At 37.5% G+C, this 115,343-nt stretch carries 89 protein-coding genes (1 of these 89 only partly in view); 48 read left to right on the forward strand and 41 right to left on the reverse strand.

Annotation, left to right across the window (positions count from 1 at the left end; translation table 11 throughout):
- Window positions 1-651: the 5' portion of an SGNH/GDSL hydrolase family protein gene (locus tag D0T08_RS13220; RefSeq protein WP_116983131.1), read on the reverse strand. It extends 570 nt beyond the left edge of the window; only the first 651 of its 1,221 coding nucleotides appear in the window; the start codon lies at window positions 649-651; its stop codon lies off the left edge, out of view.
- Between the two features lie 507 nt (window positions 652-1,158).
- Between D0T08_RS13220 and D0T08_RS13225 the strand changes: the two genes are divergently transcribed.
- The 3 genes from D0T08_RS13225 (at window position 1,159) to D0T08_RS13235 (ending at window position 7,084) form a co-directional block, all read left to right on the forward strand.
- Window positions 1,159-2,637 carry an APC family permease gene (locus D0T08_RS13225; protein WP_116983132.1) on the forward strand — a complete coding sequence of 493 codons (1,479 nt, stop codon included), beginning with the start codon at window positions 1,159-1,161 and terminating at the stop codon, window positions 2,635-2,637.
- A 150-nt stretch (window positions 2,638-2,787) separates the two neighbouring features.
- Window positions 2,788-4,701, forward strand: a complete 1,914-nt coding sequence (locus tag D0T08_RS13230; protein ID WP_116983133.1) for a hypothetical protein — start codon at window positions 2,788-2,790, stop codon at window positions 4,699-4,701.
- Window positions 4,702-4,705: 4 nt separating this feature from the next.
- Window positions 4,706-7,084, forward strand: a complete 2,379-nt coding sequence (locus D0T08_RS13235; protein ID WP_116983134.1) for a beta-galactosidase — start codon at window positions 4,706-4,708, stop codon at window positions 7,082-7,084.
- Window positions 7,085-7,155: 71 nt separating this feature from the next.
- On the opposite strand, the gene D0T08_RS13240 is transcribed toward D0T08_RS13235, so the two are convergent.
- Window positions 7,156-7,566: a small multi-drug export protein gene (locus D0T08_RS13240; protein ID WP_229238959.1), complete on the reverse strand. Its 411-nt coding sequence runs from the start codon at window positions 7,564-7,566 to the stop codon at window positions 7,156-7,158.
- A 182-nt stretch (window positions 7,567-7,748) separates the two neighbouring features.
- Here D0T08_RS13240 and D0T08_RS13245 point away from each other — a divergent pair, with 182 nt between their 5' ends.
- Both D0T08_RS13245 and D0T08_RS13250 read left to right on the forward strand, forming a co-directional pair.
- Window positions 7,749-8,609: a DUF481 domain-containing protein gene (locus D0T08_RS13245; RefSeq protein WP_116983136.1), complete on the forward strand. Its 861-nt coding sequence runs from the start codon at window positions 7,749-7,751 to the stop codon at window positions 8,607-8,609.
- 120 nt (window positions 8,610-8,729) lie between these two features.
- Window positions 8,730-9,608: a DUF481 domain-containing protein gene (locus D0T08_RS13250; RefSeq protein WP_116983137.1), complete on the forward strand. Its 879-nt coding sequence runs from the start codon at window positions 8,730-8,732 to the stop codon at window positions 9,606-9,608.
- Between the two features lie 60 nt (window positions 9,609-9,668).
- On the opposite strand, the gene D0T08_RS13255 is transcribed toward D0T08_RS13250, so the two are convergent.
- Entirely contained in the window at window positions 9,669-10,883 is a 1,215-nt protein-coding gene (locus D0T08_RS13255) for a pyridoxal phosphate-dependent aminotransferase (protein ID WP_116983138.1), read from the reverse strand.
- A gap of 400 nt (window positions 10,884-11,283) precedes the next feature.
- Between D0T08_RS13255 and D0T08_RS13260 the strand changes: the two genes are divergently transcribed.
- On the forward strand, window positions 11,284-12,141 hold the full coding sequence (locus tag D0T08_RS13260) for a DUF4261 domain-containing protein (protein WP_116983139.1): 858 nt from the start codon (window positions 11,284-11,286) through the stop codon (window positions 12,139-12,141).
- 85 nt (window positions 12,142-12,226) lie between these two features.
- Window positions 12,227-13,003, forward strand: coding sequence for a hypothetical protein (locus tag D0T08_RS13265; RefSeq protein ID WP_116983140.1), 777 nt, complete (start codon window positions 12,227-12,229; stop codon window positions 13,001-13,003).
- A gap of 66 nt (window positions 13,004-13,069) precedes the next feature.
- On the opposite strand, the gene msrA is transcribed toward D0T08_RS13265, so the two are convergent.
- Window positions 13,070-13,720: a peptide-methionine (S)-S-oxide reductase MsrA gene (gene msrA / locus D0T08_RS13270; RefSeq protein WP_116983141.1), complete on the reverse strand. Its 651-nt coding sequence runs from the start codon at window positions 13,718-13,720 to the stop codon at window positions 13,070-13,072.
- Between the two features lie 178 nt (window positions 13,721-13,898).
- Here msrA and D0T08_RS13275 point away from each other — a divergent pair, with 178 nt between their 5' ends.
- From D0T08_RS13275 to gldJ, 3 genes are all read left to right on the forward strand, one after another.
- Window positions 13,899-14,780: a polyphosphate kinase 2 family protein gene (locus tag D0T08_RS13275; protein WP_116983142.1), complete on the forward strand. Its 882-nt coding sequence runs from the start codon at window positions 13,899-13,901 to the stop codon at window positions 14,778-14,780.
- A gap of 196 nt (window positions 14,781-14,976) precedes the next feature.
- Window positions 14,977-18,327, forward strand: coding sequence for a transcription-repair coupling factor (mfd, locus tag D0T08_RS13280; RefSeq protein ID WP_116983143.1), 3,351 nt, complete (start codon window positions 14,977-14,979; stop codon window positions 18,325-18,327).
- Between the two features lie 95 nt (window positions 18,328-18,422).
- Window positions 18,423-19,709, forward strand: a complete 1,287-nt coding sequence (gene gldJ, locus D0T08_RS13285) for a gliding motility lipoprotein GldJ (RefSeq protein WP_116983144.1) — start codon at window positions 18,423-18,425, stop codon at window positions 19,707-19,709.
- A gap of 112 nt (window positions 19,710-19,821) precedes the next feature.
- On the opposite strand, the gene D0T08_RS13290 is transcribed toward gldJ, so the two are convergent.
- On the reverse strand, window positions 19,822-20,508 hold the full coding sequence (locus tag D0T08_RS13290) for a ComF family protein (protein ID WP_116983145.1): 687 nt from the start codon (window positions 20,506-20,508) through the stop codon (window positions 19,822-19,824).
- Between the two features lie 36 nt (window positions 20,509-20,544).
- On the opposite strand from D0T08_RS13290, the gene D0T08_RS13295 reads away from it, so the two are divergent.
- The 10 genes from D0T08_RS13295 to D0T08_RS13345 all read left to right on the forward strand — a co-directional run bounded on the left by D0T08_RS13295 (window position 20,545) and on the right by D0T08_RS13345 (window position 35,881).
- Window positions 20,545-20,901 carry a hypothetical protein gene (locus D0T08_RS13295; protein ID WP_116983146.1) on the forward strand — a complete coding sequence of 119 codons (357 nt, stop codon included), beginning with the start codon at window positions 20,545-20,547 and terminating at the stop codon, window positions 20,899-20,901.
- Window positions 20,898-21,665, forward strand: a complete 768-nt coding sequence (locus D0T08_RS13300) for an exodeoxyribonuclease III (RefSeq protein ID WP_116983147.1) — start codon at window positions 20,898-20,900, stop codon at window positions 21,663-21,665. Before D0T08_RS13295 ends, D0T08_RS13300 begins: the two co-directional genes overlap by 4 nt.
- Window positions 21,666-21,935: 270 nt before the next feature.
- Window positions 21,936-25,439, forward strand: coding sequence for a DUF4175 family protein (locus D0T08_RS13305; protein WP_116983148.1), 3,504 nt, complete (start codon window positions 21,936-21,938; stop codon window positions 25,437-25,439).
- A gap of 219 nt (window positions 25,440-25,658) precedes the next feature.
- Entirely contained in the window at window positions 25,659-27,521 is a 1,863-nt protein-coding gene (mnmG, locus tag D0T08_RS13315; RefSeq protein ID WP_116983150.1) for a tRNA uridine-5-carboxymethylaminomethyl(34) synthesis enzyme MnmG, read from the forward strand.
- A 74-nt stretch (window positions 27,522-27,595) separates the two neighbouring features.
- Entirely contained in the window at window positions 27,596-29,227 is a 1,632-nt protein-coding gene (locus D0T08_RS13320; protein WP_116983151.1) for an Ig-like domain-containing domain, read from the forward strand.
- A 566-nt stretch (window positions 29,228-29,793) separates the two neighbouring features.
- Window positions 29,794-30,030, forward strand: a complete 237-nt coding sequence (locus tag D0T08_RS13325; protein ID WP_116983152.1) for a hypothetical protein — start codon at window positions 29,794-29,796, stop codon at window positions 30,028-30,030.
- 615 nt (window positions 30,031-30,645) lie between these two features.
- On the forward strand, window positions 30,646-32,445 hold the full coding sequence (locus D0T08_RS13330; protein WP_116983153.1) for a tetratricopeptide repeat protein: 1,800 nt from the start codon (window positions 30,646-30,648) through the stop codon (window positions 32,443-32,445).
- A gap of 178 nt (window positions 32,446-32,623) precedes the next feature.
- Window positions 32,624-33,868, forward strand: coding sequence for a M48 family metalloprotease (locus D0T08_RS13335; RefSeq protein ID WP_158561262.1), 1,245 nt, complete (start codon window positions 32,624-32,626; stop codon window positions 33,866-33,868).
- A gap of 141 nt (window positions 33,869-34,009) precedes the next feature.
- Window positions 34,010-34,852, forward strand: a complete 843-nt coding sequence (accD, locus tag D0T08_RS13340) for an acetyl-CoA carboxylase, carboxyltransferase subunit beta (protein ID WP_116983155.1) — start codon at window positions 34,010-34,012, stop codon at window positions 34,850-34,852.
- A 51-nt stretch (window positions 34,853-34,903) separates the two neighbouring features.
- Window positions 34,904-35,881 (forward strand): radical SAM protein, encoded by a 978-nt coding sequence (locus tag D0T08_RS13345; protein WP_116983156.1) that lies wholly within the window; start codon window positions 34,904-34,906, stop codon window positions 35,879-35,881.
- A gap of 157 nt (window positions 35,882-36,038) precedes the next feature.
- On the opposite strand, the gene D0T08_RS13350 is transcribed toward D0T08_RS13345, so the two are convergent.
- Complete coding sequence (locus tag D0T08_RS13350) at window positions 36,039-36,329, reverse strand: putative quinol monooxygenase (protein WP_116983157.1); 291 nt, start codon at window positions 36,327-36,329, stop codon at window positions 36,039-36,041.
- 175 nt (window positions 36,330-36,504) lie between these two features.
- Between D0T08_RS13350 and D0T08_RS13355 the strand changes: the two genes are divergently transcribed.
- The 3 genes from D0T08_RS13355 (at window position 36,505) to fbaA (ending at window position 39,410) form a co-directional block, all read left to right on the forward strand.
- Window positions 36,505-37,179 carry a GDSL-type esterase/lipase family protein gene (locus D0T08_RS13355; RefSeq protein WP_116983158.1) on the forward strand — a complete coding sequence of 225 codons (675 nt, stop codon included), beginning with the start codon at window positions 36,505-36,507 and terminating at the stop codon, window positions 37,177-37,179.
- Between the two features lie 42 nt (window positions 37,180-37,221).
- Window positions 37,222-38,148: a polysaccharide deacetylase family protein gene (locus D0T08_RS13360; protein ID WP_116983159.1), complete on the forward strand. Its 927-nt coding sequence runs from the start codon at window positions 37,222-37,224 to the stop codon at window positions 38,146-38,148.
- A 179-nt stretch (window positions 38,149-38,327) separates the two neighbouring features.
- Window positions 38,328-39,410, forward strand: a complete 1,083-nt coding sequence (gene fbaA, locus D0T08_RS13365) for a class II fructose-bisphosphate aldolase (protein ID WP_116983160.1) — start codon at window positions 38,328-38,330, stop codon at window positions 39,408-39,410.
- Window positions 39,411-39,470: 60 nt separating this feature from the next.
- On the opposite strand, the gene D0T08_RS13370 is transcribed toward fbaA, so the two are convergent.
- A complete protein-coding gene (locus D0T08_RS13370) occupies window positions 39,471-40,265 on the reverse strand; it encodes a Rossmann-like and DUF2520 domain-containing protein (protein WP_116983161.1) in 795 nt (264 codons plus the stop codon).
- Between the two features lie 148 nt (window positions 40,266-40,413).
- On the opposite strand from D0T08_RS13370, the gene D0T08_RS13375 reads away from it, so the two are divergent.
- Window positions 40,414-40,884 (forward strand): thioredoxin family protein, encoded by a 471-nt coding sequence (locus D0T08_RS13375; RefSeq protein ID WP_116983162.1) that lies wholly within the window; start codon window positions 40,414-40,416, stop codon window positions 40,882-40,884.
- Between the two features lie 119 nt (window positions 40,885-41,003).
- Entirely contained in the window at window positions 41,004-42,029 is a 1,026-nt protein-coding gene (hemE, locus tag D0T08_RS13380; RefSeq protein ID WP_116983387.1) for a uroporphyrinogen decarboxylase, read from the forward strand.
- A gap of 59 nt (window positions 42,030-42,088) precedes the next feature.
- On the opposite strand, the gene D0T08_RS13385 is transcribed toward hemE, so the two are convergent.
- Both D0T08_RS13385 and D0T08_RS13390 read right to left on the reverse strand, forming a co-directional pair.
- The gene (locus tag D0T08_RS13385) at window positions 42,089-43,150 is read right to left on the reverse strand and encodes an NAD-dependent epimerase/dehydratase family protein (RefSeq protein WP_116983163.1); all 1,062 of its coding nucleotides are present in this window, start codon (window positions 43,148-43,150) and stop codon (window positions 42,089-42,091) included.
- Between the two features lie 17 nt (window positions 43,151-43,167).
- Window positions 43,168-45,159, reverse strand: coding sequence for a KUP/HAK/KT family potassium transporter (locus D0T08_RS13390; protein ID WP_116983164.1), 1,992 nt, complete (start codon window positions 45,157-45,159; stop codon window positions 43,168-43,170).
- Window positions 45,160-45,343: 184 nt separating this feature from the next.
- On the opposite strand from D0T08_RS13390, the gene D0T08_RS13395 reads away from it, so the two are divergent.
- Complete coding sequence (locus tag D0T08_RS13395; RefSeq protein WP_116983165.1) at window positions 45,344-46,126, forward strand: enoyl-CoA hydratase/isomerase family protein; 783 nt, start codon at window positions 45,344-45,346, stop codon at window positions 46,124-46,126.
- 109 nt (window positions 46,127-46,235) lie between these two features.
- Window positions 46,236-47,126, forward strand: a complete 891-nt coding sequence (locus tag D0T08_RS13400; protein ID WP_158561263.1) for an RHS repeat domain-containing protein — start codon at window positions 46,236-46,238, stop codon at window positions 47,124-47,126.
- Window positions 47,127-47,165: 39 nt separating this feature from the next.
- On the opposite strand, the gene D0T08_RS13405 is transcribed toward D0T08_RS13400, so the two are convergent.
- Window positions 47,166-49,052: a VWA domain-containing protein gene (locus tag D0T08_RS13405; RefSeq protein WP_116983167.1), complete on the reverse strand. Its 1,887-nt coding sequence runs from the start codon at window positions 49,050-49,052 to the stop codon at window positions 47,166-47,168.
- A gap of 171 nt (window positions 49,053-49,223) precedes the next feature.
- Here D0T08_RS13405 and D0T08_RS13410 point away from each other — a divergent pair, with 171 nt between their 5' ends.
- The gene (locus tag D0T08_RS13410; protein WP_116983168.1) at window positions 49,224-49,799 is read left to right on the forward strand and encodes an RNA polymerase sigma factor; all 576 of its coding nucleotides are present in this window, start codon (window positions 49,224-49,226) and stop codon (window positions 49,797-49,799) included.
- Window positions 49,799-51,136 carry an energy transducer TonB gene (locus D0T08_RS13415; protein ID WP_116983169.1) on the forward strand — a complete coding sequence of 446 codons (1,338 nt, stop codon included), beginning with the start codon at window positions 49,799-49,801 and terminating at the stop codon, window positions 51,134-51,136. The genes D0T08_RS13410 and D0T08_RS13415 overlap by 1 nt, the downstream gene beginning before the upstream one ends.
- Before the next feature lie 124 nt (window positions 51,137-51,260).
- Here the strand turns inward: D0T08_RS13415 and D0T08_RS13420 are convergent, their stop codons facing one another.
- From D0T08_RS13420 to D0T08_RS13445, 6 genes are all read right to left on the reverse strand, one after another.
- Window positions 51,261-51,686 carry a hypothetical protein gene (locus tag D0T08_RS13420; RefSeq protein WP_116983170.1) on the reverse strand — a complete coding sequence of 142 codons (426 nt, stop codon included), beginning with the start codon at window positions 51,684-51,686 and terminating at the stop codon, window positions 51,261-51,263.
- A 32-nt stretch (window positions 51,687-51,718) separates the two neighbouring features.
- Window positions 51,719-53,089, reverse strand: a complete 1,371-nt coding sequence (locus D0T08_RS13425) for a gliding motility-associated C-terminal domain-containing protein (RefSeq protein WP_116983171.1) — start codon at window positions 53,087-53,089, stop codon at window positions 51,719-51,721.
- An 83-nt stretch (window positions 53,090-53,172) separates the two neighbouring features.
- Window positions 53,173-56,580: a HEAT repeat domain-containing protein gene (locus D0T08_RS13430; RefSeq protein WP_116983172.1), complete on the reverse strand. Its 3,408-nt coding sequence runs from the start codon at window positions 56,578-56,580 to the stop codon at window positions 53,173-53,175.
- 100 nt (window positions 56,581-56,680) lie between these two features.
- Window positions 56,681-59,086 (reverse strand): outer membrane beta-barrel family protein, encoded by a 2,406-nt coding sequence (locus D0T08_RS13435; RefSeq protein WP_116983173.1) that lies wholly within the window; start codon window positions 59,084-59,086, stop codon window positions 56,681-56,683.
- 481 nt (window positions 59,087-59,567) lie between these two features.
- Complete coding sequence (locus tag D0T08_RS13440; protein WP_116983174.1) at window positions 59,568-60,095, reverse strand: YceI family protein; 528 nt, start codon at window positions 60,093-60,095, stop codon at window positions 59,568-59,570.
- 162 nt (window positions 60,096-60,257) lie between these two features.
- On the reverse strand, window positions 60,258-61,301 hold the full coding sequence (locus tag D0T08_RS13445; RefSeq protein ID WP_116983175.1) for a quinone-dependent dihydroorotate dehydrogenase: 1,044 nt from the start codon (window positions 61,299-61,301) through the stop codon (window positions 60,258-60,260).
- Window positions 61,302-61,729: 428 nt separating this feature from the next.
- On the opposite strand from D0T08_RS13445, the gene D0T08_RS13450 reads away from it, so the two are divergent.
- The 5 genes from D0T08_RS13450 (at window position 61,730) to rpoN (ending at window position 70,287) form a co-directional block, all read left to right on the forward strand.
- Window positions 61,730-62,356 carry a TetR/AcrR family transcriptional regulator gene (locus tag D0T08_RS13450; RefSeq protein ID WP_116983176.1) on the forward strand — a complete coding sequence of 209 codons (627 nt, stop codon included), beginning with the start codon at window positions 61,730-61,732 and terminating at the stop codon, window positions 62,354-62,356.
- 16 nt (window positions 62,357-62,372) lie between these two features.
- Window positions 62,373-63,701, forward strand: coding sequence for a TolC family protein (locus D0T08_RS13455; RefSeq protein ID WP_116983177.1), 1,329 nt, complete (start codon window positions 62,373-62,375; stop codon window positions 63,699-63,701).
- A gap of 57 nt (window positions 63,702-63,758) precedes the next feature.
- The gene (locus tag D0T08_RS13460; protein ID WP_116983178.1) at window positions 63,759-64,934 is read left to right on the forward strand and encodes an efflux RND transporter periplasmic adaptor subunit; all 1,176 of its coding nucleotides are present in this window, start codon (window positions 63,759-63,761) and stop codon (window positions 64,932-64,934) included.
- A 175-nt stretch (window positions 64,935-65,109) separates the two neighbouring features.
- Window positions 65,110-68,502: an efflux RND transporter permease subunit gene (locus tag D0T08_RS13465; protein WP_116983388.1), complete on the forward strand. Its 3,393-nt coding sequence runs from the start codon at window positions 65,110-65,112 to the stop codon at window positions 68,500-68,502.
- A gap of 306 nt (window positions 68,503-68,808) precedes the next feature.
- A complete protein-coding gene (gene rpoN, locus D0T08_RS13470; RefSeq protein ID WP_116983179.1) occupies window positions 68,809-70,287 on the forward strand; it encodes an RNA polymerase factor sigma-54 in 1,479 nt (492 codons plus the stop codon).
- 137 nt (window positions 70,288-70,424) lie between these two features.
- Here rpoN and D0T08_RS13475 read toward each other — a convergent pair whose 3' ends face one another.
- Both D0T08_RS13475 and D0T08_RS13480 read right to left on the reverse strand, forming a co-directional pair.
- The gene (locus tag D0T08_RS13475) at window positions 70,425-71,105 is read right to left on the reverse strand and encodes a response regulator transcription factor (RefSeq protein WP_116983180.1); all 681 of its coding nucleotides are present in this window, start codon (window positions 71,103-71,105) and stop codon (window positions 70,425-70,427) included.
- Between the two features lie 32 nt (window positions 71,106-71,137).
- On the reverse strand, window positions 71,138-73,075 hold the full coding sequence (locus D0T08_RS13480) for a sensor histidine kinase KdpD (RefSeq protein ID WP_158561264.1): 1,938 nt from the start codon (window positions 73,073-73,075) through the stop codon (window positions 71,138-71,140).
- Between the two features lie 154 nt (window positions 73,076-73,229).
- Between D0T08_RS13480 and D0T08_RS13485 the strand changes: the two genes are divergently transcribed.
- Genes D0T08_RS13485 through D0T08_RS13495 form a run of 3 tightly spaced genes read left to right on the forward strand, consistent with a single transcriptional unit; the run spans window position 73,230 to window position 76,497 of the window.
- Entirely contained in the window at window positions 73,230-74,078 is an 849-nt protein-coding gene (locus tag D0T08_RS13485) for a GDSL-type esterase/lipase family protein (RefSeq protein WP_116983182.1), read from the forward strand.
- Between the two features lie 24 nt (window positions 74,079-74,102).
- Window positions 74,103-75,398 carry an NAD(P)/FAD-dependent oxidoreductase gene (locus D0T08_RS13490; protein ID WP_116983183.1) on the forward strand — a complete coding sequence of 432 codons (1,296 nt, stop codon included), beginning with the start codon at window positions 74,103-74,105 and terminating at the stop codon, window positions 75,396-75,398.
- A gap of 22 nt (window positions 75,399-75,420) precedes the next feature.
- Window positions 75,421-76,497: an aminotransferase class I/II-fold pyridoxal phosphate-dependent enzyme gene (locus tag D0T08_RS13495; protein WP_116983184.1), complete on the forward strand. Its 1,077-nt coding sequence runs from the start codon at window positions 75,421-75,423 to the stop codon at window positions 76,495-76,497.
- Here D0T08_RS13495 and pyrR read toward each other — a convergent pair.
- Window positions 76,494-77,027, reverse strand: coding sequence for a bifunctional pyr operon transcriptional regulator/uracil phosphoribosyltransferase PyrR (gene pyrR / locus D0T08_RS13500; protein WP_116983389.1), 534 nt, complete (start codon window positions 77,025-77,027; stop codon window positions 76,494-76,496). The genes D0T08_RS13495 and pyrR overlap by 4 nt on opposite strands.
- Window positions 77,028-77,154: 127 nt before the next feature.
- Here pyrR and pth point away from each other — a divergent pair, with 127 nt between their 5' ends.
- From pth to D0T08_RS13515, 3 genes are all read left to right on the forward strand, one after another.
- The gene (pth, locus tag D0T08_RS13505) at window positions 77,155-77,715 is read left to right on the forward strand and encodes an aminoacyl-tRNA hydrolase (protein ID WP_116983185.1); all 561 of its coding nucleotides are present in this window, start codon (window positions 77,155-77,157) and stop codon (window positions 77,713-77,715) included.
- 241 nt (window positions 77,716-77,956) lie between these two features.
- Entirely contained in the window at window positions 77,957-78,418 is a 462-nt protein-coding gene (locus D0T08_RS13510; RefSeq protein ID WP_116983186.1) for a hypothetical protein, read from the forward strand.
- 195 nt (window positions 78,419-78,613) lie between these two features.
- Window positions 78,614-79,150 (forward strand): hypothetical protein, encoded by a 537-nt coding sequence (locus D0T08_RS13515; protein ID WP_116983187.1) that lies wholly within the window; start codon window positions 78,614-78,616, stop codon window positions 79,148-79,150.
- 29 nt (window positions 79,151-79,179) lie between these two features.
- Here D0T08_RS13515 and D0T08_RS13520 read toward each other — a convergent pair whose 3' ends face one another.
- The 9 genes from D0T08_RS13520 to purQ form a co-directional block, all read right to left on the reverse strand.
- Window positions 79,180-80,214: an ImmA/IrrE family metallo-endopeptidase gene (locus D0T08_RS13520; protein WP_158561265.1), complete on the reverse strand. Its 1,035-nt coding sequence runs from the start codon at window positions 80,212-80,214 to the stop codon at window positions 79,180-79,182.
- Window positions 80,215-80,284: 70 nt separating this feature from the next.
- Entirely contained in the window at window positions 80,285-80,905 is a 621-nt protein-coding gene (locus tag D0T08_RS13525) for a hypothetical protein (RefSeq protein WP_116983189.1), read from the reverse strand.
- A gap of 178 nt (window positions 80,906-81,083) precedes the next feature.
- On the reverse strand, window positions 81,084-81,842 hold the full coding sequence (locus tag D0T08_RS13530; RefSeq protein ID WP_116983190.1) for a YgcG family protein: 759 nt from the start codon (window positions 81,840-81,842) through the stop codon (window positions 81,084-81,086).
- A gap of 8 nt (window positions 81,843-81,850) precedes the next feature.
- On the reverse strand, window positions 81,851-82,285 hold the full coding sequence (locus tag D0T08_RS13535; RefSeq protein ID WP_116983191.1) for a TPM domain-containing protein: 435 nt from the start codon (window positions 82,283-82,285) through the stop codon (window positions 81,851-81,853).
- Between the two features lie 88 nt (window positions 82,286-82,373).
- Window positions 82,374-82,955, reverse strand: a complete 582-nt coding sequence (locus D0T08_RS13540; RefSeq protein WP_116983192.1) for a LemA family protein — start codon at window positions 82,953-82,955, stop codon at window positions 82,374-82,376.
- A gap of 101 nt (window positions 82,956-83,056) precedes the next feature.
- A complete protein-coding gene (locus D0T08_RS13545; protein WP_116983193.1) occupies window positions 83,057-84,364 on the reverse strand; it encodes a DASH family cryptochrome in 1,308 nt (435 codons plus the stop codon).
- Window positions 84,365-84,547: 183 nt separating this feature from the next.
- Complete coding sequence (locus D0T08_RS13550) at window positions 84,548-85,360, reverse strand: hypothetical protein (protein ID WP_116983194.1); 813 nt, start codon at window positions 85,358-85,360, stop codon at window positions 84,548-84,550.
- Window positions 85,361-85,483: 123 nt separating this feature from the next.
- On the reverse strand, window positions 85,484-86,098 hold the full coding sequence (udk, locus tag D0T08_RS13555; RefSeq protein WP_116983195.1) for a uridine kinase: 615 nt from the start codon (window positions 86,096-86,098) through the stop codon (window positions 85,484-85,486).
- A gap of 2 nt (window positions 86,099-86,100) precedes the next feature.
- Complete coding sequence (gene purQ, locus D0T08_RS13560) at window positions 86,101-86,787, reverse strand: phosphoribosylformylglycinamidine synthase subunit PurQ (RefSeq protein WP_116983196.1); 687 nt, start codon at window positions 86,785-86,787, stop codon at window positions 86,101-86,103.
- 159 nt (window positions 86,788-86,946) lie between these two features.
- Between purQ and D0T08_RS13565 the strand changes: the two genes are divergently transcribed.
- Window positions 86,947-88,092, forward strand: coding sequence for a carbon-nitrogen hydrolase family protein (locus D0T08_RS13565; protein WP_116983197.1), 1,146 nt, complete (start codon window positions 86,947-86,949; stop codon window positions 88,090-88,092).
- Between the two features lie 10 nt (window positions 88,093-88,102).
- On the opposite strand, the gene D0T08_RS13570 is transcribed toward D0T08_RS13565, so the two are convergent.
- Together D0T08_RS13570 and D0T08_RS13575 are read right to left on the reverse strand one after the other, a co-directional pair.
- Complete coding sequence (locus tag D0T08_RS13570; RefSeq protein ID WP_116983198.1) at window positions 88,103-88,483, reverse strand: DUF983 domain-containing protein; 381 nt, start codon at window positions 88,481-88,483, stop codon at window positions 88,103-88,105.
- A gap of 7 nt (window positions 88,484-88,490) precedes the next feature.
- A complete protein-coding gene (locus D0T08_RS13575) occupies window positions 88,491-89,285 on the reverse strand; it encodes a sulfite exporter TauE/SafE family protein (RefSeq protein WP_116983199.1) in 795 nt (264 codons plus the stop codon).
- 197 nt (window positions 89,286-89,482) lie between these two features.
- Between D0T08_RS13575 and D0T08_RS13580 the strand changes: the two genes are divergently transcribed.
- On the forward strand, window positions 89,483-91,099 hold the full coding sequence (locus D0T08_RS13580; protein ID WP_116983200.1) for an amidohydrolase family protein: 1,617 nt from the start codon (window positions 89,483-89,485) through the stop codon (window positions 91,097-91,099).
- A 43-nt stretch (window positions 91,100-91,142) separates the two neighbouring features.
- Here D0T08_RS13580 and D0T08_RS13585 read toward each other — a convergent pair whose 3' ends face one another.
- The 3 genes from D0T08_RS13585 to D0T08_RS13595 form a co-directional block, all read right to left on the reverse strand.
- Window positions 91,143-91,877, reverse strand: a complete 735-nt coding sequence (locus D0T08_RS13585) for a glycosyltransferase family 2 protein (RefSeq protein WP_116983201.1) — start codon at window positions 91,875-91,877, stop codon at window positions 91,143-91,145.
- A 267-nt stretch (window positions 91,878-92,144) separates the two neighbouring features.
- Entirely contained in the window at window positions 92,145-93,860 is a 1,716-nt protein-coding gene (locus D0T08_RS13590; protein ID WP_116983202.1) for a WG repeat-containing protein, read from the reverse strand.
- A gap of 19 nt (window positions 93,861-93,879) precedes the next feature.
- Window positions 93,880-94,761, reverse strand: coding sequence for a hypothetical protein (locus D0T08_RS13595; protein WP_116983203.1), 882 nt, complete (start codon window positions 94,759-94,761; stop codon window positions 93,880-93,882).
- A gap of 199 nt (window positions 94,762-94,960) precedes the next feature.
- On the opposite strand from D0T08_RS13595, the gene dinB reads away from it, so the two are divergent.
- A complete protein-coding gene (gene dinB, locus D0T08_RS13600; RefSeq protein WP_116983204.1) occupies window positions 94,961-96,028 on the forward strand; it encodes a DNA polymerase IV in 1,068 nt (355 codons plus the stop codon).
- Window positions 96,029-96,095: 67 nt separating this feature from the next.
- Here dinB and pyk read toward each other — a convergent pair whose 3' ends face one another.
- The gene (gene pyk, locus D0T08_RS13605) at window positions 96,096-97,547 is read right to left on the reverse strand and encodes a pyruvate kinase (RefSeq protein ID WP_116983390.1); all 1,452 of its coding nucleotides are present in this window, start codon (window positions 97,545-97,547) and stop codon (window positions 96,096-96,098) included.
- 605 nt (window positions 97,548-98,152) lie between these two features.
- Here pyk and D0T08_RS13610 point away from each other — a divergent pair.
- Together D0T08_RS13610 and D0T08_RS13615 are read left to right on the forward strand one after the other, a co-directional pair.
- On the forward strand, window positions 98,153-99,307 hold the full coding sequence (locus tag D0T08_RS13610) for a 2-isopropylmalate synthase (protein WP_116983205.1): 1,155 nt from the start codon (window positions 98,153-98,155) through the stop codon (window positions 99,305-99,307).
- A gap of 109 nt (window positions 99,308-99,416) precedes the next feature.
- Window positions 99,417-100,460 carry an LD-carboxypeptidase gene (locus D0T08_RS13615; RefSeq protein WP_116983206.1) on the forward strand — a complete coding sequence of 348 codons (1,044 nt, stop codon included), beginning with the start codon at window positions 99,417-99,419 and terminating at the stop codon, window positions 100,458-100,460.
- A 146-nt stretch (window positions 100,461-100,606) separates the two neighbouring features.
- On the opposite strand, the gene D0T08_RS13620 is transcribed toward D0T08_RS13615, so the two are convergent.
- The 3 genes from D0T08_RS13620 to D0T08_RS13630 form a co-directional block, all read right to left on the reverse strand.
- Window positions 100,607-101,116: a heme-binding domain-containing protein gene (locus D0T08_RS13620; protein ID WP_116983207.1), complete on the reverse strand. Its 510-nt coding sequence runs from the start codon at window positions 101,114-101,116 to the stop codon at window positions 100,607-100,609.
- A gap of 186 nt (window positions 101,117-101,302) precedes the next feature.
- Window positions 101,303-103,834 carry a M14 family zinc carboxypeptidase gene (locus tag D0T08_RS13625; RefSeq protein WP_116983208.1) on the reverse strand — a complete coding sequence of 844 codons (2,532 nt, stop codon included), beginning with the start codon at window positions 103,832-103,834 and terminating at the stop codon, window positions 101,303-101,305.
- 185 nt (window positions 103,835-104,019) lie between these two features.
- Entirely contained in the window at window positions 104,020-104,409 is a 390-nt protein-coding gene (locus D0T08_RS13630; RefSeq protein WP_116983209.1) for a TraR/DksA C4-type zinc finger protein, read from the reverse strand.
- Between the two features lie 311 nt (window positions 104,410-104,720).
- Here D0T08_RS13630 and D0T08_RS13635 point away from each other — a divergent pair, with 311 nt between their 5' ends.
- Together D0T08_RS13635 and D0T08_RS13640 are read left to right on the forward strand one after the other, a co-directional pair.
- Window positions 104,721-105,998 (forward strand): Glu/Leu/Phe/Val dehydrogenase, encoded by a 1,278-nt coding sequence (locus tag D0T08_RS13635; RefSeq protein ID WP_116983210.1) that lies wholly within the window; start codon window positions 104,721-104,723, stop codon window positions 105,996-105,998.
- 158 nt (window positions 105,999-106,156) lie between these two features.
- Window positions 106,157-106,576: a nucleoside-diphosphate kinase gene (locus D0T08_RS13640; protein ID WP_116983391.1), complete on the forward strand. Its 420-nt coding sequence runs from the start codon at window positions 106,157-106,159 to the stop codon at window positions 106,574-106,576.
- 91 nt (window positions 106,577-106,667) lie between these two features.
- Here the strand turns inward: D0T08_RS13640 and D0T08_RS13645 are convergent, their stop codons facing one another.
- The 4 genes from D0T08_RS13645 to D0T08_RS13660 form a co-directional block, all read right to left on the reverse strand.
- The gene (locus D0T08_RS13645; protein WP_116983211.1) at window positions 106,668-107,654 is read right to left on the reverse strand and encodes a Gfo/Idh/MocA family protein; all 987 of its coding nucleotides are present in this window, start codon (window positions 107,652-107,654) and stop codon (window positions 106,668-106,670) included.
- Window positions 107,655-107,755: 101 nt separating this feature from the next.
- On the reverse strand, window positions 107,756-109,567 hold the full coding sequence (locus D0T08_RS13650; protein ID WP_116983212.1) for a T9SS type A sorting domain-containing protein: 1,812 nt from the start codon (window positions 109,565-109,567) through the stop codon (window positions 107,756-107,758).
- A gap of 186 nt (window positions 109,568-109,753) precedes the next feature.
- Window positions 109,754-110,983, reverse strand: a complete 1,230-nt coding sequence (locus D0T08_RS13655; protein WP_199538159.1) for an isocitrate dehydrogenase (NADP(+)) — start codon at window positions 110,981-110,983, stop codon at window positions 109,754-109,756.
- Window positions 110,984-111,145: 162 nt separating this feature from the next.
- Complete coding sequence (locus D0T08_RS13660) at window positions 111,146-114,130, reverse strand: carboxypeptidase-like regulatory domain-containing protein (protein ID WP_116983214.1); 2,985 nt, start codon at window positions 114,128-114,130, stop codon at window positions 111,146-111,148.
- A gap of 132 nt (window positions 114,131-114,262) precedes the next feature.
- Between D0T08_RS13660 and D0T08_RS13665 the strand changes: the two genes are divergently transcribed.
- A complete protein-coding gene (locus D0T08_RS13665) occupies window positions 114,263-115,306 on the forward strand; it encodes a DUF3089 domain-containing protein (RefSeq protein ID WP_116983215.1) in 1,044 nt (347 codons plus the stop codon).
- The last annotated feature ends 37 nt before the right edge of the window (window positions 115,307-115,343 follow it).

The raw sequence follows: 115,343 nt of genomic DNA on the forward strand, positions 1-115,343 counted from the left end.
CGCTGTTCCGTAAGATGGTACACCTAAGTTGAGTGAGTTTTTCTGTAAGGCTTTTTCTACCCTGCTTGAAAAGGATTCATCCTGATTTACACCAAGACCTGTTGTAAAGGAATCACCAATAAAAACTATTTCCGGATTCTGCAAAGATTGCTCATCGTCTCTCGCTCCTTTAGAGTTTATACTATATTCATTTGTAAAATCAATATGTTTAAATATGAATTTACTCGGCTCAAAAGTATAAAAGAGCTCCGAGTCATATCTGCTACCCGTTTCAAGGTATTGAACCGAGCCCATATCTGATCCTATATTACGGGCAATATTCTGGACATAATTGGTTATGGGCTGTAAAGTATTACGTAAAGCAGGGTATTTGTATATTTTTTCTACTCTCTGATTTAATGGATAGGCCTGAGGCATAAATAATCGTATGAATACTTCAAAGCAAACACCTATTATTAAAAATTTGATAGGATTAATATTGATAATTCGGGCAAAGAAATAACCCAACACCAGAATAGAAGCTGATTTTAGAAAGATTAATATATAAACTCCGAAGTATGAATTAATAAATAATGTTTCCCTGAATAAACTAATACAGAACAGTAAAATTCCGACTAAGAACCCTATCCAGGATATTTGCTTTTTGGTCATGTATCTTTAGTAGTTTCGTTGTTTTATAAGTAAAGTGGACTTGCGTTTTGCTATTTATGCGCAATATACTACCTATACTCAAAACTTTTAATATTAGCTGTTCTATAAAAGGCAGCAGTGCGATCTTCATCCTTTCCAACCCTGGTATTAATCGGCTACAATATTAAGTCAATCCCAACAATATAGTAGGTGAGTGGCTTATTAAAATAGCATAAATTTTATTTAAAGGAGGTTGGTTTTCTGAATATAGAGATTTTAATTCTTAGTGGGTATAGAATAATAATGCTTAACTATTTGACTTTCAATTTGGACTTGAAACAGGATTATAAAGCAATCCGCTAAATAATATTTCACATAAGTCAATATACGTACTAGATTTTTGAAGTAAAAAGCCAAAAAATGAAAGAATATTTCGTTTTTTGATTAAATGGTTTGGTAAATCAAGTCTTTTTTGCAGTATATTGCAATATAATTCGAAAACAAACCAAAAACAACTCTAAAAGACGTATGGAAAACAGTATTTGGCGTAAGAAGCCAATGTCTGCTTACGAAGCAGATATTAAGAATAACCAACTCAAAAGGATAATGGGTAAGTGGAGTCTTACCGCTATCGGGATTGGGGGTATTATCGGAGGAGGTATATTTGTATTAACTGGTACTGCTGCACACTACCATGCCGGTCCGGCATTGGCACTTTCATTTATTATAGCAGGTATTGGCTGCGTATTTGCTGCCCTTTGCTATTCTGAATTTGCCTCTATGCTTCCGGTTGAGGGCTCGGCTTATGCTTATGCCTATGGTACGATTGGTGAGCTTTTCGCATGGATTATCGGTTGGGGTTTGATTCTCGAATATGCTATGGGTGCCATGACTGTTGCCGTGAGCTGGTCTGGTTACTTCAATAAATTAGTCCATTTATTTGGTGTAGATATTCCTTTCTATTTACGCAACGACCCTTGGTCGGCTGCAACTTATGCACAGGCTAATGGCCTTGATGCTCCTTCTTTTGCACTGAATTTACCGGCGTTTCTTATTACATGGTTAGTAACCTGGATTCTGGTAAAAGGTATTAAAGAGGCGGCTAATACCAACAACCTGATTGTAATCCTAAAAGTTGGCGCCGTTATTTTTGTGATTATAGCCGGTGCTTTCTTTATCAACTACGGAAACTGGGAACCGTTTATTCCTGAACCTACTATGGTTACTCATGAAGATGGTATCGCGAAAGAGGCCTACGGCTGGAAAGGTATTTTTAGTGGTGCAGCGGCTATTTTCTTCGCTTATATTGGTTTTGACGTAGTATCTACCTCAGCAGGAGAGGCTGTTAATCCTAAAAAAGATATACCGTTTGCTATTATTGCTTCTCTTTTGATCTGTACTGTTTTATATATTCTTGTATCGTTAGTACTAACAGGTATGATGAATTATAAAGATATTACGGGCGATGCTCTGAAAGCCCCTGTTGCTATGGCATTTGATAAAGTTGGTCAGCCTTGGGCAGTATTTATTATTACTGCTGCTGCAACTGCAGGTTTGATTTCCGTAATGTTGGTGATGATGTTAGGACAAACCCGTGTATTCTTGGGAATGGCGAAAGATGGTTTGCTACCTAATTTCTTTAAAGAAGTACATCAAACATGGCAAACACCATGGAAAAGCACTATTCTGGTAGGTTTAGTGGTTTCTTTAGTTGCGTCTTTCACTCCTATTGGTATTTTAAGTGATATGACCAGCTTTGGTACTTTGTTTGCCTTTGCTATGGTTTGTTTAGCTGTATTGATTTTACGTTACAGAGAGCCAAACCGTGAAAGACCATTCAAAACACCAATGGTATACATTATCGGGCCATTAGGTATCGTTACCAACTTTGCTTTGATGGCTCTTTTAGATAGCAAAGCACAACAATTTGCTATCGGTTGGATGTTAGTAGGCTTCATCGTTTATTTCATCTATAGCCGAAATAAAAGCAAGTTGAATGATATGTAATTAGGCATAAATCTATTGAGAGGCTTTCGACCCTAGTCGAAAGCCTTTTTTTTTTAGACTTGTGTATCTACCTTTGTAATATAAGATTTTCTCTACCTATGTCTTGAATAGATAATTATTCTTTCAACTAGTTTGATGCTTTAAATTATAATGGCAAAATTTTTTAAGTGGGAAATACGCAGTTTCTGGTTGAAGTTTTTCTATATCTTATTTCTGATTATTTTAGTATTCCCCTATTATCGTATTTACGAAAATCCGGAGGGCGGTATTGATAATTCATGGAGGATAGCCCTTGAATTAGCCAAAGCCAAAAGTTTGATATTCGGGCAGGATGTTATTTATACCTATGGCCCTTTAGGCTCATTAACTCAAAGGTTTGCTATTACCACCACACCCTTTCAGCTTTTCTTATTCGATCTTTTCTTTTTCATTAATCTTGGCATTTTACTTTTCTTATTGTTACCTAAAGCGCTTAAGGTATACCAATTATTAGCTCACTTTATGGTATTCTTTTTTGTTTCATCGATGTATGGCGAGTGGGTACATTTTCTATTGTTTTATTCTTCTATATTTCTGGGGGTTCGTTTTTTGCAGATAAAAAATCATTGGCTTCTCTCCTATGCTATTCTGATCGGAATTATTACATTTTTCGTTAAAGCCAATTATGGTATTATCAGCTTAGGGTTTGTAATGGTGTTAACCATCTATTCATTTTTTACCAAGCGCCTTACATCAACAGAATTTATCCTGTATATGATCAGTAGCGCCTTGGTTACATGGCTATTAGCCTTATTACTCAAAACCGATTTACTCTCTTACTTTTATTCAAGCATAAAAGTGATTAGCGGGTATAATGCGGCACAGTCTTTATTTCCAGATAGTCGATTACGCCTGGTAGTTGTAGCATTTCTAATTTGGGGTATATTAATTGCTTTGGGTGTCTTTTATGCTGTACGAAATCTCTTACAGCAAAAGAAACTAAGTCTTCCTTTGGTCGATAACCTTTTTATCTGGGGTTGTAGTGTTGTTATTACTTTTATTTTGGTTAAATATGCATTCGTTCGGGCTGATGACGGACATATTACGGCCTTTGTTAAATTGGCTAATTTGCCTTTGCTCTTACTGCCATTTTTTGCTACTAATTCATTACTCCGCATTGCTGGATGGCTATTGATTGCCATCAACATTATTTCATACTTAGTTTTCTATCAACCTATTTTTGGTAAGGTTACTTTTTCGATACCTGATAATCTGCGGACTAAGGCTTATATTTTTCCGGAATACTTTAAAGGAATCCTCAATCAGCCCGATTATAAACCTCAAAGAACTTATCCGACTGATGTACTTGCCAGAATAGGCCACAAAAGCGTCGATATTGTTCCGAACGAAATTTCAGAAATTTATTTTAACAGATTGAATTATAACCCTCGCCCGACACTTCAGTCTTATCAGGCTTATAATCAGTTTCTAGATGATAAAAACCGCGAAAAGTATTTGTCTGCCACTGCTCCTGATTTTGTTGTATACGGTGTTGAGAGCACAGATAATAAATATGCCTGGGGCGATGAAACCCAAACGCTTCTGGCGCTTTTACAGCGTTATAAACCTGTGATGGCGTGGGATAAACGGTTACTTCTGGAAAAACAACCAGTAGTCAAAACTCTAATTCCATTAAAAACTGAAAATATAAAGCTTCGTTTTGGGCAGGATTATAACATTCCGGTAGATACTTCGGTTAATAGGATATTGCTATTAAAAATAAAAACTACTCCTACTTGGTTTGGTAAATTATTAAATTTGTTTTTTCAACCCTCTCATTTCATACTGACAATTACAACGAAAGATGGAAAAAAGGCGTCTTATAACAGTATGTCTGTCTTATTAGAAAAGGGGCTGATTGTTAATTCCAGAATTGATAATGTGCAGGATGTGAAGCAATTCTTTGAATCTACTTCCACTGAAAACAAGGCTATTAAATCTATCAACATTCAAGAAGTTGTTAGAGGGCGTGCCGGGTTTAATGACGAATTTGTGTTAGAACAAGTGTTTTACGATATGAAATAAATTTATGAACATCAGACTTTCACATTACTTTTACTTAATTACTTTCTTTTTTTTCAACCTATCGGTTTCTTCGGTCGCACAGAATCCGCCTAATAGATACATTGTTCATGGGGTTCTGAATCTTGAGCCGGGAATGAATCATGGTATAAGTGCCATGAATAAAATGGTCAGTGCCGGGTGCAATGCCGTAGCGTTAACGGTGATGTGGGATAGAATCTATCCAAAAGCTGATTCTAAAGGTGACTGGGCACAGATAGATAATCAGATAAATTATGTAGTAAATACGCTTCGCGTAAAACTGATTATAAGAATCCACCTAGGCAGGCATATTGCCTTTACACCCGGTTTCTGGGCCGCAGAAGAGGCGGTATCTGACTTTAAAGGAAAACCCCTGACTTATTATTACGACAATAACCATTTTAGTTTTGCACATCAACCGTCTATCCAAAAGGCGGCAGGCTTTGTAAAGGAGGTTTGCCAACGCTACAAAGATTTACAATCACGCGGACAAATACTTTTTATCTCAGTTGTAAATACGCCACAGCAGGAGCTAGGGTATGCCTATGAGAACCAACAATATCCGAATCCCTCTTACTTTGCCGTTTTTGACCATTCTAAGTGGTCGATGATTAAATGGAAAGACTGGGCTAAAACTAAGTATCAGACTATCCGTACCCTAAACAGCTATTGGGGTACTAATTATAAACAATTTCTGGAAGTAGAACCCTATGTAAACTGGTTTAATACCAAAGACTCTTTCAGAGGTTTAAGAGGAAAAGACTGGTATCTTTTCCGGCATCAATTGCTCAAAAGCCATATAGACCAGATGTCGGATGCCGTGAAATCGGTTGACCCTACCTACAAAGTGGCTTGTGAGTTTGGAGGGATAGCCGACAATCTATCATTATTGAGGGGTACATTTGCTTTTAAAAGTCTGACTGAAAAAGCAGATATTCTTAAAACTTCGGTTGATGCTTTTCAGGGCGATGGGATTCAGGGAGATTTAGTGATAAGTAATTTAAGATCAGGGCAGAAATTTTATACAGAAATCGCACACTTTGATCAACCTACGCCAGAGTCGCTGCGAAACTATGTAGACAGAGCCATTGAATATGGGTGCGAGGTTGTGATGCTGTATGTTGATTATGATAATGGTAAAGACGTTGAGAAAATACTACCCGCTGTACAAGAGGGAGTTTACTGGAAAGACAAGCCAAGCCCTCCGATCGTATTTGCCGACTCTATGAAATACCGACTTTCGCAGCTTATAGATAATCGTGAGGCAGTGGTAGAAGATTGGCGGATAAGGTCTAATAATGGGAAGAAGAAAATCAAGATTATTTATGATGAAGATCTGGTTCATGAAAAACAGGTAATTGACAATCCGTTACCTGATATTCCAGACCCTGGCCCAGATCCTGACCCAGGCCCCGGACCCGGACCTGTAACGCCTCCCGATCCTCCAAAGCCCCCTGTGCAGGAGGGACCTAATGAAGTTCCGATTGAAAATTTTAAAGACTTTACCCAACAAATTGTTGTCAATCAGCCTTTTGTTTTCAGAATACCTGAAAATTTGTATATCGATCCTGATGGATACATTGCCTATATCGAAATAACTGAAGCGCCTAGATGGGTTAATTTCAATAAATTCGAGTTTAGTTTTTATGGTAAAGCTCCCTCTCTTGGCAAAACCAGAATCAAACTGAAAATTTATGATAATAAAGGCGCAAGCCTTGAGTCTGTGATGTATATTGAAAGTATTCCTCCGGCCATTGATTTTGAATTGATTAAAGCAGATTATTTCGATGTTCCGATAGAGGGTTGGGGACTTCTTCAAAATAACAGAAACTTGTATTTAGAAGATTTACCTAAAAAACTGAATGTATTGGCCCGATGCAATTTAGACTCCGTGAAGTTCCATTTTGAGTTAACAGGCCCCTATAAATTCAAAAATATCTCTGAGCGACCGCCTTACAATCTATTTGGCGAGGGTAGAGGCTTAGAGTTTCCTGTGGGTAGTTATACATTAAAAGCCAATGCTTACCAAAAGGATACATTGATTACTTTCAAGACTGTTACCTTTAATGTGAAATACTCAACTGATTCGTCGCAGAATATTATTACTGACTGGGTAGTGTATCCAAATCCTTTTGAGAATATCTGCAATGTTAAATTGCCTTTAGAAGAAGATTATAGTGCCCTTGATTTTGTGCTTTATACCACGGCAGGTAAGCGTATAGCAATCAATAAAGAAAGTATTAAATTGGTAAACAATGTAGCTTATATCGACTTAGGAATCATTGATATTATAGCCGGAAGCTATATTCTTGAAATCAATAAAGCAGGCACACCTCTGAAACGAATCAGGGTGGTTAAGATTTAAATTGAATTGCTTTCAATAAAACAAAATGAGCGGATAGATAAGTATCCGCTCATTTTGTTTACATAGATATATTATTTAGAAAATAAGTCTTTTGCATAATAAAGAAACAAGCTCTGTATTACTCCCCATACACATGCACTTAAGAGCATATTCAACAGAATATCTCTTTTATGGTATCTGAATGCCAAAGCCAGAATTGCACCACCAATTGGGCTAAAGAGTATGGGTGTCAGAAACGAAATACCTATTAACCCAAACTTTCTTCGTACCCTTACTGCTAGTCTGTTCGAACGGGTAAATTTTTTCTTTTTCTTAGGCTCACCTCTTTGGAAAAGTCTAGTAAAAAAACTTTGTATATAATTTCCGAAAAAAGTAACCAATGCCACGGTTATCATCATGCCTACTACCGAGCAAATGGCAGTTTCAATCCATGTAATTTTCAGCGCTAAGCCTGTTAGGGGCCCGCCGAAAAATTTTATCATGCTTGCAAAAATTACTGAAAGATACTTAGCCACCTCCATTGTCTATCCTGAGTTTCCTGATAATCCCTTATCAATGTTTTGTATGGATTCTATATGCACATTAACACTTAAATTCTGTGCTTGTTTAGCAAAATAGAAAAGATATTGCAAATTTTACGAAATTTATAAATAACCAAACACCAATGAAAATAAAACTACTAATCTTAATTTTTTCTTTATTTAGCGTAACCCTAAAAGCCCAGACTACCGACCCTGATACTCTTAGACCAACGAATCTCCCCACGGTAGTAGTTCCCCCCGACAGCACAACTACTGAAGAAGAGGAAGAGGGCGAGGAAGAAGAAAAAAAAGAAGATGAGCTACAGGATGATACACCTGCTAAATTTAAATTCCGGTTGTCTGCCGATGGTACCTACACTTCTGGGAATATCAACCGCGCCTTTATGCAGCTAGCGTCAGGTATCGACTGGAATTTAAGCAAGGTTCTGAAGTTTTCGAGTAGCCCGTCTTTTATCTATGGTCAACAGAATAAACAATTAAACGAGCGAGAGATTTTCGCTGACTTCCGAACGACCGTACTTCCTGAAAATCACCTTTATTATTTAGGTTTTGGTTCTTTTGAAAGAAGTAACCTCCGTAAAATAGGCAATCGTTTAATAGCGGCAGGGGGGTTAGGCTTCAAACTGATAGATAAGGGAGTGTACTATTTGTCTGTTACCAATGTACTTTTATATGAATGGACTGATTTCATTAATAATAAAGATATTGCAGATAAAAATTTATGGCGTAACTCTACCCGATTCTTTGGTGAGTATACATTAAATGAGGGCAAAATTTATATCTCGCATATCTTGTTTTTACAACCGGCTATTACTGAGAAAAACTTCCGCTGGAATGGAAATCTGAGTATACGTTATCAGATTACCAAGCGCACGGGTATCAGAAGCACGATGGAAAACTCGTATGAAAGTGTAGTGGTGAGCGGCCGCAAAAACAACGATTTTCGCTGGACATTCGGTGTGGTATTTGAGTTCAGAAAATAATCACTTCCAATCCCTGTTTATTATTAGAATTTTATAAGATACCACAAATCTATAAACACTTTATTCTGGCGCTTGTTTAGCAATAGTATTACAATTTGTGACTAAAAATAAACAAGCGCCATGAAACCTCATTTCATCATCTTCATTTTTCCACTATTTAGCGTAGCCGTCAAAGCCCAGACGCCTAAATCAGATACGCTGAGGCCTCAAAATCTTCCCCCGATTCAGACCCCTCCGGACAGTACAAATGCAAAACAAGAAAACAAAGGTAAGCCTCAGGATAGCACGATAGTCAAATTCAAATCACGCTTATCGGCTGATGGTACTTATACTTCTGGTAATGTAGATCGCGCTTTGATTCAACTGGCATCGGGTCTTGATTGGAATATAAGCAAAATATTGAATTTGTCGAGTAGTCAATCATTTACTTATGGCCAGCAAAATAAGCTCTTGAGTGAAAGGGAGTTTTTTATCGATGCCCGAGGGACAATTCTACCCGAGAAAACACTTTATAGTCTTGGTTTCACTTCCTATGAAAAAAGCAATCTGCGGCTAATTCATAACCGTTTTATCTGGGCAGCAGGCTTAGGTTTAAAACTGATTCAAAAGAAGAATGCCTATCTGTCGGTTACGAATGTAGTTCTTTATGAATGGACAGATTTTATAGTGAATAATGAATTTCCTGATAAAGATCTCTGGCGTAATTCTACCCGCATTCAAGGGGAATATACTGTGGACGGAGGAAAGTTATTTATCTCGCACATGTTACTTTTCCAACCTGGTTTTACACAGAAGAACCTTCGGTGGAATGGCAACCTGACCTTTCGCTATCAGATAACCAAACGAACAGGTATCAGAAGTACTATCGAAAATTCTTATGAAAGCGTAGTAGTAGAAGGGAGGAAGAACAACGATTTCCGTTTGACATTCGGCGTTGAATTTGAAAATAAATTTATTTTTGATTTCACTGATACTTTTAAAAAGTATATTACTTTTTAATGTAAAATAAAAGAAAAAAGCACCTGATAATCAGGTGCTTTTTTCAGATACTTCTAAATATTAATTCAAAGTAGCTAATGCTGCTTTTACTCTGTTCATTGCTTCAATTAATGCTTCATCAGAAGCCGCTGTTGAAATTCTCAAACAGTTAGGTGCTCCGAAAGAACCACCACCAACCATGGCTACATGTGCAGTTTCTAATAACCACATACATAGTTGGTCTGCATCTTTGATAATTACATTACCATCTGATTTTCCGAAATAGAAACTGATATCAGGGAAAGCGTAGAATGCGCCATCAGGAACATTTACTTTCACACCAGGAATATCTCTCAATAGGTTAATTACTAAATCTCTGCGACGTAAATAAGCCAGTTTCATCATTTCCGGTGCGGACATATCTTCCCATGCTACAACCGCTCCACGTTGCGAAATAGAGCTTGTACCAGATGTTACCTGACCTTGTAGTTTCTCAACGCCATCAGCTATCCATTTAGCGGCTGCAATAAACCCTAAACGCCAGCCGGTCATGGCAAATCCTTTTGCAAAACCATTGACAGTAATTACTCTGTCTTTGATTTCAGGAATTGAGCCAATGCTGAAATGACCTTCTTGCGTAAAGTTGATGTATTCGTAGATTTCATCCGCTAATATAAAAACGTTCTCGTGGTATTTAATTACTTCCGCTAGTGCTCTTAGTTCAGCTTCGCTATAAACAGAGCCGGTAGGGTTGTTTGGCGATGCGTACATCACTACTTTCGTGCGGTCAGTGATAGCTGCTTCTAATTGCTCAGGTGTTACTTTGAAATCGTTTTCAAAAGAACCCTCAACAATTACAGATTTACCATCTGCCAACTTTACCATTTCAGAATAGCTTACCCAGTAAGGTGCAAGAATAACAACCTCATCACCCGGATTTACTAGACATTGTATTACGTTTGCTAATGAATGTTTTGCTCCTGTAGAAACAACGATGTTTTCAGGTTTCCAATCCAGATTATTTTCACGCTTGAGCTTGTCTGCGATTGCCTTGCGGAGTTCTGGAATACCTGCTACTGGTGTGTAGTGGTGGAAACCGTTGTCGATGGCTGCCTTGGCAGCATCACAAATATGCTTTGGAGTTTTGAAATCTGGCTCTCCGACAGATAAATTAATGACTTTATGCCCCTGCGCGGCTAATTCGCGCGATTTTTTCGACATACCAAGCGTGGCTGATTCTTCCAACGCGTTGATTCTGTCAGCGAGTAGGTTCGCTGTTTCAACTAATGCAGACATGATTTTTTGAAATGAAAAGTATAAAATTGTTTACCTTTTAGCTATAATTCTTAGCCTGTCTATTGATAGCTAAGTACTTATCACTAAAATTCGGGTGCAAAATTAGTTCCTTTCTAAGAAAAATACCATTTTTTTCTACTCTTTTCGAAATTAATATTCTTTGCACTGTCTATTGTAAATGAATTTAAGGCAAATTAATACATAGTATTTTAAAAAATATTTATCTATACTTTTAATACTTTTATATTTTATTTAAAAGAAATTTTAGGTTTTTGATTGAATTTGTTTTAGATGTTTCATTCAAAAATATTATTTCTGTCATCAGTTAAATTTAATATCTTGCCCGCCGAAAATAATAGTGATTAAATAAGGTTTACCATTTAAACGTCTATTCCATCACATGGGATTATTTGACATCTTCAAAAGGAAACCATCAGAAGTACCGCCTCAAGTAGCAGCACAAGAACTTGTTCCAAATGAACCTACTCTTCAATTTGTGAATCTGTTTTATGACAACAAACCGGAAATAAATAAAGATGACATTATTTCGGAGTTAAAATTGAGATTTAAAAATGTTGATTCTCCGGAAAGTGAAGACTCGTTAGCCTTTTTCTTTCCGGAATATATAGTCAGCATTACCGATAGCTCTGTTCCTGCGCAAGGAGCGATTTTAAGTCCTGATGCTGAAGTTAATCTGGATAGATTTACAAAAGCTTTTCCGCAGTCATGGCATTGGTCTGAGATAAAAGGCGTGATGGAAAAATGTAATTTTGAAATCAACCTGACAGACCGTATGTCAAAAAATCTGGCTCATCAGGCAAGATTAGAGTTCTTTCAGAAGTTTTTATGTGCAGTAGTAACGGTTACTAAGCCTTCAGTAATTTATTTCAGAAATAGTGAAAAGTTTATAAAGCCCGATGATTTTCTTGAAGCCTGTGATAAAGAACAAGGGGATTTCTTACATGGTGCAATGAACATTCGCTTGTTTAATATAGGGGATGGAGAAGTCTTGATGGATACATTCGGCCTGCATGCCTTTGGCATAGCCGACTTCGAATGCAGATTTACCAGAAAATACGACCCGGGCGAGATAGCAGGTGTGCTAACCAATATAGCTTATTATGTTTTTGAAACTGGTGATTTAATCAGAAACGACACAACTATTCAAGGCATTGGCAAAAATCCGATCTGGAAAACCCGATATAAAGAATCAATGGCTGAGCCTAAGAGGTTGGTAGTGAATGTGATTCCGAACTGAATCTTGTGGGACGAACCGCGCGACGGTCGCATCCAGTTCACCAAAATCCGGCAGGATTTTATTAATCCCCAATGACCTGAAAATAATGACTGAACAAAAATTCTATATAAATAGTGGAACGGAAAAAATCGTTAATTTGGATACCGACCAATTCGGCAATTACATTGTCATTACAAATCAAAATACCATATTAACTAACGAATATACAATAAAGATAGATGGAGACGTAAAATATTCCATTATTCGTAAACTTAATAATGATTTTTTTCTATTAACCCATAGCCAAACAAATGGATTCAATAATGCATCTATTTTTAATTTCAATAGTCAACTTATATCTTCGTTTAATTTAGATAATGGTATAAAAGATGTCTTAATCCAACAAGATAAAATCATTATTAGCTATTTTGATAGATGGGTATTAGCAGGTAAAGGAGCAAGTGGGGCAGGTGTAGCAGTCTTTGATTTTAATGGTCAACAACTATTTGGATTTAATTCGAGTGCCATATATGGAAAAATAACAGAGTGTTATTGTATGTGTAAACATGGCACCAATAGAGTGCTACTTTATATTTACTCAAATATGAAATTTCATTTAGTAGAATTAAATATTGACACTATGCAAATAGAAATATTTGAGACCCCGACTGAGTTTGATGGAGCTTCTGCTATAGTTAGTAATACAAAAAATATCTATTTTCATTCATTATTTAAACACACATATGGCTTATTCCTTTATGACAAACTTAACAATAAAGTTAAACGTTATGGTGAATATCCATCATTTTTGAAAGGAATTAAAAATGGTGTTTTTAATTCTTTCGATGACAATGGGTTTACATTGGTTGATATAAAAGAGTAAAAGCATTCTAAACAAAAAAACTCTTCCCACCCAACGACAGGAAGAGTTTTTGCATATCAGCCAAAACTACTGATTCTTCTTAGCCAATTTATCCTTAAACACCTTCTCAAATTTTTCTACTTTAGGTCTTACTACCAATTGGCAATAAGGTTGGGTACCGTTCAGGTTATAGTAATCCTGGTGATAGTTTTCAGCTTTGTAGAAAGTCTGAGCAGGTTCAATGGCCGTTACGATAGGGGAATTGAAAATACCTGCTGTATTTAACTCGGCTTTATATTTCTCTGCCAATGCTTTTTGTTTGTCGTCATGATAGAAAACTACTGAACGGTATTGCGTACCAACATCATTTCCCTGACGGTTCAAAGTAGTAGGGTCGTGGGTTTTCCAGAAAACTTCCAGTAGTTCTTCAAAAGATATTTTCTGAGGATTATAAGTAATCTCGGTAACCTCGACGTGTCCAGTCAAACCTGAACATACTTCTTTATAAGTTGGGTTTTTACTTGCGCCACCCATGTATCCCGACTCCACTTTAGTAACTCCTTCTAATCTTTGAAATACCGCTTCTACACACCAGAAGCATCCGGCACCGAAAGTGGCAACAGCTTTATCTTGTCCTGTTTCTTGATTCATTATCGTTTCTTTTTTGTTGAATTTGTAACCTGATAGGGCAATGACACCAATGGCGGCCCCCAATAAAATGATTGATTGTATCTTCATTAGTTTAACAAAATTTCTTGATTGAACGTTTTATTGAATAAACGAATTATTAACGATTTGAGTTTGCTTATCGTATCTTTTACTCAATTACGCAATTTATAAATTTCTTATTAAAAACAATCGCCTATATTTAGCAGAAGTTTTTTAATGCTATCTATGCCTAATTATTTTGACACCCATGAAAAAAATTGACGTTGATGATTTTGTATTTGATGGAAAAGGAAAGTTTTCGATTAGTGATACTAAAACGAAAATTAAAGATTTTTATGAAGATAAAGAAGATTATGAAACTGCTTTAGCCGACCTGAATAAGCAGATGGATGAGTTGCAAAGTATGATGTATGCTCATAATCGCTATGGTCTTTTGGTCATATTTCAGGCAATGGATGCGGCCGGAAAAGACGGAACTTTGAAAGCAGTTTTCTCAGGCGTGAATCCCCAGGGGTTGAATGTGTACTCTTTCAAGCGCCCATCTGATTTAGAGTTGGAGCATGATTTCTTATGGCGCACGGTCTTGCAATTGCCTCATAGGGGAAGCATCACCGTTTTCAATCGTTCCTATTATGAAGAGGTTTTGGTAGTAAAAGTTCACCCCGAAATTGTAACAAATAGTCAACGGCTGCCGTTAGAATTGACTGACGATATGGAGAAGCTCTGGAAAAATCGTTATGAAGATATAACTAACTTAGAGACGTATCTTCATCGCAACGGAATCAGGGTTGTAAAGTTTTTTCTCAACGTTTCAAAAGAGGAGCAAGCCGAAAGATTAATAGAGCGAATACAGGATCCAACCAAAAACTGGAAGTTCGATGAGCAGGATGTAAAGGAGAGAGGCTTCTGGAACGATTACCAACAGGCATACGAAGATCTGATTAATGAGACCTCGACTCATAAGTGTCCCTGGCATATTATCCCGGCAGATGATAAGAAAAATATGCGCCTGATAGTGGCCAAGACTATAGTGAATGAACTGAAAAAGTTAAATATGAGTTATCCTGAATCGGATGCAGAGCGCCATAAAGAGTTAAAAAGCCTGATTCAAATCATCGAATCGCAATAATTTAAACATGCGCTATAAAATCTAATATTTAACAAAATACGATATAATTAGACCCTAAAATCGACTTTTTAGTGTAAATTAACAAAGTATTAATACCTCTGAAAGACAGTTTTAGGTTTATTTTTTAAATTTGTAATAATATTCAGGACGCAGGAAAACCTTTTGCGTCCCTTTCTTATTTATAAAACTCTGAAAGGTGGAAGTAAAAGACTTATTAAAAATCTATAGTGAAGACGCTTTTATTCGTACGGCTATTGAAAGCGTAAAGACGAGTTCTGCCATACAACTGAAAGGTTTTGCCGGAAGTTTAGACGCCATTTTCGCCAGCGTCAATTATCAGGTTAATCCTCAACACAATCTTTTTATACTCAACGACAAGGAAGACGCGGCCTATTTTTATAACGACTTGCAAAATCTGCTCGGTGAAGAAAATGTATTCCTTTTTCCGATGTCTTATAAAAAACCTTATCAATATGAGGAAATTGATAATGCAAATGTACTTCAAAGAGCCGAAATCCTTAATCAATTGAATAATGACAAGGCCAACCTCATGATTGTGACTTACCCTGAGGCACTATCAGAAAAAGTAATCAATAAGAAATCACTCATTGCGAATACCCTGCAAGTGAAAGTCGGCGAGAACTTCGACATCAATTTTATTTCAGAGTTGCTCATTGGGTATGATTTCGAAAAAGCGGACTTTGTTTATGAGCCGGGGCAGTTCTCTATCCGTGGGGGTATAGTTGATATTTTCTCTTACGCCTCTGAATATCCTTATCGTATCGAACTTTTTGGCGATGAAATTGATAGTATCCGTTTATTTAACCCTGAATCTCAATTATCGATGCAAGCGGTTAACCAAATCAACATTATACCCGATGTTCAGAGCAAGTTAACCCAGGAAACAAGAGAGACTTTTTTCAATTTCATTCGCAATACGAGTAATATATGGATAAAAGACGCAAGTTATACTTTTGATGCCATTGACGATTGTTTTAAAGTGGTAGAGCAACATTTTCAGGAAATTGTGGGTAGAAGCGGAGGTATAAAAGTCATTGAAAATCCTGAGGCTTTGTTTGAAACCCGCCGAGGCTTTCAGAATGAACTCAAAAAATTTAAAATCATAGAATTCGGTACAAAGAGCTACTATAAAGATGCTGAAAAATTAACTTTCCAGAGTAAAAGTCAACCCTCATTTAATAAAGACTTCAAGCGCCTGATTGATAATATCAAAGAAAATCAGTCGAAACATTTTACTACTATTATCTCGGCTGAATCTTTGAAACAGCTGAGTCGACTCAATGCCATTTTTGAGGAGATTGACCCCTTCACTAAATTCAATTCCTTGCAGATGTCTTTGCGTGGTGGTTTCATAGACGAGCAAACTAAAGTAGCCTTTTATACTGACCATCAAATCTTCGATCGTTACCACCGTTTCAAGGTGCGTGACAAATTCAGCAAGTCAAAGGCCTTAACGATGAAAGAGTTAAGGGCATTACAAACAGGTGATTTTGTGACACATATTGATTATGGTATCGGCCGCTTCGCAGGGCTGGAAAAAATAGTAGTAGGTGATAAAGAGCAAGAAGCCGTGAGATTGATTTATAGAGACAATGATATCCTGCTAGTAAACATTCACTCCCTACATAAGATTGCCAAATACTCAGGCAAAGAGGGTACACCTCCGGTGATGAGTAAGCTAGGTTCTGCCGAATGGGAAAATAAAAAATCAAGAGTCAAGCGACAGGTAAAAGACATTGCCAAGGAACTCATTGGCCTTTATGCCAAGCGCCGCATGGCTCCCGGTTTTGCTTTTGCAAGAGATGGTTTCATGCAAGCTGAATTGGAGTCGTCATTCTTTTATGAAGATACCCCAGACCAGGCAAAAGCCACTGCCGATGTAAAAGAAGATATGGAAAAACCGTATCCAATGGACAGATTGGTTTGTGGCGATGTTGGCTTTGGTAAAACAGAGGTGGCTATCCGTGCAGCATTCAAAGCTGTGGCTGATAGCAAGCAGGTAGCTGTTTTAGTACCGACTACCATCCTGGCTATGCAGCACCATAAAACCTTTGCCGAACGATTATCTAAGTTGCCAGTAAATGTAGACGAAATAAGCCGTTTCAGAAGTACTAAAGAGATTAATGAAACCCTTAAAAAGCTCAAAGAAGGCAAGATAGATATTCTGATAGGTACACATCGTATATTAAATAAAGATATAGAATTTAAAGATTTAGGCTTGCTTATTATTGATGAAGAGCAAAAATTTGGAGTAAAAGCCAAAGATCGTCTGAAAGAAATGAAACTGAATGTAGATGTTCTGACGCTTACTGCTACACCAATTCCCAGAACCTTACATTTCTCTTTAATGGGTGCACGAGACTTATCGGTTATTTCTACGCCTCCACCAAACCGCCAGCCCGTTACAACAGAGGTTCATGTATTTAAAGAAGAGTTTATCAGAGATGCTATCAGCTATGAATTGAAACGTGGCGGGCAGGTATATTTTGTGCATAACCGTGTAAATGATATTGAATCAATCGCTAATATTATATTACGGTTAGTGCCTGATGCGAAAATTGGTATTGCGCACGGACAAATGGAGGGAGATCGTTTGGAAAAAGTCATGATGAAATTCATTGAGGGCGACTACGACGTATTGGTTTCCACGAACATCATTGAATCTGGTTTGGATATTCCGAATGCGAATACCATTATTATAAATCAGGCACAAAACTTTGGTATGTCAGATTTGCACCAGATGCGCGGTAGGGTAGGGCGTTCGAATCGTAAAGCTTTCTGTTATTTATTAACTCCACCAATATCTGTTTTATCAAGCGATGGACGTAAACGTCTACAAACCTTAGAAGAATTCTCAGATTTAGGTGATGGTTTCAAGGTTTCTATGCGAGATCTGGATATCAGAGGGGCCGGAAATTTATTAGGCTCAGAACAAAGTGGGTTTATAAATGACTTAGGCTATGAGACTTACCACAAGATTCTGGATGAAGCCGTGCAGGAATTGAAAGAAAATGAGTTTAAGGACTTATTTATGAAAGAAATGAACGGCTCTTCAGCTGGTTTACATTTACCAGATTGCCAGATTGAGACTGATTTACAAATTATCATTCCAGAAAATTATGTGAGTAATATCTCTGAAAGGCTTTCGTTATATAATCAATTAGATAATATTGATAAGGAAGGAGAACTACGGGAATTCCAGAAATCTATTATCGACAGGTTCGGTCCGATGCCACAGGAAGTAGAAAATTTAGTTAAAATGGTGAGAATCAGATGGAAAGCAGAGCAATTAGGATTTGAAAAATTAACTTTAAAAAACAATATCCTAAAATGCTTCTTCGTTTCTTCAGAGAAAACCGAATATTTTCAGGCAGATAAGTTTGGCAGAATTCTTGATTATATCAAAAATAATCCAAAAAGGTGTTCGCTAAAGGAAATTAAATCTAAGCTTCTTCTTACTGTTGAAAATACGCAAAGTATCGACGATTTAGATAAATTATTGAGTGGATTTGTCGGGAAAGACTAACCTTTCTATATTATTGATTCTTAAGACATTAAGATATTTACATCAAATAACCTATTTTTGCAAAACGAATTCTATTAACAAAAATCATTCCGAAAATGAAAAGAATACTTTTTAGTTCGATTACGGGTGCGTTGGCTTTTGCGCTTATCCTGAGTGGCTGTTCGAGCAAAAAAAGAACGAGTATCGACCCGGGTCGCAGCAGTACCGCTACCGGGATTGCCTATTCTAAAGACAACAAAGGTAAAAAACCTAAAAAAGGTCAGCCTGCACAAGCTGACGGTTTTCAGGTAAATGCTTTTAAAGGTCAGCCTGCAGGTCCAAACCTTGTTTATATTGAGGGTGGACGTTTTACGATGGGAACTGTGGAAGAGGATGTGACCTTTGCACGTGATAACCTGGAAAGAACTGTAACCGTTTCTTCTTTCTATATGGACGAAACTGAAATTACTAATCTACACTGGCTGGAGTATTTACATGGTATTCAAAAGGATTCGTCGCAGGAATTTTATGAAACAGCATTACCTGATACATTGGTTTGGATGAATAAACTTTCGTTCAATGACCAATTTACAGAGCAATATTTACGTTACCCTGGCTTCAGATTGTATCCGGTAGTAGGTGTTTCATGGGTACAAGCCTCTGATTATTGCAAATGGAGAACTGGTGCTGTAAATGGTGAAATGGCTGTTCGTTTTGGTCCTAAAGCAAAAACATCTAAAAAAGACAGAAGTGCGCCAACTACCGAAGCTCCACAAGCTAAAGCAGGTGGTCGTTTAGCTATTGAATCTGGTAATGTATTACCTGGCTATCGTCTTCCAACAGAAGCTGAGTGGGAATATGCTGCTAAAGCCATGATTGGAACACAATATATGGACGAAAACCAGTCGAGCCAACGTATTTATCCTTGGGATGGTTCTTCTATGCGTAAGCCTAAAGGTGGCCAGAAAGGAACGATGTTAGCTAACTTCAAACGTGGTCGTGGTGACTTTGCTGGTATTGCCGGACACCAAAATGATGGTGGTATCATCACAATGGAGGTTTACGAATTCCCTGCTAACGACTTTGGTCTTTACAATATGGGTGGAAACGTAAATGAGTGGGTATATGACTTATATCGTCCGAACTCATTCCAGGATATGAACGATTTGAACCCGATCCGTCGTAGCGATTATCTTGATGAAGAAAATCTTTATGACAAAAAGAACTTTAACTCTTTAGTAGACAACAAATTACGCGTTTACAAAGGTGGTTCTTGGAACGATGTAGCCTATTGGTTATCTCCAGGTACTCGTCGTTATTTAGATCAGGATTCAGCAACAGCAACTATCGGTTTCCGTTGCGCAATGATTGCGATTGGCCCTAAAGGCAAACGCAAACTGTAAGATTCGAAATGATTTTCATAGAAAAACCCTTTCTCACGAAAGGGTTTTTTATTTTATATACTTCTCATTATATACTTCTTAGCACTTCATTCAATCGAAAAGTTTCACGCTGTTAATCAGCAATTGCAATGGTTATCACTGAAATTTCACTACAGCCATTATCCAGTAAAGTCGTAGCAAAAGATTCAATCGTTGAACCTGTCGTTAAAACATCGTCTATAATCGCAATACGCTTGCCCTTGATTTTCTCCTTATCAGTTAGTTCAAAAGCATCTTTTACATTCATAAAGCGCTCAAAACGGCTCTTTTTAGTCTGTGTTTCAGTATTGACTACTTTTCTGGCGATTGTAACGTCATAAGGCACTTCTAAGGCGTTAGAAAGCCCTTCTGCAATACAATTGGCCTGGTTATAACCTCTTTGCTTTTCTTTCTCTATATGAAGCGGCACGCCAATGATTAAGTCTATATGCTTATCAAAATCAGCGGCTTTTAATTCTTGTCCGTACAATTCTCCTAAAAGAACTCCTAATTCAGGTTTATTTTTATATTTTAGTTGGTGTAACAGGTATTGAACTTTGCTTTTTTTCGAAAATCTGAGATAAGCTATGGTATGTGAAACAGTTATTTTACCCCAGAATCTCCTTTCGATTAATTCGTCCGTTTGCAAATGGCTATTTGTTCTGGGCAAATTAACCAGACATTGCGTACAAATCAGTTTTTCTCCTCCTAAAAGCGGTTCTCCACAGGCGTCACAGGTTTTAGGATAGATTATATCTACTAAATGATTGAGCCAATTCATACGCTTTCATTAAGTTTGTATATAAAAAATTTGAGAATGGTAGAAGACGACAAATTAAAAGAAAACTGGCAAACATTATTATTATTTCTGAAACAAAATCTCGGAAAGAAACCTGTTGATTTAAATGGTGTATTATTTGTAATAGGTGTACAAGAACTAGGGCAGGGAAAAAAATTCTTTACAAAAGAAGAAAAACAGGATCTCATGCATATAGCAATTTGTAAGGTTTTAAGCTATGGTGGATATTATGAGTTAGAAGGCATAGACGAAGCTGGTTGGCCTCATTGGAAATTGGTGAAACCTTTACCGAGTTTTGATTTATTATCGCAGGAAAAATTACTTAAACACTTTGTTATAGAATATTTCAGAAAAGAAATCGGACTACACGTATGAAAATCATTAGCTACAATGTGAATGGCATTCGTGCCGCCATCAAAAAAGGATTATTAGAGTGGCTTAAAAACCATCAACCTGACGCTATTTGTCTTCAGGAAATTAAATTATCAGAAACCGAAGTAGTTGAAGACGATTTTAAAGCCTTAGGGTATCATTGCTATTGGTATCCCGCTCAAAAACGAGGCTACAGCGGAGTGGCTATCCTTACTAAGGTAAAACCAAACCATGTTCAGTATGGAATGGGTATTAAAGAATATGATTTTGAGGGTAGAATGATTAGAGCGGATTTTGATAATTTCTCGCTGGTTTGTACTTATTTCCCCTCAGGTACGTCAGGTGACGAACGTCAGGGAATAAAAATGAAATTCGTAGAAGATTTTTTCGTTTATATTGAAAAACTCCGTAAAACTATACCCAACCTTGTATTGAGCGGAGACGTAAATATCTGTCATCAGGAGATAGATATCCATAATCCTAAGGCCAATGCAAAATCGTCTGGCTTTTTGCCTGAAGAACGGGCATGGGTTGGCAGGCTTATTGATGAAGGTTATATTGATACTTTCAGGTTTTTTAATAAGAGCCCTCATAATTATACCTGGTGGTCTTTAAGATTTGGGGCGAGAGCAAAGAATCTGGGTTGGCGTATCGATTACCATTTTGCTTCCAAACCTTTGGAGCTTAATTTAAAGAGTGCGGCCATTTATCCGGAATTACATTTTTCTGATCATTGCCCGATTGAGCTTTGTTTAGAATTTGCTTAAAAACTACCTAATAAGTTCGATTGAAGCATTTTCGTCGACAGAATAATTATTTATACCTATTGTTTCGGCTAATTAAAGTGTCTTTCCGTTAAATTAGAGTTATATTAATTCTTGGTTTTATAGAAAAAGGCTTATTACTATCTCATTACGGTTAGAATGTCTAGCCGTAATGAGATTTTGATATTAAGAATTCTTAAATTTCAGAGTTTTTAATACTGGTCTATTCAGTCTTTACCTATTGAAAAATCCTTAATCTTTTATTATACAATCATGTCAAGTTCAGTTAAAGCTCTTTTTGAGAAGATTGATGATTACAAACGTCAGTATTACAAAAACCTCCTTATTAAAGGTTCTTTGTTTACATTAGCTTTGTTATTATCCTCGTTTCTGCTACTCAATACCATTGAGTACTTTGGCCGTTTTAGCTCTGTTATCAGAGGCGCTTTACTTTTTGCATTTATAGGAATAGTGCTTTACTCACTTATTTTTTGGGTAATCAAGCCAATCCTTTATCTGATGCATTTCAATGAACCACTTACTTATGAAAAAGCAGCTAACGAAATTGGAAAGTTCTTCCCTGAGGTAGGGGACAGGCTTTTAAACACACTTCAACTAGCGCAGTTTTCTGAAAGAGAAAATGCTCTATTACAAGCGAGTATCGACCAGAAATCGCAGGATTTAAAGTTTGTCCGTTTTGCTGACGCTGTAAAATTCGGCGAAAACAAAAAGTATTTGAAATACGCGATACCTCCTTTGGTATTAGTGTTATTAATTGCGGCTGTTTCACCTAAATTTTTCAAGAATAGCACAGAAAGAATTGTGTACTTCCAGAAAGATTTCGCTGAAGAAGCTCCTTTTAAGTTTGAGATTACTAACGATGAACTAAAAGCTGTAAAAAACGAAGATTTTATACTGAATCTTAAATTAATTGGTAACGCTGTACCAGAGGCTGTTTACCTGGTAGCTAATGACAGAAAGTTCAAGATGAACTCTGCAGATAGCAAGACCTATTCATTTACATTCTCGAAAGTTCAGAACCCTGTTGATTTTCATTTTCTGGCTTCCGGCTATAAATCAAATGAATTCGAATTGGAGTTAATTAGCCGTCCTAACTTACTTTCATTTGATGTTGCTTTAAATTATCCTTCTTATCTGAATAAATCTAATGAGGCTTTTAATAATGTGGGTAATCTGGTAGTACCGGAAGGAACGACTATTCAATGGAATTTTAAAGCTGTAAATACTGATTCTTTATATTTAAGCTTTGATAGTGAGGGTAAAGTATTGGCTAAAGACGGTTTTGGCGATAATTTCTCTTATGTCAAGCGTCTAAAAAATTCGTCTTCTTACCAGATACATTTGAAGAATGAGTTTAGCTCTAATCGCGAAAATGTTGATTTCTATATCAATGTAATCCCTGACCGTTATCCACAGATTCAATTAGAACAGTTAAGGGATTCTACACTCTTTAATTATATTGTTTTAGGAGGTAATATAACTGATGACTACGGATTATCCCAATTCAAGCTTTTCTATAAGGCTATTAGAGATAATAACCAGAATCAGCCATTTGCAGAGGCAAATGTAGCATTTAATAAATCACAGGTATCTCAAAGCTTCTATTATCAAATGCCTCTGGCAGATTTACAGTTGAATCCGGGCGATAAAGTTGAGTATTATCTGCAGTTGTGGGACAATGACGGCGTAAACGGCGCAAAAAGCACTAAAACCCCTACAATGACGCTAGCACTTCCTTCGGCTAAAATGTATGATGCCGAAATAGAGAAAGCAACAGAGAAAACCGAAGATATGCTGGAGAAGCTGAACGAGAAATCGAAGAAGCTGAAAACAGAACTGACTAATCTTGAAAATCGCTTGAAAAGCAAAAAGGATTTAGACTTTCAAGAGAAGAAACAATTGGAAGAATTGATTCGTAAACGCGACGAATTAAATAATGAGTTGAAAAACTTGCAACAACAGTTCGATGAAATGCAGGAGAAGGCTAATCGTTTCCAACAACAAAGCCCGCAATTGCAGGAAAAAATGCAACAGTTGAAAAAGCTAATGAATGAGTTAATGAACGATGAAACCAATAAGATGTATGAAGAGTTGAAAAAATTGCTTGATAAGGATATGGACGAAAAGACCATTGAGCAATTGGAGAAATTGAAAAACAAAGAACGTAATATGGACAAGGAAATTGACCGTACGTTAAAACTCTTCAAACAATTACAATTGCAACAAAAGGTTGAAAAGACTGCGAAAGAATTGGAGAAATTAGCTGAGAAACAAGATAAATTGGGTGATGAAACCAAAAAAGAAGAGGAGCTAAATAAAGATAAGGAGAAAGACTCTGCCAATAAGGATAAAGAGCAAGGGAAAGATAAAGACAAGGAAAAATCTGATAAGGAAAAGTCTGACGAAAATAAAGATGGCAAGAAAGACGACTCGAAGGACGGAAAGAAGGATGATTCTAAAGATGGTAAAAAGGAAGACTCTAAGGATAATAAAGACCAGAATCAGGATGGTAATAAGGATAAAAGCGACGAGTTGAAGAAAGAGCAGGAGAAACTTTCGAAGGAGTTTGAGGATATGAAAGAGAAAATGAAAGACATTGAGCAATTGAGTAAAGACCTCAAAAAAGATTTAGACCCTCAGAAAGAAGACCAGGAAGAAATTTCCAAAGAGCAGAAGAATGCTGAAAAACAACTCGACCAGAAGCAAAATAACTCGGCTTCTAAGAGTCAGAAGAAAGCGGCTAATAAAATGAAGAAGATGGCGCAAGAAATGTCTGAATCTATGCAAAGCCAGGAGATGAAAGAAATGGATGAAGATATGGATGCCTTAAGAGCCATTTTAGAAAACCTAGTTAAGCTTTCTTTTGACCAGGAGGGCTTAATGAAAGACTTTAGAAATATGACGGTTTCAGACCCAAGATTTGTAAAACTTTCGCAAGACCAATTGAAATTACAGGATGATGCTAAAATCATCGAGGATAGCCTTTACTCATTAGCTAAGCGCGTGATGCAGATTCAATCTTTTATTACAAGAGAAGTAACCACTATGCGTAACTCAATGGATGAAAGCGTAAAGTTTATTAAGGAGCGAAAACTGAATGTAGCATCAGCTAAGCAACAGTTTGCCATGACTTCTATTAATAATCTTGCCTTAATGCTAAGTGATACGTTTAATCAGATGCAACAAATGATGGCGAATGCTATGCCAGGTAGTGGTAAGAAAGGTAAGAAAAACAAGAATCCTGGTCAAATGCCATTGGGTGAAATGCAACAGAAAATAAATGAGGGCATGGAGAAAATGGGGCAGGGGAATAAACCTGGTAGACAAATGTCGGAAGAAGCTGCCAGATTAGCTCAGGAACAAGCGAAACTCCGCAAGATGATTCAACAGTTGCAGGAAGATTTAAAGGGAACAGAAGCGGGCAAAAAACTTGGCAATGAACTGAAAGAACTTGAAAAGAAAATGGATGAGAACGAAACTGACCTGGTGAACAAACGTGTAAACCCTGAATTGATGAAACGCACCAGAGAATTGCAGACCCGTTTGCTAGAGGCAGAAAAAGCTATTAAGCAACAAGAAGAGGATCCAACGCGCCAGTCTCGTACTGCACAGCAATTTAATCGTCAAGCTCCTCCATCTATGGAAAAGTTCTTACAGGAGAAAGTAAAACAAGTGGAATTAATTAGAACAGTTCCGCCTAATTATACACCATTCTATAAGAAACAAACTGATAATTATTTCAGAAAAATCAAGTAATACTATTTATTCGTAAATTTGTAAGGGCACTCATTTGAGTGTCCTTTTTTATTTTTATAGAGAACCTTCTTTTAACTTCTGTCGTTTTATACTTTTTATCGGATATAAGTTCGGAAGTTTTTTCTCCAAAAGTGAGTATCAATTTTTCTGTTCCACGTGGAACGTGGAAAAATTCCACGACCAAAAAGTTTCACGTGGAACCATAAACAATTTTAAATAATGTTTCAAGAATACGATGTTATAGTAGTAGGAGCCGGACACGCAGGATGCGAAGCAGCATCGGCCGCAGCCACTATGGGTTCCTCGACACTATTGATAACAATGAATATGCAAACCATCGCACAGATGTCATGTAATCCGGCAATGGGTGGTGTAGCTAAAGGACAAATAGTTCGTGAAATAGACGCTTTAGGGGGTCGCTCAGGGATTATTAGTGATAAGACTATGATTCAATTCAGAATGCTGAACCGTTCTAAAGGACCAGCTATGTGGAGTCCTCGTTGCCAGAGTGATAGAATGCTTTTTGCCCAGGAGTGGAGAGATACATTGGAAAGTATTCCAAATCTGGATATCTGGCAAGATATGGCTGTGGGGATATTGGTAGAAGATAATAGAGTAGTGGGGGTTAAAACTTCGATGGGCGTTGAAATAAGAAGTAAATCTGTTGTACTTACTAATGGAACATTCCTGAATGGTAAGATTCATATTGGTGAAAAAACATTCGGGGGTGGTAGAACAGGAGAGAAGGCGGCTCATGGAATTACAGAACAATTAGTCGAGTTAGGGTTCGAATCCGGGAGAATGAAAACCGGAACACCGCCAAGAGTAGACGGGAGGTCGTTAGACTGGGATGAAATGGAGGAACAAAAAGGAGACGAAAATCCTGAAAAGTTTTCTTATACTGATACCCCAAAATTAGCCAAACAAAGAAGTTGCTATGTAACCTATACCAATGAGAAGGTTCACCAGGCGCTAAGAAAAGGCTTTGATAAGTCGCCTATGTTTAGTGGTAGAATAAAAGGATTAGGACCACGTTACTGTCCATCGGTAGAAGACAAAATTAATCGCTTTGCCGATAAAGACCGCCACCAGATATTTGTAGAGCCAGAAGGATGGAATACAGTTGAAATGTATATCAACGGTTTCTCGACATCTTTACCCGAAGATGTACAATATGAAGCTTTGCGGTTAATTCCAGGTTTTAAGAACGCCAAGATGTTCAGACCAGGATATGCCATAGAATACGATTTTTTCCCTCCAACACAATTAAAATTAACATTAGAAACGCATCTGATCGAGAATCTTTTCTTTGCCGGGCAGATCAATGGAACCACAGGCTATGAAGAAGCAGCTTGTCAGGGTTTAATTGCAGGTATTAATGCGCATAATAAAGTGCAGGAAAAAGAGGCATTCATCTTAAAACGCAACGAAGCTTATATAGGTGTATTGATAGATGATTTAGTAAACAAGGGCACAGATGAACCATACCGAATGTTTACTTCAAGGGCAGAGTTTCGCACATTGTTAAGACAAGACAATGCCGATATAAGATTGACTCAAAAAGGTTATGATTTAGGCTTAGCTTCTCAAAGTCGTCTGGATAGAATGATCCAGAAAAGAGAAGAATCTGAAAAGCTAATTAAATCTTTAAAGGAAATGAAGATTTCACCAGACCAGGCTAATGGTTTTCTTGAATCAATAGAATCGGCAGGTTTAAGAGAAAAGTCTTCTTATTATAGTATTCTGAAAAGACCTGAGATTGAGCTGGATGATATAAAGAATCTAAGCAATGAAATAAAAACATATCTTGAGAGTTATGATGATGAAGTATTGGAACAAGCTGTAATTCATGTCAAATACGAAAGTTATATCGATAAGGAATTATTAATGGCTGAAAAGATGGCGAAGTTAGAAAATCTAAGTATTGTTCCTACTATTGATTACGATAAATTAACATCCATCTCAATAGAGGCAAGACAAAAGCTTAAAAAGCTGAAACCGCAGACATTAGGACAAGCTTCTCGAATAAGTGGCGTTTCACCTGCCGATATTTCAGTACTGATGGTACATCTCGGAAGATAAGAAATATTAAATTTTGTTAATTACCCTCAAATAACATTTGAGGGTTTTATTTTTGAAGTTCAAAGCTAAACAGGATGTTAAAGAATAATTTATATCAAGTAGTAACATTTTTAATCATCAGTAATTTATTATTAAGTTGCGCACAGTTCGTTCCACCAACTGGCGGAAAGCGGGATGAGGTAGCACCTAAATTAATAAAGTCCATTCCTCAGAACAAGCAGACTAATTTTAAAGGACAACAAATAGAACTCTATTTTGATGAATTAATAGATGTTACATCTTTAAGACAAGAATTAGTAATTATTCCCGAACAGGAGGGATACTTCGATGTAAAACCCAAGTCAAATAGTGTCGTCTTAAAATTCGACAAACCCTTTAAAGATAGTACTACTTATACACTTAATTTTAAGAAAGGAGTTAAAGACCTAAACGAAAGGAATGAAGTACAAAATCTAAAACTGGCTTTCAGTACAGGAGCTAAAATCGACTCATTAGAATTATCAGGAAACGTGAAAAATTTATTCACTAATCAGCCAATCCTGGATGCACAGGTGTCTTTATATCAGGTACAGGATTCTTTAAATCTTAAAAAGACAAAACCCAATTATTTCTTAAAAACTGATTCAAGCGGCAATTTTAAGTTTGAGAATTTAAAGAAGGGAAGATATCGTCTCTATGCCTATACAGATAAAAATAATAATCTAAGATTCGATGCAAAATCAGAACTGATTGCTTTTGTAAAAGATACTATCAAACTGGATTCAAATATATCGAATATTGACTTAGCCTTATATTTGGCCAATAATGATAAACCAAAGAATCAGAAGACCTTACAAAGAGCAGAAGATTTTACAGTAATTTATGATAAGAATATCAAAACCTATGAGGTATCTTTTGTGAACCCTGCTGATAGCCTTCCTTATTCGGCTATCAGAAATGAGATAAAATTTTACAATATTCCTTTAAAGACAGATACGGTAAAAGTGAATATCACGGTAAGAGATTCCGCAGATAATGCCTTGACACATTTGCAGAAAATAAAATTCAGAGATGCTGAAAGAAGAACTACACGTAGAACCAACCAGAAAAATTTCTCCTTTCAGACTGATCCTAAATCAAGAGAAGCAGTAGAAAAAAATCTGATTATTGATTTATTCTTTGATACCCCAATTGTTAAGACAGACTTCAGCAAAATAAAACTCTTAAGTGATACCATAAAAAATGAGCCATTAGATGAAAAAGCTTTTGTGTGGAACATGTTTAAAACTCAGGTAAAAATTACGAAAGCTATTTCAGCTACAAGAGAAATAAAATTCGAATTTCAGACTGGAGCATTTATAGATATCAAAGGAGATTCAAGTCAGGCTACAACCTTAAGAAATCCGATTTTACAACCCGAAGATTATGGAATTGTTGAGGGAAGTATCGACGGAAATAAGGCGAATAAAATCGTACAATTGGTAGACGAAAATTATAAGGTTGAAGCGGAGCAAAAAACAAAAGACAATAAATTCAATTTCCTAAACGTGAAACCTGGCGCATACCTTATTCGAATAATCGTAGATAGCAATGGTAATGGCCAATGGGATTATGGAAATGTAGAGCAAGACATAGAACCTGAAAAAGTTTACTTTTCAGAAGAAGTTATTCGAGTCAAAGCTAATTTCGAATTGAGAGGACTTAAACAAAGTATTCCGGAGAAGTAGGGTTTCCTACTTCTTTTTTCTATTCATAATTAATAGAACAGCTTCCCAGAATCATAGTATAAAAGATTAAAGAATCGTTTTATACAGTATACTACCACAAAACTCCATGTACTTTGCTTAACGCTGAAGTTGTTTAGCATTATTTCTCTCCTTTAAAAAATGTATTACTTCTGCCGCTCCTGCATTAAATGATTTTAACGTTTGGCGGAGAGTAACACAATAGTATGATTTTACCAGAAACCTCTTCGAACACTTTGATAAAATAATCCTAAGTCAGAATTTTAGGGGGACGCTTAGCTAAAACGCCCAGTCGGGGACGCCCAGTCCTGGATAAAAATCCACAACTGGCTGCTCACAACTAGCGGTCTGCAACTAGTAGTCTACATAACAATTATTGATATGTAGAATAAAAAAAACTTAAGCGCAATACACATGGCAGGATCATAACTGACTAAATATCTTAAAATGATGAGCCAACCTACAATTATTGGCGAACGATTAATTCTTGCCAGGGAAGCCTCACCAGTTTTTTCTTCAACTATCATAAAAAATAAAAAAGGAAGTATATGGGCTTTAGGGAATCTACCAGAACCAGGAAAGAACTGACTAATATAAAGGTAACTGGAAGTCTGTTTAAAAGATGTATTAGCTATAATTACCAACAGATAGTGTCGGAGTATTTCAAGGTACCAACCACTCACGTGGAATCGGAAAAGGTTACCAATACGGTGGGAACCTTTTTGAATGGGGTAAAAAAGAAAGCCATTTTAAAAGAGCGATTGGCCATACATATCAGCAGGTAGTTTCAGCGTCTGTGAAAGTATCAGCAACTCAAACAGTATCAGAAAATGTAGCCAATACGGTTGATACATTTTATCTGATAACTTGTATGCTATGCATATCATAACGGCAATAAGGCTACCAAACTAATCCACTAAAAGAGCTAAATAGAATCATTTTTTTACCAAAACCCAAAAGGTCAATTCAAAATAAAAAATATCCAAAAAAATCTGTTGACAAGTATGTGGACAGTATGAGGATAGTGCGCGTAGTATAGTGGAAGGGCTTGTGGAGAATTGAATAGGGCTAGTGGAAAGAATATCTACACTGTGGAATACACCCAAAAATACCCTGATTTCCCCAATTCACACCAGGTGGATTAACGTGGAAACATACTGTGGATAGTGGATTCAAATATCAACACAAATAATTTTTTTCAGAATGTAAATAAGTGGTATTAGAATTGATTATCAATAAAATAAGTGTGGATGAGTATACTAAAACTGTGGAAAAACAGATTATTTATGTGAATACTTGGAAAGCCATTATCCACAGATTATATTTATTCACATTTCCACAGGGCTAATAATTTAAAACAACAATAAAATATTATTAATTTTTATTTTTTTTATTAAAGCATGAAAAGGTATCTGTTACTTGTTTTGATGATGATTGTCGGAGTAAGTCTAAAAGCTCAAGACCTTGAATTGGCCAATGAATATTTCAAACAAGGAGAATATGAAAAAGCCAAAGAGATTTATGTAAAGTTGTCGAAAGATAAAAATACGGTCAAGCTTGTACACACCAATTATCTGCAAACACTCTACAAATTAAAAAATTGGGACGAGGCCGAAAAATTTCTGAAACGCCAGATTAAGGCTAATGAAAATCTCATTAGCTACAAGGCAGACTATGCCCTTTTGTTAGAAATGACAGGCAAACCTGACGATTCTCAAAAGGAATTCAACAATGTGATTGATTTGGCGGCCAAGTCAGACGGTACTCTTTACGAAATGCAGGACTTTCTCTATCGTAATAGTAAGACAGAGCAGGTTATTCAGTTGTTGAAAAAAGGAAGAGAAATTGCCAAAGACGATAATAAATATGCCATATTCTTCGCCAGAGCCTATTTATACAACGGTCAGAAGGAACCGATGATTGACGAAATGTTAAAATATGGTTTGACCGAGGGTAATACAGATTACGTAAAAGCAACATTCCAGGATAATCTGAAAACCGATGCAGAGATAGATATGCTCGAAAAGGTGCTTTACAGCAAGGTACAGAAGTTTCCGAATGAACAATACTATGCCGATATCTTAATCTGGCATTTGATTCAACAGAAAGAGTTTTACAAGGCTTTTGTACAAACCCGTGCTTTAGACAGAAGATACAAACTGGAAGGACAAAGAGTTTTTGAACTGGCTCAGACAGCTTTGGTGAATAAGGATTTTAAGAATGCTATTCAGATGTACGAATACGTGATGAAAGAGTATCCTCAAGGCCAGTATTATCCTTATGCCAGGCGTAATGCCATCTTCTGCAAAGAAGAAGTGATTAAGACCACTTATCCGGTCGATTTAGGCTCTATCAGAACGCTCATAAAAGACTACCAAAGTCTCTTTACTGACCTTGGACAAAATCAGAAAACAATGGAGGCTATGCGTAATACAGCACAGCTCTATGCATTCTACTTAAACGAAAGAGATACGGCTATTACAGTCCTTGAAAAAGCTATCAGCATTTCAGGAGCAGATAACAATTTCAGAGATAAATGTAAACTGGATTTAGGCGATATTTATATCCTGAGAAACGAACCATGGGAAGCTACTCTGCTTTATTCACAAGTAGAGAAATCGCAAAAAGAAGATATGCTCGGTCAGGAAGCTAAGTTAAAAAATGCGAAGTTGCATTATTACAATGGCGAGTTTGATTTATCAAAAGAGATTCTGGACATTCTGAAAAAAGCGACTACCCGTGAGATAGCCAATGATGCTATGCAACTAAGTTTACTGATTCAGGATAATATTGGGTTGGATACTACAGAAGCAGCCATGCGTGAATATGCGGCTATTGACCTTTTGCTTTTTCAGAACAAAAATCAGGAAGCTTTGGCTGCCTTAGATAACGCTTTCCAGAAGTATAAAAGTCACAGCTTAGCGGACGAAATTCTCTGGTTACGCGCCAATACCTATGTTAAAATCAATCAGCCTAATAAAGCTCTGGACGACCTTGAACTATTGCGCAAAAACTATAACTTCGATATATTAGCTGACGATGCTTTATATCTGGAAGCTAAAATTTATCAGGAGAAATTAGGACAGAAAGATAAAGCAATGGATTTATACCGTCAAATCCTTCAGAACTTCCCTGGAAGTATCTATAGTGCTGATGCCAGAAAAAGATTCAGAAATCTGCGAGGCGATACAATAAACTAAGGGTTTTCCACATTAATATTGTTAATAAGTCTCATAAGTTCGGCTTGTGAGACTTATTTGTTAAAATATTGTTAAGTGAACCTCTACATACCTATTGATAAGAACTTTCCTCGTTATTCTTCATATAAGCTAAACAAAAAATCACACCATGAAAGGTAGGTTATTCACATTGTCCACAATGTTATGCACATTGAGCTTCGTGGCCAATGCACAATCTGAACAGACAAGAACTTTAGGCTATAATTATTATGGTCAGCGCATTAACGAAAAGGCCATTTGTAACATGGTAAGCTTTCGTTCGAAAGAGGTAGCAGAAAAAGCAGTAGATGAGATAGTGCGCAGAAGTGGATTAAAAAGGAATTTTTATGTGATGGAGTGCCCTAATACAGACAACTGTTTTGCCGCAGTAAACGGACAAACCCGTTTAATTGTATATGATGGAAATTTTATGAAGAAAGCTAATGATATAGCTAAAACAGACTGGGGTGCACTAAGCATATTAGCCCATGAAATAGGACATCATTTGCAAGGACATACGATTATTGAAGGTGGTAGCGACCCGCAAAAAGAATTAGAAGCTGACGAGTTTTCAGGATTTGTGATGTACCAAATGGGTGCTTCCCTTAAAGAAGCACAGGCAGCTATCAGTAAATTAACTTCTGATTATGATGGGGGTACTCACCCGCCAAGAAGTAGACGTTTAGCCTCTATTGAAAAAGGTTATAATAATGCACAGGAATTATACCCGAATGTGAAGAAAAACGACGGAAGTACGATTACCTCTTTACCAAATAAAAAATTACCGGAAGTACAATACCCAACACAGCCACAACCTCAAACCCAACAAAGGCCTGTAATTGTGGATAATGTGGATAAAAATGTGAATAAGCCGATTGACCCTATCAGAAGGACCGATGGAAATATGAGTGGTGCACCGGAAGTTGGCAGAATTGACCCAAATGCCGGGGATAACTCAACAACTGGATCACGTAGTCCGGCATGTATTGAAGGAGATTGCGATAATGGTTTTGGTAAAATGATTAATACACGCTCGCAAGAAAGATATGAGGGTGAATGGAGAGACGGCAAACGTGAAGGCAGAGGAGTTGAGTATTATGCTGATGGGGAAAAAAAATATGTGGGTAATTTCTTGGGTGGCAAGTATAGTGGTAATGGGACTTATTTCTACAAAAATGGGGATAAGTATGTGGGTAAGTATAAAAACGGAATGATGAATGACGAACGAGGCTATTTTATTTATAATAATAATATGCGCGTAGTGGTAAAAGTAGAAAATAATAAGAAAACTGGAAGGGCCCTGCGATTGTACCCGGATGGACGTAAAGAAGAAACGTATTTTGATAATGATGTGGAAAGAAAGACTTATCGGGATGCCAGTGGACGGATTATCAATACGTTTTAATTAAAATGTGAAAGCGGAGACTAATTAATCTCCGCTTTTTTTATCGGATTAGTGATAAGGTTTGGAAAAAAATAAGAAAAAACTTTTAAATCAGACCCTATCCTATTTACCTTTGACCCCTCAAAATGATTTTTTTCTGATATGTCTTGGTTTAAGCGTACTGTCAAAGGAATTCAGACACCAACCGAAATGAAGCGTGAAGCGCCTGACGGTTTATGGTATCAATGTCCGAACTGCAAGAAAGCAATGCATACACGTGAGCATAAAAATAATGCCTATACATGTATCCATTGTAACTACCACGAAAAAATCGGCTCCGAAGCCTATTTTTCATTATTATTTGATGATGGAAAATTTACTGAATTAGACGCTAATCTACGTTCGGGAGACCCGCTTAACTTCACAGATACAAAACCGTATCCGGATAGAATCCGCTCTACCGAAAAGAAATCAGGTTTAAAAGATGCTGCTCGTACGGCCTACGGAAAAATGTCAGACCTTGACATTGTGGTTACCTGTATGGATTTTGCTTTTATAGGTGGTTCAATGGGTTCGGTTGTAGGTGAAAAAATCGCGAGAGGAATTGAGTATGCTTTGAAGAATAAAATCCCATTTCTTATGATTTCGCGCTCAGGTGGCGCAAGAATGATGGAAGCAGGATTCTCATTGATGCAAATGGCAAAAACTTCTGCCCGATTAGCTCAATTAGCTGAAGCAAAAATCCCATATATATCACTTTTAACTGACCCGACAACCGGAGGCGTAACAGCTTCATATGCCATGTTGGGAGATTTCAATATATCTGAGCCGCAAGCATTAATCGGATTTGCAGGGCCGCGTGTTATTAAAGAAACTATTGGTAAGGAATTACCAAAAGGCTTCCAGACGGCAGAATTTATCTTAGAGCATGGCTTCCTCGATTTTATTGTCGATAGAAAAGATTTGAAAGATAAACTGGCAAGTTTGTTGAAAATGCTGGCTTAATTCTCTTATTAATAGGGTAAATCATACTTATCAATCATCAGCAAAGCAAGTATGAGACTTATCAAGCATCCTGTATTGTGCAATTACTACGTTACGTATCGCTGTAATGCTACGTGTAGTTTTTGTGATATATGGGAAAAGCCTTCACCCTATATTACGCTCCAGAATTTTAGAGAGAACCTTCGTGACCTAAAGAAATTAGGAGTAAAAGTTATTGACTTTACTGGAGGTGAACCTCTTCTACACCGCGAGTTAGATCTTTTGCTAGATGAAGCAAAGAAAGCAGGTATGATAACTACAGTTACTACCAATTGCCTGCTCTACCCCAAATATGCTGAGCGCTTGAAAGGAAAAATAGACATGCTTCATTTCTCTCTGGATTCTCCAGATGAAGAAGAACATAATGTTTCACGTGGCGTCAAATGCTTCGATAAAGTAATAGAATCGATTAGTATTGCTAAAGCAAATGGCGAAAGACCGGATGTATTATTCACAGTTTTTGAACAAAATGTGGATAAGATAGAACGCGTGTGGAAAGAAATCACGCAGCCTAATGACTTGGTTTTGATACTCAATCCGGTGTTCGATTACAATAGCGTACAAACAGGAGGAAGTCTTTCTGAACAGTCGCTTAAGCAATTACAATGGTGGGGCAAACAAAAGAACGTTTATCTCAATGAAGCCTTCATTTCACTTAGACAAAACGGTGGAAATCATGTGGATAATCCCGTTTGCAAGGCCGCCTCTACTACTTTAGTTATTTCTCCAGAGAATAAATTAGTCCTCCCCTGCTATCATTTAGGTACAAAAGATTTTACTATTAACAATAATCTCTACGAATTATACCAATCAGCTGAGGTACAGGAAATTGTAGCTTTAGAAGGAAAATTGAAGGAATGTGAAGGATGTGTAATTAACTGCTATATGCAACCCTCTTTTGCCGTAGAAATCAATAAATACTTCTGGAAAGCGCTTCCTAGTACGCTTAAGTATAATTACATTAAGAGTACCTGGAAGCAATTTATATAGAGTCTGATAGAAATATTTTCTTTTATTATTAAGAATATATAATCTGAAAAGTGCCTGGTTTGGTAGAGACAGGGGACTGCCCTGTCTCTACGGAAATATAAATTTGAGAGGCCTACGATGAGCCTTTTAATATATAAATTACGATAAATAAGACTTTTTATAATTGTACTTTCGAAAGAAAAAACAATTCCGCAGGTTCTGCCAATAAATCATCTGCCTTTGCTGAAAAAGCTGCTACATGCTCATTTGCCAGATGATTTTCCAGACTTTCTTTATCTGTCCAGTTTTCATAGAAGAAAAACAATTGAGGGTTGTCGTTGCTTTGGTGCAATACGTAATCAATACAACCCTGTTCTTTTAAGGTAGGTGCGATTAAGGCCAATAAGCCGCTTTTGGCCTCGTCTATTTTATCGGCCTTGACAATGATTTTAGCTATGACTGTTAACATACAAAAGTTTAGAGATGAAATATAATAAAGTCAAAAATAGGATTTTATTTCTTTGATGGCAGCCTTTTTATCAACAAATTAAAAAATCTCTCTCCCCTACGTTATTTTGACAATAGCTTCAAATCAACTAATTTTAACGGCTTATTCTATTTTAACCAATTCAACCTTTAAATGAATGAAAAATACCCTGAAATCTCTTACCCTTATTCTACTTTCCCTATTAATGTTTTCGCTTACACAAGACAAACCGACCAAAATCATTTTATTTGGTGATTCCATTACCCAGGCAGGTGTTGGTCCGACAGGTTATATTACCAAAATGAAAGAAACTCTTGAAAAACAAGGCATTAAAGATAAATACCAATTGATTGGTGCAGGTATTGGCGGAAATAAAGTATATGACTTATTCCTACGCATGGAAGATGATGTATTGAATCAGAATCCGGATGTAGTAGTGATTTATATTGGCGTAAATGATGTATGGCATAAGTCAAGCCACGGAACAGGAACTGATGCAGATAAATTCACAGGTTTCTACACAGCCATCATCAAGAAACTACAATCGAAAGGTATTAAGGTTATTTGCTGTACTCCGGCAGTTATTGGAGAACGTAATGATAATAGCAATTCACAAGATGGAGACTTGAACCACTACTCAAACCTGATTAGAAATATCGCCTCAAAATTCGATTGTCCATTAGTTGATTTACGAAAAGAATTTACAGCATACATCATAAAAAATAACCCACAAAATAGAGAGTCAGGGATTTTAACAACTGACCGCGTACACCTGAACGAAACTGGGAATCAGATGGTAGGAGATTTGATATTAAAAGCTATTGTAAAATAAGCAAACTATTAGCCTCAGCATCCCGGTGGCTCACTTTTTATTATGAAAAAACTAAAATTCTTTTCCCTACTATTCGTCTTTTTCTTGATATTAAATGCGAATGCGCAAAACCAGATAGCTATTACTATTGACGATTTACCATTTGTTTCAGAACTAAATCTGAAACATGCAGAAGAATCTACCGACAAATTGTTGGATAAAATCAAAAAAAATGGCATTAAAGCCGTCGGGTTTGTCAATGAAAAATCAGTAGTAAAGCTTGGTGAAATGGATAATCGGGCAGCTATGCTTGAAAGGTGGTTATTCAATGGCAATCAATTAGGAAACCATACTTTTTCTCATCCTTCTTTTAATACTACGAGCCTCGAAGATTTCAAAACTGAATTATTGAAAGGCGAAGTAATCACTTCTGAGTTAAACAAAAAGTATAGAGAAACTAAAAAGTACTTCCGCTATCCTTTTCTACAAACCGGGCCTGATAGTTTGAAAAAATATGGTTTCGAAAAAGTATTGGCTGAGCAAGGTTATATCAATGCCCCTGTAACAATTGAAGCTGACGACTGGTATTTTAACAAAGTATATATGGATGCCATGCGCGCAGGCAGTAAAGAATTGATGAAAACCGTAGCCGAAAAATATATCCAACACAACAAAGAGTATTTTGATTACTACCTCAAACTGACGCAAGAAGTAGTCGGCCGGCCTATCAAACACATTTTCCTTTGCCATGCCAATGCGCTCAATGCAGATTATTTTGACGAATTGTGTAAGGTAATGACTGATAAAGGTTTTTCATTTATTAGTTTGGATGAAGCTTTAACTGATGAGATTTACAAGCATAAAGAAACTGTTTTAACTACCGGAGGCTTCCCTTGGTTGCATAGATGGAGAATGACAGACAAGAAGAAAACAACCATAAAGGATGTGGAAATTCCGGCTGATATTAAAGCATTATATGAGAAAAAATAAAAGCACTTTGTATGAAAGCACTTCTTTAGAATCGATTAAAACTATACACATTATTGCAAATTTTCAGCATTTTGAGCACCAATATTTTTAAAATTAGCTAATTTGCGTAAAAATTGAGTATTAGGCTTCATTGACAGTTATAATAATATTTTTTCTTTTTAAAATTCAAAATACTTACCATGAGTCAATCTTTGATTAAGCCGGGCGTAGTTACAGGTGAAGCACTTGCTGCTCTGTTACGCCACGCTAACGAAAATGATTATGCCCTACCCGCTGTTAATGTTGTAGGAACTAATTCAGTAAATGGTGTGATGGAAGCTGCTAAAGCTGTTAACTCACCAGTTATTATTCAATTCTCAAACGGTGGTGCTTCATTTTATGCCGGTAAATCTTTACCAAACAAAAATCAGGAAGCGGCAATCGCCGGAGCAGTTTCAGGTGCTATCCACGTACATCAGATTGCCGAAATGTATGGCATTCCGGTAGTTTTACATACTGACCACTGTGCGAAAAAATTATTGCCCTGGATCGACGGTTTACTAGATGCAGGTGAAAAATATTTTGCGCAACATGGCAAACCATTATTCAGCTCTCATATGATTGACCTTTCAGAAGAGCCAATCGAAGAGAATATCGAGATATGTGTTAAATATTTTGAGAGAATGGCCAAAATGGGTATGACTCTTGAAATCGAACTAGGTGTAACAGGTGGCGAAGAAGATGGTGTAGATAATTCGGACGTTGATAGTTCAAAACTATATACTCAACCATCAGAAGTAGCTTTTGCTTACGAAGAGCTATTGAAAGTTTCTCCAAACTTCACAATTGCGGCGGCTTTCGGTAACGTTCACGGGGTTTATAAACCAGGTAATGTGAAATTGCAACCAATCATTCTGAAAAACTCTCAGGATTATATCCAGGAAAAATTTGGAACAGGTGAATTACCAGTGAACTTCGTATTCCACGGTGGTTCAGGTTCTTCACGTGAAGAAATCAGAGAGGCCATCAAATACGGCGCAGTAAAAATGAACATCGATACCGACGTACAATGGGCAACCTGGGAAGGTATTCTAAAGTACTACAAAGACAAAGAAGGATACCTACAAGCACAATTAGGTAACCCTGAAGGTGCCGACTCACCAAATAAAAAATATTACGACCCACGTGTATGGTTGCGTAAAGGTGAAGAAAGCATGATTAGCCGTTTGAAAGTTGCTTTCGAAGATTTAGATTGTATCAACCGTTGCGAAGGTCTTTACTAAGAACTAGTAATTAGCATATATGGAAGCCATTAGCCTTTAAACTGATGGCTTCCTTGTTTATCAGGCATGCCATTTCTGAATGCTCTCGCTCATAATTTCATAGATTTCAAATAAATCAGTCCGGTCTTTCAGGTAAATCAAATGATTATTTATGGTTGACCTATCCCCTCTTATAGCCGGGCCTGTCTGTACATCAGCAGGGTGCTCGGCCGTTAAAGCCTTTTGAAAAGTTTCATTGATTAAGGGTTTCAACAAGTCAAACTCTAGCTCTTCATCATTAGTGATTTCTTTAGCTAAAGCCAATAGGTGATTAGTAAAATTACAGGCAAATACGGCTGCCACATGCAACACTTTTCTTTCTTTTGAATTAACCAGATAAACAGTTTTGCTTAATCCCTGCGCCAGCTTAACCAATTGATTTTCGGCCACTTCCTCATCTGCTTCAATACAAAAAGGCACTTCGCTTATATTGATTTTTTTCTGCTTGCTGAAAGTCATTAATGGATAAAACACGGCGCATCTGATGGGTAAGTCATGATGAGTTAACATTAACTTCTGTAAATCTTCCAGACTCTTTGAGCCCGAAGTATGCGCCAGAATAGCATTCTCAGGTAAAACCAACATTGAACAAACCTCAGCAATGGCATCATCTGATACAGCCAGTATAAAAAGTTCGGCTTCACTCTCTGAGAAATCCAATTCGGTTTTTGCTTCCGCCTGATAGAGCATCGATGTGAGTGCCTTAGCTTTTGCTATCTGGCGACTATACACTTCACATACCTGATGATGGTGATTTTCGAAAGCCATGCTTAAATGCCAGGCTACATTACCAGCACCAATCATTGAAATTTTCATAATGACAACTCCTGTTTAACCGTTATTAAAGTGGTTTACAAAAATCAGGAAAAAAATGGCTTAATATTTGTAATTGATTAAAAATATCAGTTTTCGGGTCTTTTACGTGTTTTATGGCCCCATTTATTAACAGAAACTCATAAAAATAATGAAACTTAAAGTGCTAGGCTTCTTAGGAATAGCGCTAATCGTGTTAGCTTCCTACAAAAATGAAAAAAAACTTGAGCTCAATGAAGTAAAATTTTACGACGGCTCCTACGACGAACTTCTCCGGGAATCGAGAAAGCAAAAGAAACCAATTATTCTCGAATTCTGGGCTACGTGGTGTATACCCTGCCGCAAACTGGAAAACGAGACGTTTGCCAATCCTGATTTTGCCGCATATATTAACAAAAACTTTTTGGTATATAAGGTAAATATTGATACCTTTGATGGCATGGAAATAGCAGACAGATATAATATCGATGCTTATCCAACCCTGGTTCAATTAGATATAAAGAATAAATACGTCAACCGATATAAAGGCGTTTTTCCGGCCTACTACTTAAAGAAAGAACTGGAAAAGAATAAATCCCGCACAGGAAAGGATTTTATTACGTCAGATGCTGTAAACAATTAGAATCGTAAACACCTAGTAAAATTCAACGGTTTTAAGGAATTGCCATGAGCTAGCTCATGGCTTTTTTTATGTCTGATGGGTTGATTGGAGAATCAGCCTTTCATTCTTATCTTTGCGGCATGAAATTACAGAACGATTTGCTTTTACGTGCGGCAAAGGGTGAGCACGTAGAACGTGTGCCAGTCTGGATGATGCGTCAGGCAGGTAGAATTTTACCCGAATACCGCGAGGTAAGAGCAAAAGCCGGAAGTTTTATCACCTTAGCTACTACGCCTGCATTAGCAGCTGAAGTAACTATTCAGCCGGTTGATATTCTGAAAACAGATGCAGCCATTATCTTCTCTGATATTCTGGTTGTACCCGAGGCAATGGGTTTGCCCTACGAAATGATAGAAGCCAAAGGCCCAATCTTCCCAAAGGTAGTTCGATCAAAAAAAGACATTGATTTATTGAAAGTAAGCAACCCTGAAACAGACCTTGGATATGTGCTTGAGGCAATTGATATAGTAAAGAAAGAACTCAATGGCAGAGTGCCTTTAATTGGCTTTGCAGGGGCGCCTTTCACTATCTTTTGTTACATGGTTGAGGGTAAAGGCTCAAAGACTTTTTCTACAGCCAAGAAGATGCTGTACTCTCAGCCCAAATTAGCCCATCTGCTGCTTCAAAAGATAACCGATAGTACCATAAGCTATTTGAAAGCCCAAGCGAGTCACGGAGCCGATTTATTACAGATTTTCGATTCATGGGCAGGCATCCTCTCACCAGAACAATACAGAAAGTTCTCTTTACCGTATATTGCCCAGATTTGTAATGCCATTGATGAAGTTCCTGTAACAGTTTTTGCCAAAGGTGCTTTCTTTGCCCGTAAGGACATGGCCAAGTTGAATTGTAATGTAGTTGGCCTGGATTGGAATATGGATATTAAAGAATCAAGAAAGATGATTCCTAATAAAACTTTACAAGGTAATTTAGACCCTTGTGTGCTGTACGGCTCTTTTAAAGATATTGAAAAAGAAACCAAAAAGATGCTAAAAGCATTCGGAACGCAACGGTATATAGCTAATCTGGGACATGGTGTTTACCCTGATACAGACCCTGAAAAAGTGAAGTGTTTCTTTGAAACTGTTAAAGCGTATTCGGCATAAAAGACAAAGCCTTTCAGAATTTCTGAAAGGCTTTCGATTTTTTATAAACCTGTTAGATTCTATTTAAGTATCGGTTCCAAAGCTTCTCTGTTTTCCGCCAGCCACTCATGAATTTCCGTTACAATCTGCTCAACACCAATTTCAGGTTTCCAGCCAGTCAGGGCAGTTACTTTAGAATTGTCGGTCACATATAATCTTATATCTGCCGGACGATTCTCTGCTACAGTATTGATAGGAATGGTTTTACCAGTTACTTTCTGACAAATCTTAGTTAATTCCTGTAACGATACGCTTACCTCTACTCCACCACCTGCGTTCAGAATCTCTCCGTTTACTTTGTCGATATTATGTAATTGCCAGTCAATCAAACGATACAAATCGGCCACGTGCAATATATCACGGGTTTGTTTCCCTGTTCCGCCATAACCAATATAAGCTAATTGTTGCTCAAAGAAGTGTTTGGCAATCCAAAGAACCATTACACCCTGGTCAACTTTACCCATTTGCCACGGGCCTGTTAAAACTCCACAACGATTAATAACCGTTTTTAGGTTGTAGAACTCATTATATTCCTGAATGATTAATTCAGAAGCCAATTTGGTTGTTCCATACAAAGATCTAGCGCTATCTAAAGGAAAATCCTCCGCAATACCTTTTGAAGAAACCCCTTTTACTTTCTGACTATCAGTTAATTCAAAGCGAGTTTCAGATTCAATGAAATCTAAGGTTTCAATCGTTTTTATCGGATAGATACGGCTCGTAGAAAGAAAGATAAAAGTAGCTTTACATTTCACTGCATAATTCAGACAGTTTACTGTACCGAAAAGATTGGTATTTATCAGATAATCAGGGGAACCATTTAAACCTGCCAATACTGATGGCTCAGCCGAGGCTTCAATAACAGAATCCACAATGGGTAAAGCATCAAAATCTTCTTTACTGCGGATATCGCCATGAATGAAATTAATACCTTGTTTTCCCAGACGAGCTACATTGAGTTCTGAACCTTTTCTTTTAAGATTATCTAAACAGAAGATTTCGTAAGAGGGATAATTTTGTTTTAACGCAATAGCTAAAGAAGAGCCTACAAAGCCCGCTCCTCCCGTGATTAAAATACGCATATGTGAGGTTTTATGTATTAATTATTGGCCTGCCACGGAACACGTTTCAAGTTCACGTTTTCTAACTGGCGTATTACTAAAGGCACTTTTTCTACTTTTACGGAGCTACTATCCAAACCAAACCACTTATCTTCTGATGGCGTGAAGCCCTTAATGAAGAAATACGCTTTCATAATCAGGTTTTCGAAAAACGAAAGCTGGTTATCATAAGAAAGGAATTTCTCTAATACAACAAAGCGGAAATCACCGATTACATTGTGTTTATTCAAAGACTCATAACGGCTTCTGATATCTACCTCTCCACATTTCACCATATCTTCCAATACTTTCTTAAAGTATAGATTTACCTTATGAGGCACACGGAAACCTAATCGGAAATTCACTTTATAAACATCATCAGGGGCAATGGTTTTTACTTTATATTCCATAGTGTATGGATCATCTAAAGTATCCACATGCACAAACCAATACACATCAGCACGTTTAGGGCGTTTCTGGAAAATAGAGTAAATAATCTTGTTTTCTATTTCTGTAGCACGGGAAGCATTACTCAAAAAGACGAGGTGTGTAGCATATTTTGGAACCGTAATGTCATTACTCAGTTCTTGTAAAGACTCTACATACTTATCCAGCTTCTCATATTCTGTCAAACGTGCTTTAATTTTAGAGGCGCTTAACCAGATATACATCACTGAAATCATAATAACTGCAATTAACATCGATACCCAACCGCCGTGTGTAAATTTTTGTAAGTTAGCCAGCAGAAAACAGCTTTCAACAAACATAAATAAACAGAAATAAGCCAGAATAAGCCACATATTCACTTTCTTGGCATACAGATAATAACTAAACAAGAATGTAGTCATCATCATGGTAAGCACGATAGCCAGACCATAGGCAGCCTCCATTAAAGATGATTTCTGGAAATACAATACTACGCCTACGCAACCAATATAAAGCAATATATTCAAGCTCGGAACATATATTTGCCCTTTCTGGTCTGATGGGAAGTTAATTTTGATTTTAGGCCATAGATTCAGACGAATAGCTTCTGAAATCAGGGTAAATACACCCGTCAACATAGCCTGGCTGGCAATAATAGCTGCCATTGTTGCAATACCAATACCGAAAGGCAAGAACCACTCAGGCATAATGTCGTAAAATGGATTACGGGTATCAATAGTTTGTCCTTTCAGACTCATGACATATACTCCTTGTCCGAAATAATTTAGCAACAAACATATTTTAACAAAGCCCCACATAATACGGATATTGGCACGACCTACATGACCCATATCTGAATAAAGTGCTTCTGCTCCAGTAGTACACAAGAAAACCGACCCTAGTAAATAGAACCCACCCGGATGGTGAGTTAATAATCTAAGACCGTACATCGGGTTAATGGCTCTTAATACCTCCAGATCCTTTACTACATTGATAATACCAAAAATACCCAACATCACAAACCAAATCAACATGATAGGCCCGAAAGCCTTGCCAACCACATTTGTACCTAAAGCCTGTACTAAAAACAATATTGATAAAATAACGATAACAATAGGTACCGTTTGAATATCAGGATATAGCTTAGTCAAACCTTCAACTGCAGAAGATACCGAAATAGGCGGTGTGATAACACTATCTGCCAACATCGTACTACCCCCGATAATAGCCGGAATCGTCAGCCATTTGGCATGGCGACGTACCAGTGTATATAATGAGAAAATGCCACCCTCACCCCGGTTATCTGCTCTTAAAACCAGCACCACATATTTGAAAGTAGTTTGAAGTGTCAATGTCCAGAATACACAAGATAAAGCCCCAAGGATAATCTCTTCATCCACTTTTTCTGTGCCTGCAATAGCTTTTAATACATATAGAGGAGATGTACCAATGTCACCAAAAACAATACCTAATGCGATGAGTAGCCCTGCAGCAGAAATTTTGTCAAGATTATGGTTGTGGTGATGACCATTACCATTACCGTTTAACGGTTGATTCACTTCCATTTTGGAGAATTATTAAAAAAAAGTTTGCAAATATATTGCATCAATGTGAATTCCTATAAATATTCAATAAAAATGTTTTGTAAAGTCACATTAGTTGGCAATTTTGTGTATCTATTGTTTATTTAATATAACAATTTTTAGATACAATAAATTTTATCAGTTAATAAAAACTTGACTATCAGTTATGTACGATAATATCATCTATGAGGTTTCGGAGGGTGCTGTAACAATAACACTTAACAGGCCGCAAGTGTTTAATGCCCTGAGCACTGAATTAATAAAAGAAATAACCAAAGCTGTTGAAACGGCTAGTCAAGATGAAACTATCAGAGTAATTGTACTCACTGGTACGGGCGATAAAGCATTTTGTTCAGGTGCTGATTTAAAAGCAGGATTAGATAAAGGACTGACTTCATTAGGAGACTCTCTTAGAGAAAACTATAACCCAATGATTAAGGCTATCAGAAATGCTGAAAAGCCAGTTATCTGTCGCCTGAATGGAATAGCTGCCGGGGCTGGTATGTCTTTAGCTTTGGCTTGTGATATAATCATTGCTAATCAGGATGCTTATATGAGTGAGCTTTTTGTAGGTATTGGTTTAATGCCTGATGCCGGTTCAATGTTTTTCCTGCCGCGTACTATAGGTATACAAAAGGCCTTTGAATTATGTAGCACAGGCCGCAAAGTATATATGGAAGAAGCACTGGGGTTAGGATTAGTGACCAAAGCCGTTGCTTTCGAAGAACTAGATGCAGCAGTGGGTGAATTAGTAGATATTTATAAAAACTCGGCTACCAGGTCAATTGGATTAATGAAAAAGGTTTTGAATCAATCTCTCAATAGCAATTTGGATGAAATATTGGAGCAGGAAGCTATCAATCAGGATTTATTGGGTAAAACTCATGATTTTGCGGAGGGAATAATGGCTTTCTTACAAAAAAGAAAAACGGCTTTTAAGAATAAATAGAATAATAAACGGCTGATAATCAGAACTTTCTGACCGTAGAATGAAAGTTGTTATGATTATTTTTTTTTGTAATTTTGTTAGAAATTTAACAAACACTAAATATTGTCTTATGAAAAAAACTTTACTGTCTGTGATTATTGCGACTTTAACGACATTTACCTTATTATCTTGTGGTGACGAGGGAGGAATGTTGGCTAACCCTGATGCAACGATTAATCCTTCAGACCCAAATGGAAACCCAAATAATCCGAATAATCCTAACAACCCGAATAATACGCCAAAGTGCTATGTAAGTGAGATAAAAAACACAGAAGACGGGCAGTCTTATACTACAAAGTTTACTTACAACTCAAAAAATCTACTTGAGACTAAAGACGAAGACGGATTTGTAACCAAATATGAATATGATGCCAATAATCGTATTACGAAAATGATTATTGACGATAGTGGTGTGGGTACTGTAGAAACATTTAGCTATGAATATGATGGCAAGGGGAATATATCAAAAGTAAAATATGATTCAGAAGGAGGTATGGCTGAATTATTAATAAGCGAGTATATTTATACGACTAATGCCAAAGGACAAGTAGAGAAAATACAGGCAGTTTCGCCTGATGGCCCAATTGATTTATTATTTGAGTATGACGCCAATAGTAATATTAAAAAAATATCTGTTACAGATGGTGCTCAGAAAATAACATTATTGGAAAATCTGAAATTTGATACTAAATCAAATGTATATACTAACACAAACCTGTCAAAGGCATACCTTCCGCATATTGTTGTAACAACTCTTTTTGGAATAAATATGACCTATTTATTTAATACCAATAATATATTAAGTGACAGTGTTATTTCTTTTTTAACAGGAGAAGCAGAAGTTTCTACCTATGATTATGGATATACTCCCGAGGGATTCCCTTCAAAAATGACAGCAGTCCGCAAATATGATGGGGAGACTTATAAAGAAGAAGAAACCTATAATTATACCTGCAAATAAGAATAAAAGCCCTGACCGATGTCAGGGCTTTTATTTTGCTTAATTATCACGGGCTAAGTCTTTACTTGATAGCAATTGCGCCATCTTTACCAGCTTAATAAATTCTGCTCTGTATCCTTCCTCATCATTCCCTTTGGCCGATCTGGCAGTAGCGATAATATGTTCATAATTAGCATTCCCTTTAAAATTTGATTGTCTCAATAGTAAACCAAACTCTGCTATGGATGCCGCCAAGCGGAAATTATCAGAGGTTTTGTCAAAAGCTGTATGTTTGTCTAATACTATCTGTTCAATCAGTTTACTTGTATTTTCTTCAGGCAGTTTATAACGCAGTTTGATAGTCAACACTTCATTTGAATTACCTTCATTAGTCAGGTTTTTATTCTCCTGGTATTTTAAAGGGTCAACTTTAGCTAAATACTGGCTTTCAACACCAGTCGGAACAATCTCGTAAATGGCAGTTACAGTATGTCCTGAGCCCATTTCTCCTGCATCTTTTTTGTCATCATTAAAATCTTCATTGTTTAAGCGGCGATTTTCGTAGCCAATCAAACGGTAAGCTTTTACATATTTTGGATTAAACTCCAGTTGCAATTTTACATCCTTGGCTACAGTAAAGAGTGTTCCACCAAATTCGGTAACAAATTCTTTCTGAGCTTCCTGCAAATCGTCGATATAGGCATAGTTGCCATTCCCTTTATCGGCCAGGGTTTCCATTTTATTATCTTTGTAATTACCCATACCAAAACCCAGAACACTCAGATAAACACCCGATTCCCTTTTATCTTCAATCAGGGTTTTTAAATCAGCCTCACTTGATGTGCCGATATTGAAGTCTCCGTCAGTAGCTAATATTACTCTGTTATTACCACCTTTAATGAAATTATTCAGCGCAATTTTATACGCTAGTTTAATTCCCTCTCCCCCCGCTGTTGAGCCTCCAGCCTGCAGATTTTCTAAAGCTTCTTTGATTTTTGTCTTTTCGTTTCCTGAGGTAGAAGGTAATACCATTCCGGCAGCACCTGCATAAACTACTATGGCTACATGGTCTTTCGGGCGTAATTGATCCACTAATAGCTTAAAGCCTTGTTTCAATAGAGGTAACTTGTTATAATCACCCATTGAACCCGATACATCAATCAGAAAAACCAGATTAGAAGCAGGTAGGTTATCAGTAGGTATTTTCTTTGCTTGTAAACCAATATGCAAGAGTTTCAAACCTTTGTTCCAGGGAGAATCTGAGATTTCAGTCTGGAAACTTACAGGGTCTTTGCCCTTAGGTTGCTCATAGCTATAATCAAAATAGTTAATCATTTCTTCGATTCTAATAGCATCTTTAGTAGGTAAAGCTCCGTTATTGATCATTCTACGCATATTACTATAAGCAGCTCTATCTACATCAATCGAGAATGTTGTTAGTGCATCTTTCTTGGTTTCATGAAAAACATTTTCTTCAAAAGTGCTGTATTCTTCCGTATTATAATTAGCAACCTGACTATTCATTATTGGCGAAGGCGCATACAAACCGCCACCTGGCATTGATTTGGCTTTACTCATGGATAAGGATCTTGCTTCTCTATCATACGTCTGTTGGTCATATCCTGTCACAACGACCTCTTCTAAAGCTTGTGTACTTACTTCTAACTTTACATTCCATTCAGCTTTTTTGTCTGTCACTTTAATTTCTTTAGTAGCATAACCAATAAGACTAAAAACCAGAGTGCTACGCAAGGTCGAAACATTGATACTATATTTACCATTGGCATCAGTTACTGTGCCTGTACTTGTTCCTTTTACTTTTATCATAACCCCCGGTAAAGGAAAGTTATCATCGGCAGAAGTAACAGTGCCCGTAATAGTACGTTCTTGGGTAAAAATAAACCCTAAATAGAGGGTCAAAGTCAGAAGCAATAATTTAATTCCCATAATTTTATAGTCCCCAATCAATAAGTGTTAGAAGTTTTCATGGTGTTGGGGTAATTTTAAAAACATGAAATCTTCGTGATTTTCCCTATTGATGAAGACTTCATAAAAATTCCATAAAAATTTTAGAAAAAAATTAAATTTGTTTTCTGAACTTCCGAAAACGCTTAACAAATGCAATTTTTCAAACGTAAATCAAAACCTCAGACTGATGCCGAATATATAGAGGCATATCAGGTAAGTGGCGATTTGAACGTATTGGGAGAATTGTATGAGCGCAATATGGAAATGGTTTTTGCGGTTTGTTACAAGTATCTGCGAGATGAAGAAGAAAGTAAAGATGCTACGATGGAGATTTTCGAGCAGTTGATAGGCGATTTAAAGAAGCATCAGGTAAGTAATTTTAAGAGTTGGTTACATAGTGTTGCGCGTAATTATTGCCTGATGCAACTGAGATCCAGGAAAATAGAAGTCGGTGGTTTAGAAATTTCGGAAGATGATTTTGTGGAAAATGAACCCTTTATGCATCTAATAGATGATGAAGTAGATTTAGAGGGTGATTTACAAAAACTGGAAAATTGTATTGGCAAGTTGGAACGTGAACAGAAATCGTGTGTAGAATTGTTTTACCTACAGGAAAAATGTTACAAAGATATTGCCGACCAGACAGGGTTTGATTTGAATAAGGTGAAAAGCTATATTCAGAATGGGAAGCGGAATTTGAAAATTTGTATGGAAAAGAACCAATAATGGCAAAGAAAAAGCACATATTTACTCCTGAACGAAATACACTCTCAGCTGAAGACCTGAAAAGGTACGAAGCAGGAGAAATGACCGCTCAGGAAATGCATCGGGTAGAAAAAATTCTGCTTGAACAACCTTTCTATGCCGATGCTGCCGAGGGATTCTTTGAAATCAAAAAAGACAAAGTTTCAACCGATAAAAACCTTACTGATTTAAAAGCACGATTAGGAAACAGAATTAACCAAGATGCCAATAACCAAACACCTGTTTTTACCGTAAGTAGAGCCTGGAAACCTGTAAGCATAGCTGCCGCATTGATACTTGTTTTTGCCGGAACGTATTATGTAATAGATGATAAGCAGAACGAAGCGGATACTGCTTTAATGGAAATCAGGAAAACTTCTACTGATAATTTATCAGAACCAGCGGCTAGTGCTCCTATTGCCAAAGAAGACAATACAGCTTTGAGTAAGCCAGGAAATATTTCTCAGGCAACTGAAAAACAGAAACAATCCTATAATAATAGCAATGAGGCAGAGGCAGTAGTAAGTGAATTACCGTCACCAGCTATAGAGGAGGCTGAGTCGAGCGTAATTTCAACAAAAAATGTGACTGATAAAATAGCAGCCGAAGCGCCACCCCCTGCACCGGCAGCCTCAGCCCCTATAGCGGTAGAAAAGAAAACGGTAGCAGACAGAGATGATGAAGCAAAGGTAGAAAGTAAAAGCAGGGCTTTAGGAGGCGCAGGCCGACTGGCAGGGTCAGCTATATCAGGCATTGTAGTAGATGGTGATAATGAGCCGATGAAGGATGTAACTATTAATATCAAAGGCAAAGCAGACGGAATCAAGACAGATGAAGAGGGGAAATTTAGCTTAAGAGATGCTCGAAGAGGAGATATAATTGTCTTTAACAACCGGTTTATGCCTCAAATGGAAGTGCCTTTTAATAATTTGCCGAATAAAATTATTTATAGCGAGCATAATATTAATCTGCCAAGTAAGTCTAAAGTTCCTGCAGGTGTCCCGAGTGATGGCATGTTTGAAAAAGTAATTACTGATGCCAAACCTGAATTTGGTTGGGAAGCATTTGAGGTTTATCTGAATGAAAATACAAAACGCCCACCAAGAGCCGTACAAGCGAATATTCAAGGAAGAGTAATAGTGAACTTTAAGGTTAATGAAAAAGGGGACTTATCTGACTTTACTATTGTAAAAAGCTTAGGTTATGGTTGTGATGAAGAAGCTATCAGAATTATAAAAAATGGCCCTAAATGGTTTCCGGCTACTAAAGAAGAAAAACCTGTATCAAGCTCGAAACATGTAATTGTTCGGTTTAAGTAATCTCTGAGAACCGTTTTCTTGATCGTTGCTCTTATTTTTCCATATTTTTTAGTACGCTAACTTCATATAAATTCAAAAACTTTTTACTCCCTTTTGTTGCCGAACGATATTCAGATACAACAATTTAGTATCCATACATTTTGGAATTAAAATAATAGGCTCTAATCCCATTTTTTGGGAACTCCGTCTTATCCGCTTCAAAACCTGACTGCTTAATTTGTGTTAAAATAGATTGGTACTGCTGAGTAATATTGGTCCTGAAAAAAGTTTTAACAGATAAATTATTAGGAAAAAGTATTCCTGTTTCATTTTTAACCAATGAGTCAGTAGCTAAAAATTCATCATTTGAGATATAATTATAAGATATTTCTCTTGAAAGAGACTTTTCAGATTTTAAAAAACGAAACCCTTTTTTTAATATATAATTATCAAAACATTCATGATTCCTACATTTTGCTAAATTCATTAACTCTTTAAAAGTTAGTATCTGAGAAAATACAGGATTTAAAATCAGTAAGTAAAACACAGAAAAAATTATTAGTTTTTTCATAGGTAAAGACTAAAGGAAAGGCAGAATCACCCCTATTTTATCAACATAATAGTCCCTTGCAAGATAACTTCCTTATTATTTATATTTTTAAACTTCAAAAGATACTCATATAAACCCGCAGGCTGGTCATCTCCACTCCAGGCTTCAAATGGAAAGTTGATAGATTTTACCACATGCCCACGACGGTTATATATTTTCAGACTGATAAACCTCTCTAAATCCCCAAACAGGAATAATTTATCATTAATCCCATCGCCATTCGGACTAAAGGCCGTAGGAACATGAATAGGATTATCACCTGTTTCACATGGAACCACGTTATTTTTAACGCAAAGTCTTTCGCTGATAAAGCTACTGCCATTACTGGTAAAACGTATCTGATAGCAATTTTCTTCTTTGCAAACAATCTCTTTATCTGTATAAGAACTGCTACTAACAGAAATTGGAGTACTGTTATTCTTAGTCAATATAAAGTCTTTAATAGACTCGGTAGCAGGTTTTAACCAGGTCAATTCATTTCCCTCGGCTGTAGGGGTTAGTTGGAAGTTAATATCGCAGACTTCTTTCGAAATGGTATTGGTAAAACAGGAATTTTGTAATTGGATACTATAACAGGTATTAGAGTTTGGGTTATCGAACGAAAACTTAGTTTGTCCAAGTTTGCCTTTTTGAGAAAGTAATACTTGACCATTGGCTAAAATAGTATAGTCATCTCCCGTTTCATTATTAAAACTGATGGAGAACTTATTTGCCCCCGTTTTATTAAGCTCCTGAATTTTTGGCTCGTTAATAGTCGGAAATTTCAGATTTATACTATTGCTTCCGCCACAATCTTCTACAATATAACCTCCTTTAACCGTGATTTTTTTATCCGTTTTATTAGCATAGGTATGAGGAACGGGATTAGCAGGAAGATTAACCTTTTCAAGTATTGATCCATCACCCCAATTAATATAGCAGTAATCATACGGAATTGTTCCGTTTTTTCTTATATCACTTAAGCTTAAACTAACAGTATTATTACAGATTTTAGGATTGATTTTAATTTTTGCGGTATCCAGTACAGTAATTACAGCGCAGATTCTTAGTTCTTGTCCATTATCTTTTCTGAACGAAATCTGCATAAGCTTATAGGCACCAGGTTTTGTATAAGTAAAGATCTTTTCGGTGACTGTATTCGCAGGCAAGCCGCCGGTGTAGTTAAATATATATTGGTGGTCTTTAGAGTTACCGTCTGTTTTTTCTACTATTACTGTAAATGGCACACAACCTACGGTTTCTTTGGTGAATAAAGCACCTGTACCTATGTTAGGACCAATACATTGATCATTCCCCTGGCAAAGTGCCAATAAGGGTATGAAGAAACAGAGTAGAATGAGAATGGTATGTAGAATACCTTTCAAGATTTGGTTGACAGGTTAAAGTAAACAAAAAAAGGCTTTCTAAGCATTTCGAACTTAGAAAGCCTTTCTGGATATAAAGCTAATTACTTTTTCAGACTAGACAAAAATTCTACCACATCTCTCACTTCTCTTTTCGTCATCAATGTTCCCATAGGAGGCATTGCTGATGGGAAATTTTCTCTTTTCGCAATACGTGCTATCGGGATTACTAATGGCTCTGCATCAGAAGTAGTGATCGTTAATTCGCTTTCTGTTTCTTTAGCCAAAGTTCCGGTTACTTCCTGACCGTCTTTAAGCTTAACTGTAACGCTACCAAAACCCGGAGAAATTCTGGCGCTTGGCTCAATCAAAGCCTGCAAGATTTGTTCCCGGGTCAATACATCACCGATATTTGATAGATTAGGCCCAACGGTACCACCGGTACCACCAATAGCGTGACATCTGACGCATTCTCCAGTTGAACTAGTCATGAAATACTGGCGCCCTGCAAAGCGATTTCCACCAAACAATGATTCTCTGAATTCGTCCATAGGCGAATTATGAGCACTATTAGCAGCCAATTTAGCCTTCAGGCTTTCAGAACCTGTTGCATTTACGGCTTCTGTTAATTCTAGAGAGATATTGGGAGAAAGTTTTTTATCGATTAACTGCGTAACCAGATTGTCGAGAATTACCTGAGTTTTATCAGCTTCCATCTTCGATAATACTACCAACATTTGTTGTTGCTCTCTGATACTTCCTTTGGTAAAGATAGAGTTAACAATTACAGGTAAAGACTCTTTCGTAACATTCGAACTATTCAATAAACCTAAAGCTGCTGTTCTTACGGTTTCGTCCTTATCATCCATGCCCTTTTTTATCAAGGCATCTATTCCAGGATATTTCAGGGTGTTTAAAGAAGCTAGAATCGCCGTTTTTACTTTGTTTTCGGTAGTAGCATCATAGATCGCTACTAATTGATTATTGGCATCAGTAATGTTCAAATCTGCTAATAAACCAGCGATAGCAACCTGGGTATCAGGATTTTTTTCTTTCAAAAACTCTGCAATATGCGGTTGTACTTTATTTCTTGCCATAGCCGCGTCTCTTTGAAGTTTACCACGGTAACGACCATCAACGCGGTCTAATACCGATGGGTTCACCCACGAACCTAAAGTAGCCAAAGCATCTGCTTTAATCTCATCTTTGATATCAGTTCTTTTAGAGAAAGCAATCAGCATATCCAATTCTTTTTCACCTCCTACTCTTAATGCTGCGTTGATAGCTCTTCTCAAAACCACTTCTGATTTCAAACGAGTATCTTTCAAAGTAGCTGCCAAAGCAGGTAAAGCTGCCTCAATAGACGTATCATCATTGATGCCTCTTGCTGCTTCTGCTACAATGTATTCGTCAGCATCATTTAAGAAAACGCTGATATTAGTATCTTTCAATCTTCTTAGAACCAATACTGCAGCTGTTCTTAATGCTTTGCTTGAATTATTCGATAAAGCAATGATAGGCTCTACTTTACCGATTCTTGAAAGTGCCAACACAGCCGCATGTCTGATATAAACATCTTCATCATTATTGGCTTTCAATAAATCAATCAAAGGTTGTACTGCATCGGGGTTAGCTGTTCTTCCCAAAGCTTCTGCAGCAAAGAATCTAACACGTGCATTTGAGCTTTTCAATAGCGGAATTAATTGACCGCTTAAAGATTTCACACGTGCATCACCTATAATTTTAGCGGCTTGTGCGATAATCTCCTCATCTTTATCAGTCAATAATGCACCTAATGCAGAAGAATAAGTAGCGTTCATGCGCGTTAATTGACCGATACCCCAGATACCATGCACACGAGCCAATTGGTTTTCTCTTTGAGCAATGGCTTTGCTGAAAACGGCAAAACCGCGTTTATCTCTCTTTGCCAACTCCATCTGCGCTTTCTGACGGATACGCATATCCACATTCATTAACAATCCATATAGCACATCGTCCGTTTGCGCAGGATATTTCATTTGCATCAAACGTTTGGTTTCTTCGCGTTGTGCTTTCCAATCATTTTTATCATTAGATACGTCAATTTTCCAGACTCTACCATAGTTTTTAGTACCCCATCCGTTAATCCAGTCAGCTACGTAAAGCGCACCATCCGGACCAAAACGAATACCAGTTGGTAGAATACCACTTACTACGTCTTTTTCGCTATCAAAATCAAACGAAGCACCTTTAGGCTTCAAGCCAAACGACCAGATATGTGAGCGGTTAGGCGCTCCTACGAACTCCACAAGGAAGAATTTGTTTTTCCAGGCAGAACCTAAAGCTGTTCCAGGATTGTAAACCATACCAGTCGGACCATTGTGGTAGTTTCTGATTGGCGGAATGATGTAAGCGGCCTGACCGTCCCAGCGGGGTTTAGATAAACCCTCATCCATCCACACTTTGTATTTGTTGTTTTTAGGGTCCGTATATTTACCATATTGCCAGTTTGAACGCCAACCGGCATCAGAACCCTCAACTACGTGTACTAATCTTTCGCTTTCGCCCGGGTGGTCACCATCATTATCTGATGAAATCAGGTTGCCATATTCATCAAAAACGAATTCGTGGGTATTACGGAGTCCTGCTGCAAAGATTTCAAAATCGCTTCCATCAGGATTTGAACGGGCAATGATCCCTGAGTTTGGATGCTCGTATTTCTTGCCATCTTTAGTGGTAATATTAGCACCAATATCTCCGATATTCCAGTAGATTCTTCCATCTGGCCCTTCAATCAAACCAGACATACCGTGGCCACTAAAGCCAATATGCACCCCATAACCATGGCTAATAGAGGTTTTCTGGTCAATAATACCATCACCATTGGTATCTTTTAAACGCCAGACATCAGGTGCGATGCCTACAAACATATCATCTTCACGGGCTAAGATACCACCTGCTACGTCAGTGATTTCTTCGTTGAAATCGCTCAGGATGCGGGTTGATACATCAGCAATACCATCACCGTTTTTATCTTCTAAACGCCAGATTTCGTCTTGTTCAACGGCTAAGTCTTTCCAGTCGTGAGAACCATCTTCGTTCAGGTCTTTTACCCATGAGTTTTCTTTGCTTTTTTCAGGCGCAAAAGTGGCTCTTAAAAAAGCACGACGGTCTTCAACGGTCTGTAAACCAATCGAAGGCGTCATCCAGTCACGGTGCCCACGAATATCAAACTCTGAGTTTTTCTGTCTGTTAGTTCTGGTCAGGTACACGCGTCCCTGGTCATCCATAGTCATTGAAACAGGATCAGGAGCCAATGAGTCAGATGCCCAAAGGGTCATTTGAAGGCCATCAGCTAATTTAGCTGCAGTTTTTTCACGGATTTCTTTAGCTTTGCTAACCGCTTTGGCAGGGTCTTCGGTAATGACTATCGGTTTAGTTTTGGTTGTAGAAGTGCGCATACACGAAACAACCAAACCGACTGATACAAGCAAGAGCGAAACCTTGCTTTTGAAGAGGCTTTTAAAGGTCATGAGGTAATATAATGATTAGAAATTGAAATAGAGCCGAAAAATAGTGAATTCTCATTAAATTCAGACCATTGCTAAAGCGTTTTTAGCAAAATTCTACCAATTAATTGCTGTTTCTTTCCAGATTCTCAAAATTGAAAGGATTATTCCGCTCTTCTTTCTTTCTGAAACCAAAATTATAGCGAAGATTCAACCCCACCCGACGGGTATCTCCCTGACGGAAACCAAAGGCCGAAATGCTTCCCTGATTAATTGTGAAGTTGTTTTTATTGGTATAGAAAACATCGTTCATGCTAAGCGTAGCCGTCAGTTTTTTATTGAAGAACTGGCGGTTGATATTCAGGTTCAGATTACCGAAATTACTTAACTCATAAAATTGTTGTTGCCCTTTCAGGCGGAAGAAGCCATTCAGGCTGATATTGGTGAGTTTATCCAATTTGAACTGATGAAAGGTAAAGAATGTCCAACTACCACGTTGGAATTTTAGCGGAGCATTTTCGTACAAACCATTGTAATCATTATAATTAAACTGCGCACCAGCCACAAAGAAGTATCGGTTAATCGGAGGCACAGCTCCTAAAAGCCTGAAATAAGTCTCCTGATTTTTACCTAAATTATTATAAGTGCGATAGGCTATACTCGAGTTATCAGGATTCTGATAAATCACATTGGTAAAAATATCCTGTGTATAGTTGCGGCCAATAGCAAAGATTGGTCGGTCTTCTACGCTTATATTCACCTCAAAATTTCGGGTGAATTGTGGCCTTAGCGAAGGGTTTCCTGCTTCATATAAATACTGATCTATGAAACGTGGCGAAGGATTGAGATATTCATAAACCGGACGAGTAATAGACCTGCGGTGAACCAGATAGGCACGTAATTCATACCCTGCAATCTTGGTCACTTTCCTGCTCAGATAGATATAAGGAAATAAGTCTGTTCTTTTAACCTTGAAAGAAGTATCAGAAGGTATCAGCTGATGCCCGTTCATATTGGTGTTTTCCAGGCGGGTACCTGCTTTCAGGATAAATTCACCCCAGGTTTTGGATAACTGAACGTAAGCTGCATAAATGCTTTCATTATAATTGAACTGATTAGTTCTTGATATATCAATATTTTGTTGCTCACCAATTTTGGTATAATAAGCAGTCGTACTTCTGAATAGCTGATAAGTAGCTTTCAAACCGGACTCTAAAGTAAGTTTATGTGGAAACTTGTATTTAATATCCGTTTGTGCTGAAACAAAATTCCGATTATTCCCTAAATCTCCTTTACCAGCCATATTCGCAACACTTGGGAGAACATAAGCCGTATTAAAAACCTGGTCGGTTTGGTTATTGAAGTAATTATAAGAAATATCGGTAATCCATTCTGAGCCCAAAGTATCCAGTTTATACTTTGCATTAATTCCCTGATTAATACCATAGTTGTTTCCTTTGCTATTGGTCGTGTTGATATTGTTGGTTAAAACCTCTAAAGAATTAATCTGGCGAATGGTGCTTTCGTTATAGGCAGATGAATTATTCTGATTATAACTCAAACGGGCATCATAATTCAACTCCCATTTTTTGCTGGCTTCATAACCTAAACCAAAACCTACATAAGCCTGACTCCCCGGATAGGTAGTATAAGCATTCTGAAATATTTCTTTATCTGCCGAAAAACGACGGGTGGTTTGTATCTGCTCAAAGCTATTCCGGTGAGAATAGTTGACGTTCAGAAAAGAAGTTAGCTTGCCACTGCTATTATTCAGGCTGACACCGATAAACTGATTGCCGTAATGTCCCTGGTTCATTCCGGCATTTAAACTTCCGGTAAAACCAATCTTTACGCCTTTTTTCAGAATCACGTTCACTACTCCACCACTCCCACTGGCATCGTATTTAGCTGAAGGCGTGCGCAGGATTTCTACTTTCTCGATGCTATTGGGTGGCAAGCTCTTCAAAATTGCTGCAATATCAGCCGTACTCATTTTTTGTTCGCGGCCATTAATGTAAATAGTTGCAGGTGTAGAATTACTTAGGTATATATTACCATCCTGATCAACAAATAGCCCCGGAATCTTTTCCATGATTTCATAGGCGCTCGTACTGGTATTGGCGATGGGTTCCGGGTCTACAATCGTTTTATCGTCTTCCTGTTGCATCAGGGGTTTTCTGGCAGTTACTACCACATCACCCAATAATTTATTATCCGTTTCCATCACAAATTTCAAAACAGATTGCTTGCCAGAGGCATTGATTCCTTTTATGATGGTTTTATAACCCACCGAAGTAGCCGTCATGCTATATTGCTGATTGGGTACCAGATTAAATCGGGCTATACCAACAGTATCTGTAGTGCTGTTGAAAATTTTGGTAGTATCCGTACGACTCACAATTCTGATAGTAGCGCCAATAATAGGAGACTGATTATTTTCTGTCAGTTGAATGCTGATAGGGGTTGTTTGAGCAAAAGAAAGGCAAGGAAATGCAAGTAAAAGGTGTAATAGTAAAATAGCTTTTTTCATAGAAGCAGTAATCGGTGTATTTTTTTAACAAAGCTAAGTAAAAAGCAATCGCTTCGCCGATTAAAAAAACTTAAAAGCGTATTGATAAAATGCGTATTGTAATAATTAAATAAAAATTTGTAATTAATAAAGATAGGCCAAAAACAAGGCTACAGAGCCGTTTTTTATGAGAAATGAGCGAAAAATAGTCAAAACAGCAACGAAAACAAAAATAAAAAATTTTAATAATTCTGTTGTATTTCATAAAAAAGCCATATATTTGACTTGTCATTTCAGAAAACAAGCAATAAACCTAAACTAAATCATAATTTTTGACGAAGAAAACCTCTGCCCCAAAGCAGGGGTTTCTTTATATGATTTAGAAAACGATAACACCTTTTTGAGCAATTATACCTAAACACTAGTACATTTATAAACAAGAAAACCTCCACTGCAAAGTAGAGGTTTCTTTTTTGATTCTGACTCCCGGAAAAGTAAGGAATTAACCTTTCACAACCTGAATGTTTAGTACGAGTTTCACTTCGTCACTTACCACAATTCCACCTGCCTCAGTTACTGCACTCCATGCCAAGCCAAAATCCTGGCGATTAATTTTACCTTGTATATCAAATCCAGCTTTTGTTTGTCCGTAAAAATCCGTCATAATTCCGCCAAACTCAGCTTTCAATGTTGCAGGTTTAGTTACGCCTCTTATTGTTAAATCACCGTTAACAATATAAGTATCATCACCTGATTTTTCAAAAGAAGTAGAAACAAAAGTCAATTTCGGGAAATTGGCTGCATCAAAGAAATCAGCAGATTTCAAGTGACCGTCTCTTTGCTCCTGTCCGGTTGAGATACTGTCGATGTCAGCCGAGAAATTAACGGTTGCACCTTCAAAATCGTTGTCGTTTGTAGTTTCTACACTACCTTCATAAGAACCGAAAGTTCCGGTTACTGTTGAAATCATTAAGTGTTTTACCTTAAAATGCACTTCTGAGTGAGAAGCGTCGATAGTCCATTTTGCCATTGTAATAAATGTTTTATAAATAATAATGAATGAATCGTGTTTTTACATTGTATGTATATACATATAAAAACAAAACCATCTCAAAATAGTTTCCAAAAATAAAAAAATCATGCCAGACCTGACATGATTTTTCTGTTAAGTATTGATTATCAATTGATTAATTTAAAATTTTTCTTTCAATATCCCTTCACATATATCTTTTACAATTCCCGGGCCTTCGTAGATGAATCCTGAATAGACCTGAACTAAAGATGCCCCGGCTTTCAGTTTCTCAATTGCATCTTCTGCTGAATGGATACCACCTACCCCGATAATAGGGAATGCCTTCTTGGATTTTTCAGACAAGTATCTGATAACTTCAGTCGAACGTTTCGCTAAAGGTTTACCACTTAATCCACCCGCACCAATTTCGTCTACTTCTGCTTTATCGGTTACCAGTCCTTCGCGGCTGATGGTTGTATTAGAAGCAATCACACCCGAGATGCGGGTTTCTTTGACAATCTCTATTATATCATCTAATTGTTCGTCAGTCAAATCCGGAGCTATTTTTAATAAGATAGGTTTCGGTTTTGATTTACGGCCATTATCTCTTTCTAATGTTTTTAACAGATACTTCAATGGATCTTTCTCCTGCAAGGCACGCAGACCGGGAGTATTTGGTGAACTTACGTTGATAACAAAGTAATCGACATAAGGATATAGGTCGTTGAATGATTTCAGATAATCATATACGGCATCATCATTTTTGGTGAGTTTGTTTTTACCAATATTTCCTCCAACAATGATTTTTGTCTTACGTTTACGCAATTGGTTAGCCGCTGCGCCTGAACCCTCATTATTAAAACCCATACGGTTGATAAGCGCTTCGTCTTGTTTTAATCTGAAAAGGCGAGGTTTGTCATTGCCCATCTGCGCTCTGGGTGTAACCGTACCAATTTCAACAAACCCGAAACCCAGGTTTGACAATTCGTCTGTCCACAATCCATTTTTATCAAAGCCCGCCGCTAACCCTACAGGATTCTTGAAACGCAAACCAAAGACCTTGCGCTCCAGGCGAGGGTCTTTCTTTTCATAAATCAATCTTAAGATAGCAGGCATGAATGGAATCTTACACGCAAACTTCAACACGTCCATTACTAAATAGTGAATCTTCTCGGCGTCCTGGCGAGTAAGGTAAGGGAAGACAAATTTTTTATAAAAACTCATGAAGAATCAGGTGCCCTGCGCAGGCATTGTTGTACGTAAAATAATTGTTAAATATCTATAAGGTGGGAGAAATAAGACTCATGTACAAAATTACTATTTAGCGCTCAAATTCCTTTAAATTTTGACGAATAGATTTATTTTAAAAACTCTATATTAGAAAAGTTCAAATTTTTATTGATATATAAATACTGTAGGTATGGGACTTTTTATGGCAAAAAGGCTTTATGATCCTATAAACTAAGCTCATCCCCAAATTTTTGCGGTTCATCATAATTTTCTAGCGATTTATCTGCTCCTATACCAATTTTGTCCCATCAAAAACAGTTCTAAAAAAAATTATAAAAACTTTGAACCTTTTGAAAGTTTCCACAGTTTCTGTCTCTAGATAACCTTACTATCATGATAGCATAAAGACAGAAAAAATGTAAATGGAAATCAGAGACAGAATTTTACAGACCGCTGAAGCACTCTTCCGGAAATTCGGTATCAGGAGTGTAACAATGGACGATATAGCGTCCGAATTAGGGATTTCAAAAAAGACAATTTACCAGAATTTTGAAGATAAAGATTCTATCGTTCATGAGATTGCCCGTCATAATATGATGTGTGATATGGAAGAATCAGAACGAATACATAAAGAATCGGCCAACCCTATTGAGCAGGTCGTTAGAGAAGCGTCGCTGCTTCGCAAACAAGCGTCGACAATTAATCCAGCTGTATTTTACGATTTAAAGAAGTATCATCCCAAAACCTGGCAATTTTTTCTGGAATACAACAAAGTTAATTTTCTGGAAATTGTGAAGAAGAATCTCAGAGAAGGGATTGAACAAGGACTTTATAGAGCAGACATCAATGTTGAAATTCTGGCACGATTAAGGATGGAAGAAGTAGAGTTTGCCTTTAACCGCGATGTTTTTCCACCAGAAAGATTTAATCAGACAGACGTTCACACCACATTCATAGACCATTATTTAAGAGGAATCATGAGCCCGAAAGGCCTGGAGTTTTACGAAAAATGTAAACAGGACGCGGAGCTTGAGCATATCAAACTTTAATTAAACAATCAACTATATGAAAATAAAGTACCTGATTTTTTTCCTAATCTGTGGGATATCCGTACAAGCCCAGCAAGCATTTACCTTGCAGGAGGCCGTACAGTACGGAACGAAAAACCACCTATCCGTAAAAAATGCCGAGTTAGATATTGTAGGGGCTGAATTAACCATCAAACAAATCAAAGCCTCCGGATTGCCTCAGATAAATGGTAATTTCTCCTATACCTACAATGCAATTATCCCGACACAGCTACTAGATGCCAAAAACTTTGACCCTACTGCACCAGAGGGCGCTGTAACCAAATTCAAGTTTGGTGTTCCGTGGGCAGGGCAGGCAGGTGTTGGTGTAAACCAGTTGATTTTTGATGCTACTTGGTTGGTAGGTCTGAAAGCAGCTCCGGTATACCGTGAATTAGCGCGTAAAGGTGTAACCAACTCAAAAGTGGTTGTGGCCGAAAACGTAGCTAAAGCTTATTATTCAGTGTTGGTAGCCGAAGAAAGAAGCAAAATTCTGGATTTAAACATTGCGCGCATCGATTCATTAATCAAAGAAATGAGAGTGATGAATCAACAAGGCTTTATCGAAAAACTGGATCTTGACCGTCTGGAAGTTCAACGTAACAACCTGGTTACTGAAACACAAAAGGTAAAGAATCTGATTTTATTAAGCGAGACATTGCTGAAATTTCAGATGGGTATGAAATTAGATGAACCGATTGTATTGAAAGATAAATTATCGGATGTCGACATCAGACCATTGGCTCTATTAGAGTATCAACCCGTTGATTACGCCAATCGTATAGAGTACTCTACTTTAATGGTACAAAGACAATTAACATTGTTAGATAAAGAACGTACTCAGAAGGGAGCTATTCCAAAGGTTTCGTTCAATGGTTCATTGGGCGCAGGGCATAGCAATACCAGGTTCAATCCATTTGAACGTTGGTTTGGCTCTTCGGCTTTAACCCTGGGTGTACAGATACCTATTTATGATAGTGGTTTAAGAAAGATACAGTTGCAACAACAAGACCTTGCTTTACTCAAACTTGACCAGAACGCTTTATTGTTAAGAGAATCGTTCGATTTACAATCAAAGTCAGCGGGTATCAATCTGAAAAATGGTTTAGAAAGTCTGAATGTACAACAACGCAATATGGATCTGGCGACAGAGGTGGTGAGAGTAACCAAAATCAAATATCAGGCAGGTCAGGGTTCAAATATTGAAGTAGTGAATGCAGAATCGGCATTGAAAGAAGCACAAACCAATTATTTTGCTGCTTTATATGATGTATTGATTGCTAAAGTAGATTTAGACAAAGCCATGGGAAAACTATTATCAGAATAATAAACTTCTAAAATCACCATAGTTCACGATTATAAGCATTAAATAAAACACATTCGTATGAAAAATATATCTCTTATTTATTACGGGGCTAAATCACAGTTTTCACGTATAGCTTTTGCCTTAACATTTATAGTACTGGTTGCTTCTTGCTCAAAAGGTGGCGGTGGTAATACGGTAGAAGGAAAGAAAGCGGAATTAGCCAAACTACAAGCGGAAGAAAAAACGCTTTCAGAAAAAATCCAGAAGCTACAAGCTGAACTCAATATCATTGATCCGAACAAAGAAGAAGAGAAGGTTATCAGTGTAACTACTACAGCTATTGCGGCGCAGAACTTCAAACACTTCGTTGAGTTTCAGGGTAGATTAGATGCTAAAAATAATATTCTTGTTTCTCCACAAGTGGGTGGCGCTATTACTAGTTTGAATGTAAAAGAAGGTGATTACGTTAAACAAGGTCAGTTAATAGCGACTATCGATAACTCGGTAATGAAACAATCTCAACAGGAGATTGAAGTTCAGTTAGAGACTGCAAAAGTATTCTATCAAAAACAAAAGAACCTTTGGGATCAGAAAATCGGTACAGAGGTACAATACATCCAGGCTAAAAGTAATGTAGAAGCCCTTGAAAAACGTCTGGCTACTCTACAAACGCAATTGGGCATGACTAAAGTAACGGCTCCGATGAATGGTTTTATTGATGAAATCCGTCAACGTGCTGGTGAATTGGCTGCTCCAGGCTTAGGGATTGTAAGACTTGTTAATTCTAATGATCTTAAAGTAGTAGCTCAGGCGGCTGATACTTATGCAGGAACGGTGAAACAAGGTGATATGGTAACAATCAAGTTTCCTGATTTAGGTAAAGAAACTACTGCCAGATTGACTTTTGTAAGTCAAACAGTTAATCCTGCCTCACGTACCTTTACGATTGAAGCATCGGTTCCGAAAATTGATCCTCAGTTAAAACCAAATATGACTGCCGTAATGAATGTAAACGACCAGTCGAAAGCCAGTGCGATTATTATCAATAGAAATCTTATTCAACAAGATGAATCTGGTAATATTGTATATGTAGCCGTAACTGAGGGAGGCAAGAAAGTAGCACGTAGCCGTAAAATCAGCACTGGTCTTACTTATGGTGGTGATATTGAAATTGTATCAGGATTACAAGCGGGAGATTTGTTAATTACCCAGGGCTATCAGGATTTAGTAGATGGTCAGGCGGTAAGTTTCTAACCAGAAAAGAGAAGGTATGGTGTTGAATCCACGAGAAACTCAATATAACCATACTTTTTCTGTGTCTTCATATCAAAATATTTAAACAATCATAAAAGCCTTTATAGGTTTTAAGATTATGGAAAAAGACAAATTTCAAGAATTACAAGAACAAGATCTTCCTCATGGTAGTGGGATGATCTACAATATGGTTCGTTGGTTAGGAAACAACCAGACCACGGTCTATATTTTCACGACAATGATATTCCTGGCAGGTTTAGGTATCTACTTCAATCTCCCGAAAGAGCAGTTCCCTGATATTAAAGTACCACAGATTTATGTACAAACTATTTACTTTGGTACAACCCCTGCAGATATTGAGAACGTAATCAATAAACCCATTGAGAAGCAGTTAAAGACTATCACAGGTGTAAAACGTATCAAATCAAATGCTTTGCAGGACGTATCGGTTATTCTGGTTGAATTTAACCCGGATGTACAGATTGAAGCAGCCTTGCAGCGTGTACGCGATGCGATTGATAAAGCAAGGAGAGATTTACCAACCAAAGTTGATAGCGGTCCTACGGCACAGGATGTAAACTTTTCGGAGTTTCCTATCATGAACATCAACTTGGCAGGTAATTTTCCATTAGAAAAACTGAAAGATTATGCAGAAGAACTACAAGATGATATAGAGTCGTACCCAGAGATTACGAAGGTTGATATTGTTGGTACCTTGAAGAGAGAAATCCAGATTAATCTTGATTTATACAAGATGCAATCAACCGGATTGACTTTTTACGACATTCAGACAGCTATTCAGGGTGAAAACATCAATATCTCTGGCGGTGAATTAAATGTAGACAATGTACGTCGTACGATTCGTGTAAAAGGGGAGTTCAAGGATGTATATCAGATTCAGGATGTACAAATCCGTAGCTCAACGGGAGCAACTGTGAGATTGGGCGATGTGGCAGAAGTAATTGACAGCAGCGAAGAACAACAGGATTTTGCCCGTTTGGATAATAACCGTGTTGTAACCCTGAACGTAATTAAAAGAGCCGGAGCGAGCGTAATTGATGTATCCGAACGTATTGAAGTGCTATTAGAGAAATATCGTAACGAACGTTTCCCTAAAGGATTAGAGGCTAGAATCACAGCCGATACCTCAGAACGTGTGAAAAGTGAAATTGCCGACCTGATTAATACGGTTGTACTAGGCTTTATATTCGTAGTAATTGTATTGATGTTCTTTATGGGTGTGAGAGATGCGATTTTCGTTGGTCTTTCAGTACCTCTATCAGCATTGATTGCCTTTATTCCTTTATGGTTCTCAGGTTTTACCTTGAATACCATCGTTCTCTTTGCCTTCTTACTAGGATTGGGTATTGTAGTAGATGATGCGATTGTGGTAATTGAAAATGCTCACCGTCTATTTAATAGATTTAAGAACCTGAGCATTAAAGAAGCTGTGAGTCTGGCGGCATCAGAGGTATTCCTACCTGTATTATCTGGTACTTTAACGACTATTGCGCCTTTCTTCCCACTATTATTCTGGCCGGGTATCGTAGGTGAGTTTATGAAGTTCCTGCCGATTACCTTGATTTATACGCTATTTGCCTCATTAATTGTGGCATATGTGATAAACCCGGTATTTGCTATCTCATTTATGAGACGCCACGAAGACGAACAACACGAAGATACGAGCTTTAAAAGTATCCGTCGCCCGTTAATTATCCTGGCTGTTGTAGCTTTACTTGGTTATATAATTAATGTAGGTATTGGTAACCTGATCGTATTGTTTGCTATTCTGTATGTGTTTAATCATTTTGTATTGACACCAAAAGTAATTATTCCTTTTCAGGATAAAGCATTACCTAGCTTTAAAAATGGATATAGAAAATTGATTGCCTGGATTATTACAGGTTATCGTCCGGTATTTGCGGTAATCAGTATGTTTGGTTTGTTGATTTTCACTTTTGTTATGTTGGGTATTGTACAGCCTAAGGTGATTTTCTTCCCAAGTGGTGATCCTGACTATATCTATGTATATAACGTAATGCCAGTAGGTACTGATGCCAGAGTAACAGACTCGGTAACTAAGGTAATTGAAAAGAAAGTATTTGGGGTTATTAAGAAAAATAAAGCTGAAACAGCTATTAACTCAGTTATCTCAAACGTTGGTAAAAACGCCGGAGACCCATTCAATCCGGATCGATCGGCTACACCACATAAATCGAAAGTAACTGTTGCCTTTGTGAAAAAAGAAGAGCGTGGAGATATTTCTTCACAAAAGCTTCTGGATGAAATGAGAAACGAGATTAAGGGTATTCCGGGAACTGAGATATCGGTACAACGCGAAAACAATGGACCACCAACCGGTAAACCGATTTCGATTGAGATTATGGGTGATGATTTCAATACCCTGATTAAACTCGAAAAACAAGTTCGTAAAGAAATCCAGAAAGAGAATATCAAAGGTATTGAAGAGTTAAAATCTGATTTGATTACCAATAAGCCTGAAATCATTGTTGATGTAGATAAAGTAAAAGCACAACGTGAAGGTATCAGCACCTCGCAGGTAGCCATGGCTATTCGTACGGCCTTATTTGGTGCTGAAATATCTAAATTCAGAGATGATAAAGATGAATACCCGATTCAGTTACGCTTAAAAGCTGATGACCGTAATCAGGTTGAGAAACTTCTGAGTATGAACATCACCTACCGTGATATGAATATGGGTGGGGTATTGCGCCAGGTTCCTTTGAACTCAATTGCCAATATCAGTTATTCAACCACTTTTAGTCAGATTAACCGTAAAGACCAATCCAGAATCATTACTTTAGGTTCAGAGGTATTGAATGGATATAACGCCAACGAAATTGTGGCAGAAATCCAAAGCAAGGTTATTGACAGAATGGAGGTACCAAGCGGATACTCTGTGAAAATGGGAGGGGAGCAGGAAGAGCAGATGGAATCGATGATGTTCTTAATGGGAGCTTTGGGTGCAGCGGTATTGCTTATCTATTTAATTCTGGCAACGCAGTTTAACTCAGTGGTAAAACCAATTATCATCTTTGTAACCATCTTACTATCGTTTATCGGGGTATTCTTAGGTTTCATGGTATTCGGTATGACCTTCTCAATCATCATGTCGGGTGTAGGTATCATTGCTTTGGCTGGTATTGTGGTAAAGAATGGTATCCTCTTGATAGAGTTTACTGATGAGTTGCGAGAAAGAGGTTATCCATTGAAACAGGCTATTATTGAAGCAGGTGGTGTTCGTTTGACTCCGGTATTGTTAACAGCCTCTGCAGCTGTATTAGGTTTGGTGCCTCTGGCCTTAGGTTTAAGTATGGACTTTGTTACCTTGTTTACTGAATTTAATCCTCACATTTTCATCGGTGGTGATAGTGCGGTATTCTGGGGTATTCTGGCCTGGACGATTATCTTCGGTCTGACATTCTCTACTGTACTTACGTTGGTTATCGTGCCTTGTATGTACTATATTAATGAGAGAGTAAGAGATAAATATTTCCGTAAAAATAAGAAAGGAACATCTCCTAAAACTAAAGAGGTTGTTGCTTAAAAATAGCCTTTTCTGAGGTACTCGAACCCCACAAGATATACGTTTCTTGTGGGGTTTGTTTTTTTAAATCAGACTTTTTTCTAAAAAAACATGCTTTTTTTTTAGAAAAATTTTCAATACATAACTTGTTTATAATCAAAGATTTGTAAATTTAATTATAGGAAGAGACAATTTTTTTGCCTAAAAATTTGTTCGTTAATAAAAAATTATATTCCTTTAATTATTGTCTCACATTCTTTTGGCACGAAAAATGTGGAGAGGGTCTATAAAAGACCCTATTATTAATGAAAAAACTCTACGTCTCACATGCAGAAATTAAGTCTCAATCAATCCCTTCAACAGCGGCTGTCTCCTCAACAGATTCAGTTTATCAAGCTGTTGCAAATTCCTACTGCTGAACTAGAACAAAGAATAGAAGAGGAACTCGAAGTAAATCCGGCTCTGGAAGAAGGCATGGACATGGACGATCGTGTGAAAGACGAGTATGAGGAGGACGATTATAGTAATGATGACTACGATGAATATGGAGAATATGAGCGTTACGAGGGACTTGACGTAAAACAATACTTAGATCAAGACGATTACGCGGGCTATAAAATGTATGGCGATGGTTGGGGCGATGATGATAGAGACGTAATGCCCGTAATTGCTACCAGTACATTGGCAGAATCATTGGTGCAGCAATTAGGCTATCTACGCTTAGATGCCAGACAGGAATCTATAGGGTTACAACTGATAGGCAGTATTGAAGAAGATGGCTATATCCGCCGCCCGCTTCGTTCCATTTGCAATGATTTAGCTTTCACGCAAAATATTTATACTACTGAAGAAGAACTTTCAGTCATTCTTAAAAAGGTACAGACTTTTGAGCCTGCTGGTATTGGTGCCAGAGATTTGAGAGAATGTCTTTTACTACAATTAGAAAGAAAAGACTTTGAAGATATTGAGGTAGAAATTGCCATTAAGATTATTACTGATTTCTTCGACGAGTTTACCAAGAAACATTACGAGAAAATACAGAGACGCCTGGATGTGGATGATAGCATCATGAAAGAGGCTATAAGAGTTATTACGCGTCTGAATCCTAAACCGGGTAATACAGGTAGTGGTGATAGCACTGCAGCTTATTTGATGGCAGATTTTATCGTAACTAATAATAACGGTAAACTGGATGTGATTCTGAATTCTAAAAATGCACCGGAGCTTCGTGTAAGCCGCTCATTTGCCGAAATGCTCGATACCTATGATAAAACCGATAAAAACGGTTCTGCACAGCATAAAAGCATTAAAGAGACAGTAACCTTTGTTAAGCAGAAATTAGATGCGGCTAAATGGTTTATAGATGCTATCAAACAACGCCAGCAAACGCTTTTAAAAACCATGAAAGCGATTGTTGAATACCAAAGAGATTTCTTTTTGGATGGTGATGAATCTAAACTGAGACCGATGATTCTGAAAGATATTGCGAACCGTATCGAAATGGATATTTCAACTGTTTCACGTGTAGCAAATAGCAAGGCTGTACAGACCGACTTCGGTATTTATCCCCTAAAATACTTCTTCTCTGAGGGTATTGCTACTGATTCAGGTGAAGATGCCTCAAGCCGTGAAGTAAAAAATATTCTGAAAGAACTGATTGAAAACGAGCCGAAAAACTCACCACTTTCTGACGATAAATTAGAAAAAATGCTGAATAAACGTGGGTATAATATCGCCCGCCGTACCGTTGCTAAATACCGTGAACAATTGAATATCCCGGTAGCGCGTTTGCGTAAGCAATTGTAATTTTTCTTACTAAATCTCTATAAAGACCTTAAAAAAACGAAAGTCAGCTATTGCAGCTGACTTTTTTTGTGGCGTGAGCTGGAAGCTCGTCACAATCATCAAAACCGCGAGTTGGAAGCTCGCTCCACAAATATTTTCTACACGATCAACTTAAATCCTTCCCCATGCATATTCATGATTTGTATCGATGAATCATCTCTCAGATGCTTGCGTAGTTTAGTAATATACACATCCATACTACGAGCATTAAAATAACTATCGTCGCCCCATATGAGTTTTAAAGCAAAGCTTCTGCTGACTGACTGGTTTTTGTTCTGGCAAAGCAATTTCAGCAATTCAGATTCTTTCGTTGTCAACTTATTCTGGCTGCCGTTATGCGCCAAGGTATTTGTTTGGGCATCAAAAGCATATTCCCCAATCTGGAAAGTGTTTGATGGTATATCGGATTCCTGTTTATTGATGCGCCGGAGAATCGCTTTCATACGCATCAATAACTCTTCCATGCTGAAAGGCTTCGTGATATAATCATCTGCCCCCACTTTAAAGCCCTGAATGGTATCTTCTTTCATCGATTTTGCGGTCAGAAAGATAATCGGAACGTCTTTGTCTTTCATGCGTATTTCTTTCGCCAGAGAGAAGCCATCCTTTTTAGGCATCATCACATCGCAGATGCATAGATCATAATTGCCTTTCTCAATAAACATTTTGATGCCTTCTTCGCCGTTTTTCGCTAAGTCAGTGTCAAATCCTTTGGCGTTCAGGTACTCTTGCAAGAGCATACCTAAATTAGGGTCATCTTCTGTCAATAAAACTTTCATATCGTAGCCCTCATGGGATTTAAGTACAACAATTAGACTCTTCTGTTCAAAGGCAGATAAACTTCAAAGCTACTGCCCTCTCCTATTTTACTTTCAACATTTATCATCCCCTGATGCGATTCTACCATTTTCTTCACATAGCTTAAACCTAAGCCAAACCCTTTTACATCGTGCAGGTTTCCGGTTGGTACTCGATAAAAACGTTCGAATATCTTGTTCAGTTGCTCTTTGGTCATACCTATACCTTTATCAGCAATGATTATTTTCAGGAAGCCTTCCTCGTTCTCTGTTTTAATAGTAATCTCTGGGTTTTCCGGCGAATACTTATTGGCGTTGTCAAGCAAGTTATAGATAATATTGGTTACATGCACATCATCTGCCTCTATTTCGGGGTTATCAGCATCCAGTTCCAGATTTACGGTACCGTTCTTTTGCTCAATCTGTACGCTCAGGTTATGCAATACCTGCTCAATGGTTTCATGGATATTTACCCTTTCCAGTTTTAGTTTCACATCTCCTTTATCCAATAATGCCATTTGTAATACCTTTTCTACCTGCGTACCCAATCGGCGGTTTTCATCCTGAATAATATTCAGATACCGATTCATTTTGCTGCTATCTTTCTTCACTTCGTTATCTTTCATTACTTCTACTGCCAATGAGATAGTAGAAATAGGTGTTTTAAACTCGTGAGTCATATTATTGATGAAATCATTCTTGATAGTAGCCAGTTTTTTCTGTTTCAACATCGTATTAACTGATGTATAGAAAATACCGCCAATCATCAGAATCAAAAAGACAGAGCTCGCGAAAACCGTCCACATATTACGAAGGATGAATCCTTGTGTATTTGGGAAGTGTACATATAAGTAATGATTCTGAGGCTGTAAGTCACTAGGGAAAAGTTGTGCTTTATACGCATCTCTCACAAAATTCGGAATAGAGTTTTCAGCAAAAGAGGCGAAAATCATATTCGACGGATTCTTTACAATATATTGATAAGGAATAGAAATACCTCTGCTCTTCAACTCTTTTTTCAAAAGCGTATCTAAAGAAATACGGTCGAGGCGTTCGTGTATATCACGTGAACCATGAATTACATCAGTTAATACATCCTTTACCAACTCTGCTTTGTTTTTCGTACGTTCCATGTTCTCCTGTTCAACCGTAGCTATTGGTTCCGCTTTCGGTGCTTGAGTCACCCTCTTTTTCCTGGGTTTTGTATAAACTATGTGCGAACTATCGATCACTGGTGTCGTAAAGGTATAACCAAAACTAATTCCGGTACTATGCTCATCAATTCCATCAATACTTAATATCTGATGGCTTTCGTTCATATTTTTATTCAAAACAAGTACCTGACGATTAAACTCTTTGACTAAATCTTCGGCGGTTTTCTGCCGCATCAGGTTATTTCGCATCGGTTGGTTTAAATCTTCTAAGGCTATATTTTGCTCTTCCAGCATTTCTTTGATTAAATCCATCTGACGGCCGGGAATTTCAAGCAAACGGGTAGCACCAAATACATCAGTAACAGCTACTGTATTGTTCCCTCTGCCTGCTCTTGATCTTACTTTTGCCAGAGGTTCTATGCCTTGTGGCGTATAATAGGCATTATAGCCCTTGTACATTTGCGGCTGAACAGGACTTTCGGGTGATTCCGGGGCAAAGATTACACCGAAATCTTCTGGGTGTTCAACTTTTGCGGGTTTATATACTCGTTTCTTTTCCTGCTTCTTTTGTGTAATAGCCAGAAGCTTTTTCTGCTCCTCTATTTTCATTTTCTGATTAGCCAGAAAAATAATCTCTTGCTTCTCAATTTTCTTGACCGTTTCCTGCAAAGCATCGTTTACATTACGGTCAAACTGTTCTTGTCTGACAGAAATAGCATTCTCAATCCAGTACCATTGAAAAGTGATTAAACCTATCATGGCAATGAGCATAAATATGATAATATTCCTGAAATTCATCTTCTGATACATTTACCTGCGACTACTCTTTCTAATAAAACAAACTTATTTCACGAAATTAACGCCAAACAAACAAAAATGTGTCTTATTTAACACTTTTTAACATCAAATGTTATCTTTGAGGTTATATTTTTAACCATTATTATACCCCCGAATGCTTTGGCTACTATCGATAGGCTTTCTGATATGGCTGGTTGTTATTTTTTATTGGTTGTGGCAGAAAGTTACTAACCAACGACCAGAGAGTTATCCCACACTACAGAACCGACAAAAAATATATAGTTCAAAAAAGACTTTGGTCTGCTTTGGAGACAGTAATACGCATGGCAATGTCAGCTATAACTGGGTAAGTGATTTAGGCATAATTTTTCAGGATTTGCAGGTATTGAATGCCGGAGTAAATTCAGATCTGACTTATTCACTCTTACAACGAATAGATGATGTGATAGCCTGTCAACCTGATTTTATCACGATTCTCATAGGGACTAACGATGTTAGTGCAAGTGTCAGTGAGGAATTGGAAAGTAGTTTTAAACAGATTAATAGAATCCCAAAGGACATGAAGCCTGATTTTGATTTGTTTAAGAAAAACTATCAGGAAATCATTCTCCGACTGAAACAGGAAACCAAAGCAAAAATTGCTTTAATTTCATTGCCTGTCATGAGTGAAGATTTAAAACATGAGGCTAATATAAAAGCGGATAAATATAGCGGATATATTAAGGAATTAGCACAAACGCAAAAATTGACCTATCTGCCTTTGAGAGAAAAAGAGAAAGAATATTTAGGGGCTAACCCCCGGCCTTTGAAACATACATTTGACGAGACCTATAAACTGCTGATATTCTCCATTATAAACCATTATATATTAGGTAAGGATTGGGATTATACAAGCAAGAAACATGGGTATCAGCTTACGCCCGATAATATTCACCTGAATTCTGTTTCGGGAGGAATGCTTCGGGATTTAGTAAAAGGCTTTATTAAAACAACCCAAAAGTAATTGACAACCCTTAACCTATAATTTATGAAGCAGGTCTGTATCATTGGTGCAGGTTCCTCAGGAATTGTTGCTGCCAAAGTATTAAAAGAAAATGGTATTAGTTTCGATTGTTTTGAGAAAGGCTCAGACATTGGCGGAAACTGGCGTTTTAATAATGATAATGGTGTTTCATCGGCCTATCGTTCTTTACATATTAATACCAATCGCAAGGCAATGGCTTTTGCTGACTACCCAATGCCGGATGATTACCCGATGTATCCTCACCATAGTCATATTATTAAATACTTCGAAGATTACGTGGCACATTTTGGCATTCGTGAATATATTACTTTCAATACGGCTGTTACAGATGTAACCCAACGACCTGATGGCACTTATGTTGTTACATTTGATAATGGGAAAACAGAAAACTTTCAATATATAATAGTAGCTAACGGGCACCATTGGAAACCCCGTTTTCCTAATCCGGCGTTTAATGGTACTTTCACAGGAAAATCTTTCCATTCGCATGAGTATAAAGAATCAGCTCAGGTAAGAGATAAAGATGTATTAGTAGTGGGCATTGGCAACTCGGCAGTAGATATTGCTGCCGAAGCAGCAAGGTTGCATACGGGTAAAGTAGTTATTTCAACAAGAAGCGGAGCGCATATTACCCCTAACTGGATCTGGAGTATGCCTTTTGATAATCTGGCTAATGCTTTCACTTCAAAATTACCCCTTTCGATACAGAGATTAACCTTAAGTATTGTGCTATGGCTGGCGCGAGGTAAGCAGGAAGATTTTGGCGTACCTAAGCCTAAAAGACCTTTATTAAGTGAGCACCCGACTTTATCTCAGGATTTATTACATCTTTCAGGCAGAGGCGCAATTAAGTTTAAACCCAATATAAAAGAGTTTCAGGGTAAGACTGTTGTTTTTGAAGATGGCAGCCACCAGGATTTTGATGTAGTGATTTATGCAACAGGGTATAAGCTATCATTTCCGTTCCTGAAACATTATATAGAATTTGACGTAGAAGAAACAAACGACCTGAGACTTTATAAAAGGGTTATCCATCCAAATTTTCCGAATCTTTTCTTTATCGGGCTTTTACAGCCTTTAGGGGCTATTATGCCCCTGGCTGAATTACAGGCTAAATGGATTGCGAAGATTGCGAAAGGTGAATGTAAGCTCCCATTAAAAGAAGAAATGCTCCGTTCTATAGAGGAAGATGCCAGAATACAACGCAAACGTTTTGATGAATCTCCAAGACATACTTTAGAAGTGGATTTCTTTGCTTATAAAAGCAGTGTAGAAAAAGAAATGAAGCGAAAGAGCTAAAAGATGCAATCATATAAGAATTATGCACAACGATTTTATTATTTATCAACAACCATCAAAAAAAATCAGGTTAAGAGAGAAAGACTATCACTTTTTTAGTGGTACGTCTTATCTGGGATTAAACCAGGATGAAGATTTTAAACAACTATTAATAGAGGGGCTACACCAATACGGCATGTCATTCGGCAGTTCCCGCAACGGGAATCTTCAATTAGCTATTTATACAACAGCTGAAAACAAGATGGCTACCTGGGTAGGTGCAGAAAAAGCGCTTACAGTCTCGTCAGGTATGTTAGCAGGGCAATTAGTGGCTCAATATTTAAGAACGCAGCAGGTAACCTATTTTTACGCTCCACAGAGCCACTCTGCTAACTTCCATGAGCCAATTGTTCAATTACCAGCCATAAGCTTTCAGGAGTGGACAAAACAGATTGAAAAGCAAATAAAAGAAACAAATGCCCCTCATTCGGTTATCGTTTGCAATTCAACCGATGGTTTGCGGGCTACCAGCTATAATTTTGATTGGATACAGGAGTTGCCCGAAAATCAGTTTATTACCTTAATTATAGATGATTCGCATGGTTTGGGAATAACAGGTAATAATGGGGCAGGGATTTTTCAGTCTATAACAGTAACGCCAAATATACGATTTATCGTAGTCTCTTCTTTGCATAAAGCCATGGGTATTCCGGGAGGAGTGGTTTTTGGGGATGAAGCTACGATTGAAACATTAAGACATACAGCTTTTTTTGCTTCCTGTTCACCGATAGCTCCGGCTTACTTATATGCTTATGTGAAAGCAGATAAAATTTATCAAAGAAATTTTGAACGTTTGCTGGCAAATATTGAGCGTTTCTCTTCGCAATTAGAAGCTGCAAGGAGTTTATTCAGCTTTCAGCCTGATTATCCAGTATTTTATACGGCTCAGGATGCATTATATGAGTATCTGTTCAAAAACGATATTTTCATTTATAGCTTTGCTTATCCTATCAAGACCGGTAAACCTAATACAAGAATTGTGATAAGTGCCTGGCATGATAAGGAACAGATAGATTTACTAGCAGCGAAATGTAATGAATTTGCAGAGAAAATGAATTAACCCATTAACCAGATTTTATCTTCTTCATGCCCTTGTTCTTTCCATTCTACCAATACGCGTTGGCTATCAAGCGTATTTACTTTCATACCTGTATAATCTGGTTGAATAGGCAGGTCGCGCACATAGCGGCGATTGATTAGACAGAGTAATTCAATTTTTTCCGGTCTTCCGAATGCCTGCATGGCATCAATAGCTGCACGAACCATGCGTCCGGTAGCTAGTACATCATCTATCAATATTACCTTTTTGTTTTCAATCACAAAAGGAACTTTGGTTTCATTAGGTTTTAGCGGTGAATCTCTTCTTCGGAAATCATCACGGTAAAATGTAGCATCCAGATAACCTAATTTGATAGAACCACCTGTTTCCTGCTGTAACTTCTGGTGAATACGCTCGGCTAAGAATATGCCACGTGGTTGTAGACCAAGAATAACAGAGTTTGAAAAATCTTTATGGTTCTCAATCAGTTGTTGACATAAGCGATTCAGCGTAATATCAAGAAGCGGATTGGCTAAAATAAGTCGTTTCATACAAAAATTGATAAATGATACCTGTGTGATTGCTATAGCAGCAACAAGATTCTCGGTAAATTTTCGGAACTTTGCCAACAAATTTATTGACATATTTTCTCATTCACTCATTCACTCGTTAAAAAAAATGAAATATCTCATTGCCGGGCTCGGAAACATTGGTCCTGAATATGCTTTTACCCGTCACAATGTGGGTTTTATGGTACTCGACCGTCTGGCGGCACAAAACGATTTCTCTTTTAAAATGGAAAGGCTCGCCTACACGGCCGAGTTTAAATATAAAGGTAAACAGATACATTGTATTAAGCCTACTACTTATATGAATCTGAGTGGCAATGCCGTGAACTACTGGTTACAGGCTTTAAAGATACCCGTTGAGAATCTATTGGTGATCTGTGATGATATAGCCTTACCATTCGGGAAGCTGCGCATGAAAACCAAAGGTTCGCATGGCGGACAGAACGGATTAAGAAATATTGAAGAAAAATTAGGTACCCAGAATTATAATAGATTGCGCTTTGGAATAGGCAATAATTTTCATGCCGGAAGGCAGGTAAATTACGTTTTAGAGCCTTTCAGCGAAGATGAAATGAGCCAATTGGTCGCAAGATTAGACCGGGCAGACGACATAATTACCAGCTTTTGTAGCATTGGGGTAGAGCGAACAATGAATTTTTTCAACGAATGATTGTACTTTTTAAAGAATTTTCATGTTAGTCAATATTGGAATAATATATAAGTTGTACTTTTCTAAGACGAATAATATTCTGATTATTGGTAATAAATAGCTATAAGATTCGCATTTTTGTTTCGTATAACAAATAAAATTAGAACAATATTCGGAGTTTTGGCCTGACACACATTTGGATTATATTAATTTTCGTTGTAGTTTTGCATCATCATCCACGAAAGAAAAATAGAACAAAACAATGAAAAATTCATTTAAATCCGTTATATTTGCAGTTACACTTGGGTCATTCTTGATTTCTGCAAATATTGTAAATGCAAATGACCACGATTCAGCTAAGAGTGAAGTAATGTTGGTAAAGGGAGCTGAAGTAAATTTCGCGAACTTCATGTCGAAAAAAGCGAAAAAATTTGTAAAGACCGAAGATTGGGTTATATTTGTAAATGTTGTGAAATTATATAACAACTCACCAGCCAGATTTATGGCATTGAGTTCTTCACAAAAAGCAGAATTTAACGAAGCGGCAAACAACATAGAAGCAAAAGTTGCAAAGCTAAGAGGAGATGAGGCTAAAGCCTGGAGAAACAAAGTAGTAGCAACAACAAAAATTTTGAATGTGTTGTGGAATTACCAATCAAACGTTGGGCCAGTTGACCAGGAAAACGCGGTAAGTCCGGTTGTGACTGAAATGTTAGGTCGCTAAGGCTCAACTTAGCAAAGAACAAAATATTAAGTTTTTCATAGTTTAATAGGTTAGGGTTGAATAGATGGACGCTTACCCCACTGCTTCTGGCGGTGGGGTTAAGTTTTTTTATGGGGATTCTGTTTGCCTCCTGGAACATCTAAGCCCTCAAATTGCGTTACACTGTATATCCAATAACTTATCTTTCTTAACCCGATGCGTACTGTATTATTACTGTTTCTTTTTCTGGCTTCATGTACTCAAAGCGAGAACAAAATCCAATCAAAGACTTATTATGACCTTGCCGGATTAATTAATCAGCAAATCAGCGATTTATCGGCTAAGAAACCTTTGGTTGAAAAAACAGTAGTATTGGCTCATAAACAGGAGCGCATTGAGACCAAGGATATTGACTGGAATAAAGAGTTAGAATTATTTCTGCAAGCTGACCTGAATAAGCAATCGTATCAATCAGGCTATACTATTGATACAAAGGATAAAAGAGTTAGTTATCAGTTAAAAGCAGGTGAAAAACTGTCGGTAACTCAACTGTTGATAGAATTTGACGAAAAAGATTTGCCCAAGCATATAGAAGCTACTATGCATACAAATAACTATCTATATGAATCAGATAAAAAACTCACGGCAGATTTGGTGAATAACCAATTAAAAAGCTATAAAATAGAGGGATATAAGGAGTTGTTTATTGGTAGCAGGAAGAATTTTAGTGTTGAAGGCAAAATAAAAAACTAATAGTTCGCTTTAATTTGCCTTCACCTAAATTATCTTATAATTTGTAACGGCTTTCGAAGGTTACCTTCATAATAATAATAATAATCATCAACACCTAATGAGAGAATTTCGGCTATTTCTATACTCGAAAGTTCAAAATCTTGCTTGTGAACTTCGATAATTTCTTTAACTAGAGATGGTTGTTCTTTTGCAAAATCTAATTCTTCTGGTTCTCTGAGACGGTAAGGTGCCATTTGTTGCCAAAGATACTTTTCTTCATTTGGAGTAAGTATGCCTATATTTGAAGCTTTGACAATAAGTGAACTCATTGAAACTTTCCAAAACCGTTTAAGGTTTGCAAGTGTTTTTAAGTTTAATTTTGCAAAACTTCTCCTAAAATCAAATTCAGGTACAAGAAATTCACTTCCAAATCTAAATGCTTCTTTCTCTAGGTCTCTATCTTTTTCAGTAATCTTACTAAAGTGTAATACTAGATGGCCTAACTCATGAGCTAATGTTAGTCTTTCCTTATCTGAGGGTAATTGAGAATTAACATAAATAATCGGTTGATTTTTAACTGTAAATAAACTTAAACCATCTATCTTATCAGTATTAAAATCGAAACGAATTACGATTATTCCATTATCTTCCAATAAACGAGTAATATTTTCAATCTTGCCTTTTGGTAATCGCCATTTTTCTCTTAAAAATAAAGCCGCCTTTTCAGGTTGCCCATGCTTCTCAACATCCCAATCAATTAAGTTTGCATCAGGGATCTCAACTCGCTTTAATAATTTTTCAATATGAATACGTATAATATTCATTTGAGCCTCAAACTGCTTTTGTGTTCTGCCGGGAACTTTTGCTTTTCTACGATAATAAATTAAACTTGGTGGATAAATTTCATCTTTTAGTAAGAAAAAAGATTTCGGATAATTTAATATATCTGATATTTTTTCTATATAATCATCTGATAAGAATAATTCGTTATTTTCAAGCTTTGATACTGTTCCCTGACGAACATTCATTTTTTCGCATAATTCAGTTTGAGTAAATCCTCGTGATTCACGAGCAAGTTCAATCATTTTAGGATTGTACGAAAAAGTATTCATTATTTATTGTTATAAAGTCAAAGGGTAACTTTACTTTTTTTACTTAACCATTTGTCCCATCTCTTTGTTCTTGAGAAGGCTTAATCGCTTTAACTCTATTTGTATTCTCGCTTGAAGGTTCATTTGATAATGAGAGACCGAGAGTTAATTGCGTCATTTCATGCTTCATGTCTTTATGCCATATTACGGTTTGGCCTTTACGACAGACTAGAGGAATATTTACTAAGTTTGTCCAAGTTTTATTAGGTATATAGCCTGCATAAAAAAGGGTTAATTCATCTGGGAAAGCACTCATGCTTAACTGATTTATATACTTTAAAGATTGCTTAGTTTCTAAACTTGACATTTTAAAGTCTTTAGCATCTTTCATTTTCTTAAAACGAACAACAATCTTCTTTTCTATTATAAGATAGAAAATACCACGTGCTTCCCCACTAATAACTTCAGCGTCACTGCCAAACTCTTCAGTTGCTCTCGCACGAATGAAATCTAAAATTAAAGAACAAATACTTCGAGCCTTAAAATCTAAGCAAGCGATTTGACTTAATTTAATATTAGCTATTTCCGAGTAATCTTGAAAAGAGGTTTGAACAACCGTTGAAATCCTTTCGTAATACTTTGAAGCTGTTGCTTCAATTTCTTCTTCCGATAAAATATTTCTCATGTATAATAGATTTGTATGTAGATCTAAAACAAAGTTACTCCGGTTTTTCCATTTATCAAAATTTTTATTCCAATTTTTTCTTTTTTAATAAAAAATATTCCAAAACGCAATAGATAATGTATAAAAAAAGGTATTACTATATGTAAAGTAATACCTCTTAATGATTGTATTTATTCTATTAATAATCTCCTCCGGCGCCACCGCCACCAAAATCTCCCCCACCAAAGTCGAAACCTCCACCACCACTGCTTCCGCCGCCACCAGACCAACCGCCTGACGAGCTTCCCCAGCCTGTATAGGTAGTATACGGAATCCAGCCGCCACCGCGGTTGCCGCTATTGCCTCCTCCTTTTCTGTTTTTTCCTATGATATAGAAGACGATAATCAGGATGATAATAAAGATAAGGATACCTATAAAAGCACCTCCATCATCTTCATCGTCCGGGTCTGCTTTAAATTCTCCTTTGGCATAATTAATAATCTTGTCTACCGCTGCATTAAGTCCTTCGTAATACCTTAGTTCTTTGAAATTAGGCTTTATATCCTGCTCTATAATGCGTTTGCTATATGCATCGGTAATAGAGCCCTCCATGCCGTATCCGGTGGCTATAAACACCTTTCTGTCTCCTGGAGCCCAGAGTATAATAATACCGTTGTTTTTACCTTTTTCACCTACTCCCCAGGCACGACCTAACTTAAAGGCATATTCGCTGATGTCGTAAGGCTGAACGGTTTTAACAATAACAACAACAATTTGAGTAGAAGTGGTGTCGTAATAAGCCTTTAACTTTGACTCCAATTGGCTGGTTTCGCTTTGACTTAACAAACCACCTACAAAATCATTGACAAATCGGGCAGGATTCGGTTTGTCCGGAACATCCTGCGCAAAAGCCATGCTTTGTAGCAGCAGTAGTAATATGAGTAGTTTCTTAAACATTTTCCAGGTTAAGGTATAGGTTCTGTTGAAATATCATCAGAAAGTTCATTTACGTCGTCCTGATGATACGGAAAAAATTTCTTTAACTGATTGCCGGCTTCACGAATCCCCATCTGTAAACCTCCAGCAAAGTCTTCCTGCAAAAAATACTGTCTCATACTGTCTCTGATACCTTCCCAAAAGTTAATCGGGACTACTTTATCGATGCCCTCATCACCCAATATGGCAAATTTGTGGCTTACATGAGCTAGATAAAACAAAACACCGTTTCTTTGGGCTGTTCTATCAAGTGCCAGGTAATGAAATACCTGTTTCGCACGTTCCATTGGGTCTTCGGTTGGACAAGTATCTTCTATATGAACCTTTACCTCTCCCGAAGTATTGAGCTCTGCATCTTTGATTGCTTTCACAATCCTTTCTTTGGCGGTCTCTGTCAGAAACATGATTGTATGAGATAAGATTTTCTGAAAAAATAAATAGCACTTACAGGATTATGAGGCCCTGTAAGTGCATACAATATGCTTTGTGAGATTAGAATTTAACCGTTGGAGCCGATTGGGCGGAGTCAGATGCCTGGAAGAAACCTTTTTCATTGAATCCGAATATCTTGGCAAAAATAACTGTCGGGAAGCTCAATGCTGAGGCATTGTAGGTCTGAACCGAACCGTTGAAATCATTACGTGCTACACCAATCCGGTTTTCAGTGCCTTCCAATTGAGATTGCAATTCCAGGAAGTTTTGGTTCGCCTTTAACTGAGGATATTGCTCTACCGAAACCAATAAGCGGCTCAAAGCCCCACTTAACTGATCTTGTGCAGCCTGAAACTTCTGAATATTTTCAGGAGTCAGATTATCCGGGCTGATTTGCATAGAAGTGGCTTTCGCACGCGCTTCGATTACTTGTGTTAAGGTACTTTTTTCGAAATCAGCAGCACCCTTTACTGTATTTACTAAGTTTGGAATCAAGTCTGAACGACGTTGGTATTGGGTTTGTACATTAGCCCATTTTCCTTTCACGTCCTGATCTTTGCCAACCAGGCCATTATAAGAACTACAACCATATACACAGAAAATCAATACTACGCCAATTATAATTAAGGTGCTTCTTTTCATTTTTTAACAGAGTTTTTGTGTTTAAACTAATAATTTTGCTCAAATGTAATACTTTGGAAATAATATGCAAGAATTACATAAGTATAAGTGGGTAAAAACATTTATGAATGGATATTTTCGCCTAGCCACAATTTTATATACTCCTGTTCAGGGTCATAAAAATCAGCTTGTTGCTGTGTATCAAACTTTCTGCCCTCTTGCGGGTCATTACCTACACCGGCTATATAATTCCAGTTGCCCCAGTTAATACACACATCATAATCAATCAGAGCGCTTTCAAAATAGGCAGCACCCCAGGTCCAGTCAATGCCTAAGTCTTTAGCTAAATAACTGGCTACATTCTGTCTCCCTCTATTAGATAAATAGCCTGTTAGCTGCAACTCACGCATATTGGCATCAATAAAAGGTACACCTGTTTCACCTTTTACCCATGTTTCAAAAGTAGATTTATTCCGGCTCCATTGTCTCATCAGGTCATTCTTGATGCCACTGGCTTTAAACATACGTGTGCCATGTTTCAATGCACTAAAATAGAAATAATCACGCCATATCAATTCAAAAATCAACCAATAGGTAGATTCATTCGCAACTACTTCCGACTCATATTTCTTTACTTGCTCATAAACCTGACGGGGGGAGATACAGCCTAAGCTCAACCAAGGTGATATTTTAGAAGAATAATCTTCTCCTATTAACCCATTGCGGGTTTCTTTATAGGTTTTAAGTAAACCCTTTTGCCAGATAAACTCATTCAATCGCTTCAAGCCCTCGGTTTCACCTCCTTTAAAATTAAAAGCTGAGCGTTCGTCTAGTACAGGTTCAGTCTCAAACCCTAAATCCTGATAAGTTGGGATATGGCCTTGATCAATGCCTTCAACTTTTGGCAATTGTGCAGGAGCATCAAATGTTTTACGGACTTTAGTAGCCTGTTCTATCTTTTTTCGGAAATCAGTAAAGACTTTAGGCAGGAAATTTATCTGGAAAGGTAAATCACGGGCATGGAAGAGGGTAGCAGACCAGATAAGGTCAATATCTATATTGAGCGGTTTTAAGGTCTTGGAAAGTAATGCTTCAATGGTTGTCTCATCCTGAGTTACTTCTTTGCTGGCGAATACAGCAGAAGCTTCCAGTTCTTCAGCCATCTGCGCAATTATTTCTTCGGCATGACCAATTCTTATAATGAGCTCAGAGCCTTTATCGCGTAGATTTTTTCTTAAATCTTCAACAGCTTCTAATAAAAACTTTGTTCTGAAAAGTCCGGTTCTTTTAAGTCCCAGAAAGTTTTTCTCAAAATAGCGGGTATCGAAAACATATACCGGAACCACATTACCCGCTTTTGAGGCTTCAAGAAAAGCTTCGTTATCGTGTAATCGCAAATCGTTTCTAAACCAGAAAATTATATTTTGCATGCCTGTAATTAAGATAAATGATGGTGTCTTTATTGTCTTATGCCTGCTTTTCAGTGCATAGCAATAACCCTGACAAATATTTGTGGTGCAAATATCCGTTGGTACTGACACTTTTCAAACCTTAATTAACATAAATAAAAGAAGATAGCGTTCCAGGACGAATCCTAGTGCTAAAATATACACTTACAAACAAACAAACTCGAAAGCAATTTTGCGGGCTGTTTTTACATTATTAGCATCAATCAACGTTTGGTCAGCGTTTGTTACAATTCCGCTCTTATCGTATTGGTAGCTGGTTTGGGTAGTTTCGTTCAGCTTACCGTTATCATCATAAACTTTTACCATCGTTGGGTTATTTTTACCTAATGAAGCAAAGAAATTATTGGCAAGTCCTACAAACCCTAAAGCCATTGTGCGATAGCCTGTTGGCATATATTGTGGTTTATCATCATAACTTACGCCTTCAAAAGTAAGTAATTCAGGGTAACCATCTATTTGTGTATAAACTTTTGACACATTGCTATTCAGGTATTCTACGCGAGTTTTGCCTTTGGCAGTACTTCCAAAAATATCAAACTGCGTATTAACCGCTACAATATTATCACCCTCATACATAAACTCGTTAGTCATGAACTGATAGTCTCTGATAGAGGTTTTTGATTTGATGATTTTTCCGGCAGAATTATACTCAAAAACAACAGTATACTGATCAGAAGAGCTTCCAGCTTCAATAATCAACTTTTCAATATTGTTTTTAAGATTATAATTAAAGAGAGTAGATACTTCCGTGCCTTCACGGGTAACAATTCGTTTAATGCGCCCCAGAGTATATTCGAAAGAAAAAACGGGTGCTCCGGTTCCGGAACTTACATTCCTGAGCGGGCACTTAGCTAATTTCGATAATGCGTCAGGGTCAATGTCGCCGTCTCCGACGCGCGTACAGGAGGCTATGAGATCCACAAGGGCCACAGCCAGAAAAATGGCAAAACGTTTCATTGTAATTTTATAATAAAGATTCTTTCAATAGCAATGAAGAATCAAGCAAAAAACGTGCCTGTTTTAAGAGGGGAGAAGAGTTTTAATCTAACAAAAAAGCCCTCTTTCAGAGGGCCAAATGACTTATAATTTGGTCTTTAGAAAGGCTGTTAAGATAGCCAGACCTTTTTCGAAGTGAGTATTATTGTTAATGATGATATCGGCATCATATTTGGTAGGCTCGATAAACTTCTCGTAAGTAGGCGCCACATGGTTTTCCCAGCGGTATAAAACATCTGTAAGGTCATATCCTCTTTCACTTCCGTCTCTGATGATTCGACGTTTGATCTTCACATGTTCACGGGCATCAATGAATACCTTTAAGTCGAGCAACCGAGAAACTTCCACAGAATGAAAGACGAAAATACCTTCTACCACGATGATTGGCGCAGGATTGAAAGTAAGGATATTGGGAACAACCGCCGGATTATTGAAAGTATATTCTTTTTGCTGAACTACTTTCCCGTTTTTTAACTCCTCTACATGTTTGGCATACAACTCAAAGTCTATCGCCTCAGGTAAATCGTAATTCTCAATATTATTGGCATCTTTAGGCACCAGAGGCTTTGGACGGTAATAATTATCCTGAGAAATAAGACAGGTTTCATCAGGAGAAAAAGAACTTAGTAGCTGATGCAAAAAGTATGTTTTTCCTGATGCACTCCCCCCTGTAATACCAACAATATATGGTTGTTTCATACTTAAGCCAAAACTTGTATAACTTGTTCCAGGATAAAACGTCCGTCAATATTGCCTAAGGCTTCGTCAGAAGCACGCTCAGGGTGCGGCATCATACCAAATACATTTTTTCCGGCATTAGTTACCCCAGCAATGTTTTCGATGCTACCGTTATGGTTAGCTTCCGGACAAATGACACCAGATTCATCACAGTAACGAAACAATACCTGATCGTTATCGTTGATTTGCTTCAATGTATCTTCATCGGCAAAGTAACGGCCATCACCATGAGCAATTGGTATTTTATAAGCCCTGTCTTCTAAACCTGCCGTAAGCAATGTAGAGCTGCTTTGTGGTTTCAGATAGATATTACTACAGATATATTTACGCTCAATATTTCTCAATAAAGCACCCGGTACCAATCCGGCCTCAGCTAAAATCTGAAATCCGTTACAGATACCCATCACATAGCCACCTTTATTGGCGTGGGCAATCACTTCGTTCATAATAGGCGAGAAACGAGCAATAGCACCCGAACGCAAGTAATCTCCATAAGAGAATCCACCCGGTAATATGACAAAATCACAACCCTGAAGGTCGTGGTCTTTGTGCCAAAGTTTAACTATTTCTTGTCCGAGGTTGTGACGGAATGCAAAAACGGTATCGTCTTCACAGTTAGAACCAGGAAATACTACTACGCCGAATTTCATAAGTTACGAATCCCGAAGACGAATCTGTAGGATTGATTTGAATTTGAATGAAAAGAATTTTTACACAAAATTACGAAAAATCTATAGGATATAGCCTAATAATTTTCAGAAATTGCTGGCAAATATTCTGGCACCCCAACTCATACGAATACTATCTGAATGAAAACCGCTAAAAAAATATCAGTTTATCTGGCGACAGGCTTATTCCTATTAATTATTGCCTACCAGGTATGGGCAAATATAGGGCTTGGCTCGAAAGCGCCTCAAACGCTAAAACTGGATGTAACAGAAGCCTTTGGAGATTCAAGTAGTAAGGGTAATATAGTAGGAGTCCAGGCATTTATGGAGCCAATCGACTATGCTTCAGAGAAAAATTTCAGTAGTAAGATACGCTTTTATTTAGATGAAGCAAAAAAGAAAAACTGGTTAATTCCGGGAAAAACTATTGTGGTATTTCCAGAATACTTTGGTACCTGGCTGGTAGCCTTAGATGAAAAGGAAAGTATTTACCACACACCAAAAATAGAAGAAGGCTTACAAAAGATAGTAATGAGGAATGTCGGCAAATTCTTTAAAACCTATATCAGTAGCCCGGATTCAGTAAAAGATAAAGTAAAGTACAGTGTTTTTGCGATGAAAGCTTCTACTATCGCAAAAGTTTATCAGGAGACTTTTGCGGCTTTAGCAAAAGAATATCAGGTAACCATTGTTGGGGGTTCTGTTTTATTACCCGAACCAAGCGTTGAATATGGCGTATTGAAAACAGGAAACGGACAATTATTTAATACTTCGGTAGTTTTTGAGTTTGATGGACAAATTAATTCAAAATTGATTAAAAAAGCTTTCCCAACGGCTGATGAATTAGGATTTATTTGTCCGGTTGATGCCAAATCGATTCCTGTATTTCAGACTAATGTCGGAAGAATGGGGGTCTTGATTTGTGCAGATGCCTGGTTTTCGGATGCTTATAAGGCTTTAAAAACAAAAGCAGTTGATTTTGTGATAACTCCCTCTTACTCCAATGGAATCGGTTATTGGAATAAACCCTGGAGTGGTTATTCAGGTGCAGAAACGCCTAAAGAGGCAAAAGCCGATATAGATAAAATCTCCTTAGGTGAAGCATGGATCAAATATGCGATGGGTACACGAGCCAAAGAAGAAGCAGGTGTTAAGAAAGGCATGAATGTTTTTCTCCAAGGCAACTTATGGGATTTGGGTGCTGATGGCTCAACAATTATCTTGAGCGATTCAGCACGTGCAACGCCTTATATAGGAAAGTCAGCTTTGATTAATCTTTGGTTATAAGTAGGAGAATCTACTTCTGGCCAGATTTATCAGGTTCATACTTAATAAAAACCTGCAACCAGATAGAACGGGATAAACGATAAAGCAGCGGAAATAATAGAAAGGTAAGTGCTACATAACCCAAAATATACCATAACCAATATACCCTTTCCTCAAAGAATAAATAGTAGGCTACTGTGGCGGTGACAAACAGGGCAATATTAAAGATATAGCTTACATACATAGCACCATAAAAGAAACCACTTTCTCTTTCATACCTTAATCCACACTTCGGACAATTTTTATGCATAGCAGTCATCTTGCCCAGGTTATAAGGATTTTTAGTTTCAAAAATCTCTCCCTCATGACAACGAGGACATTTCATCTGTACAGCAGCTTCTACTTTATTCATTTTGTTTTTACTTTAATACCGTTTCTTTAATAATAATCCAACACCCCATCACTAAGATAAACCAACCGAAAGCAGGTTTTAGTTTCTCTCCATCTACTCTTTTCGATAAATAGCTTCCAATTAATACACCACTAATAGTGCAGCCAACAAATTTCAAGAGAAATCCCCAATCTAATACAACGCCGGCCGAGAAATCGCCTATGGCCCCGAACAAAGAATTTATAGTAATAATCAACAGAGAAGTTCCTACGGCTTCTTTCATAGGTAATTGTGCAAAAATAACCAAAGCCGGAATAATCATAAAACCGCCACCTGCGCCTACAAATCCGGTTAATGCCCCTACAATAATCCCTTCTAAAAAAATTACCCAATAACTTACTTTTGTTTTAATCAGATCATTAGCTTCCTTACGGCTTTTAATGATTGAATAAGACGCCCCAATCATCAATAAGCCAAAAAGTAACATTATCATCAGGTTTTTAGTAAAGGTAAAGTCTCCTGACTGATAAATTACTTCGGGTATTCGGTGCATCACAAACTTTCGCATGGTAAATACCATCACAAAAGCAGGAAAAGAGAAAAATAATCCTTTCCGAATATCTACCAATCCTTTCCTCAAATAGTCAATAGAGCCTACTAATGAGCTGATACCGACAATAAAAAGGGAATAGGTTGTAGCCGTAGTAGGGCTTATACCCATAATATAAACCAATACGGTTACAGTCAGAATAGAGCCTCCGGCACCAATCAATCCCAAGGTAATACCAATCAAAAAAGCCAAGCCAAAACCTATTATTTCCATAGAATTTAACGAGAGAATCTTTGTCTTTTTCAAAGATTCAGCTAGTGAAAAAATGGTGCAATTTAAGGAAATGGAATGAAAGTGCAGAATTAAGATTGTATTTTTCAAATATCCATCCCACTTAAGCTGATTATTTTTCAGATTACTATAGAATTATACTGAAAGCTGATTATTTTTGTTAAAAACCTGAACTTTCTATGTATAAGAAAATTACACTTCTTCTCAGCTTTGTAACCACCACTTTAGTAGCCCAGATTGAAAAAGCTCCACCAAGAGCCGAGGGCGAATACGCCAATCGTTTAATCATCAGAGGCGTTACGCTAATCAATAGTACGGGTGCTCCACCTGTGGGTCCTGTTGATATTGTCGTAGAAAAAAATAAGATAGCACAGATTCGTCAGGTGGGTTATCCCGGTGTGCCTATTGAGCCTAAAAGTCGCCCGAAATTGAATGAAGGAGATAAAGAATTAGATTGTACAGGCATGTATCTGATGCCGGGTTTTGTGGATATGCACGGGCATATAGGTGGTAAATCACAAGGTACTCCGGCTGAATATGTGTTTAAACTATGGTTAGCACATGGTATCACTACTATTCGTGACCCATCGGCAGGGAATGGTTTGGAATGGACGCTTGACCAGAAAAAGAAAAGTGAAAAGAATGAAATAACTGCCCCCCGTATCAAAGCTTATACAGCCTTTGGGATGGGTTCAGATAAACCCATTAATACACCCGAAGAGGCTCGCCAGTGGGTAAGAGATAATGCCGCTAAAGGAGCAGATGGTATTAAGTTTTTCGGTGCATCACCTGAGGTTTTCAGAGCAGCTTTGGAAGAAAACAAAAAAATAGGTTTACGTTCGGCCTGCCATCATGCACAATTGGAAGTGGGTCGAATGAATGTATTAGCTACAGCCAAAGCAGGTTTAACTACCATGGAACACTGGTATGGTCTACCGGAAGCCTTGTTTGATGAGAGAACCTTACAGAATTATCCGCCTGATTATAATTATAACAACGAACAGAATCGTTTTGAAGAGGCAGGAAAATTATGGAAGCAAGCAGCAGAACCTGGTTCAGCTAAATGGTATCAGGTAATGGATGAGTTATTGAAATTGGATTTTACACTTGACCCAACCTTTAATATTTATGAAGCTAACCGTGAATTAATGCTGGCTCGCCGGGCAGAATGGCATGATGAATATACTTTGCCATCGGTTTGGCGTTTCTATGGTCCAAGCCGTATTTCTCATGGTTCCTACTGGCTAAACTGGGGAACAGAGCAGGAGGTAGCGTGGAAAGAGAATTATCGCATCTGGATGCGTTTTGTGAATGAATATAAAAACAAAGGCGGACGTGTAACGACTGGCTCAGACTCAGGCTTTATTTATCAGTTATACGGCTTTGCGTATATCAGAGAGCTGGAACTATTGCGTGAAGCAGGATTTCATCCGTTAGAAGTAATCAGAGCAGCTACATTAAAAGGAGCAGAAGCTTTGGGTATGGCCGACCAGATTGGTACAGTAGAAGTAGGTAAATTCGCTGATTTTGTGATAACAGAAGAGAATCCATTGGCGAACCTGAAAACTTTATATGGTACAGGAGCTATCAGAGTCAATGATAAGAACGAAGTAGTGAGAGTAGGGGGCGTAAAATATACCGTGAAAGACGGCGTGGTATATGATGCTAAAAAACTATTGGCTGATGTACGCAAAATTGTAGCAGATGCCAAAGCTAAAGAGGGCTTTGAAATTACCCAGCCGGGTATTCCGCAAAAAGGACCATCAAAAGTGCAAGGGTCTGAAAAAAATCAATAGAAACAAAAAGGGCTTTCAGATTTCGCTGAAAGCCCTTTTTGTTTTATTTCTTCTTATAATCTCCACGAGAGAAATGTTTCTCAATCCAGCAGTACATCAGAATAAAGAAGTATCTGCTACCCATTTCTTTAATCTTCAACTTTGATTCGCCGTATTTGCGGTTTGTCCAGCTGTTGGGTACTACGGCAAAGGTATATCCTCTTACCATCGCTTTCAGTGGAAGTTCAACGGTTAAATTGAAGTGGGGAGATAAAAAAGGCTTGATGCCCTCAATGGTTTCTCTTTTATATAGTTTAAAAGCATTCGTAGTATCATTGTATTTGATACCCATCATGTTTTTAATAATAAAGTTTGCAATGCGGTTAATGAATTTCTTTAATGGCGGGTAATCAATCACTTTCCCTCCTTTTACCCAACGACTACCAAATACGGCATCCACATTCTCGCTGAGCATGGTTTTGTAGTATTTAACTAAATCTTCCGGGTCGTCAGACATATCGGCCATAAATACCGCTACACAATCGCCAGAGAATCGCTCTAGGCCATAACGAACAGCATAGCCAAAGCCATTAGGTCCTTTATTGGTTTCAAAAACTAAGGTCGGAATCTCTCTCGAAAGTTCGTGCAACACATTCAGCGTCTGGTCTTTTGAATTATCGTTCGTTACCCAGATTTCGTGCGGAATATCGTATTTTTTGAGCGTAGCATATAAAGTGCGAAGAGTTTCAGGAATACTTTCTTGTTCGTTATAAGCAGGAATAACAACGCTTAGTTTCATTATTTTTTCTTTGGATATAAGTCTGTGAAAGATACGCAGCCTTGAAGTACGGTTCAATTAAAACGCAAATGTCTGAAAACTAAGGTTAAAATCAAAATGGGGGAGGAAATGGGGTAGATGGAATAGCAATAAATTTATTTAACTGCAATATAATTAAATCAAAAAGTTGATTTAATAACCTTGAAAGAAGAAGTTATTCTATTCGAAATCCAAGTTAAATGTGATTACCTTCAATTTTAGCGCGGTTAAGGATTTATGTCTTTTATATTACTTAGCCTTAACAGCAACTCTTTTAGTAAGATTCGCATTGGGGTAAGTGGCGGATAATCGTTTGATTATATTCTTATTATTAACAAAAAAGTTTCTTTCAAAACTGAAACTTTCTAATTTGGGTAAATGATAAATTCCTTCCGGCAGTAAACTGATAGGATTAAAATCAATATTAATTTCTATCAGGTTTTTCAATTTCTCAAAACCTTCTGGTAATGAGGTTAATGCGTTAGTAGTCAAATTAACTTGTCGCAAATTGCTTAAATTAACAAAATCAGCAGGTAATTTAGAAAGCTTGCTGCTTCTTATTTCCAGTACTTCAAGCTTTTTTAATTTATTAATGCCATTTGGTAACTTTTCTAATTTTGATAAAGAAAGATGTAATTCTTTTAATTCAGTGAAATTGTAGATATTGGCAGGTAAGATTTTAGTAGCATTAGCCGTATAACTATATTGTGATAGATAAAGTCTTTTTAGATTTTTACATTTCCATAGTTTTTCCGGTAAATTTCTTGCCTCATGATCTGACAAAGAAACCCATATTACTAATTCGGGATTTTGGAGTTTTTCAAATTGTTTGAGGCTTGAAATTACCATAAAAGGCACCTTCTTTTCCCATAGCAGATTTCCTTTGTGGTCGAAATAGCTTCCGAGATGGCCAATGTAAATGATGTTTTCATCCCACCAGATAAAACCTTCACCCCAATAACCCTCTAAAATAACCTTACCGGTTCTATCAAATATCTGAGACATTTGATCTGGTTTAAAGCCCAAACCAAGTCCATTACTAAAAATAGAAGTATGTTGATAGATAGGAGGAATTGCCCAATCTCCTGTTGAGTCAATATATCCTGCTTTCTGTGTCTCTAAATCTCTTACATTGGCTAAACCTTCTGAGAATCCGGGAAATTCATAAGGGCCAAATGCATTTGGCTGAAATTTTTTCTTGAAAAGATCTTTGCCATTCTTGTCAACAAACCAGGAGTATTCAGGTTCGTCTTGGCCAACAAAGATTTTTCCTTCATTGATTGATCGGGCAAACTGAAAAACAGGAGCAAGAACAACATTTCCTTTTGTATCCATTAACCCTTGTTTCCAGACGCTGCGATCACCTGCATTGGTTGGCTTCACTTCAACATTAAACCTTGCAACCCCATTGTGAAATCTGAAATTATATGTTTGCCCTTTAGCTTCATACGCAGGTTTAGAAAAAACAAGCTGACCTGTTTTATCAATGAACTCCATTTTGTCCATACAACGCCGCACAAAAAGACCCTCTCCTGCATAAATTAAGTCTTTATTCTCTTCGCTCAGGGGTATTAGTATTTTTCCTTCAAAATTAATTGCACCTTTCATCTTAGGATTAATCGCGCCAGACACAACGGCTACACTGTCTTGAAATGGGGTATTGAAGGGGTCATATATTCTCAACCACCAAATTTCCCGGACGGTCTTCCCTTTATTATCAATAATTATGGTTGCCCTTTTTTCACTATCATAATAAGTGAGATATCCATTATAATACTTTCTGTTCATCTCCACATACTTTGATGCTAATGAATCTAAGGTGAATATAAGCTCTCCTTTTTTGTTTATATAAGAAGCGAATCCTTCTTTAATTTCAGCAGGGTAAAGGTTTTCAGGCACGTGGCTTTGAGCCCATAGAATCGTAGATGTAATACAGAAAAAAATAAGCAGTTTGATTTTTTTCATAAATCAGATATTCAATACACTATTTTTTCAATTTCATAAATTCACCCAATAAAGGGGCTAAACCCTCTTCATTCAGGTTGTCATTATTCCAATGGCTCATTACACAGTTTACATAGTTATCTCTTACTTCAGTGGCTACATAATAGATAATTAATTGCTTGGCACCGACCATTATTCCTATCCCTGCGCCAAATTTGTAGACTATCTTTTTAGCTACCGTTTCTGTACCTTCAAAAATTACTTTAATATCTTCTTCAACTATTATTTTACCTGTCTTTTTTGATTTGGTTGCCAGTTCCTGATACTGTACAGCGTTTTGAGCATCAATTAACGTACTATGAACCGACCAATTCATTTCACCCATATACGGACATTGAATCGTATTTACCTCAGTCCAATAACAGGCATCATTCATTTTTACTTTTCTGCCAACAAAATTGATAGTCTCGGGCTTTAAGGCATTAAAGGCTTCTTTAGGAATTTTGTCTTCTATAATATCTCTGACAATAAGCCTTTCTAAATCTTTATTCTGATAATTAACATTGTCAAAGAAAACAACAATAACATTCTTGTCTATGTTTTCAACAAAATAAGAGGAAGAAAACTGCATAAGGCCATCGCCAATTGATTCGCTTTTTTCAAAATATACATTTTTAAAACCAAGCTTGTCGTCTGCTTTTCCTGCTGAAGGCTGCTTTTTATATTCTTTGAAAAGACTTTTTAGATTATCATCATTATAGACTTTTTTTTCTACTTTACTTGAAATTGCATAGCTATCAGTGTTATAATAAATAGCATCCTTATTGATAATAGCCTGTATCCGGTTTCTATAACTTTCAAGTTGTGCCTGTACTGTTGAGTGTATAAATAGAATCAGAAAAACGGAAAGCAAACTTTTCATTTTTTTTAGGCGTTAAAAAAGGCGTAAATTTATAAATCAGATTAGGAAGAGACTACTCAGCCTAATCCCTATGCAATAAAACAAAAATAAATGAAAATGGCAGAATGGGATTATTAAAAACAGAAACATTTATACAGATTTATCCCAACTTATTCACTTAAATTATTTTACGACAACTTCCTTAAAACTACTCTGAAACTTGACCCGCAAAATCATACATATTGATATGGATGCTTTCTACGCTTCGGTAGAGCAAAGAGATTTTGCCGATTTACGAGGGAAACCTATTGCCGTTGGTGGAAGTAGTGAACGTGGGGTAGTAGCTGCTGCCAGTTATGAGGCCCGGAAGTTTGGCGTTCGTTCAGCCATGTCTGCCCGGATTGCCAAGCAAAAATGCCCACAATTGATTTTTGTAAGACCCCGTTTTGAAGTATACAAGCAGGTATCTAATGAAATAAGAGAGATTTTTCTTGAATATACCCCTTTGGTTGAGCCACTCTCTTTAGATGAAGCTTATCTGGATGTGACTGAAAACCTGAAAGGCATTGAAACCGCTACTGAGATAGCCCAGGAAATAAAAACACGAATCAAAGAAAAAACGGGCTTAACCGCATCGGCGGGAGTTTCGGTAAATAAATTTTTGGCTAAAATAGCCTCAGATTATAAGAAACCGGATGGGTTATTCGTGATAAAACCGGCACAGGCTGAAAAATTTGTGGAAGAACTGGAAATCAATAAATTTCATGGGATTGGCAGGGTAACGGCAGAGAAAATGCATAAAATGGGCATTTTTACAGGCAAAGACCTGAAAGCCAAAAGCATAGATTTTCTGATAAATCATTTCGGCAAAGTTGGTAGATACTATTTTGAAATAGCGCAAGGTTTGGATAACCGACAGGTAAGCCCCGACCGTATCAGGAAATCAATAGGTGTAGAAAATACTTTTGACAGAGACTTTACCGAACCTGATGATCTTTACAGAGAAATAGATGATATTCTTGAACAAATCTGGCGAAGGATGTCCAGAATAAAAGCTTATGGGAAGACAATCACTTTAAAGATAAAATTTGCCGATTTTGAGAGTATTACCCGTAGTCGTACCTCACAGCTGCCTATCTTGGAGGAGAAACTTCTCGCAAAAATCTCTTATGAAATGCTTCATGCCTTATTGCCTATGCCTAAGGGCGTGCGTTTATTAGGTATTTACCTATCTAATCTTGAATTTGAAGACGAAATGCTGGGCCGACAACTGACTTTAAGTTTCTAAAAACTAAGCCAATAAAAAAGCCCATCAATTAAGATGAGCCCTTCTATGTATTTGATTCAGATTAGTATTATTCTACTTTGCTAAGCTTTATCGTATTTGTACGATTATTTTCCTGTAAAGGCATACTTAGGGTATTAATAAATAAATCTCCGGCTTCTAACTCCCCTTTTTCTACTAGAAAATCGCGGATATTGCCTACTACTTCTTCTACGCTACGGTCTTTCAGATGATTGTATTTAAACGCATTGATACCTGAATAAAGGCTCAATTGTGTGAGAAGCTTTTCGTTACCTGTAAAAATGAAAGTATTAGCTTTTGGTCTGTGGTGAGACAAGCGAACAGCTGTATAACCTGAAGTAGTAATACCAATGATAGCTTTTACACGTAAGTCACGGGCTAATCTGGATGCAGTCATTACCACATTGTCATTTTCTTTTTCATCCGATTCGTAGCCTGGCTCTGTAACGCGTGTATGATGGCGGTAATACAATTTCTTGGCATCATTATCATGCTCTACTTTCAGAATGGTATTGACCATTGTTTGTACAGCCAGGATTGGATATTTACCTGAAGCACTTTCTGCACTTAGCATCACGGCATCAGCACCATCTAATACAGCATTGGCTACGTCACCTACCTCTGCACGAGTCGGGCGTGGGCTATCAATCATGCTTTCAAGCATCTGAGTAGCCACAATAACAGGTTTAGCTGCCAGATTTGATTTTTCAACCAGACGTTTCTGAATCATAGGCACATCTTCCGATGGAATCTCAACACCCAAATCACCACGAGCTACCATGATAGCGTCAGTTGCTTCAATGATAGAATCCATATTAGTAACCGCTTCCGGTTTTTCCATTTTAGCAACTACCTTAGCTTCACTACCCTGTTCCTGAATATATTTCTGGATTTCTAAGATTTCTTCAGCTGTTCTTACAAATGATAGTGCTATCCAGTCTACATCGTTTTTCAAACCGAACTTCAAATCTTCCCAGTCTTTTTCTGTAACTGATGGTTGAGAGATATTGGTATTAGGTAGGTTAACCCCTTTTTTTTGTTTCAACAGACCACCATAAACTACTTCGGTAATTACATCCATGCCATCAACGCCTACTACTTTTACCTCAAGTTTACCGTCATCCATTAAAATTCTTTCACCCAATTGCACGTCTCTGTACATACCTTTATAAGGTGTACTTACGCGTTGGGCATTTCCTACTATATCTTCGTTGGTAAAAACTAATTTATCGCCTGCAAAAATCTCAACCCCCTCATTTCCTTTTTCCATCAAACCAATTCTGATTTTCGGTCCTTGCAAATCCTGTAAGATGGCACATTTGAAACCATGTTCGGCATTTACTTTACGAATACGGTCAATCCGCGCTTGATGGTCTTCGTGTGTCCCATGTGAGAAGTTTAAACGGAAAACATTTACGCCTGCTTTGGCTAGTGCCAATAGCATTTCTTCACTTTCTGAAGCAGGTCCGACTGTAGCTACAATTTTGGTTTTTCTATGCATATTTAAAATAAAATATTTCTTCGCCTTGAGAATCTCGCAAAAATAATAACTATTTATGAGAATTACCGAATAAAGTATTTTGAAATCTATAATTAAGATTTTGCCAAAATAAAAAATAAACAAGATAAGTAGTTTATATTCAGTTATTTAAAGCTCTGTTAAGTTTTAATAAAGAAAGCGTTTGAGTTTGTTAAATTATAAAAATAGTCTTTAATACCTGATTGAAAGTATTAATAAATGAGAAAAAACGATTAATCTTTCATAGAACGCTAATTGGATTAAAGTAAGAAATGGCATTTGAAAAAAAAGTGCAGATTCTTTGCCAAAAAAAAATATTCTACTAAATTTGTGTCCTTGGAAAATTCAAAAACAATTGAAACAAACCGCATTCGCAATTTCACTTCTCCTTCTACTCAGCTTTACAGTGTGAGAAACGGAGACTTTGTATAAATCAAAAGCCCTTTCTTGCACTCGGTGAGAAAGGGCTTTTTTTGCGAGTAATAGCAGATTTAAATATTGTTATTCTGACTTTGCAGTTCGAAGCATAATTTTTAGATATGCTCTATAAAGAAGTAGTACAAAATAACTAAACACCTCATTCAGCGATGAGCCAAAAGATTTATGTTTTCGACACCACCTTACGAGATGGAGAACAAGTTCCCGGTTGTCAGTTAACAACCGATGAAAAGGTAATGATTGCCAAGCAACTCGAAAAACTGGGTGTCGATATTATTGAAGCAGGGTTCCCTATTTCAAGCCCGGGTGATTTCAAATCGGTTGTGGAAGTATCTAAAGCCGTAACAGAGCCAACCGTTTGTGCCTTGTCAAGAGCGGTTAAAGGCGATATTGAGGCAGCTGCAGAAGCCCTGAAATTTGCTAAGCGCCCACGTATCCATACCGGAATCGGGGCATCTGATATCCACATCAAACATAAATTTAACAGTACCCGCGAGCAGATTATTGAACAAGCTATTGCAGCAGTAAAGCATGCGAAAAAGTTTGTAGAAGACGTAGAGTTCTATGCAGAAGACTCTGGTCGTGCTGATTTAGAGTTTTTAGCAAAACTAACCGACGAGGTAATCAAAGCAGGTGCAACTGTAGTAAACTTGCCGGATACAACCGGATATGTATTGCCTCACGAAATGTTTGAGCGTATTTCATATATCATGAATAACGTACCAAATATTGATAAGGCTATCATTTCAATGCATAACCATAACGATTTAGGCTTGGCTACAGCTAATACAATAGCCGGAATTCAGGCTGGCGCAAGACAGGTAGAGGTAACGATAAATGGTATTGGTGAGCGTGCAGGAAATACTTCATTAGAAGAAGTAGCGATGATTCTGAAAGTACATAAATCTTTAGGACTCCATACGAATATTGAAAGTACATTGCTCTCTCCTTTGAGTAATCTGGTTTCTCAAACCATGAGAATGCCTGTACAAGCCAATAAAGCGATTGTAGGACGTAATGCCTTTGCTCACTCTTCTGGGATCCATCAGGATGGTTTCTTGAAGCATACAGAAAACTATGAAATTATCAATCCGCAGGAAGTGGGTGTTGATAAATCATCTATTGTGTTGACAGCCAGAAGCGGCCGCCATGCTCTGAAGCATCGTCTTGAGATGCTAGGCTTCAAGTTGGAGAAACCTGAAATTGATGATGCTTACAGCCGTTTCTTGGATTTGGCCGATAGAATCAAAGAAGTAAATGATAAAGACCTGGTTATCTTGATGAAAGAAACCGTTTCTGCATAAGAATAATAGGACAAAATTCTGAAAAGGGCTTGTTGAATCGTTCATCAAGCCTTTTTTTGTTTACTTTGCATAGATAAATCTTACAATAAACCCCACTTCATCAAACTCCATGACTGACCGTCGCCATTTTCTCAATACTACTTTATTAGCAAGCTTGGGCTTGACTAATATGAATTTTGCATTCAGAGATACGAAAGCTAAAACCCTGAAACCTACTGCCCTGAAAAAAGGTGATACGATTGGTTTGGTTTGCCCCGCTTATTCAGCTTTTGTGAAAGAAGATGTACAGATAACCATCGAAAGTCTGGAAGTACTTGGATTTAAAGTGAAAAAGGGCGACCATATATTTGATAGATATGGGTATCTGGCAGGTAGTGACGAAGACCGTGCAGCTGATATTAACAAAATGTTTGCCGATAAAAGCATTAATGGCATCATGGCTATGCACGGCGGCTGGGGTTGTGCAAGAATATTACCACTTTTAGATTATAAAACCATTCAACAGAACCCAAAGGTTTTTATTGGCTATAGTGATATTACAGCCTTGTTGTTGGGTATTTTTGCTAAAGCAGGTCTTGTTACCTTTCATGGCCCGGTAGGTTCATCTACATGGAATAATTTCTCAGTTGAAAACTTCAGGAATATGCTAATAGAAGGTAGTATTGTACAGATGAACAATCCGACCAAGAAAGGAGACAATCTAGTGCAAGTTGACGACAGAATTTATACGATTAATGGAGGAAAAGCTACTGGTCGATTAATTGGGGGTAACCTCACTGTATTAAGCCATATTGTAGGCTCCCCTTATGTACCTGATTTTAAAGGTAATATTCTGTTTTTAGAAGATGTAGGCGAAGATATTTACCGTATCGACCGGATGATTACCCAATTGAAAATTGCCGGCTTATTGAGTCAACTTTCAGGTTTCGTATTCGGTAAATGTACTGATTGTCCGCCATCAAAAGGCGGCTATGGCTCATTGACAATGGAAGATATTTTTGAAGATCATATCAAGCCTTTAAAAATACCATCCTTTTCAGGTGCAATGATAGGGCATATTAAAGATAAATTTACTGTTCCGGTTGGCTTGGAAGCTACCATTGATGCTGGGGTTGGAAGTATTACATTGAGTGAGGCAGCGGTTAATAAATGATTCAAAAGTATATTTTGCCACAATGTACACGATTAAAAGCATAGGGACACCTAGTCAATGTTACATAATAGGCTTGCTTCATTAAATTGTGTAACATTGACTGGGCGCCCTTGTGTACATTGTGGCAATTTTATTTATATGCGATTTTAATTAGCAGGGGATGGGGTTCTTCTCTTAAGCACCAAACTATCAGCCGGATAACTGGCTTTTAATGTATCCATTTGTGCCTTCGCCCAATCAATAATAGCTTTTCTTTCTTCATCGCTTAGATTAGCTTCCTTATGCATACCCAGATAAGTATAAGATGGTAAAGGCATTTCCTTATCCTCAATCATCTCTATGATTTCTTCAAATTTATGGTTCTGAATGGCAATCGGAAGCAAGGTAAAGGTAGAAAAATTAAGGTGGTATTTGCCACCGTTTACATGAGCATTCAACCAGCTAGCCTCAGGTTGTATCTCCGAATACCATGGATAGGTAGTTTTATTACTGTGGCAATCATTACAAGCCACTTCTAATAAATGATTGACATTAGCTGGAATGGTATATTTAGTAGAAATATCATGCGTTTTATCATTCGATTCATTTTTTTCCGGGCGAATAAATTGCATGAGTATCAGAACGATACCGAGCCCTAATAGGGTTTTCTTTTTCATAATGGTAATAGATTAGTGTTTGGAATATTTCTGCAATCAATAGATAGGGGTATTCATGTATAAATATAAGATTTGCGAGTGATAACTAATGTTTAGTAAGAAATTTTGTTTTTAAACCCTTTAATATAAAATTAAAAACCCTTTCAAGTCTTCTTGAAAGGGTTTTTACTGATACCTCAATACTGATTATTCTTCCCCAACAAATCTTCCTCCACCAATAATATGACCAAAGAAAAGGGTATTCAGGAATAGTTTATTTGTACCATACCAGAATGCTCTGAAATTTGGGTTTTCAGACATTAATATGATTTTGCCTGCACCTAAATTCTGGGTAATAACGGCAGGTGAGTTCTTAATTAATGCCTCATTTTTAGGATGAACATATCCCGCAATCAATGGATTATTTGTAAAAATAAGCGGTGTATTATAAGGATTTTTAGTGTCTTCAAAGAAAATGTTGTTGTCTTTAAATAAAGCCAGTTTATCTTGTGTATAACCAAAGCAAATTGGGTGAGTCGGGTCTATTTTCGCCTCAAATATAGTACCTGCTGTTTCCATAGCTCCGGTAAATTTCTCTTGCAATACATAAGGGCGCTTTTCATTGCCATCATTGGTTGGACGAGCCTTAACAGTTATGGATGCTATTTTCTTATTAGCCGCCCATTCAGCGCCTTCAGTCATGGCTACTAATACGCCACCGCCTTGCACAAAGCGTTTGATTTTTTCGTCTGATAGATTGTTATAGCCGCCACCTGCCATCACTATGTGGGTGTATTTATCCAGATTCACGCGATTCGCCGTTTCAATATCAGAGGTGGTAAGCGGAATATTAATTCTTGTATCCAGCAGATGCCATATTTCTCCTGCATCGTTGGCATTCACACCCGGCCCGGCTAACATCAATACTTTAGGCTGTCTCAAACGGCGGAATTTTTCACTACCTAAATCAATACCGTTTGGTGTTAAGCCTGTTACAGTCGCATAAAAATCAACGCCATCTCTTTCAGCAAGGGTTTTCAATACATCACTTGGGTCGCTGCCATTACAGACAACCTGAATCGTCCCATAATCAAACTTCTGCTCTTTGCCATTGACAATGGCTGTTAAGGGCTCAACGGCTACTTTTAAGGTATAACCTTTTTTGAGCAATTCATAAGCTGTTCTTGGGGCATAATAGCTATTCCATTCAAAGAAATAAGCATAAGTGCTACTACCAATTACTTTACCTTTTGGAAAGTCATTTATACTTACTTTTTCACCTAAGGAAACAGAGCCTTTGGCTTCTGCTGTTGGCGTATTCATACAATATTGGAGCGACCATGCCGAAATATCGTAGAAAAGACTGTCTTCAAACTTCGTACGTTTCTCAAACATAGATTTGATTAATCTATGTTGTGGCTGATTCATTGGCACGGCATAAGAAGTGTTTTTATCGAATGAAGTGCCATCAATGGTTTCGTCTTTGCCCAGTTTATATACATCAATCTGGTTTCTTTTCAGCATATTCACCATTTCCCAGGTTTTCACGGCGTCTTTACTTCCTCCAAAAACATAGGCTTTTACGGCATTAGTAGAGTTTTCTTTGTAGAAATTACGCATATGATCTAATAGCTCTACACGCATAGCTCTGGCCGCTTTCAGAGTCGACATAGTGGCTGATACCTGATTACGAATCGTAAAAGGAAAACTTAACAAACCATTTGATGTTTCCTGCAAATGCCCACGTGAAGAAGCCTGTTCAAACAAAATACCAATAGAACCATTCACGTCAGGCAAGGTAGACCCTTTGCCATAATAGAAATCATCATAATTTTCTTGAGTATAATATGCTGAATTAATCTTATCTAAGCCTGCCGCATGGAATTTGCCGATTTTAGCAGTTAATTCGATATTGCTTTTAGGCGTCAAGGGATGCGTACGGGCAGGGATACCGGGTTGAAAGAAGAAAGAAGAGGCGCTGCCCATCTCATGGTGGTCGGTCAATATATTCGGTCTCCACTCATAGAATTTTACCAGACGGCCTTTACTTTCAGGCATTTGTTGATAGAGCCAGTCACGGTTTAAATCAAACCAATAGTGATTGGTACGTCCACCTGGCCATGTTTCACTGAACTCACGACTATTGATATCACTTACCAGGGTTGTACTTCTATTGATATTTACCCATGTTGCAAAACGGTTTCCCCCATCAGCATTGATACATGGGTCTATTAAAATAACAGCTTCATTTAGTAAAGAATCTACACCTGCTCCTTGCGCAGCAGCCAGATAATAAGCCGACATCAGGTTTGAATTTGTACCACTAGCCTCATTCCCATGCACGGAATAACCCATCCATACCACAATAGGCATTTTCCTGGTATCTACACTGCCCGATTGTGAGGGATTCACTAATTTCTGATGTTCTGATTTTATCTGCTCCAATTGAGAATGGTTTTTCGGAGAAGTAACGGTCAGCAGCAAAAGCTCACGGTTTTCAAAAGTTTTGCCATAAATCTCAACCTTGAACCTATCTGATAAACGAGCTAATTCTCTCATATAAGCGTATTGTTCGTAGGGTGTTACGTGTTGCTCACCTACCTGATAGCCCAGGAATTGTTTCGGGGTCGGAATTTTAGGGTCATAGGTTACGTCCTGCGGCAAATAATAATTATCCGCTACTTGTCCGTAAGCGCATAAGTTTACAATGATGAAGAGTAAGAGTAGTACTTTTTTCATGAAAAATGGGGTAGTTTATTTAGCAATTAAGCACTTTTCTGCCTAAAAATACAAAAAGCCTCTGACACAGAGGCTTTTTGTATAGACAAAGAATCTACAAACCTTAAAAATGCGGTTCAAAGAGTGTAGTTAACACCTTTTCTCTTCTATTTTAAGGAATCTATTTAATAAGGTGGTCGAAAGAATTAGTTCGACGCTTTTAATTTAGCTTCAATAGTTTGCTGCGTGTGCGGCACCGCTCTTAAGCGTTCTTTTGGTATCAGCTTACCAGTATCTTTACAAATACCGTAGGTACCATTTTTAATCCGGATTAATGCAGCTTCCAATTGTTGAGCAAACTTTTGTAAACGTCCAGCCGATTGACTCAATTGTTCTTTTTCACTTACATCAGCGCCATCTTCCAGTAATTTTGTGCTGCTTGATGTGTAATCAGTACCATTGTCATTTTTACGACTTAGCGTTTCCTTAATAAAGTTCAACTCATTTCTTGTTGCTTCCAATTTGTTGGTAATGATTACCTCAAATTCCCTCAGTTCTTCTTCTGAATAACGGGTTTTTTCTTCAACTACGGCCATAATCGTAATGCAGTAAATTGTTAAATTGGGTACATGCTCTAAAAAAACGCCACAAAGATAGCGTTTTTCGCCCGTTTTAACAACCGCTTAATTAAAATATTGGCAAACCATCAAAAAAATTTATTTAAAGGTAATGAGTCGAAAACAGTAAATTATTTGGCGAAGTAGAAAATTGTCAGTTTAAGACATAAGTAGATACTTTAAAATTAAGAGAAAGTTATGATTTTGTAAAATTTCACAATTTTAAGAAATACTTTCTTTTTTCTAAGTTTGCACCCTAAAAATAATCATCAACAATAGAAAATCCTGTTATGAATTACATAGAACCGGCTCCGATAAAGGATACAGAAAATCCTTTGGAGTCTATGATGTCGAGGTTTGATGCAGCTGTGAAGATTTTAGGGATAAGCGAAGAAATGTATTATATCCTGAAAGTACCTGCACGTCAAGTAACTGTTGGATTGCCTGTGACAATGGATAACGGGCAAATAAAGGTTTTTGAGGGATATAGAGTAATTCACTCAACTATCCTGGGGCCAAGTAAAGGGGGAATTCGTTTTGACCCTGCTGTGAATATTGATGAAGTGCGCGCTCTGGCCGCATGGATGACCTGGAAGTGTGCGGTAGTAGATATACCTTACGGCGGAGCAAAAGGCGGAATTGCCTGCAACCCACGTGAAATGTCTGCTGGTGAAATGGAGCGTTTGATGCGTGCCTATACTTTATCGATGCTAGATATATTTGGTCCGGATAAGGATATTCCGGCACCGGATATGGGTACAGGCCCTCGTGAAATGGCCTGGTTGATGGACGAATACTCAAAGGCAAAAGGCATGACTGTAAACGCTGTTGTTACTGGAAAACCTCTGGTTTTAGGCGGTTCACTGGGAAGAACTGAGGCAACGGGGCGTGGTGTAATGGTTTCAGCCCTTTCTGGTATGGAAAAATTGCGTTTGAATCCGTACAGAACAACTGCTGCCGTGCAGGGCTTTGGTAATGTGGGTTCTTATGCGGCGCAATTGCTTCAAGAAAAAGGGGTAACTATTTGTGGTATCAGCGATATATCCGGAGCTTATTATAATGCTAAGGGTATTGATATTGAAAAAGCTATTGCTTACCGAAATGCAAATAGAGGTAGCCTGGAAGGCTTCAAGGAGGCAGAACTGATAAGTAATGAAGAGTTATTAGCGCTGAATGTGGATGTATTAGTGCCGGCAGCGAAAGAAGACGTGATTACGCATGATAATGCCGCTAACATCCAGGCAAAATTAATTGTAGAGGGTGCCAATGGCCCGACTTCTGCCAGTGCAGATGATATTATCAACGAAAAAGGAATCATGGTTGTGCCTGATATTTTAGCCAATGCAGGTGGCGTAACCGTTTCTTATTTTGAATGGGTACAAAACCGTATCGGTTATAAATGGGCGTTGGATAGAATCAATCGTCGTTGCGACCGTATGATGAAAGATGCCTTTGATAAAGTATTTGAAACATCACAGAAACACAAGGTATCTATGCGTCTGGCAGCTTATATTGTGGCAATTGATAAGGTGGCCAGTACCTATAAGTTCCGTGGTGGTTATGGTTGATAATAGCAATTAATATGAAGTATAACAGACCCATTTGTTGAATAAAAAGACAGATGGGTTTTTGTTAAAAACAAGTTCAATTTTTTACATATTCTTAATAAAGCATATACAGTTAAGTTAAATTGAGTATTTTTGCGAAAATTCAAAAAACTAAAGATATGGCAAGTAACAGAACTTTCACAATGATTAAACCTCATGCGGTGGCTGATAATCATATTGGTGGAATCATAGCTATGATTGAAGCAGCTGGCTTTAGAATTGTAGCCATGAAAAAAACGCAATTGACCCCTGCTTTAGCGGGTAAATTCTACGAAGTACATAAAGAAAGAGGTTTTTATGGTGAATTGTGTGAAATGATGTCTTCGGGACCAATCGTTCCTATGATTTTAGAAAAAGAAAATGCAGTAACTGATTTCCGTACTTTGATTGGGGCAACGAATCCGGCTAATGCGGAAGAAGGGACTATCCGTAAAAAATATGCTAAATCTTTGGGAGAAAACGCTATCCACGGTTCAGATTCAGATGAAAATGCAGCTATAGAAGGTTCATTCTTCTTTGGTGTGACAGAGCAATACTAAGAGTTTCTCTATAAAAAATAAGCCTTGGCGAATTTCGTCAAGGCTTATTTTTTTGGTGCTTTATTAGAAAGACTTTATTTGTCAGAATTAATCAATCGTCAATTCCATCATATTTAATACCCGCTTTCTGACGGATTTCATCTAATAGGCTCATGAGTTTCACGCTCATAGAAAGAGGCATTTTCACACTTTCTTTTTTATTATTTCTCAGGCAATTGTTAACTTCTTCAATTTCAAAGTTATATCCTTTAGTTTCTTGTTCAAAAGTGAAAGTAATCGGGTCTTTATCAGTTTCATAGAGTGTGAGTGTTCTGGTTTCATGAAAACGCTCAGGCAAATGAATATATCCTTTTTCTCCATAAATCAAGGCTTCTGTGCGAGTCCGGGAGGCAAAAGTCGCATTCATTAAGGCAGTAGCCTGTGGGTATTTGAAAACAAAACTGGTCGTTTCATCGACACCTGTTTGCCCGAATATACTTACTGCATGAATTGCTGTTGGATAGTCTAATAATAAAAGACTTAAATAAGCCGGATAAATCCCAATATCAAGCAAAGCGCCACCACCGAGCACAGGATTTAAAGTTCTTCGTTCGGGAGTAAAAGGTGCTACAAACCCGAAATCGGCATGAATGGTCTTTATTTTTCCTATTCTATCTTCAGCAATCAACTCTTGTGTTTTCTGAATTACAGGTATAAAGCGCGTCCACATCGCTTCCATCAGAAAAGTATCGTTCTCGCGGGCTGTGTCAACCATTTTTTGAACTTCTTTCAGGTTCATAGCAAATGGTTTCTCACAAAGGACGGCCATTTTATTCTTCAGGCAAAGAATGGCATTTTCGGCATGAGAAGTATGCGGTGTGGCTATATAAATAACATCTAAATCTGGTGTTTTGAATATATCCTGATATGAATTGTAATGATAAGGGACACTGAATTTTTGGGCAAAGTCCTGTGCCCGATCTATTGAGGTAGAAGCAACAGCATGTAGTTTTGTATCGGGTACTTTTACTAAATCGTTTGCAAATTTTTCCGCAATTCTACCAAGCCCTATAATACCCCATCTGATTGGTTTAGCCATTTTTATAAAAAGATATAATCAGATAACGCCACACTTACCTGATTGATGTATAAAACAGTTTGAATTATTGATTCAAAACTTAAATGTAGGTATAAAAGTGTTTACGGAACAATCAATTTCTTAACGATTTTATTTCGCCCGTTATCGCATATTAAGAAGTACAACCCCGGGTTAAGGTTTTGCTTTACTGTAAAACGACTTAGTGTAGCATCTAAAACCTCTATTTCAAGAGTGAAAGTTCTCCCTCTTACATCAATAAGATCAGGAGTCTTTAAGAGAAACTTCTCTGCTGATTTTATATAAAAGGAAGAGCCTGAAACTGGATTGGGGAAAATAGTTAATGAATTGTCTGATTCTGATTCATTCGCTAATAAAGAAACCGTAGCTGAGACGGTTTTATAGATAAACTCTTTATTAGCGTCATCATAGAATTTTAAGCGATAATAGTTTTTACCAATGACAGGTTTAGTATCGGTAATTGAATAAGATTTTGCAGTGTTGCTTGTTCCGGTGGCATTTACTTGACCTATGAAGGTGAATCTTAAGAGGTCGAAGCTTCGTTCGATGACAAAGTTTTTAGCCTTTACTTCACTAAGCGATGTCCACGATAATTTTACATATTGCTCATTAGTTAATGCCGCCGAAAAACTTCCTAAGGTAGCAGGTAAAGGTGTACCTGTTTTTACCAGCCAGAAATCAGTATTGCCATTGTTTTGGGTTAAGTCTCCATCGACAGAATTGGTATTGGCAGCAACGATAAATCCACCGTCGTTTGTTGGAAAAGCACCACGGGCAATATCAATGTCTGCTCCACCGAATAGTGCATTTTCTTTCAGACTGCCATTGGTTTCGTCTATCTGTGTAATCCATACATCTCCGACAGAGCCTTTTGGTTTTACATTACCAAGTGTTGAATTACTTTGCCCGAATCCATAAATTTTTCCAGTAGAAGATTTTCGAATCGCATAAAGGCCGTCTGAATAGGTTCCTCCTACCTGTTTTTTCCATTGTATAGAACCACTATTGGAGAGTCGCAATATAAATCCATCCTTTTCACCGAGATTCGCAGCTAAATCACCATTGGTAGAGTTACTTTCGCCGACAATAATAAAAGAGCCATCTGCCAACTGTGTGCTAGAAAATGCCTCATCTAAATTTGCACCTCCTAAGCCTTTTTGCCATTGTAAGACACCTGTGGCGTCTACTTTTATGATATAAATATCAATAAATCCATTGCCTGCTCCAGGGACATCATTATTATTGGCTTCTGTTCCTCCAACCATCAAATATCCTCCATCAGCACATGTAATCACCTCGTTTACCCAATCATTCTGGTTTGTGCCATAGGTTTTTGTCCATAAGATTTCGGCATTTTCAGTAACTTTCGCCAGCCATACATCAGTCTTAATCAGGGGTAGAATATTGGCGCTAATAACATAATTGCCATCACTCGTAGATTTTATGTTGGGTTTAGAATAGGCATCTGCTTTTGTGAATGATATATCACCTACATTATACCCTCCAGCAAAAACTTTTCTCCAGAGCACACTCCCGTCGGTCTTTAACTTTAATAGTATTAATCCTCCACGAGAACCATTTCCTAAGGCATCACCATCAGCAGAGGCTGAAGTTGCCAGGACAAGAATATTTTTATCTTTGGTTTCTATTACGTCAGTAGCAATATCATCTTTTGTGCCACCAAAAGTTTTAGACCAGAGAATTTCTCCCCAGATATTCACCTTTATTACCCATATATCAGTACCACCCAAGCCATTAAATGCTTTGGACGTGGGTACATCGCCATCATTATTGCTATTTGTTGAGCCTACTATGATATATCCACCGTCGGCAGTAGGGGTAGAAGCATAGGCATATTCATTGTTTTTTCCCCCCATGCTCTTTTGCCATTGCATGGCACTTTGTGCATGGGTATAAAAATTGTAAAGTAAGCAGCAAAAGCATAGGAAACTTCTCAAGTGCAATCTCATCTCATAATCCGAATAAGTATGACGAAATTTGAGCAAACATCATACCATACGAACAACAAAACGCCCTGACTACAAGAGCCAAGGCGCGTGGGGCAACGTAAATAGAAAATCTTACTTACCTAATTTGATTTTCAGGTTTTGGTCTAATGCTTCCAAAAACTCTTCTGTATATAGGTAATGTTCGCCATGGTTTACTTTATTACCATGAATACAAACTGCTAAATCTTTTGTCATTTTACCAGACTCAACTGTTTCAACGCAAACTTCTTCCAGCGCGTGACAGAAGTCGATAAGCGCCTGATTGCCATCTTTTTTACCACGGAATTCTAATCCACGAGTCCATGCAAAGATAGAAGCAATTGGGTTAGTTGAGGTTGGTTTACCTGCCTGATGGTCACGGAAGTGGCGTGTTACGGTTCCGTGTGCAGCTTCTGCTTCCATTGTTTCACCATCTGGTGTAACTAGCACGGAAGTCATTAGGCCTAATGAACCGAAACCTTGCGCTACTGAGTCAGACTGTACATCGCCATCGTAGTTTTTACAAGCCCATACAAACGAACCATTCCATTTTAAGGCTGAAGCTACCATGTCGTCAATCAAACGGTGTTCGTAAACGATACCTGCAGCTTCAAACTTAGTTTTGTAATCTGCCTGATAGATTTCTTCGAAAATATCTTTGAAACGACCATCGTATTTTTTCAGGATGGTGTTTTTAGTAGATAGATATAAAGGCCATTTTTTGTTCAAAGCAACGTTGAAACAAGAGTGTGCAAAACCACGGATTGATTCATCTGTGTTATACATACCCATAGCTACTCCGCCCCCTTTGAAATTATATACATCAAACTCTTTCACACTACCATCTGCACCTTCAAATTTCATCGTCAATTTACCCGGGCCATCTACTACGAAGTCAGTCGCACGGTATTGGTCACCGAAAGCATGACGACCCACAATGATTGGGGATGTCCAGTTAGAAACCAAACGAGGTACGTTCTGACAAACGATTGGCTCACGGAAAACGGTACCGTCCAGGATATTACGGATAGTACCATTTGGTGATTTCCACATTTGTTTCAGATTAAATTCTTTTACACGTGCTTCGTCAGGAGTAATAGTAGCACATTTGATACCCACACCATATTGTTTGATAGCATTGGCAGAATCGATAGTTACCTGGTCATTGGTTTCATCACGATATTCAACACCAAGGTCATAATATTTAATATCTACATCAATATATGGTAGAATCAATTTGTCTTTGATAAAACGCCAGATGATGCGGGTCATCTCGTCTCCGTCTAGTTCAACAACGGGGTTTGCTACTTTAATCTTATCCATGATTATTTGTTTAATTAATAAATGCGGTTGTAAAGTTATGCACAGAATGTGAAAAAATGTATAATTAAATCGAATTTTCTATCGGAAACCATAAAAAAAGAGCCCCCAATCGGAAGCTCTTTTTAACTTAAACCAAAGAAAATTATGAAAATTAATAAAATCTTATTTATTCAGTAGTTCGTCAAATGATAAAGCTACATAATACATTGAACCTACTGACGCACTACCAAATGCCTGAACGTAAGGTTTACCACCAATATTTGTGCCGCCAAGCTTAATAATAGACTTTATACTTGGTACTTTTAAGCTAACTTGTGCATCAATGTTATTGATAGCCTTAATTTGAGTGTTGGTAAAGGCAGCTATTGTAGCATCAGATGGTCTTGTAAAACTTGCTTCCCAATTAAATCCATCTTGATGGCGGAAATTGATATTAAAACCAAATTTACTACCGCTCACTAATCTTTTTCCGAAACTCAAGTTATAGCGATTTTTTGGTGTATTATAACCTGCATATTGTTGCTCAGAAGAGGCCGTAAATCCGATAAGATTGTTTTGGGCAAAATTGGCTCCAATATTATATCCTTTTGTTAAAGAATAGTTAGCACTAATACCAAATCCATTGGCTGTTATTCTCTCTTTTGTGTTTGAAGGACGAGAAAAACCAATATAATTGCCTATGCCAATTCCTGATTGAATCGGTAATATCCCTTCCAGCGCTGATTTAGTAGGCACGACTATAGAAGTACCACCAATAAAATTGTTATACAAACTATAGTAGAAATAAGTATCAATAAACAATTTATCAGCAATAAGGCCTTTATAACCTATTTCAAAAGACTGTATTTTTTCTGGTTGCAAAGGAACAGCTTTGTATTTAGGTAATAAACCTAAGGCAAAGCCCCTTCCGAAATCACTAGCGTTCTTAGTTACTAATCCTGTAATAGTAGTTTTAATAGCATCACTTGTCATTTGTTGTTGAACTTGAGCAGCTATAACAGCAGGTGCTTGTGCTGGAGGAATCTGCCCTGCGGCTACTGCAGCCTGAACCTGTGCCGTTACAGCAGCTACAACTTGTGCTTGTACTCCAGCAATAACCTGTGCCTGTATTGTTGGAAGCGCAGCATTAACTACCTGAGTAACCCCTGCTCTATCAGCATCAGTCAGGTACTTAGTAGCAAGACCTTTAGCGGCAAAATCAGCTAAAATATCCTGAGTAATTCCTATAGATAAATTATATCGGGTATCAAATTCCGGCTGCCCTCCAATCAATATACCAAGAGGAGTAGCTAAGTCAATATACTGATTTTGTGTGGTTGGAATACGGTAACCTGTTTGATAAGACGCACGGATATTGTGTTGACCGAATGAGCCAACTGCCGATACACGTGGAGTGAAGAATCCTTCGAAGTTTTTACTCTTATCATAACGAAGCGAGGCAGATAGTTTTAAATGATCATCAAACAAACTTTTACCCGCCTGTAGAAATGCCCCATATTCATTAATTGATATTGTTCCATCTCTACCATCTTTCGTATCAGAAAAAAGAGTTCCTTCTGAGCGCAGCTGATATTGTCTGAAGCTTGCACCACCTAACAATTCAATAAATTTAATCTGATTTTTGAAATTATAAATTCCCTCGGCATGATATAGATTAGTTTTATCCAGAAAGCCACCGCCTTTGTTGTTAGCATCAGTAGCATTAATAGAAGTGCTTCTTGCGGTTTCCAGAAGATTTTTAAAGGCATCAGTTCCTGGAGCAGGCATTCCTGCATCTGCTGCTGCACGCCCTCCTGTTGCATAATCCGCAAACCATTTATCATCTGACTTAACAGCTCTTTGCATGGCTAAGGCTACTAAACCTGCTGTATATGAATCTCCGGAACGTTCCTGAGTAGTATAAGTTCTCAAGGTGAAATTATCTCCGCGCAACTCTAGCTTGCCTTGTGTAAGGTTAAAGTTTCTAAGTGCATAGCGACCTGTACCCGTATAAACGGTAGTACCAAAACCATAGTTTACTTGTCCTATTAACTCAACTTTCTCATTGATACGATAGTGTAATGCAATATTAGTTTTAAAACTTTTGGTGTTATAATCAACCAGATCTTTTTCTAAAAGACCAGTTCTAGTTACAGGAACTCCATTAACAACTCTTCTGGTTTCATCTCCATAAACATTGACGCCATCATAATCAGCGTCTGTTCCTGTGCCACGCTTAGGGTCAGCATTACCGCCTACGTTTAAATTTGTATAATCTGTAGCTTCCCAATCTTTTGCAGTTATGTAGGCTAAATTAACTTTAAAAGCAAATTTATCATTAAATGCTTTGGCATAGCGCAACGATAAATCGTAGAAAGGAGTAGTAGTCTTTTCTCTGTTAGAAGCACTCATTACTCCACTTTTTACAGTAGCACTTAGTCCCTGATATAGGAATGGGCTTTTACTATTCATTAATATCAAACCATTGATTGCATTAGGGCCATAAAGGGCAGAAGCTGCACCGGGCAATAACTCTACACTTTCAACGTCTAATTCAGGCATACCTACAATGTTATCAACAGGAAAATTCAGGCCTGGAGCCTGATTATCCATTCCATCAATCATTTGTACAGTACGAGGGTTTCCGGTTGCACCAAATCCACGCATGTTAATTGATTTGAATAATAAACCCTGAGTGGTCATGTCAACGCCTTTCATATTAGAAAGTGCATCGTAGAAAGAAGGAGAAGTTGATTCGCGAATGGCGCGAATGTCCATTTTTTCAACAGCAACAGGCGATTTCATCACGGTTTCTTCAACACGTGAAGCCGCTACTACCACTTCTTGCCCTAAAATGGCTTGTTCTTTCAATGAAATGTTGATAGCAGCGTTATTACCTGAAACGCTTACTTCCTGACTTTCATAACCCACTGAGGTAATTAATAGCGTGAAAGGAGGAGGTGTTGACGTGCTGAAAGAGAAGTTTCCTTTGGTATCAGTAATGGTACCAATCACTTTTCCTTTTACTTGCACACTTACTCCAATCAGAGGTTCTTTTGTAACAGCGTCTGTTATTGTACCGGAAACTTTAGTCTGAGCTAAGACTACTTGCGTGATGAAAAAGCAACAGAATCCGAACAACAATTTTTTTACGGAAAGTTTCTGCATGAGGGTATTGGTTAGTGGGTTAACAAAACGTAATTTTGTGTCAAACATAGAAAAGAAAACAATAATATGCAAGCATACTATTGTTAGATTTTATAAAAATTTTACAATTTTACCAAAAAATAATTATATAAGATGAGAAAAGTTTTTTTTTCATATTTATTTTTGTTTTTCTCCTTATTTGAAGCCCATTTATATGCCCAGAAGTATGTAATTCTTGCCTCCAGTTTCGATTCTACGCATGTTCCACCAGTCCCGGATTATAGCTTAAAAGACACCTGGGCGGCGCTACCTGATAAAGAAGATGCAGCCGATAAATTACCTTTGAAGTCAAATCTGAAAGATGGCCAGAAGGAAGCTAAAGTCGATGTTTTCTTCTTGCATCCAACTATTTATACCTATACTCCGAAGAACCAATATCTCTGGAATGCTGATGTAAATGATGCAGAGTTAAATGCAATGGTAGACAACTCAACCATCCTGAATCAGGCCTCAGCTTTTAATGGTTCGGGTAGGGTATTTGCACCCCGATACCGACAGGCACATTATTATAGCTTTCTTACCAAGAACGCTGATGATAAAAAACAGGCCTTAGATTTAGCTTATGCAGATGTAAAATCGGCGTTTGAGTATTACCTTAGCCATTGGAATCAGGGGCGCCCGATTATTATAGCCTCTCATAGCCAGGGAACAGTCTTGGCCAAGCGTTTGCTAAAAGAGTTTTTTGATGGTAAACCTTTGCAAAAACAATTGGTAGAAGCCTATCTGATTGGTATTGCTACAACAGCAGATACCTTTGAAAATATTAAGCCCAGCCAATCGGCAGAAGAAATTGGTGGTTTTGTTTCGTGGAATACTTTTGCCCGGAAATTTGTTCCACCTTATTATAAAGATGGTTTAGATAAAGCAGTGTGTACTAATCCACTCTCATGGAAACTGAATGAAGATTTCGTTTCAAAAAAGGAAAATAAGGGAGGAGTCGGTTTGAAATTTACTTTTGTAAAAGAAGCCGCAGATGCACAGGTGCACGAGGGTATTCTCTGGATTAACAAACCTTATGTGAGGGGCAGAGCATTCTTGCGTACTAAAATATGGCATCGTGCAGATATAAACTTATTTTGGATGAATATCAGAGAAAACGTAGCTTTACGTACAGAAAAATACTTTAGTCAACAATAATATTTACTCGAACAGTTTATAAAAACTCATTTATTCA

Source organism: Emticicia sp. C21 (genome assembly GCF_003418935.1).
In the GTDB taxonomy this organism is placed as follows: Bacteria; Bacteroidota; Bacteroidia; order Cytophagales; family Spirosomataceae; genus Emticicia.

Excerpts from the sequence above, each read along its gene's own strand:
- D0T08_RS13405 (WP_116983167.1), bottom strand. The coding sequence starts at position 49,052 with ATGGGAATTAAATTATTGCTTCTGACTTTGACCCTCTATTTAGGGTTT.
- D0T08_RS13440 (WP_116983174.1), bottom strand. The coding sequence starts at position 60,095 with ATGGCAAAATGGACTATCGACGCTTCTCACTCAGAAGTGCATTTTAAG.
- D0T08_RS13530 (WP_116983190.1), bottom strand. The coding sequence starts at position 81,842 with ATGTTTAAGAAACTACTCATATTACTACTGCTGCTACAAAGCATGGCT.
- D0T08_RS13225 (WP_116983132.1), top strand. The coding sequence starts at position 1,159 with ATGGAAAACAGTATTTGGCGTAAGAAGCCAATGTCTGCTTACGAAGCA.
- D0T08_RS13390 (WP_116983164.1), bottom strand. The coding sequence starts at position 45,159 with ATGGAAGTGAATCAACCGTTAAACGGTAATGGTAATGGTCATCACCAC.
- D0T08_RS13375 (WP_116983162.1), top strand. The coding sequence starts at position 40,414 with ATGAAACTTAAAGTGCTAGGCTTCTTAGGAATAGCGCTAATCGTGTTA.
- pyrR (WP_116983389.1), bottom strand. The coding sequence starts at position 77,027 with ATGAAACGACTTATTTTAGCCAATCCGCTTCTTGATATTACGCTGAAT.
- D0T08_RS13565 (WP_116983197.1), top strand. The coding sequence starts at position 86,947 with ATGAAAACCGCTAAAAAAATATCAGTTTATCTGGCGACAGGCTTATTC.
- D0T08_RS13345 (WP_116983156.1), top strand. The coding sequence starts at position 34,904 with ATGAGACTTATCAAGCATCCTGTATTGTGCAATTACTACGTTACGTAT.
- D0T08_RS13665 (WP_116983215.1), top strand. The coding sequence starts at position 114,263 with ATGAGAAAAGTTTTTTTTTCATATTTATTTTTGTTTTTCTCCTTATTT.
- D0T08_RS13495 (WP_116983184.1), top strand. The coding sequence starts at position 75,421 with ATGCACAACGATTTTATTATTTATCAACAACCATCAAAAAAAATCAGG.
- D0T08_RS13290 (WP_116983145.1), bottom strand. The coding sequence starts at position 20,508 with ATGAATTGGCTCAATCATTTAGTAGATATAATCTATCCTAAAACCTGT.
- pth (WP_116983185.1), top strand. The coding sequence starts at position 77,155 with ATGAAATATCTCATTGCCGGGCTCGGAAACATTGGTCCTGAATATGCT.
- mnmG (WP_116983150.1), top strand. The coding sequence starts at position 25,659 with ATGTTTCAAGAATACGATGTTATAGTAGTAGGAGCCGGACACGCAGGA.
- D0T08_RS13320 (WP_116983151.1), top strand. The coding sequence starts at position 27,596 with ATGTTAAAGAATAATTTATATCAAGTAGTAACATTTTTAATCATCAGT.
- D0T08_RS13235 (WP_116983134.1), top strand. The coding sequence starts at position 4,706 with ATGAACATCAGACTTTCACATTACTTTTACTTAATTACTTTCTTTTTT.
- D0T08_RS13300 (WP_116983147.1), top strand. The coding sequence starts at position 20,898 with ATGAAAATCATTAGCTACAATGTGAATGGCATTCGTGCCGCCATCAAA.
- D0T08_RS13570 (WP_116983198.1), bottom strand. The coding sequence starts at position 88,483 with ATGAATAAAGTAGAAGCTGCTGTACAGATGAAATGTCCTCGTTGTCAT.
- D0T08_RS13510 (WP_116983186.1), top strand. The coding sequence starts at position 77,957 with ATGAAAAATTCATTTAAATCCGTTATATTTGCAGTTACACTTGGGTCA.
- D0T08_RS13400 (WP_158561263.1), top strand. The coding sequence starts at position 46,236 with ATGAAAAAAACTTTACTGTCTGTGATTATTGCGACTTTAACGACATTT.
- D0T08_RS13450 (WP_116983176.1), top strand. The coding sequence starts at position 61,730 with ATGGAAATCAGAGACAGAATTTTACAGACCGCTGAAGCACTCTTCCGG.
- D0T08_RS13655 (WP_199538159.1), bottom strand. The coding sequence starts at position 110,983 with ATGGATAAGATTAAAGTAGCAAACCCCGTTGTTGAACTAGACGGAGAC.
- D0T08_RS13445 (WP_116983175.1), bottom strand. The coding sequence starts at position 61,301 with ATGAGTTTTTATAAAAAATTTGTCTTCCCTTACCTTACTCGCCAGGAC.
- D0T08_RS13420 (WP_116983170.1), bottom strand. The coding sequence starts at position 51,686 with ATGAAAAAACTAATAATTTTTTCTGTGTTTTACTTACTGATTTTAAAT.
- D0T08_RS13485 (WP_116983182.1), top strand. The coding sequence starts at position 73,230 with ATGCTTTGGCTACTATCGATAGGCTTTCTGATATGGCTGGTTGTTATT.
- D0T08_RS13250 (WP_116983137.1), top strand. The coding sequence starts at position 8,730 with ATGAAACCTCATTTCATCATCTTCATTTTTCCACTATTTAGCGTAGCC.
- D0T08_RS13615 (WP_116983206.1), top strand. The coding sequence starts at position 99,417 with ATGACTGACCGTCGCCATTTTCTCAATACTACTTTATTAGCAAGCTTG.
- D0T08_RS13640 (WP_116983391.1), top strand. The coding sequence starts at position 106,157 with ATGGCAAGTAACAGAACTTTCACAATGATTAAACCTCATGCGGTGGCT.
- D0T08_RS13635 (WP_116983210.1), top strand. The coding sequence starts at position 104,721 with ATGAATTACATAGAACCGGCTCCGATAAAGGATACAGAAAATCCTTTG.
- D0T08_RS13610 (WP_116983205.1), top strand. The coding sequence starts at position 98,153 with ATGAGCCAAAAGATTTATGTTTTCGACACCACCTTACGAGATGGAGAA.
- purQ (WP_116983196.1), bottom strand. The coding sequence starts at position 86,787 with ATGAAATTCGGCGTAGTAGTATTTCCTGGTTCTAACTGTGAAGACGAT.
- D0T08_RS13550 (WP_116983194.1), bottom strand. The coding sequence starts at position 85,360 with ATGAAACGTTTTGCCATTTTTCTGGCTGTGGCCCTTGTGGATCTCATA.
- D0T08_RS13545 (WP_116983193.1), bottom strand. The coding sequence starts at position 84,364 with ATGCAAAATATAATTTTCTGGTTTAGAAACGATTTGCGATTACACGAT.
- D0T08_RS13465 (WP_116983388.1), top strand. The coding sequence starts at position 65,110 with ATGATCTACAATATGGTTCGTTGGTTAGGAAACAACCAGACCACGGTC.
- D0T08_RS13480 (WP_158561264.1), bottom strand. The coding sequence starts at position 73,075 with ATGAATTTCAGGAATATTATCATATTTATGCTCATTGCCATGATAGGT.
- D0T08_RS13410 (WP_116983168.1), top strand. The coding sequence starts at position 49,224 with ATGCAATTTTTCAAACGTAAATCAAAACCTCAGACTGATGCCGAATAT.
- D0T08_RS13350 (WP_116983157.1), bottom strand. The coding sequence starts at position 36,329 with ATGTTAACAGTCATAGCTAAAATCATTGTCAAGGCCGATAAAATAGAC.
- D0T08_RS13430 (WP_116983172.1), bottom strand. The coding sequence starts at position 56,580 with ATGACCTTTAAAAGCCTCTTCAAAAGCAAGGTTTCGCTCTTGCTTGTA.
- D0T08_RS13355 (WP_116983158.1), top strand. The coding sequence starts at position 36,505 with ATGAAAAATACCCTGAAATCTCTTACCCTTATTCTACTTTCCCTATTA.
- D0T08_RS13325 (WP_116983152.1), top strand. The coding sequence starts at position 29,794 with ATGGGCTTTAGGGAATCTACCAGAACCAGGAAAGAACTGACTAATATA.
- D0T08_RS13385 (WP_116983163.1), bottom strand. The coding sequence starts at position 43,150 with ATGCGTATTTTAATCACGGGAGGAGCGGGCTTTGTAGGCTCTTCTTTA.
- pyk (WP_116983390.1), bottom strand. The coding sequence starts at position 97,547 with ATGCATAGAAAAACCAAAATTGTAGCTACAGTCGGACCTGCTTCAGAA.
- accD (WP_116983155.1), top strand. The coding sequence starts at position 34,010 with ATGTCTTGGTTTAAGCGTACTGTCAAAGGAATTCAGACACCAACCGAA.
- D0T08_RS13335 (WP_158561262.1), top strand. The coding sequence starts at position 32,624 with ATGTTATGCACATTGAGCTTCGTGGCCAATGCACAATCTGAACAGACA.
- D0T08_RS13520 (WP_158561265.1), bottom strand. The coding sequence starts at position 80,214 with ATGATTGAACTTGCTCGTGAATCACGAGGATTTACTCAAACTGAATTA.
- msrA (WP_116983141.1), bottom strand. The coding sequence starts at position 13,720 with ATGAAGATACAATCAATCATTTTATTGGGGGCCGCCATTGGTGTCATT.
- D0T08_RS13515 (WP_116983187.1), top strand. The coding sequence starts at position 78,614 with ATGCGTACTGTATTATTACTGTTTCTTTTTCTGGCTTCATGTACTCAA.
- D0T08_RS13455 (WP_116983177.1), top strand. The coding sequence starts at position 62,373 with ATGAAAATAAAGTACCTGATTTTTTTCCTAATCTGTGGGATATCCGTA.
- D0T08_RS13460 (WP_116983178.1), top strand. The coding sequence starts at position 63,759 with ATGAAAAATATATCTCTTATTTATTACGGGGCTAAATCACAGTTTTCA.
- D0T08_RS13265 (WP_116983140.1), top strand. The coding sequence starts at position 12,227 with ATGACTGAACAAAAATTCTATATAAATAGTGGAACGGAAAAAATCGTT.
- D0T08_RS13230 (WP_116983133.1), top strand. The coding sequence starts at position 2,788 with ATGGCAAAATTTTTTAAGTGGGAAATACGCAGTTTCTGGTTGAAGTTT.
- D0T08_RS13435 (WP_116983173.1), bottom strand. The coding sequence starts at position 59,086 with ATGAAAAAAGCTATTTTACTATTACACCTTTTACTTGCATTTCCTTGC.
- D0T08_RS13645 (WP_116983211.1), bottom strand. The coding sequence starts at position 107,654 with ATGGCTAAACCAATCAGATGGGGTATTATAGGGCTTGGTAGAATTGCG.
- gldJ (WP_116983144.1), top strand. The coding sequence starts at position 18,423 with ATGAAAAGAATACTTTTTAGTTCGATTACGGGTGCGTTGGCTTTTGCG.
- D0T08_RS13620 (WP_116983207.1), bottom strand. The coding sequence starts at position 101,116 with ATGAAAAAGAAAACCCTATTAGGGCTCGGTATCGTTCTGATACTCATG.
- D0T08_RS13305 (WP_116983148.1), top strand. The coding sequence starts at position 21,936 with ATGTCAAGTTCAGTTAAAGCTCTTTTTGAGAAGATTGATGATTACAAA.
- D0T08_RS13255 (WP_116983138.1), bottom strand. The coding sequence starts at position 10,883 with ATGTCTGCATTAGTTGAAACAGCGAACCTACTCGCTGACAGAATCAAC.
- D0T08_RS13330 (WP_116983153.1), top strand. The coding sequence starts at position 30,646 with ATGAAAAGGTATCTGTTACTTGTTTTGATGATGATTGTCGGAGTAAGT.
- D0T08_RS13275 (WP_116983142.1), top strand. The coding sequence starts at position 13,899 with ATGAAAAAAATTGACGTTGATGATTTTGTATTTGATGGAAAAGGAAAG.
- D0T08_RS13590 (WP_116983202.1), bottom strand. The coding sequence starts at position 93,860 with ATGAAAAAAATCAAACTGCTTATTTTTTTCTGTATTACATCTACGATT.
- D0T08_RS13650 (WP_116983212.1), bottom strand. The coding sequence starts at position 109,567 with ATGCAATGGCAAAAGAGCATGGGGGGAAAAAACAATGAATATGCCTAT.
- D0T08_RS13490 (WP_116983183.1), top strand. The coding sequence starts at position 74,103 with ATGAAGCAGGTCTGTATCATTGGTGCAGGTTCCTCAGGAATTGTTGCT.
- fbaA (WP_116983160.1), top strand. The coding sequence starts at position 38,328 with ATGAGTCAATCTTTGATTAAGCCGGGCGTAGTTACAGGTGAAGCACTT.
- D0T08_RS13245 (WP_116983136.1), top strand. The coding sequence starts at position 7,749 with ATGAAAATAAAACTACTAATCTTAATTTTTTCTTTATTTAGCGTAACC.
- hemE (WP_116983387.1), top strand. The coding sequence starts at position 41,004 with ATGAAATTACAGAACGATTTGCTTTTACGTGCGGCAAAGGGTGAGCAC.
- udk (WP_116983195.1), bottom strand. The coding sequence starts at position 86,098 with ATGAAACAACCATATATTGTTGGTATTACAGGGGGGAGTGCATCAGGA.
- D0T08_RS13660 (WP_116983214.1), bottom strand. The coding sequence starts at position 114,130 with ATGCAGAAACTTTCCGTAAAAAAATTGTTGTTCGGATTCTGTTGCTTT.
- D0T08_RS13595 (WP_116983203.1), bottom strand. The coding sequence starts at position 94,761 with ATGAAAAGTTTGCTTTCCGTTTTTCTGATTCTATTTATACACTCAACA.
- D0T08_RS13260 (WP_116983139.1), top strand. The coding sequence starts at position 11,284 with ATGGGATTATTTGACATCTTCAAAAGGAAACCATCAGAAGTACCGCCT.
- D0T08_RS13360 (WP_116983159.1), top strand. The coding sequence starts at position 37,222 with ATGAAAAAACTAAAATTCTTTTCCCTACTATTCGTCTTTTTCTTGATA.
- D0T08_RS13475 (WP_116983180.1), bottom strand. The coding sequence starts at position 71,105 with ATGAAAGTTTTATTGACAGAAGATGACCCTAATTTAGGTATGCTCTTG.
- D0T08_RS13395 (WP_116983165.1), top strand. The coding sequence starts at position 45,344 with ATGTACGATAATATCATCTATGAGGTTTCGGAGGGTGCTGTAACAATA.
- D0T08_RS13580 (WP_116983200.1), top strand. The coding sequence starts at position 89,483 with ATGTATAAGAAAATTACACTTCTTCTCAGCTTTGTAACCACCACTTTA.
- D0T08_RS13540 (WP_116983192.1), bottom strand. The coding sequence starts at position 82,955 with ATGAAAAGAAGCACCTTAATTATAATTGGCGTAGTATTGATTTTCTGT.
- D0T08_RS13240 (WP_229238959.1), bottom strand. The coding sequence starts at position 7,566 with ATGATAAAATTTTTCGGCGGGCCCCTAACAGGCTTAGCGCTGAAAATT.
- D0T08_RS13295 (WP_116983146.1), top strand. The coding sequence starts at position 20,545 with ATGGTAGAAGACGACAAATTAAAAGAAAACTGGCAAACATTATTATTA.
- D0T08_RS13630 (WP_116983209.1), bottom strand. The coding sequence starts at position 104,409 with ATGGCCGTAGTTGAAGAAAAAACCCGTTATTCAGAAGAAGAACTGAGG.
- D0T08_RS13575 (WP_116983199.1), bottom strand. The coding sequence starts at position 89,285 with ATGGAAATAATAGGTTTTGGCTTGGCTTTTTTGATTGGTATTACCTTG.
- D0T08_RS13525 (WP_116983189.1), bottom strand. The coding sequence starts at position 80,905 with ATGAGAAATATTTTATCGGAAGAAGAAATTGAAGCAACAGCTTCAAAG.
- D0T08_RS13415 (WP_116983169.1), top strand. The coding sequence starts at position 49,799 with ATGGCAAAGAAAAAGCACATATTTACTCCTGAACGAAATACACTCTCA.
- rpoN (WP_116983179.1), top strand. The coding sequence starts at position 68,809 with ATGCAGAAATTAAGTCTCAATCAATCCCTTCAACAGCGGCTGTCTCCT.
- D0T08_RS13585 (WP_116983201.1), bottom strand. The coding sequence starts at position 91,877 with ATGAAACTAAGCGTTGTTATTCCTGCTTATAACGAACAAGAAAGTATT.
- D0T08_RS13370 (WP_116983161.1), bottom strand. The coding sequence starts at position 40,265 with ATGAAAATTTCAATGATTGGTGCTGGTAATGTAGCCTGGCATTTAAGC.
- D0T08_RS13535 (WP_116983191.1), bottom strand. The coding sequence starts at position 82,285 with ATGTTTCTGACAGAGACCGCCAAAGAAAGGATTGTGAAAGCAATCAAA.
- D0T08_RS13625 (WP_116983208.1), bottom strand. The coding sequence starts at position 103,834 with ATGAAAAAAGTACTACTCTTACTCTTCATCATTGTAAACTTATGCGCT.